This is a genomic window from Brevundimonas sp. TWP3-1-2b1, assembly GCF_049896165.1.
GTDB classification, from domain to species: Bacteria; Pseudomonadota; Alphaproteobacteria; order Caulobacterales; family Caulobacteraceae; genus Brevundimonas; species Brevundimonas subvibrioides_B.
Window position 1 is genome coordinate 54584 of record NZ_JAFCTT010000004.1, and the last position, 111830, is coordinate 166413.

A 111830-nucleotide genomic window follows, 5' to 3' on the forward strand; every position below is an offset into this window, starting at 1 on the left:
ACATGCCAGGCGACCAGCTCGGCCTCGGCGGTGCCTTCGCCGACGTCGGGGAGCTTGAAGACATAGTTGCCCGAAGCCGAAGCAACGGGCGATTCGACGACGGCCTCGGCCTCGGCCTCGGCCTCTGGCGCTTCGAGCGCGGGAGCGGCTTCCGGCTCCGGTTCAGCGACCGGAGCGGGCGCGATCTCGGCCGACGCATTGCCCGCGCCCTCGACCTCGAACTCGACCAGCGGGCCGCCGACCGGCGACATGGCGCCGGGTTCGCCGTGCAGGGCGGTGACGACGCCGGAGACCGGGCTGGTCAGTTCGACGGTGGCCTTGTCGGTCATGATGTCGGCGAGCAGCTGGTCCTCGGCGACGACATCGCCGATCGCGACGTGCCAGCCGACCAGTTCGGCCTCGGCGGTGCCTTCGCCCACGTCGGGCAGTTTGAAGACGTAGCGGCCCATCAGCGCGCGCTCCCCAGATTCTGGCCGGTCATGACGGCTTTCAGTGCGGTGGCGACCCGTTCCGGCCCGGGGAAATATTCCCACTCGAAGGCGTGTGGGTAGGGAGTGTCCCAGCCGCAGACGCGGGTGACGGGGGCTTCCAGGTGATAGAAGCAGCGTTCCTGGACCAGGGCGGACAGCTCGCCTCCGTACCCGGAGGTTTTCGGCGCCTCGTGCACGATGACGCAGCGGCCGGTCTTCTTCACCGAGGCCTCGATGGTCTCGATATCGAGCGGCACGAGCGAGCGCAGGTCGATGACCTCGGCGTCCACGCCCGCGTGTTCCGCGCCGGCCAGCGACACCCAGACCATGGTGCCGTAGCACAGGATGGTGACGTCATTGCCCTCGCGCATGATCCGCGCCTTGCCGATGGGTTCGACATATTTGCCGGTCGGGACCTGGGCCAGATCCTGGGTCTTCCACGGGCTGACCGGCTTCTGGTGCCAGCCGTCGAAGGGGCCGTTGTAGAGCCTTTTGGGCTCGAAGAAGATGACCGGGTCGTCGTCCTCGATCGCCGCGGTCAGCAGGCCCTTGGCGTCATAGGGGTTGGACGGGATGACGACCTTGAGGCCGGCGATATGGGTGAACAGGGCTTCCGGCGACTGGCTGTGGGTCTGGCCGCCGAAGATGCCGCCGCCGTAAGGCGAGCGCACCACGATCGGCGAGGTGAACTGGCCGCCCGAACGATAGCGCATCTTGGCCGCTTCGCTGACGATCTGGTCGTAGGCCGGGTAGATGTAGTCGGCGAACTGGATCTCCACGACCGGACGCAGGCCATAGGCCCCCATGCCGATGGCGGCGGCGACAAGGCCGCACTCCGAGATCGGAGTGTCGAAGCTGCGGGTCAGGCCGTGCTTCTGCTGCAACTGGTCGGTAACCCGGAAGACGCCGCCGAAATAGCCGGCGTCCTCGCCGAACGACAGGACGTTGGGATCCTCGGCCATCTTCACATGCAGGGCCGAGTTCAGCGCCTGGATCATGTTCATCGGCGCGACGGCGGCAGCCTCGGATGCGACCGAGGCGGGGGCGTTATTCTCGTCGATCATGTCGGGTTCGATACCGTCCGTGCGATCGGCCTCGCTGAAGGACTCGCTCATACTCCGACCTCCCGGCGCTGTTCGACCAGGCGCCAGTCCTCGGTCGCATAGACCTCTTCGAACATCGTCTTCACGCTGGGGCGCGACTGGCCGAGCGTGCCGATAGCCTCGGACTCCTTGCCGGCGGCGCGGACCTGGGCGACGGCCTCGGCCTCCGCTTCGGCCTGGGCTTCGTCGGACCATTCGCCGAGCGCGATCAGATGCTGTTTCAGGCGCGCGATCGGATCGCCCAGGGGCCATTTCTCGTGCTCGTCGCCGGGCCGATAACGGCTCGGGTCGTCCGAGGTCGAATGGGGCGCGCCACGATAGGTGAACAGCTCGATGACTGTGGCGCCCTGATTGGAACGGGCGCGCTCCTCGGCCCACTGGGTCGCGGCCCAGACGGCGAGGAAGTCGTTGCCGTCGACGCGCAGGGCCGGAAGGCCGTAGCCGATGGCCTTGGAGGCGAAGGTGGTCTCAAGCCCGCCGGCTATGCCCTGGAAGGATGAGATGGCCCACTGGTTGTTGACGATGTTGAGGATCACCGGGGCGCGGTAGACGCTGGCGAAGGTCAGGGCGTTGTGGAAGTCGCCCTCGGCCGTGGCGCCGTCGCCGATCCAGGTGATGGCGATCTTGTCGTCGCCCTTGTAGGCGCTGGCCATGGCCCAGCCCACGGCCTGGGGCACCTGGGTGCCGAGGTTCCCCGAGATGGTGAAGAACCCATAGTCCTTGGCCGAATACATGATCGGCAGCTGGCGGCCTTTGATCGGGTCCGAGGCGTTGGAATAGATCTGGTTCATCATGTCGACGAGCGGATAGCCGCGCGCGATCAGGAGCCCCTGCTGGCGGTAGGTGGGGAAGCCCATGTCCTCGCGCGACAGGATCATGCCCTGGGGGACCGCGATGGCCTCCTCGCCGGTGCATTTCATATAGAAGCTGGTCTTGCCCTGGCGGTGGGCCCGATGCATCCGGTCGTCAAAGGCGCGGGTCAGGATCATCGCCTTCAGACCCTTCTTCAGGGTCTCCGCGTCGAGGCGCGGGTTCCACGGCCCGAGGGCCTGGCCCTCATCGTCCAGCACCCGGATCAGGCGGAAGGCCAGGTCCAGCATCTGCACCGGGCGGGCGTCGACCGGCGGACGGTCCACACTACCGGCGGCGTCGAGTTTCAGGTGGCTGAAATCCGGGGCGTCGCCCGGACGGCCCGAGGGCTCCGGCACGCGCAGGGAGAGCGGCTTGGTGTTCCTGGTCATTCCATCCTGCCGTTCGGTTGATCCGACCGCACTACTTGGCGGCTGGATAGCATGGGCGCGAAATCAAGGCTCGCCTATTTTAGCCTTGCGTCAAGCAGTTTTAGGGTATTTTATTGCGCCATAACGACAAACGGAGAAACGCATTGGCGGACGAACTGGATCCCATCGACGCTCGAATTCTGGACATCCTGCAGCAGGACGCAGGATTGTCGGTCGCGGAAGTGGCCGAGAGGGTGGGACTGTCGGCCTCGCCGTGCTGGCGCCGGATCAAGAGACTGGAAGATTCCGGCCTGATCCGCAAGCGGGTGACCCTTCTGGACGCCGCCCTGCTGGGTCTGGACTTCGAGGTCTATGCCATCGTCAAGCTGAGCCTGCCCTCGCGTGAGAACCTGGACGCCTTCGAGGCCGCCGTCGCCCACTGGCCCGAGGTGGTCCAGTGCGCCACCATCACCGGGCGCGAGGACTATGTGCTGCGGATCATCACGTCGGACATGCACGCCTTCGACAAATTCCTGCGCGACAAGTTGCTGACCCTCGGCATCGTCTCGGACTGCGAGAGCCATATCGTCACCCGCGGGGTGAAGAATGTGACGACCCTGCCGCTGGGCATCATCACGCCTCACGTGCAATAGGCCCGGTTACAGATAGAGGAGCCCGCCCATGATCGAGATGGTGATCGATGCCCGCAAGAAGGACCTCGGCGGGTTCGAGGTCGGGCGCATCCTGCCCTTCCATTCGCGCCGGATGGTCGGGCCCTTCATCTTCCTCGATCACATGGGACCGGCCGAGTTCGCGCCGGGCGCGGATGCGATCAACGTCCGCCCGCACCCGCACATCGGCCTGTCGACCCTGACCTATCTGTTCGAGGGCGAGATCATGCACCGCGACAGCCTCGGCTACACCCAGGCGATCCGGCCGGGCGAGGTCAACTGGATGACCGCGGGCAAGGGCATCACCCACTCCGAACGCACCGACCCGCTGAAAAAGGCGCAAGGCGGGCCGATGAACGGGATGCAGGCCTGGATCGCCCTGCCGAATGAGGCCGAGGAGATCGACCCGTCGTTCCAGCATTACGGCGAGGACGCCCTGCCGGCCTATGAGAACGGCGGCCTGTTCGCCCGTCTGGTGGCGGGCGAAGCCTACGGCGCCAGGGCCAATGTGAAGACCTCGTCGCCGCTCTTCTATGTGCACTGGGAGATGCAGGAGGGGGTGCGCACGGCGCCGCCGCCGGGCAAGGGATCTGGCGGTATGTCCGAGCGGGCGCTCTATGTCGCCAAGGGCTCGATCGAGGTCGGTGACCGCACCTTCCACGAAGGCCAGATGATCGTGCTGGAGCCCAATGCCGAGCCGACGGTGAAGTCTCTGACCCAGGCGACCGTCATGGCCCTGGGCGGCGAGCCGGTCGGGCAGCGTCTGATCTGGTGGAATTTCGTGTCGTCCTCCCAGGCGCGGCTGGACCAGGCGAAGGAAGACTGGAAGGCCGGGCGGATGAAACTGCCCGACGAGGACGACCTGGAGTTTATTCCGTTACCGGAGGACGCCGCCGTCACGACCCGGTCGGAGCCGATCAAGCCGGAACCGACACACCCGGTCTAGGGTCGGGCGCCGGTCACTCGAACCACCCAGTCCGTCACGGTCGAAATCGCCTCAGGCGCCAGGGTCTCGGTAATGGTCGCATATTCGCCCGGCAGGCCGGTCGTCGCGTGCTGCATCAGATGGTTCAGGCCGGGCAGGGTGACGATCTCGGCGTCGGGCTGGGTTCGGGCCAGGGCTGCGGCGTTCTGGTCGGCCGGGACCTGCAGATCCTTGCCGCCATAGATCGCCAGAAGCGGCACATGCAGGCCGGCCAATGCCGGCGCGGGATCATGGGCGGCGAACCAGCGGTACCAGGCTGAACTGAGCAGGCGGAGGCTCGCCTGGGCCTGTGCGGGCGACTGTCCGGCGGCGATGAGAACGGCCTCGGCATCGCGGGCGGCTGCGGGGCCATCGTCCTTGTTTCGGACGACGGCGGCCATGACCTCACCCTGCACGCGCCGCGCTTCCGCGACCTGATCGGGCGAGGCGCCGGAGGCCTGGGCCAGACGGGCGGCCTGTTCGGTGATGATGTCCGCCCCGGATACGGCCTGCCCCGCGATCATGACGACGAAGGCGGCGGGCGCACCCTGCGAGACGGCCAGGGGCGCGGTCATGCCGCCTTCGCTGTGACCCATCAGGCCGATGCGCGCGGGATCGATCTCGGGCTGGGTCCGCAGGAAGGCGATGGCTGCCGCCGCGTCGGCGGCGAAATCCGCGGAGGTGTCTTCGGCCGTCCCGCCGCCCGATCCGCCCACGCCTCGATCATCGTAGCGCAGCACGGCGACGCCGCGCCGGGTCAGGGCGTCGGCCCAGACGGCGAAGGGCTTGTGATCGAAGATCGTCTCGTCCCGGTCCTGGGCGCCCGACCCGGTCAGCAGGACCACCGCCGGGAACGGCCCATCGCCGGCGGGAACGGTCAGGGTTCCGGCCAGGGTGATCCCCGCGCCCTCGTTGCGGAACGTCACGTCTTCGGCGGCATAGGAAAGGGGCGGGACGGGCGTCTGTGGCCGCGCCGGACCTGCAGGCTCTGCTCCCGTCGCCGCCCGCGTCAGGATGAGCGGCAGAGAGGCTGCGCCTTGCGACCAGGCGCCGGTCCAGGTCTGACCGTCGGCAGAGCGTGCGCCTTCGAACCGGCCATGGGCGACGGGCACGGTGAAGCGCACGACGCCGCCCGCTTCGCTCATTTCGGTGACTGGAATGCCGTGCGCATTCTGCGCCGGGCTGTCCATGAAGACCTGTCCGTCCGCCTCGACGCGGATCACGAGCGGCAGGGATGTCCCGCCGACGTTCAGCGCACCCTCCCAGCGACCCACGAGATCGGCGGTCTCCGCCTCCGCCTGAGCCGTTGCTGTCGCCACTGCCTCGATCATCGTGCCGCCCCTCTGCTCGTCGGGGGACTAGACCAGCCCGGGACCGGGGGAGGCAAGTCCTCCTCAGGCCGCGTGCGACCGGGCGCTGTGGATGTCGCTCGGGGGAGCGTTGATCAGGTCGGTGATCTGACCCGGCTGCATCGGCCGGCCGATCAGATAGCCCTGAGCCTGATTGCAGCCCTCGGCCCGCAGGATGTCCAGCTGGGGTTGGGTCTCAACGCCCTCGGCCAGCAGCTTGACCCCGATGGCGTTGGACATGTCGCTGATGGCGCGGATGATCGAGGCTGCGTCTGACCGTTCACCCAGGGGCGTGACGAACGCTCGGTCGATCTTGATCTTGTCGATCGGAAAGCGGCTCAGGTAGCTGAGGCTGGAATAGCCTGTGCCGAAGTCGTCGAGCGCGATCTGGAATCCCAGGCGCCGCAGTTGCTCCAGATTGTCCAGAACGACCGGATCGGCCTGGAGCAGAATGCCTTCGGTGATCTCGAGTTCGAATCCGCTCGGCTTGACCCCGTGCTGGGCGAGCAGGGCGTTCACCGTGGTGAGGAAGATCGGCGAACGCAGCTGGATCGGAGACACGTTGATGGCGATCTTCAGGCCCGGCCATACGCGGGAATCGATGAAGGACTGCTCCATCGCATAGCGACCCAGAGCTTCCCCCAGTCCCGCCGCCTCGGCCATGGGAACGAACACGCTGGGTGAGATATGGCCCCGGGTCGGGTGTGGCCAGCGCATAAGGGCTTCCACGCCGATGGTCGCGCCGGTCTCGTCGATCTGGGGCTGATAGACCATGCGCAACTCGCCCGCCTGCAGGGCCTGGCGAAACTCGACCTCCAGATCCAGCTGCAGGCGTTGGGCGTGATCCAGCGAGGAGTCGAAGAAGGCCACCGGCGATCCCGCCGAACGGGCCGCAGCATTGGCCAGACGGGCCTGACGCATGGCGTCGCGCGGCGATCCCAGAGGGCGCCGGACGAAGTTCACCCCGATCGTTGAGGGCACCACGACGTCTCCCACCGGCGTGGCCACCGGCATGTCCATCAGCATGTTGATCTGGCTGCCGACCAGGGCCAGCTTGATGCCGCTGGAGGCCGGATGAAACACGGCCAGCATATCCTCGCCGATCCGTCCGACGACGCTGTCGTCCCCGAAAGCCGAGACCAGCCGCCCGGAGAGTTCGCGCAACACCTCGTCGCCGCAGGCTTCGCCCAGGCGATCATAGATGTCTTTCAGGCGATCCAGACTGATGCACAGCAACGCCATCTCGGAGTCTGCAGCCGCGCCGTCGCTGGCAGGGCGGCCTAGCGCCTCGGCGAAACCCTCGGCATTCAGCAACTGCGTCACCGGATCCAGCTGCTGGCGATAGGCCGTGCTGGCGCGTCCGGCCCGCTCTGCGCTGCGCGCCTTTGTCCACTGCCGCAGCAACAGGATGCTCGAAACGATCAGGCCGGCCTCGATCGCCGGCAAGGACTCCGCCATGCCCGGATCGGCCCAGGCCCGAACGACCAGCAGACTGACCAGACATATCAGGGTGACCAGGGCAGCGAGGCTTAGCGCGTCCATCGTATGACCGGCCCATGTCCGGATCTGCAGAGCGTCGGCGGATTTCTTCATCGGATTGGGCCGCCTCGGGCGTTCGTTCAATCAGGCTCGCCGGTGCAGGAGCGAAACATGACACCGGTTGCACCCTAGCGTCGACGCTCTAACAATCCCCTAAGCTCCACCTTGTTTGCCCGGTCATTCGGTCAGACGACGGAGGAACGCCAGCAGTGCGGCATTGACCTCATCCGGCCGCTCCTGCTGCAGCCAGTGGCCTGCGCCGGCCAGCACAGTCTGGGATCGCAGGTCGGTCAGCCAGTCCCTCAGCCCCGCCTCGTGCTGACCCGCATAGTGGCGGACGGGATCGCGCTCGCCGACCAGGAACATCGACGGCTGGCGGATCTGTTTGCCTTGCAGGAAGGCGGTCAGGGCCCAGTTGCGGTCGATGTTCCGATACCAGTCCATCGGCCCCCTGAAGCCGCCGGCGGTGAAGGCCGCGACATATTCCGCGTGGTGCGCCTCGCTCATCCACGGCGGCAGGGTCGCGTCCTCGGGCGCCTCGGAGAGGAAGTTTTCTCCCGGAGCGATAAAGCCGGTCGACTGGCGATCGGACGGGGTCGATCCGTCGTAGGAATAGAACCCCTTGCGGAGGCCTCCCGCCACATCGGCTTCGAAGATGGTGTGATGATCGGGGTCCTGGAACTGGACCATATAGAGCTCGCCGAGACCGGCGCGTTTGGCCAGCGCGGACATGGCGGCGGTCGGCGGCCCGTTTGGACGGCGCGGCTGAAACGGCACCGACAGTCCGGCCACGGCGGTGAACATATCCGGCCGCATCAGGGCGCAGTGCCAGGCGACGGGCGCGCCCCAGTCGTGGCCGACGACGGTGCAGGTCTCCGCTCCCAGGGCCCGGACCAGATCGACCATGTCGCCGACCAGATTGAGGATCGAATAGTCCTCGACCCGCTCCGGCTTGTCGGTGCCGCCATAGCCGCGCATGTCCGGCGCCACCGCGTGGTAGCCCGCCTCGGCGAGGGCCTGAACCTGCGCCCGCCAGCTGATGCCCAATTCGGGGAAGCCGTGGATCAGCAGCACGAGAGACCCTTCGCCGGCCTCCAGAATCTGTTGCCTGAGACCGTCGGTCTGGATGATGCGGGTCTGCATGGGGCGGGTTCTCCGACGAGGCCTTTGAAGCCGAACGCGACGTCGTGCATTGATGTCGCCATGACGCGCATGACCAGCTTCTCCGACGGTACGATCGTTCCGGCCCTGGGCCAAGGGACCTGGATGATCGGCGACGATCCCAGAACCCGCGATGCCGAACAGGCGGCCCTATCTCGCGGCATCGACCTGGGGCTGACCTTGATCGACACAGCGGAACTGTATGGCGACGGCCGGTCCGAGCGGCTGGTCGGCGAGGTCATCAAGGATCGCCGGGACGAGGTCTTCCTGGTCTCCAAGATCCGGCCCGAGAATGCCGGCGAGATGACCATGATGCTCCATTGCGAGAAGTCGCTGGAACGGCTCGGCGTCGACCGCCTCGACCTCTATCTGCTGCACTGGGAGAGCCGTCACCCGCTGGAGGAGATCGTCGCCGGGTTCGAGGAACTGATCGACGAGGGAATGATCGCCCGCTGGGGCGTGTCCAACCTCGATATCCGCACCATGAACCGGCTGGACGAGGTCGACGGCGGGGAGCGCTGCGCCACCAACCAGCTGCTGTACAATCTCGGCTCGCGCGGGATCGAGTTCGACCTGTTGCCCTGGCAGCAGGAGCGGCTGATGCCGGTGATGGCCTATTCGCCACTCGGGCGCGGCGATCTGCTGACTCATCCGGCGCTGCAGGCCGTGGCCGACCGACACGACGCGACTCCGGCCCAGATCGCGCTGGCGGCGGTCCTGCGTCAGGAGGGCGTCATCGCCATCCCCAAGGCCTCGACCGTGGCTCATGTCGAGGCCAATGCGGCGGCGCTGGAGATCGAACTGGACCACGAGGACATCGAAGCCCTCGACCGCGCCTTCCCGCCGCCCTCGACCGCACAGCCGCTGGACATTGTCTGAAGAAGCCGGACCGGCGCTGACGAGAAATGACGCCGCATACGGCCGCGCTTTTCGGCTGACCGTTGTTCGGATACAGAAACCTCCATTACGCTGACATGCCGTCGGCCGGGGAAGTTTCCACCATGCGTAGCCTGTTCATGATCGTCGCGGCCTCCGCCGCCATCGCCGTCCCGGCCGTCGCCCAGACGGGGGCCGTGTCCTTCTCGATCGAGAACAACAGCGAGCACACCATCGACGCCATCCTCTACGGCCAGTCGTCCTCGGACGAGTGGAGCGACAGCATCCTCGACGTCGTGGTCGAGCCCGGCGACACGGTCGAGGTGACCGTCGACGACGACCTCGAAGACTGCATGTACGACTTCGCCTACAGCTTCGATGACGGGTCGGCCTATGCCGAGCGCGTCGACATGTGCGAGATCAACGGTACGACCTACGAGTTCACCGGCGGCTGATCCGTTCACGGATCGCCCAAAGAAACGGCCCCGGGAGCGATCCCGGGGCCGTTGTCTTTTCAGGCTCTGACAGCGATCAGGCCGCGGCCTTCGCCTCCGTGAACCTGCCGTAGAAGGTCTCGCCCTTGGCGGCCATGTCGCGCAGCAGCTGCGGGACCTTGAAGCGGTCGCCGTAGCGGGCGGCGTAGTCGTCGGCCTGGGCCACGAAGGCCTTCAGCCCGATCTGGTCGATGTAGGTGATCGGGCCGCCGGTCCAGGGCGCGAAGCCCCAGGCCAGGATGGCGCCGACATCGGCCTCGCGCGGGTCGTCGATGACGCCCTCTTCCCAGCAACGCGCCACTTCCACCGCCTGGCGATAGAGCAGGCGCTGCTTCTGATCCTCGACCAGCTCCGGCGTCGAATCATTGATCCTGACCGGCGCCAATTCCGACAGGCCCGACCAGAGTTTCTTCGGCTTCACGTCGTAGTCGTAGAAGCCCTTGCCGTTCTTGCGGCCGTAGCGGCCCAGGTCCTCGACCATGGTGCGGATGATCTCGGCGCCGGCCAGCGGCACGTATTTGTCGCCGAGGTCGAGGGCGGTCTGTTTCGACACCTTCATCGACAGATCGAGCGCGACGTCGTCGTGCATTTCCAGCGGACCGCGCGGCATGCCGGTCATGCGACCGATGTTGTCGATCAGGGCCGGCGCATAGCCCTCCTCCAGCATGGCCAGGCCTTCCGCCACATAGGTGCCGAAGCAGCGCGAGGTGTAGAAGCCGCGCCCGTCGTTGACGATGATCGGGGTCTTCTTGATCTTCATGACGTAGTCGAGCGTCTTGGCGATCGCGGCCTGACCCGTCTTCTCGCCCAGGATGATCTCGACCAGCATCATCTTGTCGACCGGCGAGAAGAAGTGGATGCCGATGAAGTCCTCGGGACGCACGCTCGCCTCGGCCAGGCCGGTGATCGGCAGGGTCGAGGTGTTGGATCCGAACACGGCTCCGGCTTCAAGCTGGGCCTCGGCGCGCCTGGTGACGTCGGCCTTGATCTCGCGGTTCTCGAACACCGCCTCGATGACCAGGTCCGAGCCCTTGATCTGCTCATAGTCGGTGGTGGCGATCACGGAGCCGAGCAGGGCGTCGTACTTGTCCTGGGTCAGCTGGCCGCGTGACAGGCGCTTCTTCAGCAGTTCCTCGACGTGGGCCTTGCCCTTGTCGGCGTCTTCCTGGGTCCGGTCGATCAGGATGGTCTGGATGCCGGCGAGCGCCTGCACATAGGCGATGCCCGCGCCCATCATGCCGGCGCCGATGACCGTGACCTTCTTCGCGTCGGAGGCCGGGATGCCGGCCGGACGCACGGCGCCCTTGTCCAGCTCCTGCTTCGACAGGAACAGCGACCGGATCATGCCCTGCGCCTGGGGCGTCATCAGGGTCTTGATGAAGTAGCGGGTCTCGATCCGCAGGGCCGCGTCCATCGGCACCTGGATGCCCTCATAGACGGCCTTCATCAGGTTGATGACGGCCGGATAGTTGCCGTAGGACTGCTTGCGGATCATCGCATTGCCGACCAGGAAGTTCTGGATGCCGGCCGGGTGGTAGGGGCCGCCGCCGGGTTGTTTGAACGACTTGTCGTCCCACGGCTGCACGGCCTTGCCGCCGCCCTTGATCCAGGCCTTGGCGGCCTCGACTTCCGAACCCTTGGGCACGACCTCATTGACCACGCCCGCGCCCCTGGCGTCGTTCGGACGCCAGGAGGAGCCGGCGCTCATCGCCGTCATCGCCGCCTGCACGCCGATCATGCGCGGCAGGCGCTGGGTGCCGCCACCGCCGGGGAACAGGCCGACCTTGATCTCGGGCAGGCCCAGCTGGATCTTCGGATCGTCGCCGACCACGCGGTAGTGGCAGGCCAGCGTCAGTTCCAGACCGCCGCCGAGCGCGAGGCCGTTGATGGCCGCCGCGATCGGCTTGCCGCAGGTCTCCAGCGCGCGCAGCGAGCCGTTCATCTTCCAGCCCGCGTCGAAGGCGGCCTGAAGGTCTCCGCCGCCGGCCAGAGATCCGCCGGCCATGTCGCCGAGGTCGGCGCCGGCGCAGAAGCCCGAGGCCTTGCCCGAGGTGATGACCGCGCCCTTGATGGCGTCGTCGGTCCTGATGCGTTCGACCAGCTCAGGCAGCTCGGCCATCACGCTGGACGTCAGGGTGTTCATCGAACGGCCCGGCACGTCGAAGGTGACCAGGGCGATGCCGTCGGCGTCGACGTCGATCTTGAAGTTTTCCATGCTCGTGATCCTCAGACGCGTTCAATGACGGTGGCGGTGCCCATGCCGCCGCCGATGCACAGGGTGATCAGGGCGGTCGACTTGTCGGAGCGCTCCAGCTCGTCGAGCGCGATGCCGGTGATCATGGCACCGGTGGCGCCCAGCGGGTGGCCCATGGAGATGCCGCCGCCGTTCACGTTCATCTTGTCGTGCGGGATGTCCAGCGCCTGCATGTAGCGCAGGACCACCGCAGCGAAAGCCTCGTTCAGCTCCCACACGTCGATGTCGGCGACCGTCATGCCCAGCCTGCCGAGCAGCTTCTTCGTCACGAACTCGGGGCCCGTCAGCATGATCGAGGGTTCGGAGCCGATCGAGGCGGCGCCGACGATGCGGGCGCGTGGCTTGAGGCCGAGCGCCTTGCCGGCTTCCAGGGTGCCGATCAGCACCCCGGCCGAGCCGTCGACGATGCCCGAGGAGTTGCCGGGCGTATGGACGTGGTTGACCCGCTCGACCTCGGGGTAGCGTTGGCTGATCACGGCGTCGAAGGCCATCTCGCCCATCATGGCGAAGGAGGGGTTCAGCCCGCCAAGCGACTGCATGTCCGTGTTCGGACGGATGGTTTCGTCGCGGTCCAGCTGGACCAGGCCGAGCTGGTTCCTGACCGGGACGACCGATTTCGAGAAGCGACCGCCGGCCCAGGCGGCGGCGGCGCGCTTGTGGCTCTCCATGGAGTAGGCGTCGACGTCGTCGCGGCTGAAGCCGTATTTCGTCGCGATCATGTCGGCCGAGACGCCCTGGGGCACGAAATAGGTCGGGAAGGCCGAGGACGGATCCACCGGCCAGGCGCCGCCGTCCGAGCCCATCGGCACGCGGCTCATCGCCTCGACGCCGCCGCCGACGGCGAAATCAGCCTCGCCGGACTTCACCTTGGCCGCCGCCATGTTCACGGCTTCCAGGCCGGAGGCGCAGAAGCGGTTGATCTGGACCCCGGCCACGCTCTGGGCCCAGCCCGCCGACAGCACGGCGGTGCGGGCGATGTCCGCGCCCTGTTCGCCCACCGGCGACACGCAGCCCAGGATGACGTCGTCCACCTTCGAGGTGTCCAGCCCGTTGCGGTCCCGCAGGGCTTCCAGCACCTGGGTCGCCAGGCTCAGCCCGGTGATCTCGTGAAGCGAACCGTCCTTCTTGCCCTTGCCGCGCGGCGTCCGCACAGCGTCGTAGATATAGGCCTCGGTCATGGGGTCAGTCTCCATTGAGGACGGATTGGAAGGTGAAGCGTCTAAAGCCGACGCTTACGTCAACGTCAAGATAAGAGTTGTCTCGCCTTGGAACAGCCCCCATCGCGGGGGATTTCATCCCGATGAACACCCGATCCCTTCTCGCTGCAATCGTCGCCGTCCTCGCCCCGGCCATGAACGCCTGCGCCCAGTCCGGTCCGGCGGAGGAACGGGTCTGGATCGAACCGGCCTCGGAACAGGCCCGGACCCTGCAGCCCATCGCGCCGGCCGACGACGCCCGGCCGTCCGACGAGGTCGAGGCGCGCCTCCTTGCGGCCCACAACCGCGAGCGCGCCCAAGCCAACAGCCGGCCGCTGATCTGGAGCGACATCCTGGAGGCGGAGGCGCGCGACTGGGCCGTCGAACTGATCGACAGCGGCCGTTTCGCCCACGATCCGCGCCCGCACGGCCATGGCGAAAACCTGTGGATGGGCTGGGGCGACCGGGCGTTCACGCCCGAAAACATGGTCGGCGACTGGATCACGGAGCGGCGGGACTATCGCCCCGGCGTCTTTCCGGACGTCAGCCGCACCGGCGACTGGATCGCGGTCGGCCACTACACCCAGCTGATCTGGCGCGGCACGACCCACGTCGGCTGCGCCGTCGCAAGCCGGGGCGACCGGGCCGTGCTGGCCTGCCGCTATTCGCCGCCCGGCAACATCGACGGCCAGAGGCCGTGACGGCGAGGTCGACGCCAGGGCGACAGCCGCACGGACGATCATAGGCGCAGGTGGAAGCCGGCGGGATCGCTCCCGCCGGCTCCGTTCGGACAGAAACGGGTACCTAGGCGGCCCTGGGCTGCGTAGCCTGCTCGTTGACGGCCGCATCCGCGATCGTCGTCAGATCCTCGTCGGTCTGGCTTTCCTCTTGCAGGGTCTCATCCAGCAAGGCGGCCGCGTCCTTCATGCCGAGCACCAGGGCCCAGCGCTTCAGCGTGCCGTAGCGGGTGATCTCATAGTGTTCGACGGCCTGTGCTGCGGCCAGCAGACCGGCGTCGAGCGCCGCCGTGCCCTTGTACTCCTCGGCGATCTCGTCGCCCTCGGCCAGGATGCCTTCGATGGCGTCGCAGGTCTTGCCGCGCGCCGGCTTGCCGATGATCTCGAACACCTGCTGCAGGCGTTCGATCTGGACCTCGGTCTGGCCGATATGTTTCTCGAACGCCGCCTTCAGGTCCGGCGACTGCGCCGCGCGGACCATCTTCGGCAGGGACTTCAGGATCTTCCGCTCGGCGTAATAGATGTCCTTGAGCGTGTCGTGGAACAGGGTGTCGAGGGTCTTCTCAGCCATGGTGCAAACTCCTTGATGATGCGCCCAGCGCGCGCACCCAAAAGGAGATCTGCGTCCGATGGTTCCTGTGTTCGGCAGCGGACTCTAGGCGGTCTTGAGCCGCTTCAGATCCGGCGGCGTGGCTTCGTCGGTCAGGATGCGGATGGCCTCCTCGACCGAGACGACCGTCTGCGCCTGCGACCCAAGACGGCGGATGGCGACCTTGCCTTCTTCCGCCTCCTGCCGCCCGACCACGGCGATGACCGGCACCTTGCCGACCGAGTGCTCGCGCACCTTGTAGCCGACCTTCTCGTTGCGCAGATCAGTCTCGACCCGCAGGCCCGCCGCCTTGAACTTCGCGGCGACGTCTTCCGCATAGCCGTCGGCGTCCGAGGTGATGGTCGCGACCACCGCCTGCACCGGCGCGAGCCACAGAGGGAAGGCCCCGGCGTAGTTCTCGATCATGATGCCGATGAAGCGCTCGAACGAGCCCAGGATGGCCCGGTGCAGCATGACCGGCCGGTGTTTCTGGCCATCCTCGGCGATGTAGGTGGCATCGAGCCGTTCCGGCAGGACATAGTCCAGCTGGATCGTGCCGCAGGTCCATTCGCGGCCGATGGCGTCCTTGACCACGAAATCGAGCTTGGGCGCGTAGAAGGCGCCGTCGCCCTCGGTGATGACCGGCTCGGTCCCGGCGGCGCGGGCGGCTTCCAGCATCAGGGCCTCGGCCTTGTCCCAGAACTCATCGGTGCCGGCGCGGTTCTCGGGCCGGGTGCCCAGGCTGATGTAGGCGGTCTGCATGTCCAGGTCGGCGTGAACGCTGCGGGCCAGCTTGATGAACTCGGCCGTCTCCTCGACGATCTGGTCCTCGCGGCAGAAGATGTGGGCGTCGTCCTGGGTGAAGCCGCGCACCCGCATCAGGCCGTGCAGCGATCCGGACGGCTCATAGCGGTGACAGGCGCCGAACTCGGCCATGCGCAGGGGCAGTTCGCGATAGGAGCGCTGGCCCTGATCGAAGATCTGCACGTGGCCCGGGCAGTTCATCGGCTTGAGGCTCAGTTCCTCGCCCTCGACTGTCTCGCAGACGAACATATTGGGCCGGTACTTCTCCCAGTGGCCGCTCTGTTCCCAGAATTTGCGGTCCAGCACCTGGGGCGTCTTGACCTCGACATAGCCGGCGGCGTCCAGGCGGCGGCGCATATAGGCCTCCAGCACGCGCCACAGAACCCAGCCCTTGGGATGCCAGAAGACCATGCCGCGGCCCTCTTCCTGCATGTGGAAGAGCTCCATCGCCTTGCCGACCTTGCGGTGGTCGCGCTTCTCGGCCTCCTCCAGACGGGTCAGATAGGCGTCGAGGTCTTCTTTCGTCGCCCAGGCGGTGCCGTAGATGCGCTGCAGCTGTTCGCGATTGCTGTCCCCACGCCAGTAGGCCCCGGCCAGTTTGGTCAGCTTGAACGCCTTGCCGACTGACTTGGTCGAGGGGAAGTGGGGGCCCCGGCACAGGTCGATCCAATCGCCCTGCCTGTACAGGGTGATCGTCTCCGTGCCCGGCAGGTCGCGGATCAGCTCGGCCTTGAACGCCTCGCCGCGCGCCTCGAAGAAGGTGATCGCCTCGTCGCGGTCCCAGACCTCGCGCTCGAACTTCGCGTCGCGATCGACGATCCGCGACATCTCCTTTTCGATGGCGGCGAAGTCGTCGGTCGAGAAGGGCGTCTCGCGGAAGAAGTCGTAGTAGAATCCGTCCTCGATGGCCGGACCGATCGTGACCTGGGTTCCGGGAAACAGCTTCTGCACCGCCTCGGCCAGCACGTGGGCCGCATCATGCCGGATGGTGTAGAGCGCCTCGGGGTCGTCGCGCATGATCAGGCGGAAGTCGCCGCCGGTCTCCAGCACGCGGTTCAGGTCGCGCTGCTCGCCGTTCAGTTCGGCCAGAACGGCCTTCTTGGCCAGCGACGGCGAGATGGCGTGGGCCACGTCCCGGGCGGTCGATCCGGCGGCATACTCGCGCACGGCGCCGTCGGGGAATTTCAGTTCGATCATCATGGGGTGTTCGTCACTTTTCGCTTTCGCGCGTCGGGGCGACGACGCTGCGTGGCGGAACCGGGTCATATCCCGACCCGCCGAAGGGGTGGCATTTACAGAGCCGACGCAGGGTGAGCCATCCCCCCTTGCGTAAACCATGCTGGATCAGGGCGTCGCGGCCATAGTCCGAACAGGTGGGCAGGAACCGGCACGACTGGCCGAAGAAGGGGCTGAGCGTCACCTTGTAGCCCCGATGGGCCGCGCGGACGCCGCGTTCGTAGAGAGTGCCGGGCGGGGTCACGACAGATTCTGCTTGCAATTTTCGTGTAACCGCGTCATGCTATACTTGTCTATATTTCTAGACAACTAAAAAAATGCATTTCAGATGGAGTTATATTTATGAGTGCTTGGATTAATCAGATTTTTCGTGCCGGACAAGTCAACCAAGGAAACGTTGTGCGCAGAAGTATGTTCGACGTTCAAAAATACGCCAGTGCTGCAGAACTCGAACAGGAAGTGAGAGCTAGAGGCTTTCATATGGCGCTGATCGGCAATCAATATGTGATCGTCTGCCATCCTAGCGGCGCCATTCAGCTTATCTGCTGACACGATCGCTTCGTTAGGCGGCGCCGGCGAGTCTAGTTCTAGCCATCATAGCTTGAGCTAAAGCGTCCAGCGTCGCCTCAAGGGCCACCATGGTGGAGGCATGCCGCGCCGGATAGTCGGCGACCTGCTTCAGCGCGCGCAGGCCCTCGAACCGGCCGTCCGGGCCTTCGCCGCCGGATTTCAACATCGACAGCATGGCGTCGCGGGCGGACTGCAGCTCTTCGGTCGTCGCGCCGATGACGACCTCGCCGACCACGCCCGCCGCAGCCTGACCCAGCGCACAGGCCTTCACATCCTGGGCGAAGTCGGCGATGCGGCCGTCCGCATCCAGCACGACATCGACCGTCGCCTTCGATCCGCACAGCTTCGCGACCCTTTCGCCCGTGCCTTCGGGCTCGGCCAGCCGGCCGGCGTGCGGCAGGTTGGCCGCCAGCGTCAGGATGCGCGTGCTGTAGAGATCGTCGATCATGCCCGTAGATATAGGCGCTGCGGCCTGTGCGGAGAAGACTGGGCGGTTACTCGCGCATCAGGTTCGGTGATTTGTCACCGGAACGATTGCCGGTTAGCGTTGCGCCGTTCCCGACACGAATGTCTTCAAAACGCCAAGGATACCGTATGCGCCTGACCCTGATCGCCGCCGTTTCCGCCGTCGCCCTGCTGGGTGGAGCCGTCCAGGCCTCCGCCGCCGCGCCGCTGACGACCGCAAGCCAGGCGACCGAATATTCCGATGCCCAGCTGCAGGCCTTCGGCGCCGCCATGGCCGCTGTCCGCGCCGCGTCTCCGACCGACGGTTCGGCCCCGACCGCCGAGCAGCAGGCCGCCATGGCCGCCGCCATCGAGGCCGCGGGCATGGACATCGCCGCCTTCAACGCCCTGGCTACGGCGGTCTCGACCGACGAAGTGCTCCAGGCGCGCCTCACCGTCGTCTCGACGCCGGAATCGCCGGCCGGTTCGGTCGCCGCCTCGGTGACCGACGCCGAGGTCGTCCAGTTCGGGGCTGCCATGACCGCCGTTCGCGCCGCCATGCCGGCGGGCGGCGCTGCGCCGACCACGGAACAGCAGGCCGCCATGGCCGCCGGCGTCTCGTCCTCGGGTCTGGCTCTGGATCGTTTCAATGCGATCGCCGGCGCAGTGGGCTCCGACGCCCGCCTGCGCGCCCGGCTCGAGCTCGCAGCCGTCCGGGGCGGCTGAAAACTATTGACCCTGTAGCGAGGACCAGGTCCGGACCAGGGCGGGGGAGGCGGTGTCGGTTTCGACCCCCGCCGTCGCCGGCCGGACCTGGTTCCTCAGCCATTCCAGATTGCGCTCGGCGGCTTCGGGCGGCAGGTCGCGGCGGATGATCTGTTCGGCTTCCGGGATCCTGCCCTGAAGTCCCAGGGCCATGGCGAGGTTCAGCCGCATCTGCAGCGAAGCGCCCGGCTGCGCCACCGCGCGACGCAGCAGCGTCTCGGCGCCGGCCGGATCGCCGCCGGTCATCTGGGCCATGGCGGCGTTGTTCATCACCTCGGCATTGTCCGGCGACAGGCGCAGGGCCTCGTTCCAGGCGGCGCGAGCGTCATCGGCGCGCCGCACCTGCTGATAGGCCACGCCCAGCAGCGATAGAGGCCGCCAGTCGCCGGGCGCCAGAGCTTTCGCCTGTTCCAGGGCCGCGATGCCGTAGAAGGCCTGACCCCGCGCGATATGGGCCCGCCCGATCTCCAGCATGGCGTCGACGTTCTGCGGCTGGGTCACCAGCACCTGCTGGGCGACGGTCGCGGCCTGTTCGTGCTGGCCCAGCTGACGCAAGGCCTCGGCCAGTTTCACCCCGGCGACCGGATCGGCCGGATTGACCTCGACCTCGCGCGACCAGAAGACCGAACGCGCCAGCGGGTCGAGACGGCCATAGGCGGCGCGCTGTTCGGCCGTGGCGGCCACGCGCGGGGCGGCGGCCTGTTCGGCCTGGGCCGAGGCGGGACCGGTCAGGGCCAGACCACCCACGAGGGTCAGGGCGATCAGGGCGATTGAGCTTGAGGCCCGGGTGCGCGACATGGGACGATCCGATCGGATTTCTGCCCCTCAAGAATCGGCGCTTCGCGTCAAGCATTGGTTAATAGTCGCCCCATGTCCGTGATCTCGCCCGATGCCCTCGTCCCCTCCGACAGCCCCGGGGCGGCGACCGCCACACCCGTCCGTTTCGTCGGGCCGAAGGCTGCGCTCGACGGCCTGGCCCAGGCCTGGGCCGGGCGGATGGGGTTCAGGGGCAAGGCGGGCGAGGTGCTGGTCGTACCCGGCGCGGACGGCGGCATCGATCACGTGCTGGTCGGGGCGGGCAAGACCTTCGATCCGATGAGCGCCCGGGCCCTTTCGGCCAGACTGCCCGAGGGCCTCTATCGGCTCGAGGCGGAACCCGAGGACGCCCGCGTCGCGGCCCTGGCCTTCCTCCTCGGGCGCTACGTCTTCGATCGGTACAAGACCCGGGAGCGGCCCAAGGTGCGGCTGGTCGCGCCGGACGGGCTGGATGTCGCCGAGGCTCTGCGCATCGCCGCCGCCTGCGCCCTGGCCCGCGAGATGGTCGATACCCCGCCCGCCGACATGGGCCCGCTGCAGATGGAGACCATCGCCCGCGAGATCGCCGAGGCCCACGGCGCCTCGATCTCGGTCATCACCGGCGATGACCTGCTGGAAGAGAACTATCCGGCCATTCACGCCGTCGGTCGCGCCGCCGCCCCGCATCGCGCGCCCCGGATCATCGAGATCGGCTGGAATCTGGACAAGACGGACCGGCCGTTGGTCGCCCTGGTCGGCAAGGGGGTGGCGTTCGATACCGGCGGGCTCGACATCAAGTCGGCGGCCAGCATGCGCAACATGAAGAAGGACATGGGCGGCGCGGCCCATGCGCTCGCGCTGGCGCGACTGGTCCTGCAGGCGGGCCTTGATTTGCGCCTCGTCGTGCTTGTCGCAGCGGTCGAGAACGCCATCTCCGGCGACGCTTTCCGGCCGGGCGACGTGCTGCAAAGCCGCAAGGGCCTGACCATCGAGATCGGCAATACGGACGCGGAGGGTCGACTGATCCTCGCCGACGCCCTTGCGCGTGCCGGCGAGCACGACCCCGACCTGACCCTGGACTTCGCCACCCTGACCGGCGCGGCGCGCGTCGCGCTCGGCCCGGAGTTGCCGCCCCTCTACACCGACGACGAGGCGCTGGCGGCCGACTTCGTGGCGGCGGCGGACGCCGTGCGCGATCCTCTGTGGCGGATGCCGCTGTGGCCCGGCTATCGCGCAGCGATCGGCTCGGACATCGCCGATGTTCGCAACGACTCGGCGGCCTGGGCTCAGGGCGGGTCGATCACCGCCGCCCTGTTCCTGCAGAAATTCGCCCCGACCAGCGGCGCCTGGGCCCATCTGGACGTCTTCGCCTGGAACAGCCGGGGCCGCCCGGGTCATCCCGAGGGCGGAGAGGCGCAGAGCCTCCGTGCCGCCTACGCCATGCTGAAGGCGCGGTACGCGGGCTGAACCGCCCATCCCGGGCCGTCGTCGTCGGCGGTCTTTCCGGTCGGTCGTGATGACGGCCTGATCGCCCGGCGGGCTCGGGCCGCGATCCTGCGCAGGATCGCCAAAACCTGTCGGGGTCGGGCGGTTGCCTGCGCCCGGATCGCTCTGAGCCCGTTCGTGGCCAGAATCGCGCCCGTGATCAGCAGGGCGTCGACGAACACCCCCACGTCAAACATCGCGAACCAAACCAGCGTATCGGGCAGCAGGAAGCTGAACAGCCGCATCCCGTCCGCCTCGAACAACAGGACCAGGACGAAACCGATCACCGCCAGCAAGGCATAGAAGGCGGCCTTGCCGCGATGGATCCGGTTCAACCGCCGCGCCGGCTCCTCGACCAGCCAGCGGTTCAGACCTCGCCCGATCCCGGTGTCCGGAAACCCCAGCATCACGATGACCACCGCCGTCATCAAACCCAGCACCAGCAGCATCGGCCCCTCCGCCATCACGTCGAACTGAACTGGCGTTCCTGGCCCGTGATTCAAGATGTCCACGGATCGGGCTCAAGCCGAGAGCCGGAGCCTGTCCTCCGGCCGATCGGAGATCGGACCGGGGCGCGGCGAGCGGTCGCGCACAAAAAAGCTCGCCATTAACGGGACTTTTGCCTTCGTCTGGCAGAAGTATGGGCCAACCGTCAGGGCCTTCGCTTGAACGACCTCCCGACCGACTTCGACGCCCGCACCATCCTCGCCCGGCCCGATCTGGCCGCGCAGGCGTTGGAGGGCCGCGTCCGGGCCGAGACCTTCCGTGCGACCGAGCCGATGCGCGGCGCCGTTCCGGTCGCCGATATCCACGCCGAGCCCGACACCGCCTCCGAACGGATCGACCAGCTTCTGCACGGCGAAATCTTCGACGTCCTCGACCGGCGCGGCGGACGCGTCTGGGGCCAGGCCCGTCGCGACGGGACGGTGGGCTGGATGGACGCCTCGGCGCTGGTTCCGCATGTCGGCCTTCCGACCCGCCGGATCGCTTCGGCCACGGCCGCCCTGCCGCTCAATGCGCTCGTCGACGACGCCTCAGCCGACAGTGAGCCCATCGGCGCGTTCGAGACCGATCCCGTCGCTGTGGCCGAACGCCTGCTGGGGGTGCCGCACAGCCTCGGCGCCCGCTCGTCTCTGGCCACGGATTGCTCCGGCCTGGTGCAGCAGGCCCTGTTCGCCTGCGGCCTCGCCGGTCCGCGCCATTCCGACGGCCAGGCCCAACTCGGCGTCGCGGTTTCGCGTGACCAGGCCCGGCGCGGCGACATCGTCGTCTGGCTGAACGTCTCCAGCGACCACAGCTGGACCGGTCATTCGGCCTTCATGCTGGACGAGACCCGCGTCATCCACGCCACCGGCTTTCACGGCGAAGTGACCCTCGAGGCTTTCGCCGAGGCCGATGCCCGCTATCTGGCCGACGGCTTCGAGCCCGCCGTCCTCCGGCGTCTCTGATCCAGCCTCCGCGCTCCCCGGCGAGACGGGTGTCCCAAACGAAACAGGCGGCCCCGGAGGACCGCCTGCTCGAAGCCTGAAATTTTGGCTAGGCCCTTAGTTCCCCGGAGCGGCGCTCGTCGCGGCCGGCGGAGCGACCGGGGTCGTCTGGGTCGGCGACGCGCCTGCGGCCGTGGCGTCGGTCGGAGCCGCGCCGGCGGGGCCGCCCGATCCGGCGGTGGCCGTTTCGGCGCCCGGGGCGACGGCGCCCTCGGCGGGAACTTCACCCTCGGCCGGAGCGGCGCCGGGCTGACGCGCGGGATCCGACGCGGGGATCGCAAAGCCGGCCGAACCCTGGCTGCGCAGATAGGCGATCAGATTGATTCGGGTCGGGGTGTCGCGCAGACCGGCGAACGACATCTTGGTGCCGGGGACATAGCGGTTCGGCGCAGTGATGAACTGGTCCAGTTCGTCATAGCCCCAGGCCGGGGCCGCGGCCTTGTGGGCGGCCATGGCGTCCGAATAGGCGAAGCCGGCGCGGTGCATGACCGGACCACCCACGACGCCGAACAGGTTCGGGCCGATGCCGTCGGCGCCGCCCGCGGCGATGTTGTGGCAGGCCTGGCAGCGCGCGAAGGCGGCTTCACCGGCGGCCAGGTCGGCGGCCGGCAGAACCATGCCCCAGTCCGGCGCCAGCTCGACCTCGGCGGGGCCGCTGGCGGCTTCTTCCGGCGCGTCGACGAAATAGCCCATCTTCTCAGGCGCGTGCGTCGCATAGACCGCGCTCGAAACCTGCTGGACCACCAGGATGGCGAACACCGTCCCCAGGCCCGCACCGAAAATCTTGTTCAACTTCAGATCGCCGCTCATCGCGTCGTCGCATCCCGCTTCTAGAGGCCCGGCCGGCTCGACAAACCGGGCGAAATCTTGATTGGCGGTCTCTTACACGCTAGCGCCGCCTTCGCAACCGGCCCCTGACCTCACTTTGAGCGTCCGGACGTCGCATGACCGGAAGGCCTGCCGTGACGCCTTTGATACTGATACCGACTCGCATGTCGGCGACCCGCCTTCCGGGCAAGCCGCTGGCCGATATCGGCGGCAAGCCCATGGTGATCCGGGCCTGGGAACAGGCCGTCCGGTCCGGCCTGCCGGTCGCCGTCGCGGCGGGCGACCAGGAGATCGTCGAGGTCATCGAGGCCGCGGGCGGACGCGCGGTTCTGACGGATCCGGCCCTGCCCAGCGGCTCCGACCGGGTCCTGGCGGCGCTGGAAGCGCTGGATCCCGACGGCGACTATGATTCGATCATCAACCTGCAAGGCGACATGCCGTTCGCCGACCCCGGCATCGCCACCGCCTGCGCGGCCCTGCTGCACGGCGAGCCGGGCTGCGACATCGCCACCCTGGTCGCGCCCGAAGCCGATGTCTCGGACCGGTCCAACGTCGATGTGGTCAAGGCGGTGCTGGCGATCGCGCAAGGCGAGAAACATGGTCGCGCCCTCTATTTCACCCGCTCGACCCTGTACGGCGACGCCCCCGTCTGGCGTCACATCGGCGTCTACGGCTACCGCCGCGAGGCCCTGAAACGCTTCTGCGCCGCCCCGCCTTCGCCGCTGGAGCAGCGCGAGAAGCTGGAACAGCTGCGGGCGCTGGAACTGGGCCTGTCGATCTGGGCGGCCGTGATCGACGCGGCGCCGATCTCGGTGGACAATCCGGCGGACCTCGAGGCGGCCAGAAAGTTGGTCTGACACGCAGTTTTCTCCCTCCCCCTCGGGGGAGGGTGGTCGGAGCGCAGCGAAGACCGGGTGGGGGCGGCAAGGCAAGATCACCAAGGCCTGTATCCGTGTCACCCTGCCGCCCCCACCCCGTCGCTGCGCGACGCCCCTCCCCCGAGGGGGAGGGAGAACGCGGTGCCCTATTCCACCTCGAACCCGTCCACCCAGGCCTGGATCAGCGTCCGGGCGATGGCGAATTTCGGCGGGGCCTTGATCTCGTGAGCGCCGGCCAGCACCGCGCGCGCCTCGTCCTTGGTCAGCCAGGCGACCTCTTCCAATTCGGTCATGTCCGGGGTCGCGTTCGCGTCCGACACCTCGGCGATCAGGCCGATCATCAGTTGCGACGGAAAGGGCCAGGGCTGGCTGGAATGATAGCGGACAGCCGTCACCGTCAGCCCCGCCTCCTCCTTGATCTCGCGGGCGCAGGCCTCCTCGATCGTCTCGCCGGGTTCGAGGAACCCCGCCAGGGCCGACATCCGCCCCGCCGGCCAGGCCGCCTGACGCCCGAGCAGGCAGCGCCCCTCGAACACCGGCAGCATGATGGTCACCGGGTCGACGCGCGGGAAATGTTCGACCGTGCAGGACGGGCAGACCCGCCGCCAGCCGCCCGCCGTCGATTTCGTCTCATGCCCGCAGTTGGCGCAGAACCCGTGCTTCCGCCGCCAGTCGAACAGCGACTTGGCCCCGCCCGCCATGGCCGCCTCGGCGCCCGACAGCACTGCCGCCGCCTCGCGCAGTCCGGTGAAGGCGCCCAGACCCTTGATCGGCCCCTCGGCCGGATCCGACGGTCCCTCGAACTCCACGGCGAACATCGGCGCGGACTTCCACAGCCCCAGGAAGACCTCGCGATCGGCGTCGCGGATCACCTCGCGCGCATGGGTCAGGGCCAGCCAGGCCAGGCGCGGCCCGTCGGCATGATCCTCCAGCAGCGGCTGCCCCTCCCAGAAGACCATGGCGAGCGCATCCGCGCTTTCGCCCTGTTCGACCAGCCATTCGGGCGTGTTGCGGAAGTCTCCGGCGCGGTCCAGCGGATTGCCGGCGAAGGTATTGAGGAGGGGAAGGGCCATGTCGGCTTCCTACCCGCCTTCTTCGCCGCCGGGGAGAGGTGCCTTGATCTCGCCGTCGCGATTCGCGATATGGACCTCGGAGATCGCGGGCGAAGGCTTCGCCAACCTGGTCAGGGCCGGAAGGCAGCAGCCACAACGAATTCCCCTTCGGGTCGCGGTCTCCACTTCCATTTGTGTTGCGCTACCGCTCGACGCGCGGCGTCTCGCTGCTTGAGCAGCATTTTAGTGCGCTAACGCTCGCGACGCGGTCGCTTGCTGCTTGAGCGCGGGAACCTTGGCCGCTCCCGTCCGCTCCCTTGGCCAGTTCAACCGGAGCGACCCCATGAGCATTCTCGGCAATATCCTCGGCAAGATCTTCAACCGCGACAAGCCGGCGCCCAGCGCTCCGCCCCAGCCCGCCCCGACCGCGACGCCCGTCCAGCCGCCGGTCACGACCGCCGCCGCCGTCGCGCCCCAGCCCGCCGAGCCCGTCGATGTCGCCGGCATCCTCGACTTCAAGAACAGCGTCCGCGACGAGAAGCTGAACTGGCAGACGTCGATCGTCGATCTGATGAAGCTGCTGGGCATGGAAAGCTCGCTGGCCGAACGCAAGGCACTGGCCGACGAGCTCGGCTACACCGGCGACACGTCCGACAGCGCGACCATGAACATCTGGCTCCACAAGCAGGTGATCCAGAAGATCGTCGACAACGGCGGCCAGTTGCCCCGCGATATGACGTCCTGATCGCACAAGGACTCTACGGACCGTCTTACACGCGGTAAGACGGTCCCATGACCGACGTCGACCTTGATTCCGGAGATCCGCCCTGGGCGGAAGACGACGCTCCCGAGCGCGACGAGAACACCGACGACATGTTCGGCGCGCCCGCCCCTGCGCCCGCCTCCGCGCCTGCTGTCGAAGCGAAACCTGTCAAACCCATCCCCGTCTCCACGCCCGCCCCGGTGGAAGGCGACCGTGAGGCCTATACCGTCCTCGCCCGCAAATACCGGCCGAAGACCTTCGAGGACCTGATCGGTCAGGAGGCCATGGTCCGGACCCTGACCAACGCCTTCGCCACCGGCCGCATCGCCCACGCCTTCATGCTCACCGGTGTCCGGGGCGTCGGCAAGACCACGACAGCCCGTTTGCTGGCCCGCGCCCTGAACAACGAGACCGACGTCATCGACAGGCCGTCTTTGACCCTGACCGCCTTCGGCCGCCACGACGCGGCGATCATGGCCGGCCAGCACATGGACGTCATGGAGATGGACGCCGCGTCCCACACCGGCGTCAACGACATCCGCGACATCCTGGAGAGCGTCCGCTACGCGCCGGTCGAGGCCCGCTACAAGGTCTATGTCCTCGACGAAGTCCACATGCTGTCGAACCAGGCCTTCAACGCCCTGCTGAAGACGCTGGAAGAGCCGCCGCCCCACGCCAAATTCATCTTCGCCACCACCGAGATCCGCAAGGTCCCGGTGACCATCCTCAGCCGCTGCCAGCGGTTCGACCTGCGCCGCGTCGAGCCGGAAATCCTCGTCGAACACCTGGCCCGGATCGCCGGCAAGGAGGGGATGAAGGTCGAGGATGACGCCCTGGCCCTGATCGCCCGCGCCGCCGAGGGCTCGGTCCGCGACGGCCTGTCCCTGCTCGACCAGGCCCTCGTCCAGGGCGAACGTGGCGAGCCGGTCGCCACCGACGTCGTCCGCGACATGCTGGGCCTGGCCGATCGCAGCCAGACCATCGCCCTGTTCGAACAGATCATGGCCGGGCGCACGCCCGAGGCCATCGAGACCTTCCGCACCCTCTACGGTTACGGCGCCGACCCGGTTCAGGTGACCAACGACCTGCTGGAACACTGCCACGCCGCCTCGGTCGCCAAGATGCTGGGCCCCAACGCCACCCGCCTGCCCAATGATCAGGCCCAGCGTCTGGCCGCCATGGGCGCGGCGGTCTCGGCCGGGACCCTGTCGCGGACCTGGTCGATGCTGCTCAAGGCCCTGGACGAGGTGCGGCGCGCGCCGTCCCCCGCTGACGCGGTCGAGATGGCCATCGTCCGCCTCGCCTACGCCGCCGACCTGCCCGGCCCGGAAGAGGCGCTGAAGAAGCTGCAGAACGGCGGCGTCCCCGGCGGCTCCGGCGCGCCGCGCGGCGGCGGGGGAGGGGGCGGAGCCTCGGCCCAGCTGGCCATGCGTCCGGCGGACCAGCCCAGCCTGCCCGATCCCCAGACCTTCGAGGCCGTCGTCGCCCTGATCGGCGAGAAGCGCGAGATCGCCCTGCAGATGGACGTGCAGCGCTACGTCCGTCCCGTGTCGTTCAAGCCCGGGACCCTGACCTACGAGCCGGTCGACGGCGCCCCGGCCAACCTCGCCACCCGCCTGTCCTCGCGGCTCAAGGACTGGACCGGCCGCCAGTGGTTCGTGGTCGCCAACGGCCAGGGCGGCGGCGAGACCCTGATCGAGGTCGAGAAACGCGGCCGCGCCGAGGACCGCGCCGAGGTCGAGGCCGATCCTTTTGTCATGGCGGTGCTGGCCGCCTTCCCCGGCGCCGTCGTCGGCGAGATCAGGACCCTGGCGCCCTCCGTCGAGATGCCGGCGATCCCGGATGAGGCGGATAGCGACGACGACTGACCCTCCCCAGGAGCGAAGCGAACGGGGGAGGGGGACCGCGCGAAGCGTGGTGGAGGGGGCGGAACCACGCACCGTGTCCGGGGTCGCCCCCTCCACCCCCGCGCAAGCGCGCGGCGGTCCCCCTCCCCCGCTGGCGCGAGGGAGGATTGAGCCCTATCTAGAGCTCATGAAAGATCTCAACGCCCTGATGCAGCAGGCCCAGGCGATGCAGCAAAAGCTGCAGGACGCCCAGGCGAAAATGGCCGAAACCACTGCGGACGGAACCTCCGGCGGCGGCCTCGTCACGATCGCCCTCAAGGGCGCCGGCGAGGTGACCTCGGTGAAGATCGACGACAGTCTGATGGTCCCGGGCGACACCGAGATCCTGTCCGACCTGATCGTCGCCGCCCACGCCGACGCCAAGCGCAGGCTGGACGCCGTCAATGGCGAGCTGATGCGCGAGGCCGCCGGCCCGATGGCGGGGATGAACATCCCCGGCATGCCCAAGCTGTTCTAGACCTTGACGGGCACACCCCTTTTTTCCGCTCATCCCCGCGAATGCGGGGACCCAGTGCTTTGGGCGATGGGGGGCAGGAGCACGAACCCTGACCCCCATCCCTCGCACCCTGCCTCACGACAGAACTGGGTCCCCGCATTCGCGGGGATGAGCGGAGTTTGTGGTTCGGCCATGAGTGGAACGGGACAGGTCTGAGTGGCCGCCTCCGCCGGACCCGAGATCGAGCGACTGATCGCGCTCCTGGCCAAGCTGCCGGGGCTCGGTCCCCGTTCGGCCCGGCGCGCGGCCCTGGCCCTGTTGAAGAAGCGCGAACAGCTGCTCGAACCCCTCGCCGCCTCTCTGGCGGAGACGGCGGCCAAGGTCGTGTCCTGCTCCGTCTGCGGCGCCCCCGACACCCGTAATCCCTGTTCGATCTGCTCCGACCCGAGCCGGGACAACGCCCTGATCTGCGTGGTCGAGGAGGCGGGTTCGCTGTGGGCCATGGAACGATCCGGCGCCTTCCGCGGCAAATATCATGTGCTCGGCGGGCTCCTGTCGGCGCTCGACGGAGTCGGTCCCGAGGCCCTGCGTGTTTCGGAACTCGTCGGCCGGGTGAAGGGCGGCGAGGTGCGCGAGGTCGTCCTGGCCCTGCCCGCCACCGTCGACGGCCAGACCACGGCCCATTATCTCGCCGACCGCATCTCGGCGACGGGGGCCGGGAACGCGGTCGAGATCACCTCCCTGGCTCGAGGCGTCCCCGTGGGCGGCGACCTCGACTGGCTCGACGACGGCACCATCGTCCAGGCGCTTCGGGCGCGACGACCGGCGTGATATAGATCGGTTATGGCTGACGACCTGACCAGACCGGCGAGCGACCTCTACGAGCGGGACTATGTCGCCTGGGCGGAGGCTCAGGCATCCGCGTTGCGGTCTCGAAAGGGCGGCGAGAATGCTCTCGACTACGACAATCTCGCCGAGGAGATCGAAGATTTGGGCAAGTCCGAGCAACGTGCCTGCGAAAGCCAGATCGAGAACATCATCGAGCATCTGCTGAAGATCGAATTCGTTGGTCCGGCGGAGACAATCCCGCACTGGAGCAAAGAACTTCGGGGCTTCAGGCGCGAGCTTTCCAAACGCCGGACGGCGACGATCGACAACAGGCTGCAACTCGAACTGGCGGATGCCTTCGACTACGCGGTCAAATCGCTTGTCACAGGTCGTATACTCCCCGCCGCCGACGAGGGGTTCGAGGTGGCTCCCGGTTACAGTTGGGACCAGATTATCGACCCGGACTGGTATCCTGTCCCGCGCTACGCGGGCTGACAGCTCCCTGCGTCCGTTTCCGGCGTAGCAAGCGGCTATAGGGGAAACGATGGACCCTCCAACGCTTCAGTCCCGGTCGGAGGCTCCGGACGCTCCGGCCTCTTCGGACGCTTCGGACTGTGTTTTTGGAGTCCGGATCGACCGTGGCCCGCCGCCCCGACTCTCGCTAAGGAACGGAGCATGAACACGCTCTCGATCGTCCTCGCCGTCGTTTCGCTGGTCCTCGCGGCCGGCTTCCTGTGGGCCTTCCTCGGCTGGCAGAAGGCGATGAACGCCCTGACGTCGGCGCAGGAAAAGGTCGCCCTGATCGAGGAAAGCCGCACCACGATGGGCGAACTGTTGCGCGCCCAGGCCGCCCAGTCGGCCCAGGTCATCGCCGACCAGATGGTCACCCGCGCGACCGAGACCTTCCAGGCCCAGGACCGCGTCGCCCGCGAGCGGATGGAGGCCCAGCTGAAGCCTGTCGCCGACACCCTGGCCAAGTTCGAGACCCAGGTCGCTGCGCTTGAGAAGGCGCGGGCGGAGGAGACCGGCACGCTCAAGGAACAGCTCTCGGCCCTGATGATCGCCTCGACCGCCACCCGCGACGAGGCCAAACGGCTGACCGAGGTCCTGCGCGGCAACACCGGCCGGCGCGGCCGCTGGGGCGAACAGACCTGCCGCAATGTGCTTGAGGCCGCGGGCATGGCGGGCCGGTTCGATTTCACCGAACAGTCGTCCAGCGCCAATGACGAGGGTCGTCAGATGCGGCCGGACTTCCTGGTGCGGTTGCCGGGCGGCGGCCTGTTCGTCATCGACGCCAAGGTGCCGCTGGCCTTCCCCGACGCCGCCGAGCCGGACGACGAGGCGCGCGATGCGGCCATGTCGGCGCGCAACGCCGCCAGCATCAAGAACCATGTCCGCGACCTGGCCGCGAAGGCCTATCAGGACCAGTTCAAGCCCAGCCCCGACTTCGTCGCCCTGTTCGTGCCCTCTGACGCCTTCCTGTCGGCAGCGCTGGATCGCGAGCCGGAACTGATGACCGACGCCATGGCCCGGCGCGTCATCATCGTCACCCCCTCGACCCTGTTCGCCCTGTGCAAGGCCGTCGCCTATGGCTGGCGCGCCGAGGAGCAGTCGAGGAACGCGGACGAGGTCGCGAAACTGGGCAAGGAACTCTACAAACGCCTGTCAGTCATGGGCGGCCATATCTTCGGCGTCGGGCGGGCGCTGGAACAGGCCGTCGGCAAGTACAACCAGTTCGTCGGTTCGCTGGAGAGCCAGGTCATGGTCTCGGCCAAACGGTTCGAGGACCTGCAGGTCGATCACGAGGGCAAGGAGCTGCCCCAGTTGACCGCCATCGACCAGGCGCCGCGCGTCCTCAGCCGTCCGGAACTGATCCACGACAAGGCCGCCGGGGCCTGATTGACCGTCGCCCTGTCGTCTGACAAGGTCGCTTGACATCGGCTGCCACGAGTGTAAAACAGCCTTGTCATTGCGATGAGGATGCGTGTCATGGCTCGGGAAGCTCGAGTGTCGGAACAACCGCTGAGGCGCTACGGGGCCGTCATGGGTATCTGCGTCCTGGCGGGCATGGCTGCCGGCGCAGTGGCCGGCGTCGTCAGCGCGACCTCCGACGAGGCCAGCCTCGGTGGCGCGGCCTTGATCGCCGCGGCCGTCGCCCTGGCCATGGCCGCCGCCCTCTGGGCCTGTTTCCGGTGGTGGAAGGGTCTCGATGAAGCCGCGCAGGAAGCGCACAAATGGGCCTGGTGGTGGGGCTCCACCGTCGGCCTGTGCTTCGCCGGCGTCATCCTGCTGACCCTGCTCTACGGCGCTGGCGATCTCGGCGAGGCGCCGATCAAGTCCATCCTGATGTTGGGGACCGCCATCGTCACGGGCTGCCAGATGGTCGGCTACAGCGTCGCCTGGGCCGCGTGGTGGCTGAGGCGGCGGTGACCGCATGAACAACCATCTCAGAACCCTGCGCGCCGACCGGGGTTGGAGCCAGGCCGACCTGGCCGCCGCTCTGGGCGTCTCGCGCCAGACCGTTAATGCCCTGGAGACGGGCCGCTACGACCCCTCGCTGCCGCTCGCCTTCAAGATCGCACGCGTCTTTGAACAACCGATCGAAGCCATCTTTTCGGACACAGGAGCCTGAGCCTCATGTCGCGTTCTGAAATCTCGACCCAGCCGCTCGTCGTCAAGATCCTCGGCGGTCTGGCCCTGGCCGCCGTCGGCGCCCTCACGGGCGCCGCCCTCGCCAACGCCATCGAGGGTCGCAACATGCCGTGGGCCGACAGCCTGGCCCTGGCCATGGCCGTTGCCCTGATCACCATCGGCGTCCTGAGCGCCATCACCATGGCCCTGCGCCCATCGACCGTGCCCAAGGGCTGCGGGGTTCTGCAGATCGTCGTCTTCCTGCTCGCCGGGGCGATGTTCCTGGCGCCCATGTACGCCTCGGCGTTCGTTACGGCCGACACTGTGTTTGCCGGCATCGCGGTCCTCCTGGCCGTGCAGACCGTGGCCAACGTCATGCTCTGGCGACGCGCGGACGAGATGCTGCGACAGGTCATGGCCGAGACCAGCGCCATCGCCTTCTGGGCCCTGCAGACCGCCCTGTTCCTCTACGCCGCCGCCGAACGGCTGGGACTCGTGGACACGATCAGCGGCTGGGGCCTGACCGGCATCCTGATGGCCGTATACCTCGTGTCTTCCATCGCCGCCGCCGCTCGCCGCGGCATTCACTGACCGCCCTTCCCGAACCGCAGGATTTTGCAGCATGACGCTCATCAGCCGCCTGAAGACCACCACCGTCTCCATGGGCAGGACCGCCGTCGGCGTCGCCCTCGGGATCAGCCTCGCCGCAGCCCTGCTGGCCGGAGCGCCAAAGGCCTTCGCCCAGGACGCCTCCCCGGCTCACGACCACGCCGCCATCGTCCAGGCGGCCGGCGAGGGCCCGGCCCTGTGGTCCATCTCCGACGCCGATTCGACCATCTACCTGTTCGGCACGGTCCATGTGCTGCGCCCCGACACGCCCTGGGGCTCGGCCATGGTCGACGCCGCCTTCGACGCCAGCCAGAATGTCATCTTCGAGATATCCAATCCCGACGATCAGTCGGCGCTGATGCCTCTGATCCAGCAATACGGCCTGTCGCCCCAGACCCCGCTGTCCAGCCTGCTGACGGCCGAGGAACTGGCCCATCTCGATGTCGCCGCGCGCTCGATCGGCGGCAGCGCCGCCCAGTTCGACCCGCTTCGCCCCTGGCTGGTGGCCCTTTCCCTGTCGGTCGCCCCGCTGGTGAAGGCCGGCTACGATCCCGCGTCGGGCGTTGAACTGATCCTCAAGCATCGCGCCGAGGAGGCCGGCAAGCCGGTCACCGGGATGGAGACCATCGGCCGGCAGGTCGAGATACTTGCCGGCCTGTCGCAGGACACCCAACTGGCCTTCCTGCGTTCGACGCTAGAGGATTTCGACGAGGCCACGACCGAGCTCGACGCCCTCGTCGATGCCTGGGCCACCGGTGATGTCGAGGCGATCGATCGTATCGGCGTGGCCGAGATGAAGGCGGAATCGCAGGAGGTCTATGACGCGCTGCTGGTCCGCCGAAACACTGCCTGGGCCGACCAGATCCAGACCCTGCTCGCCGGGTCGGGCACGACCTTCATCGCCGTCGGCAGCGCCCATCTCGCCGGCGACGACAGCGTCCAGGAAATCCTGGAAGCGCGCGGCGTCGAGGTCGCGCGCCGGTAGCGGACTTCAACGACAGGGGCAGGATCGGCGGCGATCAGCACGACCTCGTCCGCTGCCCGGGCGCTGCGAGGACGAGAGTGGTCGCCATGCAGCGCTCCATTGCCGGGCTTCGAACAATGGCCTAATTGCCCCCCTGCGACAGGTTCCCCAGTGATGGGGATGAAAAGGGAACTCAGGTGTGAAACCTGGGCTGCCCACGCAACTGTAAGCGGCGAGTCCGCGCACCAATAGCCACTGGGTCCCGAAGGCGAAAGCCGGAGAGCCTGGGAAGGCGGTGCGCACCGGCATTGACCCGCGAGCCAGGAGACCTGCCCGTCGTGGTCGTCCTTCGCGCGGACGTGGTGTGCCGAGCGAAACGGGGTTTTTCCCGAATGGCGACGTCTGTTGGGCCGCGCATCGCTGCGCGGTCGCGACCGGGCGCGTCTCCATGTCCGATCGTGGCCGTTCTGCGCGCCGGCTCGTTGTCAAACGAGGGATTGGACCCATGAGAAACGAACTGATCATCAGCGCCGCCACGGCTGCGCTCCTGCTCGCCGCCAACGCCGCGAGCGCACAACCCGCCCCATCCGTCACCGACCCCAGCCTGCTGGACGACGTGGTGGTCACCGCCAACCGCTCGGCCCAGTCAGCCGCTCGCGTCGGCCAGTCGGTCACCGTCCTGACGACCGAAGACATCAGGACCAGCCAGGCGGTCGGCGTCGCCGACCTGCTGGCCCGCACGCCGGGCGTGACCCTGTCGCGCAACGGCGGGATCGGCTCCCCAACCTCTCTGCGTATCCGCGGCGCCGAGACGGACCAGACGGTCGCGGTCATCGACGGCGTCAAGCTGAACGATCCCTCGGGCACCGGCGGCGGCTACAATTTCGGCAACCTGCTCGTCGGCGACATAGCGCGCATCGAGGTGCTGCGCGGCGCCCAGTCGACCCTGTGGGGCTCCCAGGCCATCGGCGGGGTAGTCAATATCGTGACCGCCGGACCGACCCGCCCGTTCCAGGCCGGCATCGACGCCGAGGTCGGTTCGCGCGGCACGACGTATCTGCGCGGCAACATAGGCGGGGCCACCGAGCGCGCGACCTGGCGGCTGGCTGCGTCGCACTACGAGACGGAGGGTTTCTCGGCCTTCGCGCGTGGAAGCGAGAAGGACGGCTACGAGAATTTCGGGCTGAGCGGCCGAGCCAACGTCCGCATCCTGGAAGGCGTCTCGCTCGACTTGCGCGCCGTCTATTCGGACGGAACCGTCGAGGCCGATGGCTTCCCCGCGCCCCTGTTTGCCTTCGGCGACACGCGCGAGACATCGAGCACCAAGGAGTTGGTCACCTACACGGGCCTGAACGTCGACCTGTTCGACGGCCGCCTGGGCAACCGGGTCGCCTATGCCTACACCCGCACGGACCGGGCGCTGCTCAATCCCGATCAGGCGGCGACCAATGTCACCTTCGCCGCCGAGGGTCTGAACAAGCGCTACGAGTACCAGGGCGTGCTGGATATCCGCAAAGGCTGGACCGCGACGTTCGGCGCGGAGCACGAGGACAGCGCTTTCAGCTCCGCCTCGCCATCCTCGTTCACCCCGAACCCTGTGCCGGCGACGGCCGAGGTCGGCCTCGACGGCGTCTATGCTCAACTGCAGGCGGAGGTCGTCGACGGCCTGACCCTGACGGGCGGCGTGCGTCGGGACGAACACGACACCTTCGGCGGCAAGACCCTCGGCCAGGCGGCCGCGGCCTGGTCTCTCAACGACGGCTCGACCGTCGTGCGGGCCAGCTTCGGCCAGGGCTTCAAGGCGCCGAGCCTGTATCAACTCTACAGCGACTACGGGAACACGGCTCTGCAGCCGGAAGAGGCGGATGGCTGGGACGCGGGCATGGAACAGCGTCTGCTGGACGGTGCTCTGATTGTGTCGGCGACCTGGTTCGCGCGCGAGACGACCAACCAGATCGACTTCGTGTCCTGCTCCGGCACGGTGACGCCGGCGGCGGCGCCCCTGTGCTTCCGCAATGGGGTGCGCCGGTTCGGCTACTACAACAACGTCGCCCTGACCGAGGCGGACGGTTTCGAACTGGCGGGGGACTATGAGATCGGGTCCTTCCGGGTCAATGCCAACTACACCCGGACCAACACCGAGAACCGCACCCCGGGCGCCAACCTGGGTCGTGAACTGGCGCGGCGTCCCAGGGATGCGGCCAACCTGACGCTCGGCTATGTCTGGCCGTTCGGACTGTCGACCTCGGTCGCGGTCCAACGCGCGGGCGACAGCTTCGACAACGCCTCGAACGCCGCGCGTCTGAAGGGTTACACCCTGGTCGATCTGCGCGCGTCCTACCCGATCAACGAGACGCTGGAGGTCTATGGTCGGGTCGAGAACGTCGGCGACGAGGTCTATGAGACCACCCGCAACTACGGCGTCGCGGGGCGTGGGACCTTCGTCGGCGTGCGCGCCCGGTTCTAGGCGATGTCGGGCGCCATTCCTCACGGCGGGCGACTGGCCGAGGCGCGGAGGACGTATCCCTCCGCGCCGACGCCCTGGCTCGACCTTTCGACGGGAATTAATCCCGAGGGATGGCGCCGCAGGCGGGAGGCCGCCGCCGCCCGGTTCTTCGCGGTCATGGGTGATAGGACGATCGTGCTGCGGTCGTTCGGCAAGGTCCACGGGCTGGCAGGGGCGCGGCTTGTGTTCGTAGTGGCGAACTCCGAACTGGTGGCCCGGCTTCATGGCTGGATCGTTGGGCGGCCTGTCGGGACGGACGCCATCGCCTTGGAGATCGACTTCTGATGATGCTGGACAGGCGGATGGTGATGGGGGGCGGGCTGGCGATGACGGTCGGGTGCAGCGTCGCGCCCGGACCGCCCGCGCCGGTCTCGGCCGGTCGGTCGCAGCGGATCGTGTCGCTGAACCCCTGTCTCGACGTCATCCTGGTGCGGGTGGCGGACCGGGCCCAGATCGGGGCGCTGAGCCACTATGCGCGCGAGGACTATGGCTCGACCATCGCCGACATCGCCCGCACCCTGCCGTTTACCTACGAGACGACGGAGGAGGTGATCGCCCTGCGGCCGGACCTCGTCATGACGGGCCGGCACTCCTCGCTGGCGATGCGCAACGCACTGGATCGGCTCAATATCCCGACCGCGCTGTTCGACGTGCCCGAGACTGTCGCCGCCAGCCTGGAACAGGTGCAGGAGGTCGCCCGGCTGGTCGGCCATCCCGAGCGAGGCGAGGCGTTGGTCGCTGAGATCGGGGCCGCCCTGGCCGCCGCCGCGCCCGCGTCCGGAACGCGACCTGTGTCGGCCCTGGTCTTCATGCCGGGCGGGTTCGCCTCCGGGCCGGGGACGCTGATGGACGAGATGATGACCCGGATCGGCCTGACCAACGCAGCGTCGCGCTACGGCCTTCAACGCACGATGAACGTGCCGCTGGAAATGGTCGTGGCCGACCCGCCGGACATCCTGCTGTCCGGCGAAGCCTATCGCGGCGCACCGAGCCGGGCGGAGCGGGTGATGGAGCATCCGGCCCTGGCGCGCGTCGCCGGCGACATGCAGCGGGCTGTCTTCCCCGAACGTCTGCTGTTCTGCGGCGGCCCGGTCCTGATCCAGACGGCGGCCGCCTTGTCGCGTGCCCGCGACGCCGCATTGGCCAACCAGGTGGGGGCGAGGCACGCATGAAACCGATCAGCCGACCTCTTCTCTATGCGGGGCTGCTCGTGCTGCTGGTGATCCTGTCGGGGCTCAGCCTCATCGCCGGCAAGGTCTGGGTGCCGTTCAGCGCCTGGACCCAGCCGGACATTGATCCGCGCTGGGCGATCGTCTTCGAACTGCGTCTGCCGAGGACGGTCCTCGGCATTTTAGTCGGGGCGGCCCTGGGTCTCTCGGGCGCGGTGCTGCAGGGCTATACGCGCAACCCGCTCGCCGATCCGGGGGTGCTCGGCGTCTCGGCCATGGCGGCGCTGGGGGCGGTGCTGACCCTCTACTATGGCGTGACGGCCTATGCGCCCTGGGCCCTGCCGGTCGCGGCGGTCAGCGGGGCGCTGATCGGGGTCGCCATCCTGATGCTGTTGTCGGGATCGGCGTCGAGTCTGGTGACCTTCATTCTGGCGGGAGCCATCCTCAACATCCTGTCCAGTGCAGGCGTGTCGCTGGCCCTGTCGCTGGCGCCCAACCCCTGGGCGGTGAACGAGATCGTCGACTGGCTGATGGGATCTCTGGCGGATCGCAGCTTCGAGGAGGTGAAGATGGCGCTGCCCCTCATCGCCATCGGCTGCAGTCTCCTGCTGACCACCGGGCGAGCGTTGGATGCCCTGACGCTCGGCGAAATCGGAGCGCGGTCGCTGGGCATCTCCATGTCGAAGACGCGCTGGGTGCTGGCGCTCGGCGTGGGTCTGGCTGCGGGGGCCAGCGTCGCGGTGACGGGCGTGATCGGTTTCGTCGGACTGGTGACTCCGCATCTGCTGCGGCCGTTGGTCGGCGCCCGACCAGGGGCGTTGCTTGTTCCAAGCATCCTCGGTGGGGCGGTCATCGTACTGGCCGGAGACATTCTGGTGCGGATGACCCCGGCGGCGGGCGAGGTGAAGCTGGGGGTCGCCATGGCCGCGCTCGGCGCGCCGTTCTTTCTCGTTCTGTTGCTGCGCATGAGGAGGAAGATCGCGTGAGCGTGCTGTCCTGCACCGACCTGAATGTCCACATCGGCGGCAAGTCGATCCTGTCGGCCGTCAGTCTGTCGATCGAGGCCGGCAAGGTCACAGCCATCGTCGGCCCCAATGGCGCCGGCAAGTCGACCCTGTTGGCCTGCCTCGCGGGTTTGCGGGAGCCGACCTCGGGCGGGGCCCTGCTGGATAGCGTCCCCCTTTCCGGCATGAAGTCGCGCGACCGGGCGAAGCGCCTTGCCTTCTTGCCCCAGACGCCGGAGATCGCCTGGGCGGTCGAGGTGCGGACCCTGGTCGAGCTGGGTCGCACCCCCTTCATCGGCGCACGCGGTCAGTCCGAGGAGGACCATGCGGCCGTGGATCGCGCGATGGCCGCCGCCAATGTCATCGCGTTCGAACACCGCATCGTCGACACCCTGTCAGGCGGCGAGCGGGCGCGGGTGCTGATTGGGAGAGCGTTGGCCGGAGAGCCCGAATGGCTGCTGGCCGACGAGCCCCTGACCGGCCTCGACCCGGCGCATCAGCTTGACGCCGCGGCCCTGTTCCGCCGGTTGGCGGACGACGGCGTCGGCATCGTGGTGACCCTGCACGACCTGTCGATGGCGTTGCGCATATCTGACCGGATCATCGTCCTGGCCGAGGGCGGCGTCCTGGCCGACGAGCCGCCGGCGACCGCCCTGTCGCCCGAGGTGCTGAGGCGCGCCTATGGCGTCGAGGCGACTCTCACCCAGGGGCCGGGCGGTCCTCTGATCGACGTGATCAGCCGTGTGACCCTGCCTCGTTAGAGTGGACACTTTTCTCCAACTCCGAAAAACTGGCATAGGCGTCCAGTGAAACGGGGAGGATCAAAACCACGCCGCCCCGAAGGGCCAGGTGCTGGAGCGGGCGGCGGGAATCGAACCCGCACGAAAAGCTTGGGAAGCTTTCATTTTCGGTTACAAAACAGCCCCTTGGATGCAAAATGATCCTGGCGCTTTACGACGCCCAAGCTTCGGCAACGTAATGCCTGCCGCCTGAACGGCCGAGCCATCCAGGGCCTGAAACAATCCGGTAAATGTCTGAGTCTGACTCTTTGCTGCGGTTCGGAAGGTCCGCTTGGCGGTCCGAAGCCGATGACTTCTCCCGACCCATAGCAGACCTTGGCAGGCTCAGTCTTTTGCTTCAGGCTTAGCGTTCTTCGCGCGATGGGTCAGTGCGGGTAGAGGATTGAGATGATGCGAAAGCTGTTGCTCTATCTGATTGGCCTGACTTTTACTTCGTTGGTCGCCACAGCGGCCCGGGATGCTGTGGGGAGGGAACAAGCGTGGGACCAACTGCCGTTGCTTTACGCGATTATGTTCGGCAGCTTTATCCTGACGCTTGCGGTAGTGCGGCTGCAAAGTCGAAGCCATGGCTCGGCAAAAAATACCGGAGAGCGACTGTCTGCTTTCCATCCGAGGCGACGGTCGGCTCCCGACCCTTAGCGGACCTTAGTCGTAGTCGTTTCCAGCTTCGTCGATTGACCGGACGCGCAGATCACAGATACCGGCGGCGGTATGCAGTAGAGACAGCCGATTGCCCGCTTCTGGGTCCTCCCAAGTGATTATCTTCAGAATGGCTTGGTCGCTTACGTCCGTCGGCTGCCCATGCTCGGCGAGCAGGCCGTCGACGAGGGCGTCGCATTGCCGAAAGGGCACGTCGAACCGAATGAAGGTCAAACCGTTCGGGCCGTAGAAATACTCCGCTTCGAGTTCGATTGCCCTGTCTGAAATCAGGCAACCTCAGCCTCCCACGCGGACGCCGCCTCGGCGCGAAATCGCCGAAGTGTCGGTCTGTTGATGAAATGGCGCTGGAGGTTGAACGTATTGTAGATCGGCGTTTGGATGGTGAGGAACCTCTGGACGGAGGCTTGGAATTTGAACCTCTGCTGCTGGCGTTCTCGTGGTCGAATCGGCAGGTGTGGTTCTCAGCCCGGTTGTTCTCCCGAAGCCGACCCGGCCGACGCAGATGCCTCGGATCCAGTTGATCCAGAGCCACTCCGTACGACGCCAGGCCGTCGGTCGTGATCGTCTCCGGCGCTCGACCGGCTGGTTGTGTAGGAGGCGCTTCAGCAGCTTCATCGCCGCCTCTGTGTCCCGCCGGCGCTGGACCACAAAGTCGAGGACTTCACCTTGGTCGTCGACCGCACGCCAAAGGCACATCCGCTTTCCGCCGATCCAGCAGACCATCTTGTCCAGGTGCCAGCGGGGCGGAGGGGCACACCGCCGCTTCTTGAGCCGCCGGGCGATCAAAGGGCCGAACTTGATGGCCCAGCACCGAATCGTCTCGTGGCTGACGTCAATCCGCCGCTGCGCGAGAAGCTCCTCGACGTCCCGGACACACAGGTTGAACCGGAGGTACAGCCAAACGGCATGGCGGATGACATCCGCCGGAAACCGGTGGCGCTTAAACGAGATCGGCTTCACGAAACTTCATCCCCGTCGGCGGCCAAGCCCGCTCCAAGTGGAGACAAGTAAGCTTTAGCCTGACAGCACCTCGCCCGTTGCCCGTCTCAGCCGTTGGGCTTCAGCACCACCTTGGTCCAGCCGTCGTCGCGGGCGTTGAAATGCTTGTAGGCGTTCGGGGCTTCGTCCAGAGAAAGCGTGTGAGAGATGATCTTGGACGGCGTCGCTTTGCCGGCGTGTATCAGATTTGCAAGGCGACGGTTGTAGGCTTTTACATTGGCCTGTCCCGTGCCGATCTTCTGGCCCTTGAACCAAAACGTTCCGAAGTCAAAGGCCATCTTGCCCTCCTTGGCCAAGTCGTCCTTGGCCCCGGGATCCTCGGGGATAAAGACGCCGACCACGCCGATGCCGCCAGTGGCCTTTGTCGAGGCGACGAGACAGTTCATCGTATAGTTGCTGCGTTCCTTGCCGTGGCGGTCGCAACACTGATAGCCAACGCATTCACAGCCCCGGTCGGTGCCCAAACCCTCGGTGGCGTCCAAGATGGCCTCGATTGGATCGACGTCCTTCATATTGATTGGAATGCCGCCCAACTCTTCGACTAATTTCAGGCGATCCGGCTGGTTATCAACCACGAAGACTTTGGACGCACCCTTGATTATCGCCGAATGCAAAGCCATCAGGCCGACAGGACCAGCACCGTAGATGGCGATAGTTTCTCCCGGCAGCAGTCCGGCCAGTTCGGTGGCGTGCCAGCCGGTCGGAAAGATGTCGGACAGCATGACATAGTCGCCCTCCTTTTCCTCGGCATCCTCGGGCAACACTAGGCAGTTGTAGTCGGCATACGGTACGCGCAGCATCTCGGCTTGGCCGCCTTGGAACGGACCCATGCCAGCGAAGCCATAGGCCGCGCCGGCAGTACCGGGATTGCACGTCAAGCAGAAGCCCGAGAGCCCACGTTCACAGTTGACGCAGAAGCCGCAGCCAACGTTGAAGGGCATGCAAACGCGGTCGCCCTTCTTAATCCGATCGACGGCAGAGCCGACCTCGATCACTTCGCCCATGTTCTCGTGACCGAACACTTTGCCGGCTTCGAAATTGGTGCGGCCCTCGTACATGTGCAAATCCGAACCGCAGATGTTGGTCGACGTTAGGCGGATGACGACGTCGGTGGCCTTCTCGATCCTGGAATCCGGGACTTCCTCGACGCTGACGTCGCAGGGGCCGTTGTAGACGACGGCTTTCATGGGCGTTTCTCCTTGTCCTGACCGAAATGGGCACGGGGAGAAGCGGACCGCGACCGCTATCGTTCCGGTGATGTCAGGTTAATCCCTCGGATCGAAAGTGAGGTGGCGCCGAAAAATCGGACAGGCGGTTAAGGTGGGTCAGACTGACGTGACCCCCTGAAACTTCTCCAGGAATAGCTAGAGTCCGCACCTCGAAAGGACGGACGGAATGAAGCGATCGAGATTTACGGAAGAGCAGATCATCGGGATCCTGCGCGAGCAGGAGACGGGTGTCCCGGTGGCGGACTTATGCAGGAAGCACGGGCTCAGCTCGCCGACGTTTTACAAGTGGAAGGCCAAGTTCGGTGGCATGGACGTGTCGGAGGCCCGGCGGCTGAAGACGCTTGAGGACGAGAACGCCAAGCTGAAGCGGTTGCTGGCGGATGCGATGCTGGACAACGTCGCGCTGAAGGATCTGCTGGGAAAAAAGTGGTGACGCCCGCCGCGCATCGAGAGGCTGTGGCGCACCTGCGATCGGTCTACGAGATGAGCGAGCGGCGGGCGTGCCGGGTTCTGGGCGTCGATCGTGCGAGCGTGCGCTACCAGGCCACGCGGCCGGACGACGGTGCCCTGCGGGATCGGCTGAAGGCGCTGGCCCAGGAGCGGCGGCGGTTCGGCTATCGCCGTCTGCACGTGATGCTTCGGCGCGAGGGCCATGCGGTCAACCGCAAGCGGGTCCAGCGGATCTACCGCGAGGAGAAGCTGATGGTGCGCCGGCGCGGTGGACGCAAACGCGCCATGGGCACGCGGCGTCCGCTGGAGGTTCCCCTGGTGGCCAACCAGCGCTGGTCGCTGGACTTCGTGTCCGACCAGATGACCGACGGGCGGCGGTTCCGGATCCTGACGGTGATCGACAACTGCACCCGCGAGTGCCTCGGGCTCGTCGCCGACACCTCGCTGTCCGGCCAGCGGGTGGCGCGAGAGCTGGACGCCATCATGCTTCGGCGCGGACGACCGGACACGATCATCAGTGACAACGGGACGGAATACACATCCAACGCCATCCTGGCCTGGGCCGACGAGACCGGCGTGGGCTGGCATTACATCGCGCCGGGCAAGCCCCAGCAGAACGGCTTCAACGAGAGCTTCAACGGTCGCCTGCGCGACGAACTGCTGAACGAGACGCTGTTCCGGTCACTGCCACACGCCCGGTCCGTGCTGGATGCCTGGCGGCGCGACTACAACGAAACCCGGCCGCACTCGAAGCTGGGATGGTTGACGCCCGAGGCCTATGCCAAGGCGCTCACCGGACACATCGGCCGGCCTGCTGCGCTGGTTGATGGCTGCTCAGACCGGCCTAATGCCACCCCAGCCAATCACGGCTCAGATCAACCAAGGACTCTCATTATGACTGGATGAGAAACGGGGTTAACGTCATCGGCGACCCCGGCCCCTGCCTGACTCCAAGCTGTGATTCCGACAGTTTCTTCATGGCTGAGAACGGCGGGTTCGTCTCACCGATGATCTCGACGGACCGCTTGATCCCAAAGCTGCATCGGAGGTGGCGGAAGGCGGAGGCGTGTCTGCAGGAGCGCTGCGGGGAGACCTAAGAAGGCCGCGTTCGCGAACATCTGTTTGGGAACACGGAACATCCGGGACATCGAGACCTTCATCTACGCAGAAGGAGAGACCGATGCGTTGGAAAAGGGTAATCTATTGTAGCAATGCGACGGTCTCGATGGAGAACGCACTCAACCTCGCCGAAATCCTTGGCGTGTCCGCACGCAATAACCAGCGCGATGAAATCACCGGCCTCCTCGCCCACGCCGGTGGCATATTCATCCAAGCCGTTGAGGGACCACCTCATGCCGTGGACGCGCTGATGGCCCGCCTGCGCTCCGACACGCGACATCGTGATTTAAGGGTGCTTGGGGAGGACGTCGCGTCCGAGCGCGCCTTCCCAGCTTGGGTCATGGAGACGCCGAAGATGAGGCCCGACCGGACACTTCTTCTGCGTGAGTTGGTCGAAAGCTGCGAAGTCTCGTACGGGACTGCTTTGAAGCTGATGCTCGAAATGGCCGATGACCAAGAATACTATTCGTCGTAACGGCTGACGCGGCTATTTGAAGGTTGAGCTTGCGTCGGTCGTCTAGCGGTGTCCATACTCATGAATGGGAAAGCTGCTCGACCGGCTGCTGGAAGGCTCCCACGCCTACCGCGTTAAGCGCGAGGCGGACGGATACACGCTCATCGCCGAACCTGATTACGTGGACGAGTTCAGCGATTTGGTGCGCGAAGCCGCCGACCATGCTGGCCACGACTGCATCGTCTTCACCACGAGCGATGGGCACCACGGCTACAGCCGGATGTTCGTTATGCCCATAGACGGCGGTTAGGCCGAACCATCTCGGGGGCTCTGTCAGCCCGAACTTAGCTTGGCGGTAAGCCGGATCGGCTCTGTCAGCCCAGACTTAGCTTGGCGGCAACACGGAACGGCCACCGCCGTCTGCATGGCCCGATCAACCAACCCGTTCCGCTACTTCGACAGCTCGCCGGAAGTGATCCGGACGGTCGTCATAATGTATGTGAAATTCCCGTTGTCTTTGCGGAACGTCGAAGAACTGTTGGGGGGATGCTGTCAGGTTAACCGCGCCAGGTCGAGAAGCGCCCTACCTAGTCTGAAGTCAAGCAACCGCGGCCGCCCAGACGGACGTTGCTTCGGCGCGAAAGTGACGAAGCGTGAAACTGCTGATCGGTGCTGACAGGTTAGCTTTTGCAAGTCGAAAGCCGCCCTGCCCTGCTTGAAATCAGGCAACGGCCGTCGCTCAAGCAGAGGCCGCTTCAACCCGAAAGCGCCGACGGCTGGCCACCAGGGGAACCTCCAGCGGACGCCGCGTGCCCATGGCACGTTTGCATCTACCGCGCCGGCGCACCATCAGCTTCTCCTCGCGGTAAATCCGCTAAATCCGCTTCTTGTTGGTACCATCGTCCCCATGATCCAGATGGGCGTTCCACCGGCACGCCCGCCGCTCGCTCATCTCGTAGACCGATCGCAGGTGCGCCAGGGGTCCCGACAGATGCCAGTCAGCATGCGCGCCAACGCATTGTTGTATAACGTGTTCAACCACCTAGGCTTCCTCTCGATGGGATCCGATTCTGAAGCCGATCCACATCCAGGGGGTCACGTCACTGTCAGCACCCTCTGAGGGCCTTGACCAAGGCGCGCTCGAAGCCGTCGGAGTTCGGGCCGGGCAGGGCTTCGAGCAGTCGACCGCTCTGGTACAGATCGAACACCTTCGGATGAACATAGGACGACCGGCAAACCGTTGGGGTATTGCCCAGGAGGCCCGCGACCGCCTTGACGCAGACGGCGATCCTGCGCTTCGCATCGGTGGGCGAGGCTGGCGGCTCCATGTAGCGAAGGACGCGCGCAGCATTCACGGTTCCGGCCCAAGTGCGAAAGTCCTTGGCCGAGAAGACGTCGCCCATGGTCTCGCGGATATAGGCGTTCACGTCGTCGGAGGTGATGGCGCACAGGACTCCATCGGCGTCGCGGTATTTGAACAACTGCTGCCCCGGCAGGTCGCGCAGGGACCGGACCACGGTCGCGAGCCGCCGGTCGCGCACCCGTACCTCGTGTTCGATTCCGCTTTTGCCCCTGAAGGCAAAGGTCAGGGCTGTTCCGGTCAGATCGAGATGGCGCTTGTTGAGTGTGGTGAGGCCGTATGAGCGGTTCTGCTTCGCATATTGGGCGTTGCCAACCCGGATCAGCGTCAGCTCCAGCAGCCGCACCGCCGTGGCCAAGACCTTGTCACGGGATACGCCGCGTCGGTTCAGGTCGGCCTCGACTCGTTCGCGCAGTTTCGGCAAGGCGCGGGCGAAGGCCGGCAGGCGTTCGAACTTGCTTTCCGAGGCATAGCGACTCCAGCTGTCGTGGTAGCGGTATTGTTTGCGGCCTTTCACGTCCCGGCCCGTGGCCTGGATGTGCCCCGTGGCGCGCGGGCAGATACAGACATCGGTCCAGGCCGGAGGGATGGCGAGGGCGCGGATGCGGTCCAGCACCTCGTGGTCGCGGATGAGCCCCCCCGCGCATCGTGATAGACGAAGCCCTTGCCCGATGCCGTGCGCTCAAAACCTGAATATTCGTCGTTCCAATGCGTGAGGCCATCGGGAACTTCGACTCGCGATCCGGCCTCCAGTGAGCCATGCGCCATCAGCGTCGCTTGCCCGTCGAAATCGCCGCCATCCCAGCCTTGTGTGTATTTGCGCAGCACCAACGTCGCGCGAAGACCACCAGTTCCCCTCGACCCGCCGCTCCAACAGCCAGAGCAGTATGAGACGGTCGGGGCAAAGCCGTTTCGATATCAGTTGGGGGTGACAAAAGCTCTCGCAGCCACGGCGCTTCTCTAGTTTAGCCGGGAGGCGGCTGAGCCGCGGTAAATATTGGCACCTAAATCCGAGCCGAAGCGGCATCTGTCTGGGCGGATGCTGTTGCCTGATCGAGCCAGGGATAGGGGCTTTCAAACTGCGAAAAGTCACCCTGACTGTCTATCGACGTTCACGGCGGGACCCCGCCCGATATGAAATAACGTATTCAATGATCGTAATATTTTGGGGCGAGACGGGGTCTCGACAGACGCCAGTCAGCATGCGCGCCAAAGGATTGTTATATAGCGAATTTAATCACCTAGGCCGCCGTCTCGATGGGGTCCGATTTCGACACCGATCCACACAGCCAGAACGAGAGGCCCTGCGTGATCTGAGCCCTGATTGGTTGTGGTTGCAATAGGCCGGCCTGCCGATGAAAAGTTGTCTGCGGCTGGAGTCCGCCGGCTGTGGCTTCACCCCGAGGCGATCTGTTTAGGAAGTGCGGTAGCGGAGTTCCAGCCTCCTCAGCGGATCACCGGGTCCCCATCCGCAATACGCCGAATTTCGTGGGCAATTTCCTCTGGCGAAAGGATGAAATCGATGCAGCCGCTCGCGATCGCGCTTTGCGGCATATCAGGCTGGACCGCAGTATCGACCTTTTGGGCAATCGTTATGCCTCCAACCTCTCGAATGCCACACAACGCCGCCGCACCGTCGCCATCAAAGCCAGAGACGATAACGGCGACAAGCTTGCCCGACCAGTTCTCCGTCAGCGAGCGCAGAAAGACCGTGATGACGTCGGGCCACCCCCTCGGTTTTGAGATCGGCTCCAATCTGAACTCACCGTTGAGGATGTGCAGATCACGGTTTTCCGGAATGATGAACACGCAGTTTGGGCGGACGACCAGCCGGTCTGAAATCAACTCCACAGGCATGGAAGTGAAGCCCGGAAGAATTTGGTGCAGCCTCGTAGCGACGGTTCGAATGTGATTTACGATGACGACCGCTATGCCTAGATCGCCCGGCAGATTTTTGAGTAGCCGGGTGTAGGCGTCGAGACCGCCAGCAGAGCCGCCGACACAGACGATCGGGAAGTCGTTCGCCATAACCTAGCCTACCTATGCAAATGGCAGAAAGCCGCGTGTCTACGCCAGCGCGCTCGCGTCCAAGACGCATTCACGGGCTCATCCTCGACAGTGGATGCTCAATCGCCGGTGACGCGGACTCAGGCCGGTAGCAGGTTTAGCAGCCGGCAGGCCAGCCCTCGATCACCTTTTTGGCCGGGCAATCGATGCGCCAAACGAGACCGGTCGGCGCGAAGTCAATCTCAGCTTCGCAGCCGAGGCTCATATTGGTCATTGAGTTGATTACGGTCGAGCCAAAGCCTTGACGCGAGGGGTTCGTGACCGGCGGACCGTCGCTCTCCACCCAAGACATCGTGAATCTTGGAATCCCCGCAGCATCGGAGTGCCGGCCCCAGCTGACGCTCACCCGACCGATCTGGTTGGACAGCGCGCCGTACTTGCTGGCGTTGGTGGCAAGCTCGTGCAGGGCCATGCCGAGCGTTTGAGCCGCCGATGCCGAGAGCTCGACCGGCGGGCCGTCAATCATGACGCGACTATCGTGCTCGTCGCCGAATTGGACAAGCTGCGAGCGGACAAGGTCGCTGAGCGGCACGGCTTTCCACTCGTTCGAGACCAGAACTTTCTGGCTCGCCGCGAGCCCTTGGAGACGCTCATCGAAACTCTTCATAAAATCAGCCGGCCGCGAAACTACGGTACGCGCAGCGATCGCTCGGACAACGGTAAGCAAGTTCATGGAGCGGTGATTGACCTCACCCATAAGAAGCTTGATTGTTTGTTCCTGAAGCTTGCGCTCCGTGATGTCGTAGTTCACCCCAATCATCCGTCTCGGCTCCCCGTTAATCTCCTCGGTCACTTGACCCACGCCGACTACATGCCGGATTTCACCATCAGCTCTTCGAATGCGGAAATCTTCGTTGAACTGGGTGCGGCCCGCGGTGCTCGCATTAAACCGCTCATTAACCCGAGCGACGTCGCCTGGATGGACATGATCGAAAAACAGCTCTGGCGATGCCGCGCGATCGTGATCAAGTCCAAGTATATCGAACATCCTAGGGGTCCAAATGGCCGTGCCCGCTTTCAGATCGGCGTCCCAAGCGCCTAGATTCGCCACTTCACATGCCAGTTGAAGGCGGCTCTCGCTTTCCCTCAGCACATATTCGGCCCGCTTGCGTGCGGCGATGTCGCGAGCCACGGCCGAGGCTCCAATGATGACGCCTCGCGGGTCGCGGATTGGTGAGACGTTTAGTGATACGTGGATGACCCGGTCGCCTTTGGTTACCCGGCTGATGTCGATGTTGGTGATCGCCTCACCACGCTGCAGGCGGGCCAGATTGTCCGGCCATTCGTCGATCTGCACATCGTCGAGCAATTTCGACATCGGCTGCCCGATCATCTCGCTCGCCGCGTAACCGTAGATTTTTTCTGCACCGTCATTCCAGCTGGTGATCGCGCCGTCGAGATCGTGACTGATGATCGCGTCCTCGGAAGACGCAACAATGGCGGCAAGGTGGGCCCGATCCCGCTCCAGCTTCTTGCGGTCCGAAATATCGATGAGTGTGATGACGACGCCATCGATGACATTGTTCAGGTCGCGATACGGCTTTACGCGAACCAAATAGGTCGCGATACCGTCCTCGGACTCCGCTTCTCGTTCGATTGAACTTAGATCCCGCAGCACCTTGAAGATATCTTGGGTGAGAACGGAGCCGGCCAGCCGGGAGGAAAAATCGCTGATGAGGCGACCTTCGTCCCCTTCACGCACGTTAAATATCTCAGTGATCGCCGGAGTAAATCTCCGAATATGGGATTTGTTGTCGAGGAAGAGCGTCGCGATTGAGGTACTGTCGAACAAATTGGCAAGATCGCTGTTTGAACGCACTAGACTGTCCGCCCGGTTATTCAGCTCATTATTTACAGTCTGTAGTTCCTCATTGATGGATGACAACTCCTCCTTCGAAGTTTCCAACTCTTCTACCGTCGAATGGAGTTCTTCATTTACAGATTGAAATTCCTCATTGGAACTCTGTAGCTCCTCATTCGCCGTCTCCAGTTCCTCGGTGATGGTCTGCAGCTTCTCCCGTGCTGCGACGAGTTCGCTATGCTGGGGATCGGCAGACGGAGTGGTGTCATCCGGCTTTCCAACCTGTGCAGCGAGCGTGGGCAACTCCTGGAACGCCAGCAATATGCAGCGCTGGCCGTCGACCGGCTCCGCCATCGGTTCGGCGATGAGGTTGATCGTTTGCCCCCGGCCGGCGACCTGGAAAGTGACCGCTTCTTGTGCTGGCCGTTGGTGCTCAACAGCTTTTCGGATGAGACTGCGGACGGGTGATCGCAACTGGGTGTGCAGCATCCGGAAGAGATTTAGACTGGCGCCGCCGCTCATTGGCTGCATGAACTTTTCGACGGGTCCTGAGAACCGCTGAATCTCGTGCTGACTGTCGAAAACGATATAGGCGGGAGCGTATTGCGCAATCATGCGCGTCGCCTGCTCGTCGATGGTGTCGGCTTCGGCGCTTCGCTGAGGCGGGGATGCTGGGCTCATTCGGACACTTGGTTTAACGCGCGGGATTTGGGGGGTAACGTCGAGTCGCCTGAACAATTTATTTCGCTTATCGGCCACCTTGAACAGACGCCCGCTTGCGGCGATCGTCTCTGAAGGACCGAGCCAAAGGAATCCATTAGCCTTAAGTCCATAGTGGAAGGTTGCGATGACGCGTTGTTGTAACGATGACTCGAAATAGATTAGCAAATTTCGACAAGTAATCATGTCGAGCTTCGAGAAAGGTGGATCTTTGACTAGGTCGTGCGTTGAGAAAACACACATCTCCCGTATGTGTTTGGCGACGCGATAGCACTGACCTTCTCTAAGAAAATTCTGATCCAGTCGGATAACCGTCGTATCTGCTTCGATTGTATCGCTGTAGAGACCTGCCCGCGCAACCGTGACCGCCCTATCATCTAAGTCGGTGGCGAAGATCGTGACCTTTCGTGGTGATTTCGCGAGGGCCAACGCCTCCGAGAACAGGATAGCCAGAGAATAGGCCTCCTCACCCGTCGCACAGCCGGCGATCCACACGCGGATCGGCTCCTCAGCACCGCCGTTGGCGATTACCTCCGGCAAGACGGTCGCGGCCAAAGCTTCGAACATGGTTGGGTCACGGAAAAAGCGGGTTACGCCGATCAAGATTTCGCGAAACAGAAGCTCAGGTTCATTCGGCAGATTACGCAGCTGGGTGATGTATTCCCCAGGGTCGTCAATGTGCAGCACCTGCATTCGCCGACGAACTCGGCGCATCAGCGTGCTGGACTTGTATTGCCCAAAATCTCGACCCAGCCGACTGTTGAGCACCGCGCAGATGGTCGTCAAGTGTTTGGCGCGGCCGGAGGGACCCATGGGTTCGTTGAGGTCATCAGCGCCCCCTCGGGATTTGAAATTTTGATGCTCTAACAGGCGTGCTGGCATCTCCTCGGGCTGGAGAACGTAGTCGACGAAGCCGCCGGCGGTGGCGCTCTGTGGCATCCCAAACTTCGCGCGGTGGTCGAACGCTGCTTCGCTGAGGGTCAGCCCCCCCGCCTCCTTGATCGCCTCGATTCCTAACGTCCCGTCGCTCCCGAAGCCCGACAGGATGATCCCGACAGCGTTTTCGCCCTGATCTTCAGCAAGCGAGGTGAGAAAGATGTCGATGGACGACCGCCGCGCCGTTGGGCTCTCAGGAAGAGCGACCCGCAAGACGCCGCCCTGGATCCTCAGGATGGCGTTCTCGGGAATGACCGCGATGGTGTTCGGCGCGGCAACCGTTCCGTCCGAGGCCTGCACCACGGGCATCGAGGTGCACTCACCAATGATTTCGGCTAGGGCGCTCTTGTAGTCGGGGTCTAGGTGTTGAACCAGGACGAAGGCCATGTCGCTATCGGCCGGCATCCGCGAGAAAAACGCTCGGAACGCGTCAAGCCCGCCTGCCGAGGCACCGATGCCCACGGTCAGGTGTCTAGAAACCCCTGGTCCGTAACCGACTGCGCCATCACCCAACCGAGCTTTTGCGGCTGACGGCTCAGCCGTCTCAGCTTTATGCCGTGCGATTGATCGTGGCCTCGCCATGCCGATTAATCGGCCACCATCGTGACCGGCGCAACGACTTTGTTCAGATTGGGTCTAATCGCTGGCCAATAAGCCGTCAGGCCGAACCGCCGGAAGAGGACTTTCCCATGTCCGCCTCAGAGTCAGGAGTGGACCTTGACGTGACCCCCTGAAACTTCTCCAGGAATAGCTAGATTTCGCCCCTCGAAAGGACGGACGGAATGAAGCGATCGAGATTTACGGAAGAGCAGATCATCGGGATCCTGCGCGAGCAGGAGACGGGTGTCCCGGTGGCGGACCTGTGCAGGAAACACGGGCTCAGTTCGCCGACGTTTTACAAGTGGAAGGCCAGGTTCGGCGGCATGGATGTGTCGGAAGCCGGCGGCTGAAGACGCTTGAGGACGAGAACGCCAAGCTGAAGCGGTTGCTGGCGGATGCGATGCTGGACAACGTCGCGCTGAAGGATCTGCTGGGAAAAAAGTGGTGACGCCCGCCGCGCATCGAGAGGCTGTGGCGCACCTGCGATCGGTCTACGAGATGAGCGAGCGGCGGGCGTGCCGGATTCTGGGCGTCGATCGTGCGAGCGTGCGCTACCAGGCCACGCGGCCGGACGACGGTGCCCTGCGGGATCGGCTGAAGGCGCTGGCCCAGGAGCGGCGGCGGTTCGGCTATCGCCGTCTGCACGTGATGCTTCGGCGCGAGGGACATGCCGTCAACAGGAAGCGGGTCCAGCGGATCTACCGCGAGGAGAAGCTGATGGTGCGCCGGCGCGGTGGACGCAAACGCGCCATGGGCACGCGGCGTCCGCTGGAGGTTCCCCTGGTGGCCAACCAGCGCTGGTCGCTGGACTTCGTTTCCGACCAGATGACCGACGGGCGGCGGTTCCGGATCCTGACGGTGATCGACAACTGCACCCGCGAGTGCCTTGGGCTGGTCGCAGACACCTCGCTGTCGGGCCGGCGGGTGGCGCGAGAGCTGGACGCCATCATGCTCCGGCGCGGACGACCCGACACGATCATCAGTGACAACGGGACGGAATACACATCCAACGCCATCCTGGCCTGGGCCGACGAGACCGGCGTGGGCTGGCATTACATCGCGCCGGGCAAGCCCCAGCAGAACGGCTTCAACGAGAGCTTCAACGGTCGCCTGCGCGACGAACTGCTGAACGAGACGCTGTTCCGGTCACTGCCACACGCCCGGTCCGTGCTGGATGCCTGGCGGCGCGACTACAACGAAACCCGGCCGCACTCGAAGCTGGGATGGCTGACGCCCGAGGCCTACGCCGAGGCGCTCACCAGACACATCGGCCGGCCTGCTGCGCTGGTTGATGGCTGCGAAGACCGGCCTCTTGCCACCCCAGCCAATCACGGCTCAGATCACCAAAGGACTCTCGCTATGGCTGGATGAGAAACGGGGGTCACGTCACGAACTACAGCGCTGAGGTCGGCCGACGGGATCGCAGCACCGCCCCCGGAGAGGAGCAAGATCCGCCCTAGTGACGACCCGCCCACCGTGGCTGCGATCAGTCTATCGGCAGCCATAATCGCGGCGCTGGCGCATGAGGCCGCTGGGCACGGCGGCGCGTGCTTAGTGAATGGCGACGAGATCGCCCTGCTGAGTGTCGTCTGGTCCAGATGCGCCATCGACGCGTCCGTCTAGAGGCAGGGTAAGGCGGCTCTCGACCTCGCGGAAAATAAGAAGTCAACCAAGTCTGAGGACCTTGGCCAAGGCGCGCTCGAAGCCGTCGGAGTTCGGGCCGGGCAGAGCTTCGAGCAGTCGACCGCTCTGGTACAGATCGAACACCTTCGGATGAACATAGGACGACCGGCAAACCGTTGGGGTATTGCCCAGGAGGCCCGCGACCGCCTTGACGCAGACGGCGATCCTGCGCTTTGCATCGGTGGGAGAGGCTGCTGGCTCCATGTCGCGAAGGGCGCGCGCAGCGGAGACGGTGCCGGCCCATGTGCGAAAGTCCTTGGCCGAGAAGCCGTCGCCCATGGCCTCTCGGATATAGGCGTTGACGTCGTCGGACGAGATGGCGCACAGGGCTCCATCGGCGTCGCGGTATTTGAACAACTGCTGCCCCGGCAGGTCGCGCAGGGACCGGACCACGGTCGCCAGCCGTCGGTCGCGCAACCGTACCTCGTGTTCGACCCCGCTTTTGCCCTTGAAGGCGAAGGTCAGGGCTGTTCCGGTCAGATCGAGATGGCGCTTGCTGAGCGTAGTCAGGCCGTATGAGCGGTTCTGCTTCGCATATTGGGCGTTGCCAACCCGGATCAGCGTTAGCTCCAGAAGCCGCACCGCCGTGGCCAAGACCTTGTCGCGGGATACGCCGCGCCGGCTGAGGTCGGCCTCGACCCGTTCGCGCAGTTTGGGCAAGGCGCGGGCGAAGGCCGGCAGGCGTTCAAACTTGCTTTCAGAAGCATGGCGACTCCAGCCGTCGTGGTAGCGGTATTGTTTGCGGCCCTTCAGGTCCCGGCCAGTGGCCTGGATGTGCCCCGTGGCGTGCGGGCAGATCCAGACGTCGGTCCAGGCCGGAGGAATGGCGAGGGTGCGGATGCGGTCCAGCACCTCTCGGTCGCGGATGAGCTCCCCCCGCGCATTGTGATACGAGAAGCCCCTGCCCGACGCTTTGCGCTTGAAACCTGCATGCTCGTCGTTCCAATACGTGAGGCCGTCGGGAATCTCGACTAGCGAACCGGCATCCAGTGAGCCATGCGCCATCAGCGTTGCTCGCCCGTCGAAATCGTTGCCATCCCAACCTCGTGTCTATTAGCGCAGCGCCAACGTCGCGCGCAGACCACTGGTTCCCTGAAGACGCTCCCCCAAGGTCGCAGACCAACTACCAACTCTACGAAATGGGCGGGGTAGGCTGGCCGGTCCAAGTGCGGTTTGCGGCAACAGAAGTCTCGAACGGCTTATGGTCGTTCTGGGAAGACGCTTAAGTCCGCTTTGGGTCGGGACCAGTCGGTCGCTTGACGGTGGATAGGCGACATTAGCTCGGAGCTAACATGAGTTGATCAAGGCCACTCGCTCGCTGCAGGACTTGTCGTATCAGCGAGTTGCGGGAACAGATGGTCGTCGACTACGGTTCTGGTTCGAGCCTGGCGCATGAGCTTTCGGCGAGCACCTATCCATGAAAACGATTCTGCCAGCGAACGCTCCGGAACGTCCGGTTTGGGATGATCAACACCTGCGTCTGGGGGTGGAGGCCGCTGGCGTCGCTCTCTGGTCGTGGAACGTCGATACGGATCGCCTTACGATGGATCAGTCGGGATACGACCTTTGGGCCGTGCTCACGACCACCGAAGTCACCTTTGAAGACCTGTCCGCGCACATCCACCCGGCCGACCGGGATAGGGTCAGAGCCGGCTTCAACGCGACGCGGGGCATCGTCGGCCCTTACGAGATCGATTTCCGCATCCTGATCAAGGACGAGGTCCGCTGGGTTTCTGCCCGGGGACGCGGCGATGATGAGGGTATCCGTAATCGGGTAATGTTCGGGATTTTTCTGGACGTCACGGGCCGGAAACAGGCCGAGGAAGCCAACGAGTTGTTGGCGGGCGAGATGAGCCATCGGGTCAAGAACCTCATCACAATCGCCGGGGCGCTCACGACTATGACGTCGCGGTCAACCGAGACTAAGGAAGAGATGGTCAGCGATCTCACGCACCGGCTCGCCGCGTTGGGACGCGCGCATGATCTCGTTCGACCTGTCCCTGGCCAGACTGAAAACGCAGCTCTTCTCGGTGATCTGCTCTCGGTCCTGCTGACCCCTTACGATGATCTGGGGGCGTTCAGTGGGCGCGTTCGGGTGGCCGTGCCCAGAATGGCGATTGGGGAAGTCTCGGCGACCAACTTGGCATTGGTGCTGCATGAACTGGCGACCAACTCTGTCAAATACGGTGCGCTTTCGGTGCCGACTGGGCTTCTCGATGTGGCCTGCCAGGTCGACGGAGACGAGGCGGTCATCGTTTGGACTGAGCGGGGCGGGCCTATATGCATCGCCCCAGCGTCCACGAGCGGCTTTGGCAGCAAGCTCTTGAACCGCGTAATGACACACCAGTTTGGCGGCTCGATAGCCTATGATTGGCCGACCGAAGGAGCCATCGTGACTCTTCGCCTCAAGGCTACGCGGTTGGCTCTTTAGGCGTTCCCAGACTAGCAAGCACCCAGCCGCCGTATGTCCGCTATGGGTCGAGGCCGTGTAAAAACGCGTTCGGCGGCGGCGGCCCGTAGTTGGCGGGGAGGCGCAGAGCACCATCGTTTCAGGCTCTGATCGCCTCCATCAGCGGCTTCGTTCCGAGCACTGCCATCACCCGCTTCATATTGTAGGCCAGGATGTGCAGGCTGATCTCGGTCTTCACGTTGGGCAGTCGCTTCATCAGGAAGTGAGTGTGGCCCATCGGGCTACGCCCTCCCCACGCCCCAACCCTCGCAAGCGGTGCGCTCGTGACGTCCATCCCGAACACCACAAGGGGGTCCCTATTGCACGCCTATAGGGGGTCCCTTTTGGGCTCTGACGCAGTTTTGGTGACGGGATCATGGTGTCGAGCCGATCAGCCTGGCCTGTAGGAGATCGAGCTTTCCGCGGCCGTACATCTGGCGTTTGACGAGCTTGAGCTTGGTGATCTGACCCTCGGCTTGGCCGTTGGACCAACCAGAGGTGATCGCCGCGCGGACGGCGTTGATATCGCGGTCTATGCCGTTGGCGAAGGACGCCACCAGGCTGGGCCGACCACGCTCGATCCAGGCGCACAGGTCGCCCTCAGTCTTACGACGGATCATCAGGTGGCAGGCGGCGATGATCTCGCGAGCTTCGATCAGCGCCGGTACGCCGGTCTCGACTGCAGCGACGGTGACTGTCTCGGCCTTTGTGAGCGTGTCTCGAGAGACCGTCATCAGCCGGCTGATAATTCGGGCCGAAGGGATGCGGCTCAGCGTGTCGGCGTTGATCTGGTCCGCACGCCGCCGTCGGGTCGCCCACTCGGTCACCACTCTAAGAGTCTGACTCATAATGATTCTGATGGATATCAGGCTCTTGCCAGTCTGCGGGTGAGCAGGCGGATATGGGCGACGAAGACCCAGGCGTTGGCCGAGGCGATGGTGGCCTCGAAGTCCTTGGCCAGCCGGCGGCAGCGACCGAGCCAGGCGAAGGTGCGCTCGACCACCCAGCGGGCTTCGAGCACGCCCATGTGGTGCTGGGCGGTGAGAGCTACGTCGCCCTGGCCGAAGGTCTGCAGAACGCCCTGTGGGCGCTGGGCGGCGCCCCGCACGAACATCGCAGCGACAGCCTCTCCGCGGCCTTCCGCAACCTGGACCGTGACGCCCGCGAAGACCTGACCCTGCGTTACGACGCCCTGTGCGCCCACTACGGCATGGAACCCACCCGCAATAACCGCGGCGTCGCCCACGAGAACGGCTCGGTCGAGAGCTCGCACGGGCACCTGAAGAAGACCGTCGAGGACGCCGTTCTGCTGCGTGGCTCGCGCGACTTCGCCGACCTGGCGGCCTATCGCCGGTTCATCGACGAGGTGACCGGACGCCACAACACCAAGTTCGGACCGCGCATCGATGTCGAGCGGGCGGCCCTCAAGGCGCTGCCTGGGCGCCGGACCGCCGATTACGAAGAGGCCATCGTCACCGTGACCTCCTCCTGCGGGTTCGTTCTGCGCAAGGTGTTCTACAGCACGCCGTCGCGCCTGATCGGTCACCGGCTGCGCGTGCGCCTCTATGACGATCGCCTCGACGTCTATCTCGGCGCCAGCCTCCAGATGACCGTGCCGCGCGGCCGGGCCCGCCCCAATGGCAAGCATGGTCACGTCGTCGACTACCGGCACGTGATCCACTCCCTCAAGCGCAAACCCATGGCGCTCATGGGGTTGGTCTACCGCGACAAGCTGTTCCCTCGCCAAGCCTACAGCCGAGCCTTCGAGGGCATGGTCGCCAGGGTCAACGCGCGCACCGCCTGCCGCAACATGGTCGATCTCCTGGCCCTGGCCCACGACCGCGCCTGCGAAGGCGAGCTTGCCGAACGCATCATATTGGATCTCGACGGCGGACGCTTGCCGGACATGAAAATCCTGCGGACGCTGTTCACGCCCGATATCGCGGCCCTGCCCGAGATCACCGTCTCCTACGCCCCGCTCAGCCTCTACGACGAGCTGGCCACCGTGTTCACGGGAGCAGCCGCATGAAGCCCGCCGATCCCATCGACGCCGGCCGCCTGACCTTGGCGCTCAACGAACTGCGGCTGCCGGCCATCAAGACCATCTGGCCCGACTTCGCCGTGCGCGCGGACAAGGAAGGATGGCCGGCGGCGCGCTTCCTGGCCGCGCTCACCGAGCACGAGTTGGCCGAACGCTCGAGCCGACGCATCCAGCGCCATCTCGAAGAGGCCCGCCTGCCCCCCGGCAAGACCCTCGACAGCTTCGAGTTCGACGCCGTGCCGACAGTCAGCAAGGCCCAGGTCATGGCGCTCGCCGCCGGCGACAGCTGGCTCGACAACGGCGCCAATCTGCTGATGTTCGGCCCGCCCGGCGGCGGCAAGTCCCATCTGGCCGCCGCCCTTGGTCTGGCGCTCGTGGAAAACGGCTGGCGCGTGTTCTTCGCCCGCACGACCGATCTGGTCCAAAGGCTGCAGACCGCCCGCCGCGACCTGCAGCTCGAAGCCGCCATCGCCAGGCTCGACAAATACCATCTGCTGACCCTCGACGACCTGGCCTATGTGACCAAGGATCAGGCCGAAACCAGCGTCCTGTTCGAGCTCATCAGCGCCCGCTACGAGCGCCGGTCCCTGCTGATCACCGCCAACCAGCCCTTCGGTAAATGGGGGCGGATCTTCCCCGATCAGGCCATGACCCTCGCCGCGGTCGACCGCCTCGTCCACCACGCCACCATCTTCGAGATGAATGTCGAGAGCTACCGCCGCCGAACCGCCATCGAACGAAAGCGTGGACCTGGACGCCCCCCCCATACGCGCGACGAGCAAGACCTCAGCCTGATCGCCGCTCCGCCAAATTAAAGGGCTTGCGCTCGTGTCGCGCAGCGACAATCATCCTGACGCTGCGACTGACAATCCTTATCCCGATTGTCGCGCGCCTCTCATCCAGATTGTCGCGCCACAACCACGGACTTACCCGCTATCGGCAGATCAAACAGGTGGCGATTGTAGCGGCTGTGAACCCTCCGGCTCGCGGTCCCGCACCCTGGGCATCGACTGGTCGAGCCCGTGCTCTGAATGTGGATGGTGGTGCGATCACCGTCGGGCCACGCACCGGTCAGGACGAAGCCCGCTGGGATGAGGCTGGACGAAGAAAGGGCTTTTGCCATGACGCTGATCCGGACGTGAACCCCGCGCCAGTCAGCCAGCCAACTTCATCAAAACTGAGTCAGAGCCCGATTTCGACGCCGATCCACAATCCTCCGCTCTCAGAAGCGCCCGCGAGGCGGGTGAGGTTGTCGCCGCGGCCGTCTGCATCTGTGCAGCTCAAGCCGGTGGCGCTTAAACGAAATCGACCTCACATCAATCCGTCCCCGCCAGCGGCTTACGCCGATTTTGCTGGAGATCTTTTAGCGTTTGCCTGGCACCGACTTGACTATACCGGGCCGGGTTGTAACGCACGCTGCCATGCAACGTCTTCGTATCGCCCTCGAATGGTTTCTCAATCCCGATCATTTGCCGCTGATCGCGGCGCGTAATCAGCTGAGCGCCGACGGGTGGGATATCGAGCTGGTGATACCCGACGACCATTATGACGGCTTCCAGGCCCTGGCTGCCGGTGACGTCGAGCTGGTCGTCAACGAACCGCTCCACCTGGTCGAGAAGCGCGACCTGCGATTGACCGCCTGGGGCTGTTTCTTCGCCACCAATGGCGGCGTGCTGATGCATAGAACTGCGCTGACGCGGATGCTCTCGGGACACAAGGTCCGCATCGCATCGCCCGTGTCGAACCCGACCACGGATCGTCTGTGTGTCGATATTCTGAAAGGCTGGACGGCGCAGCAGGGTCTGGAACTCGACGAAGGCCGGGTGATCATCGAAGCCGCGGGCTTTGCCCACGTCGACAATCTCGCGTCGGGCCATGACGGCGCGTGGCTGGCCTTTGCCAATGTCGAAGGCGTGTCGGCACGGGTACGCGGCCTCGACACCCAGCTGATCACCACCGCCGAGGCCGGCATTCCGAATTTTTCGGCGCTCGAACTCATCGGCGCAGCAGATGCGCCGGCGCCCGTGCGCGACGCCATCGCGGCATTTGTCACGGCGATCAACGCCGAAACGCCCGAGTTGCACCGCGACCCGATAGCAGCTCGCCAGCTCTGGTACGCTGCCAGCGGCGAAGTGCCGAGTGACGAGGGGGATGCCATCGTGGCTGCCTCCTTGCCGAAGTTCCTTGCCCCGGTCCGCCGCAGTGCCGCGATGTGGCGACCCATGTGGCGCTATCTGCACGGGCGTGGCGGCGACGTTGTCGATGAAGCGACGTTCGAGGCGATGTTCAATCAGCACGACGGCACTCCGATCGGAACGGAGACGCCTATTCAGCGGTAAAGACTTGGCGATCACTGCTCCACGCCATTCGCCGCCCCGGACATTCGATCCTGTCGACGCAGCGGAGTGCGTCGATCAGAACAGGCTTTGTCCCGCGCAGGTCTATTACGACGGTGCTGACAAGTTAACTGCGCGAAGTCGAAAGCCACCTTACCCTGCCATTGGTCAGGCGGCAGCGGCTGCCCATGCAGAAGCCGCATCGGCGCGGAAGCGGCGAAGTGTGGGCCTGCTGATCAAATGGCGTTGGATGTTGAAGGTGTTGTAGATCGCTGCGTGGGTGGTGAGGAATCTCTGGGCTGAGGCTTGAGATTTGAACCGCTGCTGCTGTCGCTCTCGTCGTCGGATCGGGAGGTGAGAGTTCTCGATCCGATTGTTCTCCCGGAGCCGGCCGGGTCTATGCAGATGCCTCAGATCCAGCTGATCCAGAGCCGCGCCGTATGAGGCCAGGCCATCCGTCGTGATCGTCTCCGGCTCCACTGAACCGCCCCGGGTTTGCCGGAGGCCTTAACTACTGAGAGGAAGAGGCCATGACAAGCAAGACGACGAACAAGTTCTCACCCGAGGTTCGCGAGCGAGCGGTCCGGATGGTGGTGGATCACGAACGGGACCATGCGTCGCGCTGGGCGGCCGTGGTTTCGAACGCCGAGAAGATCGGCTGCGTGCCGCAGACCCTGCATGAGTGGATGAAGAAGGCTGAGGTCGATTCCGGCAAGCGGGCGGGTGTCCCGAGCGACGTGGCCGAGCGGGTGAAGGCGCTTGAGCGAGAGAACCGCGAACTGCGACAGGCCAATGAACCGAAGGTCGGCGCGTAGCAGCCAGATCCTGCGCAAGGCGTCCGCGTATTTTGCCCAGGCGGAGCTCGACCGCCCGTTCAAGCGATGATCACCTTCATCGACGATCACCGGAAGGCTTATGGGGTCGAGCCGATCTGCAAGGTCCTGCCGATCGCCCCATCCACCTACCACGAGCGCCAGGCTCAGCGGCGTGATCCGGCCCGGCTGTCGGCGCGGGCGCGCCGGGACCTGGAGCTGAAGCCGCAGATCGCCCGGGTGTTCGCCGAGAACTTCGCCGTCTACGGCGTGCGCAAGATCTGGCGGCAGATGCGGCGCGAGGAGATTTCCCTCGCGCGCTGCACGGTGGAGCGGCTGATGCGCCAGATGGGCCTGCGAGGGGTGATCCGGGGCAAGCCGGTGCGCACGACGATCAGCGACAAGGCCGCGCCGTGCCCGCGCGATCACGTGAACCGCCAGTTCCACGCGCCGGCCCCTGACCGGCTGTGGCTGTCAGACTTCACCTACGTCGCGACCTGGGCAGGCTTCGTCTACGTCGCCTTCGTGATCGACGCCTACGCCCGGCGGATCGTCGGCTGGCGCGCCAGCCGCACGGCCCACGCCAGCTTCGTGCTCGACGCCCTCGAGCAGGCGCTTCATGACCGCCGGCCGGCTCACCGGGCGGGCCTGATCCACCACTCCGATCGCGGATCGCAATACGTGTCCATCAAGTATACCGAGCGCCTGGCTGAAGCCGGCATCGAACCCTCGGTCGGCAGCGTCGGCGACAGCTATGACAACGCCTTGGCCGAGACGATCAACGGCCTCTACAAGGCCGAAGTCATTCATCGCCGTGGCCCGTGGCGATCCTTCGAGGCCGTCGAGTTCGCCACGCTGGAATGGGTCGACTGGTTCAACAACCGACGGCTCCTCGAGCCCATAGGCCATATCCCGCCAGCCGAAGCCGAAGCTGCCTACTATGCCATGCTAGCCGAACAGCCCCTGGCCGCGTAACTTAAGCCAAATGGCCTCCGGCAAACCCGGGGCGGTTCAGTTCTGGGATTTTCCGAGCTGCTCTCCAGATCGGAACTTAACCCGGAGCAGTCCGAACAGGCCGACCGGATCCAACAAGGCGGCCATCGCCTTCTGAGCGTAGTCGACGAAATGATCCGCGTTTCGGAAGGCGCAGAGCTCGCTGCAACAAGCCAGGCGTCGCCCGCTGTCGTCAATCTGCCCGTCCCGGACCGCGTTCACAGAGTCCTCTATGTAGACGACAGCGAGGCAAACCGGCGCCTGATCGTCACGGTTCTTCGGAGCCAGGGCTTTGACTGCGAAACCGAGAATAACGGCCAGCAGGGACTGGAAGCAGTAAGGACCGGCGACTGGGATCTGATCCTGATGGATATCCAGATGCCGGTTATGGACGGTGTGGCGGCTAGTCGCGCTATCCGGGCCCTCCGGGACTTCCGAAGCAGGGTGCCCATCGTCGCCGTTACGGCAAATACACTCGTCGCCCAGCTCGAGACCTATGTCGCCGCCGGCATTAACGACTGGATCGAGAAGCCCGTAGATATTGGCCTCCTGATCGAAAAATCCCTAGGTTGAGCAACTAGCGGATGGCGCGAGTCCGTTCCGGATGTGGCGGGCACCCGAGAGCTTCGCTGACGGCCACGTATTTCCGAAAGTAAATTGACTGAACCCTTCGGTGCGAAAAGGCGGACGCCGGAAATGTCCGCTAAGGGTCGGGTTCAGCCTTTAGCCTGCTGCCCGATAACGGACATTCGACGGACGCGCCGTAAGCGGACATCGTGCAGGTCTGTTCCAGGTGGAAAGCGAGCCTTAGCGTCACCTTTAAGGCGCACGTTGAGGAACATCGTTCTCCCCACCCTGTTTAATTCGTGCGACTAAAGCTTATGCAGGGAAACATGCGACGCGATCATTCGCTCAGGTGGGCGGACACGCTTCAGGCAGTATTTCGTGCTTCTGAACAATCATGTCTGTCCGGCGGTCGGCGGTCGGCGATCGCGTCGTTGGAGTACACGACCGAGCGCAAACGGGTGACGGATCCAGCACCATCGGGCCCTATTGCAGGCCTAGCCCCGCGAGCGTACGGCCAAGCTAAGTTTGGGCTGACAGAGGCCTCGGGACCGCGCCATGATTCGTCACCCGCGCTTTATTGGTGCAAGGTGAGGGTTGGCCGGTCCCGAGGCAGCCGCACTATGGCAATGAAGTCAGCTAAAGCCCTCAATGTCCCCGCGTCGAGGGTGGCACAAGAAATTTCCTCCGAAGAGCGCCTCGTTCGAGTACGTTCCTGAATGAACCGAACTACGCCGAAGCTGCGTATCTACGCTGAGCGACTCATCGTTGGTGAGATGAGCCGAAATGCGTCTGCCGAATCACAACCCACGGCAGCCTTTGCCGTCATAGAGAAATTGAGCCCGCATTTTGGCGCACTCATGGGCGCTGGCGGGTTTCGGGCGCTGCTTTCGCGTGCACTCGCGCTAGCCAGCGCGGAAGTCGCTTGGCTGGGTGAGATTCAAGTCAAAGCGGACGGCTCATTTGATGGTCTGAACGAACTTGAGGCCCAGGCGGCCCCGGAAGAAATTTCTGATGCCGGCATTATTCTTCTCGCCCGGTTTCTCGGACTTCTGGTAGCGCTAATTGGCGACGAACTAACACTTCAGTTATTAAGCAACATCAACGACTTGCAGTTGATCCCGGAAGGCAAGAATGGCAAAGAGACCTAGCGCCGCGGCTACCCGCAAACTGACGAACAACGCCGCAAGCCAATCGGCAAAGGTCACGATCCGCAAACTGCCGACCGGCGTTCGCGGCCTCGACGACATCTTGGGCGGCGGCATCCCGGAGTTTTCGTTCAACGTCATCGCCGGCATGCCCGGTTGCGGCAAGACTACGATGGCGCATCAGATCGTTTTCGCCAACGCGACGGCGGAAAAGCCCGCGCTCTTTTTCACCGTCCTCGGTGAGCCCGCCATAAAAATGTTGCGCTACCAGCAACAGTTTTCCTTCTTCGACGCAACCAAGTTGGGCAATGCCGTCCGCTTTATCAATCTCAGCGACCTGGTGTTGAATCAGAATCTGGAGGCGGTCCTCGCTGAAATTATCAAGCAGGTCACGGCAATCAATCCGGGGGTCGTGGTGGTGGACTCCTTCCGCACCGTGATGCGTAAGACGCAGGCCGCTGCCGGCGAAATGGAGATGCAGTCTTTCATTCAGCAGCTCACCCAGTTTCTGACCAGTTGGGAAGCCACGACATTTCTAGTCGGCGAATTTAGCGAGGGAGAGACCCAGGGCAATCCGCTGTTCACGATCGCCGACGGCCTCTTCTGGCTTTCGCAGAAGGTGGAAAGAAATTCCGTGGTGCGAAAACTGCAAATCCTGAAAGTGCGCGGGTCGGGTTCGGTGCCGGGATTGCACACCGTCCGCATCAACGAAGACGGGTTGCAAGCCTTCTCGCGCACGCTGGGGTTCATTTCCAAAGCTGGAAAGCCGGCCAAGCGTCGGCGGCTTTCTATGGGCATTCCTGATTTGGACGAGATGATGGGCGGGGGCGTTCTCGAAGGCGACAGCCTGCTCATCGCCGGCCCTTCAGGGACGGGCAAAACGGCGCTGGCCACGCAATTCATTGCCGCGGGACTGCGCAATGGCGAGCCGGGGATCATGGCGATCTTCGAAGAACGACCGAAAGGCTACACCGATCGCGCCGACAGCTTTGGTTTGAATTTGAAGACGCCGCTGGAGAAGGGACGCTTGGAAATCATCTACCTTCGTCCGCTCGATCTCTCGGTGGACGAAACTATGCAGGAGATTCTCGACGCCGTTCAAAGGGTCGGCGCGAAACGTTTGGTGATCGATTCGCTCGTGAGCCTTGAGATGGCGCTGGCGCCCGGTTTCCGCGAGGACTTTCGCGAGTCACTCTACCGGCTGATCGTGGCGTTGACGGGGGCGGGGGTCACGATTCTTAGCACCGTTGAGGTGGAGGATACGTTCACCGGGTTTTCTTTCAGCCACTACACGATTTCGTTCCTGACCGATGACATCATCAGGATGCGCTATGTGGAAATCGACGGCCAGCTTCGGAAAGTCATGGTCGTGATCAAAATGCGCGGCGGCAACCACAGCAAAGACATCCGGGAATATGTCATCACGGACAAGGGCGTGGTCGTCATCCAGCCGCGATCCACCGACTACGACGGACTGACCACCGGAATTCCCACGCGAACCGGCCCGCGCCCGGCGCAAAAGGCAGAACCCCCTCCGGAGCCGAAGGCTAAGTCTAAGGCTAGGGCTGCGAAATAGAAGCTCGGCCGCGGGCAATCTGAAAGTCCGGTTCCCAGGACGGGTCACAGGGTTATCCGGGCCGCGCCGACCCTGGATGAGGGCACAGCCAAGCCTAGCCGCCCGTCCGATTCCCAAGGGCGCCCTTACGTTTGTGGTGTAGGTGTTTAGGTAGACGAGCGTCTCGTCGGGGTGTTGATCCAAGTGACCAAAGCCACGCAGTTCGATAAAGATACGGTCGCGATGAACGAGGCGTTGGTCCTCAGTTCGCTTCGCCAGCAAGAACTCGTCGGCCTCACAGAGGAGTTAAACGCCAAACTGCGGCGCGAAATCATCGAGCGGAAGTTGGCGGAGGCGACGCTCCACGAGAGCGACGAACGCTATCGCGCCCTGTTCGAGATGGGGCCCGTGGCCATCTATTCCTGCAATGCCTCGGGTGTAATTCAGAATTTTAACCGCCGCTGCGCCGAACTGTGGGGGCGCGAGCCAACGGCAGGGGATAAAGACGAGCGGTTTTCTGGCGCAGTCAAGATGTTCTGGTTGGACGGCGGTTACATGCCCCACGACCAATGTCCCATGGCTGACGTGTTGAGCGGCAAGATACCAGAGGCGCGGGACGTGGAAGTGCAGGTCGAGCGGCCTGACGGCACGCGGATTATCGTGCTCAAGAATATCCGTCCGCTAAAGAACGAGCGCGGAGAAATCACCGGGGCAATCAACAGCTTTTTCGACGTCACCGAGCGCCGGGCAGCACAGGACGCCGTCCGCGCGAGCGAGGCGCGATTTCGGATGCTCTTCGAGTTTATCGACGAGGGCTTCTGCACACTCGAAAAGCTCGATACTCGCGCCGGCGAGCCGAGCGACTTCCGCTACCTCTCTGCCAATGCCGGCTTTGAAAAACAAACCGGTGTCGGCGGCGTCGTTGGCAAGACCATTCGGGAAGCGTTTCCTGACGAGCCCCAAGAATGGTTCGATACCTACGACGCGGTCATGGCGACGGGAGAGCCGATCCGTTTCGAGCGCGATCTGGAATCGCAGGGGCGAACCTTGGAGTTGTTCGCCTTTTGCTTCGAGGATGAAGCCGTCCTGAAAGTCGGTGTGATCTTCCTCGACGTGAGCCTGCGCAAACATCATGAGGAACGGCAGGAGCTGCTCCTGAAGGAGATGGATCACCGGATCAAGAACCTGTTCGCCATCGTCGGAGGAATGGTGACGTTGAGCGCTAGGTCAGCGACCACGCCCAAGGAGCTGGCCCAGACCATTCAAGGCCGGCTGGGCGCGCTCGCCAGCGCCCACCAAATGATCAGGCCGGGGCCTTCAGCGGCCCCGGCCACCAAGCGGGAAACCACCTTAGGCGATTTGATCCAAAAGGTTCTCTCGCCCTACGCGGAACTGGCGGGATCAGGCGGCGTCGCACGCACCGAAATCGGCGGGCCGGAAATTGCGGTCGGCGCCGAGGCCGCCACGAACGTCGCGCTCGTGATGCATGAGTTGGCGACGAACGCGGCCAAGTATGGCGCCCTGTCGGTCCCCGGCGGGCGCGTCCGCATTTCGTGGGTGGTAGCCAAGGGGCGCCTCGCTCTTTCGTGGGAAGAAAAGGGCGGGCCCGCGATCACGAACCCACCGGAGCGGGAGGGCTTCGGCAGCGTATTGGCCCGCAGAAGCGTCGAAGGGGGGCTCGGTGGCGACGTAACGTTCCACTGGTATCCCGACGGGTTGGTGGTTCTTGTTTCGGCAGAGACGGAACGCCTGGCCCTCTAAAGAACTTTAGCAAGGCGAAACATTTCCCAACGTCGCGCCTGGCACTGCCCTTGCTAAATCACTTATCCGTCCTCGTCGCCGAAGATCAGCCTTTCATCGCCTTGGACTTGGCGCTCGCCGTGGAGGATGCTGGCGGCAAAGTCGTCGGTCCGGCAGCTAGCTGCGCGGAAGCCCTTTCGTTGCTCGCAAACGGGACGGTAGCCGCCGCGATTTTGGACTTTAATCTGGTGGATGGAGAATCGTCGCCCTTGGTCGAGGCCCTCGTTAGTCTTGACGTTCCCTTCATAGTCCACACGGCCGTGGATCTCCCGACGGCTTTGGCGGCGCGCTTTTCAGACCTGGTCGTCAGGATCAAGCCTTGCCCGGCGGCGAGTTTGGTCGCGGAACTTGAGATTTTGCTCGTCCAGCATGAGCGCGCTGTTGGAGCCGCCGTCGCGGCGTCACTTCATCTCAGAACGACGGTACGCGTTGAAGAATGAACCATCTTTGCCCGATGAAGGGTGCTGGCGCGGCCTCGTCGTGCCGGGGCTCAGCGCTGATCTCGTCATTCTATGCGCCGACCCGGGGGTCGATATCGCGGCGCTTGGAAGGCTCTCGGCACTTATCGCGCGCGGCTTCTATCAACAGCCTGCTCGGCCGTGCGGAGCGACCTGAGGATTTCGAACGCCTGGTCATTGGACAGGCGCATCACCTTGGACAGCGAAAGAGTGCGCGCTGCGATCGAGAGAAGGAAGTGCTGGGCCAATAGATCACTCCCCGGGTTTCGTTCACCGGCGAGTGTCGGATCTTGCTACGACAGAAACGGTCGGAACCGAAATGTCGCACCTTTGGTTCAGCCCCTGCGTTTCCCGGTTCGGGGCGATCCTTGGTGCGCTTGCCACCTAATGCCGGAGAACGCCCATCTTCCGATCCGACGACGAGAACGCCAGCAGTAGGGGTTCAAATCCCAAGCTTCAGCCTAAAGATTCCTGACCACACACGCCGCGATCTACAACACCTTCAACATCCAGCGCCATTTGATCAGCAGACCCACTCTTCGCCGCTTTCGCGCCGATGCGGCGTCTGTTTGGGCAGCCGCGATCGCCTGATTTCAGGCAGGTAGGGCGGCTTTCGACTTGGCGCAATTAACCTGTCAGCACCTATCTGTGAGTGGAGTGCCTCGGACGCTCGCGGGAGTGCGATCGTCTCGGAGCGAGGCCGAGCCGATCGCAACCGATCAGGTGGCTAACGGTTAGGGGGACTCGACCCACTTCTAAGGAATCGCCATGTCCGACGCCGCAATCGCCGCCACCAAACGCTTCGGTGAGATCGTCAACACCGGTGCGCTCGACGCATTTCCGGAAGTCGTGGCCGAAGGCTGCGTCGATAATGACCCGTCCCCAGAACAGGGCTCCGGCCCCGAAGGGTTCAAGACGTTCTTCACCGGCATGCGGGCGGCCTTTCCCGACATGAAGGTGGAGCCCGAGACCATGGTCAGCGAGGGTGACAAGGTCGCTTTCGCCTACACACTGACCGGCACGCACCAAGGCGACTTCCTGGGCGTTCCCGCCACCGGCAAGCCGATCGAGATCCGGGGGATGCAGATCGGCCGGTTCGAGGACGGCAAGATGGTCGAGCGCTGGGGCTCTTCGGACGAGCTTGGCATCCTAAAGCAGATCGGCGCGGCTCCGGTCTGAGGCGAGCAGTTGCTAAAACCCGCTGCCTGCGATGTCGCGATCATCGGCTCCGGTTCGGCCGGGCTCGCCGCCTATCATGCGGCGAAAGCCACGGGCGCGAAGGTCCTGCTGATCGAGGCCGGGCCCGGCGGCACGACCTGCGCGCGATATGGCTGCATGCCGTCCAAGCTCCTCCTGGCGGCCGCGCGCTCAGCACGAGACACCAGGGCGGCGACGACGTTCGGCGTCCGCGTCGTGGACATTGCGATCGACGGCAAGGCGGTCATGGCCCGGGTGCGGCGCGAACGCGATCACTTCGTGGGAGCTGTGCTGGAGGAGGTCGCCGCCATCCCGCTGTCCGACAGGCTGCGGGGTCGGGCGCGGTTTTCTAGTCCCGACACCTTGACGCTCGACGATCATACGATCGTCACGGCCCGGGCCATCGTGATCGCCACCGGCGCGCGGCCGGTCGTCCCCAAGGAACTGGCCGAGACCTGCCAGGAGAGGATCGTCACTCACGAGACGGTCTTCGATCTGGAAACACTACCGCGCGCGTTGGCGGTAATCGGCGCTGGTCCACTCGGTCTGGAACTGGCCTTGGCCTTTGGCCGGCTGGGTGTGAAGACGACGGTCTTCGACGAGGGCGACACGATCGGGGCGGTCAGGGATCCCGTCGTCGCCGAGGTCGTGGCCGATCAGATGAAGCGGGAGCTTGTCTTCGAACTGGGCGTGAAGGTCGAGGCGAAGCGCAAGCCAGACGGCGACATCCTGCTCCAATGGTCGGAGTCCGGCGGCAAGGCGCGGCGCGGGACGTTTGACTATGTGCTCGACGCGACGGGGCGGAAAGCCGCCGTCGAAGGTCTGGACCTGAACCTCGCGGGCCTGGACTGCGACGAGGACGGCGTGCCCGTGTTCGATCCCGACACTCTCCGCTGCGGCGGGTTGAACATCTTCATCGCGGGCGACGCGAACGACGACCGGCCTGTCCTGCACGAGGCTTCCCTGCAGGGCGAGCTGGCCGGTCGCAACGCCGCGCACGCACCGAAGCTGGAGAAGCGGATCCCGATGCCGAGCATGGCCGTTGTCTATTCCGATCCGGACATCGCCAGCATAGGACCGGGCTGGGACGAAGATGCGGCCAAGGGCTGGAATGTCGGATGCAGCGATGACGTTGGAAGGGCGCGGGTCGACGCCAAGCCGTCGGGGGTGCTGCGCGTCTATGCCGAGGCGAAGGACGGTGTGCTACTCGGCGGCGAATTGTTTGGACCGGACGTCGAGCATCTCGCACATCTGCTCTCTTGGGCGGTCCAGCTTAAGATGACGGCCAGGGACGTGCTCGATATGCCCTTCTACCATCCGACGATGGAAGAGAGCCTGAGAACGGCGCTGCGCGACTTGGCGGATAAGCAAAAAAACTGAACTCACCCGCCCTCGCGGAAGTCCGGATAAAGGCTCATGCCGCCGTCGACGAAGAGCGTGGTCCCAACCACATAATCGGCCGCGTCCGAGGCCAGCCACACCGCGCTCTGAGCCACGTCGTCGACTTCTCCGATCCGGCCGTAGGGGATCAGTTTCAGCAGTTTGCGCGCCGCCGCCGGCGTGTCCCAGGCGGCTTTGTTGATTGAGGTCTTGATCGCTCCGGGGGCGATGGCGTTGACGCGGATTTTCTGGTCGGCGAGCTCCTGCGCCATCGTCTCCATCAGCATGCGCACTCCGCCTTTGGCTGCCGCATAGTTGGCGTGACCAGCCCAAGGTATGCGCTGGTGCACCGAGGTGACGAACAGCACCTTGCCGAGCGCCTTGGACCGATTGGGCTCCAGCCCCTGACGCCGGAAGCGCTTCGCTGCCTCCTGAGCGCAGAGGAAGGCTCCGGTCAGATCGAGGTCGATCACCTTGCGCCAGTCCTCCAGCCTCATCTCCAGGAAGGGCGCATCTGCCTGAGCACCGGCGTTGGCGACCAGGATATCCACCCCGCCGAAATGGGCGTCCGCCGCATCGAAAAGACGCTGCACGTCTTTTGGCTTCGAGACGTCTGCCTTGACCGAGACCGCGCGGCCCTCCTTTTCGAGAATCTCTGCCGTCACGGCCTTGCCTGCGTCCGCGTCGCTGTGGTGATTGACCACGACAGCGGCCCCCGCTTCGGCGAAGGCCAGGGCGATGGCCTTGCCGATCCCCGAGCTGGCGCCGCTGACCACGGCTCGCTGACCGGCGAGAGGTTTTTGACTCATGCGCAATCCCGATCGGCGGAGGTGACGGTTCCGGAGACGATGCCCCCTGCGTCGCGCGTCACCCTACATACGAACCTGTGATCGCCGACGGTCAAGCCGCGGATCTCGAGCCTATCGACGCCAGTCGGAAGAGTAGGGCTTTCCATCATTGGTCCCGACGGACCGACGCGCAGGCCAAGCAGTTCTGTCAGGAGGTAGGGCGCCGCACCTGCCGACCAGGCTTGCAACGGCTCGGCGAACGGACACCTTGCCGGAAACAGGCCGGGCTCGCGGTCGAATCCGATGAAGAACTCGGGCAGACGTCCCATGGCGAAATGCTCCGAAACATCGATCATTGTGTCGAAAACGGAGATCGCGTTTTCAGTCAGGCCGTATCTCTTCATGCCCGCCGCAATCAGTGCGTTATCGAAGGGCCAGACGCTGCCCAGATGATAGTTCAGCGGGTTGTAGGCCGCAGCCTCCGCCGACAGGGTACGAATGCCCCAGCCCCCATTCATGTCAGGACGCATCATTCGCTCGGCCGTACGCCTGGCCTTGTCGTCGTCGGCGATGCCTGACCACAGCACCTGACCCGCGTTGGAGCCTACGACGGCCAGTTGACGCCCGCCGGCCTCAAGACCGAGAGCGAAACACCCCTCGGCCTCCATCCAGAAATCCCGGTTGAACCCTTCGCGCAGAGCGGCGGCTGAGGTCTCCAGGTCGGCGGCGGCACCGTCTTCGCCTGCCCGCCGAAACGCATCGGCTATCAGGCGTTGCGCCTGCCAGACGTAACCCTGGACTTCGCTGAGCGCGACCGGCCCTTGCGAAGGACTGCCGTCAGCGCGCGGCACGCCGGTCATCGAATCCTTCCATCCCTGATGGATCACGCCGTCTTCGTTCTGACGATCATAGGTCAGATAGCCGTTCTCGTCGGCGGCGCTGCGAGCCGCCATCCAGGCGAGCGCCGCATCGATGCTGGTCCGGAGTTCGTCGAACAGGTTGTCTGATCCTGACCACTGCGCATGGCGTCCGACCAGGATCAGGAACAGGGGCGTCGCGTCGATCGACAGGTAGCTCGGTCGGTGCGGGACTTCTCCCAGATTGGCCATGGCTCCGACCCGGAGCTCATGCGGCATTTTTCCAGGTTCTTCGCCGGTCTCAGCGACGATCTTCTTACCCTGGTGGCGAGCGAACAGACGCAGCACACCTTCGGCCGGTCGTGGATCAAACGGCAGGCTCTGCAAAGCCGCGATGAGGCTGTCCCGCCCGAAAGGCGCGACGAACCAAGGCAGGCCGCCGGCGATGAACGGCTCCTCCAGCTCGGTCAGCAGCATCCTCAAATCCTTAAACGACCTGTCGAGCAGCCGTTCGAAGAGGACGTTGTTGCTGGTGACTGAAACGCCGTCATAGACGGCTGGAATCGGCGGCTTCGCTCGGGCAGGCGCGTCGACCTCTACGACGAAGAAGCGAATCTCGAGCGCTTCCGTCTGCTGCTGGCCGATCTCCAAATCGAAAGCGATTTGGCGGGCGCTGCCTCGCGCCGTGATTTGGGCGGCGCGATCGAGGACGACCGTGAGGCACCGCTCGACCTCGTCGGCCCCGAGATAGCGAAAGGTCAGTCCGTTGTCCTGCGTCTCGACGGCGCGCAACGGGCCTCTGGCCTTCGCCTCTGCGCCTCGAAGCTCAAAGATGTCCTCGAACAGGGCGTCGATTGTCAGCGCCAGTTCGAACCGGATCGGCTCCAAAGCGAAATTGCGGATCGTGATCCGATCGGCGAGGCATAGGCTTTCGCCCGCGACCCTTCGGTCTAGTCGAAGGGCGAAGCACTGAGGCTCCATCAACTTACCGTCCGTCTGGACGATCCGGTCGTTGGTCAGGTCGTGGGCCGCCTCGGAGCCCCGCGCCGCGCTCGACATCAGCACCAGAGGCTCCCGTCCGCCCAAGGTCAGCTCGTACCGGCTTAGGAAACGGGTATCGCGGTGAAACAGGCCGACGCCGGCATCGCTACCACTCGGTATTCCGCCGTTGGGACAGGTCGCAAGAAACAAGGCGCCATCCTTAATCAGAATGGGCTGGGTGACTTCCGTCATGAAGGGGGCGTCGCTCAAGTCTGGCTCCGGTTTCGCGCAAGCCAAGCTGGCGGAAACCAACAACGCACAAAACCACTCCTCGCTTCACTTCAAAGAAAATCCGGCCGGTGGAAACGTCGGCCCGCACGACGCGTTGAGGCGGACAATCAATCGCCCGCCGTGTGCGATTTGTATCAGCCACAGGATTTTCGATGACCGACCGCCTGACGATGCAGGACCCGCGCGAACAATACGCCAAGCCGCCGTTCCCAAAGCAGCCGCAACCGGTCCCTGGCCTGGCCGCGAAAATGGATCCCCAGCCCGATCACGGCGAGACCAGCTACAAGGGGTCAGGCAGGCTGGCCGGCCGCAAGGCGCTGGTCACAGGTGGAGATTCAGGCATCGGCCGTGCGGCCGCGATCGCCTATGCTCGAGAGGGTGCCGACGTCGCCATAGCCTATCTGCCGGGCGAAATGACCGATGCGCACGATGTCATCGCGTTGATCGAGGCGGAAGGCCGCACGGCGGTCGCGCTTCCCGGCGACATCACCGACGAAAACTGGTGCAAGCAGCTCGTCGCCGCTGCGGTCGCGGGCCTGGGTGGTCTCGACATTTTGGTCATCAACGCTGGCCACCAGCAGGCGCGTGACTCGATCGCCGAGGTGACTTCGAAGGATTTCGACGTCACGATGAAGACCAACCTCTACGCCATGCACTGGATCACCCAGGCTGCCGTGCCGCATTTAAAACCGGGGTCGGCGGTGATCACGACCGCCTCGGTGCAGGCCTATGATCCGTCGGCCAACCTTCTGGATTACGCGACCACCAAGGCCGGGATCGTCGCCTACACCAAGGCGCTTGCCAAACAGCTGATTGAAAAAGGTGTGCGTGCCAATGTCGTGGCTCCGGGTCCGTTCTGGACGGCGCTCCAGGCGAGCGGCGGCCAGCCGCCGGAGAAGGTCATGACGTTCGGCGAGCAGAGTGTTTTCGGTCGGCCCGGCCAGCCAGTCGAGATCGCCCCGGTCTACGTCTTGTTGGCCTCACAAGAAGCCAGTTTCACGACCGGAGAGATTTACGGCGTGACGGGCGGCGCTGGGATCGCCTGACGACCGCCAGAGATGACGGTCGCCTTGTCCGAGCGACATGCCGCAGGTGCGGAACCTCGCGGCGTTGGGCCGGTTCAAATCATATGAGCTTGAAAACCTATTCCGTGACCCTTGAATCCTCCGAGGGCGTCACCCGCGAAGTTAGAGTGCAGTCGCCCACGGACGTCCAAGCCGGAGACGCAGCCATCGCCTTGGCGGAGGATGACGAAGGGATCGTTTCGATCAATGAGATCGAAAACGGGGGTATCGTAGACGCCGGTCCGCCGAAATCTCAGGCCGCCGAGTTAGCTCCTGTGACACCCGGGGCTGCCGCCGCTCCTGAGGCGGGTCTAGCGGAGACCAATGAGTAAGGACAACACACTCGCGTTGGGGCACCGACAGCGCGTGTATGCGCGCGACGCAAAGCGCCGATGCCCCTCCGTGGGCACAGTCTGATGGACATCCGGCATCGGATCGAAAGCACATAACAGCGCATGACGTCCGTCGGTCAGGTGGTCATCACCGACCCGGAATCGACGCGCATGTTTGCGCCGTTTATGAAACTGGCCCGCTCTGAGCAGAGGAAGACAATCATCGCGGCGACCTCTTCGGGTTTACCGCGTCGCTTCAAAACCATTCCGGGACGCTCCTCCTCAAGGAAGGTGTCGACCGCCTCTTCGAAAGTCATATCCTTTTCGTCCGCGCGCTTCTGCATCATCTTGTCGGTCATGGGTGTGGCGATGAAGGCGGGGGAGACGGTGTTTACCAAAACGTTGTCGCAGCCGTAAGCCTTGGACAGACCCTTGGCGAAGTTGATGATGGCGGCTTTCGACGCACAGTAGGCTAGCTCGTCTACATAAGGCTGGACGCCGTCCTCGGACCCAATGAGCACGATACGACCCCATTTCTTCTCGCGCATCGCGGGAATGGCTTCGCGGGCGTTGCGCACGGCTCCCATCAGATTGATGTTTAGCGTGTCGAGCCAGCCTTCATCGTCCACCTGAAGAAAGTCGCCCGTCGCTCCGGTTACGCCAGCAGCGTTGACCAGAATGTCCGGGGCACCTAGCCGCTCGCGGACCTGCACGTGGAGCGCTTTCACGTCGTCGATCTTGATCACATCCGCCTCGACGGCGATGATCTCACCAAGCGCGCTCAGTTCTTTCAGCGTTTGCGCCAGGTCGCCATGTGGCTTGTCACTGATCGCCACCCGCACACCTTCTTCAAGAAGAAGTCGTGCGGTCTCTTTTCCGATCCCGCTGTCTGCACCGGTGACGAGGGCAATCTTGCCCTGGATGTTCAGCTTCATAGCAGGCCTCAATATTTTCGGGAGAGGCAAGAGAAACCGCCGGAGCGCCCGGAGTTCCTGGGAACCGCGAACGCTCGCCTGACTTGGTCATCCATGGCAAGCAAGACCCCATCCCTCATTTCCCCATCGGCACAGGGTGTCCTTGATGACTTGGCTGGTTGGAAGCCGGCCGCGGACGCGTCAGCCGCGGACGAAGTTTGGCTCGCCAGTTTTCGCAGTCAAACGGCAGCACTCGCGCGCTTCAGCGGCGTTGCGGAACGCCTGCATGAGGTTCGCCATGTCTTTGCGGACAGTCCAAATGGGCCTCTTCCCATCCGGATCTACCGCCCGTCGCCCGGTTATTTGCCGGTGCTCCTTCACATCCGCGGCGGCGGCGGAATTGCAGGTTCTCTCGACGCGCATGACGCAGCTCTAAGGGCCTTAGCGAAGACGACCGGGTGGGCGGTTGCAGCCCCCGACTACCGTTTGGCTCCTGAGGCTCCGTTCCCGGCGCAGTTGGACGACAGCGAGGTCGCTCTGCGTTGGCTTGTAAAGCATGGAAGAGAATGGGCTCTCGACGCCGATCGCTTGGTCGTTTCAGGCGACAGCATCGGCGGGACCCTGGCAACCGCGCTCGCGGTAAGGGCCCGGGACGCCCAGATCCCCTTGGCAGGCCAAATCCTGCTATTTCCGAATGTCGACCTCCGCCAGGACGCCCCTTATCACTCTCGCCAGACCGAGAATGGACGGATCATCGAGCAAGTCGATTTGGAACGCCAAATCGACGTCTACCTCAACAGAAGTGCGGATCGGCTAAACCCTGAAGCCTCGCCTTTGCTGCAGCTAGCACCGTCGATTGGGGAACCTATTCTTTTAGTGACCTGTTCTGCCGATCCATTGCGGGATGAGGGCCAGACCTACGGGTGCCAACTCTTAGCTGCTGGCGCAAGGTTGCACGAGGAGTGTTTAGAGGGCGCACTCCACGCGGTCCTGCAGATGCGGGGACGGGTGAAGGAGGCCGACACCCTATTCGAAAGGATCAGCCATTGGCTGTTTGATGTCGGGGGACCCGCAGCGCCATGCCTAAGAGGCTGACCGGAAATGAAGTTGGGTGAAATCAGTCGTTTGTGATTCTGTTGAAGGTGCGAGCCATCAACGGATATCGACATGTGGACTGAGATCACCCGGCGTAAGCATGCCCGAAAGGGGCTGCGCTATTCAAGCGATCTGACGGATGCGGAATGGGTGGTGCTGGAGCCGTTGCTGCCGGCGCGGTCTCGTCTGGGGCGTCCGGCGAAATGGTCGTTGCGGACGATCACTAACGCGCTGCTGTATATTCTGCGCAGCGGTCAGCCCTGGCGGATGCTGCCGGGGGACTTTCCTCCGATGACGACGGTGCAGGGGTATTTCTACGCCTGGCGCGACACCGGGGTGTGGAGCACGATCAATCACCTGCTGCTGATGGAGTGCCGCGAGGCTGTTGGGCGCGAGGCCTCGCCCAGCGCCGGGGTGATCGACAGCCAGAGCGTCAAGACCACGGAAAGCGGCGGCCCAACGGGCTATGACGCGGGCAAGAAGATCCGCCGACGCAGGAAGCGTCACATCCTGACCGATACCAGCGGTCTGCTGGTGGCCGCGCGGGTCCATACGGCCGACATCCAAAACCGCGACGGCGCGCCTGACGTCCTGACCTCGATCCGCTCCGGCTTCCCGTGGCTGCGCCACGTCTTCGCCGACGGCGGCTATGCCGGCGACAAACTCCGGACAGCGCTCAAGAGCCACGGCGACTGGACGATCGAGGTCATCAGGCGATCCGACACCGCCAAGGGGTTCGTGCTGCTACCGCGACGCTGGGTCGTGGAGCGCACATTCGCCTGGCTCGGTCGAAACCGACGCCTGGCCAAGGACTTCGAAAAAACCATCGACAGCTCAACCACCTGGCTACTCATGGCCTCGGTTCAGCTCATGACCCGACGACTCGCAAACCCCTGAACATGTTCAGAAACATTATGAGTCAGACTCTAAGCAAGCTCGGGGCTTTTCACGGATTGGTCTTTCAGGCGGCGCACGACGCACCAGTCGAGAAGGTCAATAAATTTGCCCTGCGACAAACCGGTGTTCAGCCCTGCTCATCAGGTCCAATAGGATCGCCGTGACTTGCGCCCCGCTTCCATTCTCGGTGATGATCCGGAACGACTGTCGGCTTAGCGGAGTAGGATCAGGGCGGGCCATGCTCCATTTTTTGAAAAGCCGGGCCTGAATTAATCTTTCCCCTAGAATGGTAATGTTCTCATGACGGCTGTCGGCCCGGACGCGTTTCATGAGCAGGTCCACCTCACCCCTGTCTCCCTCGACAACCTGGACGAACTTTCCATCAGGTAGAGCAAGTGCGCCGGAGATTCGGTTACGCTTGTTGTTGCGGATCGACGCGTTGAATATTGCGTCCAGACCTGACACGTCGTCATGAGAAATACAGGAGTCGCTCCTGTAAACCAACCGGATCAGGTTCTTTTGCATCAAAAGGGATTTCCCCGGGGCTCGAAGCCCTCGCCGTGGAAACACCGCACTGTTTCAAATGATCCCGGTCGTCAGGCGAACATCGAAACATTGCTCTTGCGGAAGGGACGAAAGGAGTTCGTTAACCACCCCTCGCCGACTTTCAGCGCGTCCGCTTTTGGCTTGTCCGGGGGGTCCACTTTCCGGCTCGCTGGTCAAGACCGATCCCGACCGAGGCTGTGTAAAAACTCCTGGCCGTCGGCCCGTTTTGCGAAGCTGGACGATTGACGCCGCCGGTTTTGGCCTCCGTGATGCTCCGAAAAGTCTCTGCCGGAGGATTATGCAGCCAACTGAAAGTCCTGCCAGAGTTTTTACACAGCCTCGACCCATAGCGGACCTTTGTCGTCGGCCAATCGGTCATTTGGGCAACGATGCTGAGGACGTCGGACTTGCGGCTGCGATCATAGCTCAACCTTAGCCATTTGGAACAACGCTGATCTCTCTTCGCTCTGCTTGCGCCGGGGTTAAACAGGACAGTAACATGAAGACGAACCGCATCGCCGCCTTGACGGCATCCGTCGCGCTCGCGGCTACACTGGCTGCGTGCGCAGGAATGGACGGGATGATGGGTGGCGGCTCGGTCGCAAGTGCCTCGATGGGCATGAGCGGACGTCCGGACGCAGATATGCAAGCCGTGCTCGATGCACACGCCGCCCTTGGGGCTCGACCAATCGAAACCCTGTCCGTGGCCCAGGCGCGCACCCAGCCCACGCCAGCTGACGCGGTGCGTCGGGTCAAGGAAATGCGCGGCATGTCGACTGCGCCCGATCCTACGGTTTCGGTGCAGAACCTCACCTACCCGGCTGGCGCGGGGTCGCAGCCGGTAAGGATTTACAGGCCGGCCGGTGCCGTCGGCACCAACCTGCCGGTCGTCGTCTACTACCACGGCGGCGGTTGGGTCATTGCGGACCTCGACGTCTACGACGCCACCCCACGCTCCATGGCCCGAAACATGAACGCCATCGTTGTGTCGGTCGAGTATCGCAAGGGGCCAGAGATGAGGGTCCCGGCGGCGCACGACGACGCCAACGCGGCGTGGCGGTGGGTTATGGCCAACGCAGCGTCATGGGGCGGCGACCCCATGAATATGGCAGTGGCTGGCGAAAGCGCGGGCGGCAATCTGGCAATGAACGTAGCCATCGCCGCGCGCGACAACGGCTGGACGCAGCCCAAGGCAATTCTCGCCGTCTACCCCATCGCTAACGCAAGCACGACCCTCCGTTCCAAGGTCGAGAACACAATGAGCCTGCCGCTGCGCACGACCACGCTGGACTGGTTTGGCCGCTACGCCCTTCCCTCCGCGGACTTCGCTCAGGACCCACGCTTCAATCTTGTCGCAGCCGATCTGCGAGGCCTCCCGCCAGTAATCATCGTCAACGCAGACATTGATCCTCTGCGCGACGACGGAGCGACGCTGGAGACCGCGCTGGAGGCGGCGGGCGTCAGCGTAGAGCGAAGAAATTGGGAAGGCGCGACGCACGAATTCTTTTCGATGGCTGACGTGGTCAGGGATGCTTACGACGCCCAGCAATGGTCCTTCCAACGTCTCCGCGGCGCATTGCGTTAGGGCCTGCTGGGTATCGAGATTTGCTAGGCTCAGGACTCATAGCCAGAAGAGCACGGTCGTTGCGAGGGCGATGGCGGACAGGAAGACGGTCGGGCATCGATCGTAGCGGGTGGCGACGCGCCGCCAGTCTTTGAGCCTGCCGAACATGATTTCTATGCGATTTCGACTTTTGTACCGGCGCTTGTCGTAACGGATAGGCTCGGTCCGGGATTTCCGACCGGGGATGCAGGGCGTGATGCCCTTGGCCTGCAAGGCCTCCCTGAACCAGTCCGCGTCATAGCTCCGGTCGCCCAGCAGCCATTGCGCCCTGGGCAGGCTGTCCAGCAAGGCTGCGGCACCGATGTAATCGCTGACACGGCCTGCTGTCATGAACAGGCTGATCGGGCGTCCGTTCGCATCAGTCACGGCAAAAAGCTTGGTGTTCATGCCGCCCTTGGTGCGTCCAATCAGCCGCCCAAGACCCCCTTTTTTAACCCCCAGGCTCGAAACCGTGCGGTGCGCTTTGAGATAGGTCGCGTCGATCATGACGGTGCGCCGTTCGGACTGGGCGCCAGACAGCCGCTGCATCATCCTGATGAAGACGCCGGTCTCGCTCCATCGCTTCCAGCGATTGTACAACGTCTTGTGTGGGCCATAGACCGGCGGCGCGTCACGCCAGCGCAGCCCGTTGCGATTCACGAAGATGATCCCGCTCAGTACCCGACGATCATCCACCCTCGGCCTGCCGTGGCTCTTCGGAAAGTGCGGCCTGAGCCGCTCCATCTGCTCGTCCGTCAGCCAATAAAGGTCGCTCATATCCAGACTCCCCGCAGAGCCTGAATCAGATCGAGCGCATCACATCAATGGGTCCTGAGCCTAGAGCATTTTCCGATCAGTCTGCATCGTAGCCTGCGGCGGCGAAGTAGTTTGCGCATTCCAGCGGCGAGTAGGTCTGGATGATCCGGGCGATGGCGTCCCAGAGCTGGTCGATGGATCTGGCGGCGGCCTTTCTCAGCATCGCCTTGAGCTTGGCGAAGGCGTTCTCGATCGGATTGAGGTCGGGGCTGTAGGGCGGCAGGAACAGCAGCCGTGCGCCGACGGCCTCGATCGCATCCCTGATGGGCGTGCTCTTCTGGGCGGCGAGGTTGTCCATGATCACGACGTCGCCGGGCTTCAGGGTCGGGGCCAGCATCTGGTGGACATAGGCCAGGAACCAGGCCCCGTTCATCGGGCCGTCGATCACCATCGGGGCGGTCATGCCGCTCAGCCGCAGGGCGCCGACGAAGGTGGTGGTCTTCCAGTGACCGTGGGGCACGCTGCACCTCAGCCTCTGGCCGCGCGGCGCACGCCCGTGGCGGCGGGCCATCTTGGTGGAGGCTCCAGTCTCATCGATGAAGACGAGCCGTTTGGGATCGAGGTCGAGCTGGCTGTCGAACCATGCTTGTCTCCGGATCAGGACGTCGGGACGGCTCTGCTCGTCCGCGTGCGCCGACTTTTTTTGAGCGTGATCCGGCGGCGCACGAAGAACCGCCACAGGCTCGACAGGCTGGTCGCCACGCCCTGCTCCGCCAGCGCCGCCCGAAGCTCGGCCAAGGTGATGTCGCTCTTGCGCTCGACCAGGCTCAGGATCAGGTCGGCATGGCCTTCGATCCGCCCAGAGCGACGATCCCCGCCCAGAGGCCCCGGCCGCACGTCGCCCTGTCTGCGGACCCGCGAGCGCCAGCGGATTGCGCTCGCCGCGCTGACCCCGAACCGCGCCGCCGCCTGACGGCACGACATCCCGCTATCAATCGCGGCGATCACACGATCCCGCAGATCCACCGAAAGCGCCTTGCTCATTCATGCTGGCCTCCGCCTCCAGCAGGAATGTTGAATCAGAACCCGGCTCCCTTGGGAATCCCCGGAGATTCAATCAGGTCGCAAAGTGCTCTAGGCTCCCAAGCACGCCGCATCGCGAACACCCATACCCGAGACACGCCGGACCCGTGAGAGGTCGCGATCGGCATGCATTAAGGCGGCTGATCGCCGCGGCCGTCATTCTCTTCGGTGGAGCGGGTCTCTGGATCGTCCTGAGCGGCACCGGAGACCTGCGGGGTCGGCCATCCGTCGAACCGCTGTCGGACCTCGCCGTGATCGAGGCGACCCAGTCGTGCTCGCGACACACGACTGAGGATGGCTCGAGCGCCGGGGAGCGGGATCGCGCGCCTGTCTGCCTTTACTGGCCGTCCGGCTAGATCAAATTCCAGTGGTTTCAGCTTCGAACACCGCAACGTGTATCTGCTCATGGAGCTTCTGGTGCCCTCCGGAACACCCACTTCCGAGAATGTCGCTTATGCGCAAATGAGGTCAACGACGCAGCGTACGGCTGGTGCGATGGCAAGCGCCTGAGTCGGACGACGGGGGCCTGCATCAGGCGTGAGGCCTCGGCCTGACAGATATCGACAAGAAGGATGTTAATCCACGGGGCCCTTGGCAAACGCCCGGTCGAGAAAGTCGGCGACCTTTTTCCATTCAGCGCCAGCCCGCCCGCCCGTCACCGCCTTGGCTTTGACTTCCTGAAGGAGGAGCTCACGGTCCAGATACGCCGCCGTTTTGCCATACTCAACTTGGCGCGGGCCACTCTCGGCCGCACGACGCTGCAGCTCCTTCAGAGAGCAATCTCCCTTCAGCCGGTTCGCCTTGTCGCTGATAACGCGCACGTTCGTTGGGATGTATCCTTTTGATGGAACGATCCGGTCCAAGGACGGCGAGTTGGCAGAGCGCTTTGGGCCGACGGCCACTGGAATGCCGAGGACTGGGCACCACTCCGGCACCGAGACTGACCCTTTCGGAAGGTTAAAATGCACGCCCAGGCGCATCGCGCGGCGGCGCGCGCGTTCCCAGATAGCGTCGGATGGGCGTTCGCGGGTCCGTCGACGCAAGTAACCGCGCATATAGGCAGCGTTGCACTCTTTGCATGTCGAGCGGTGGCGCGGCTCGCCGTGGATGGGGCAGCTGATAGATTTACGGACGGGAGACATGTAGGTTATCCTGGTTGATCCCGACCTAGAATTGCAAAGTAATGTTTTTAAATCAAGTTTAATTATTATGATCGCTCGAAACCATCCGACAGGTCATCCTACCGGTGCCCAGTTGCGCGCCGCTCGCGCGCTCGTCAAAATCACGGTGGCATCGCTCGCAGCCCGATCCGGCTTGGCACAGGGCACAATCAACAGGGCCGAGTCGGTCGACGGCATGGCGCCCGTGAACTCTGCGAACGCTCTTCTTATGGTACGAATACTCGAGGACGCGGGGGTTATATTTCTTGATGCTAACGCGAGCCTAGGCCCTGGAGTGCGGCTGTCGCAGCCCAAATCTGAGTGAACCGGGGTGCCGTCGACGCCCGCAAACGATGGTGGCCGGGTATTATCTACCCGTTTTTAGTGAAAATCCCCCGATTCAGGAGAAATCGTGCCGGATTCACCGCCTCCTAGAATCTTCTTCTATGTTACGGGCTGTGCCTGCAAGTTGTTATCAGGCTAAGTATCCGTTAAGGTAAATATTAAAATAGAGATTGATCGGGAATGAGAAATCCTTCTGTATAGAACTTATCGGCAGTCGAGCCGACTCAAATAAGGAGATCAATGCTCCTGTTTACAAGTATCAAAGTACATGCAAGCTCCATCAGAAGAATTCCAAGCCTACACCCCGGCCACTTCCCGCCTGGGTGACTTCGTCTTCGCATACAAGACGGAAGATGGTCTGGATCGCCTCGTCTACCGTGTGCCTGCAGAGGGGCGTCCTCCACACTGGCACGAGGAACGCCCTCTGCCTGCAACCGGAAAGGTCATGGGCAGGCTCGCATCCCCCACCTTCCGTGCAAAAATCGAACGATCGGTCGCGCAGTACGACAATCAGCTCGAACTCTGGAGGAAACGTGCGGAGTTGACTGGGGCAAACGGTGACCGCAGCGTCCGTTCATTGGCTGAACTTTATCGCGTCGAAGACCGGTTGAGCCGCAGATACTCGATCCTGCGGGACTCATCAAAGGAGCGGGTCAATCGAATGATCGAAGTCATCGCTCAATGGGCTGATGCCAATGGCCAGCCGTCATTCGCAACGATCGGGCGCGACGAGCTTGTCGAGTTCCTGCAACTATTTGACGATCGCCCCGCGCTAAAGTGTCAGGTCAAGAACGCCCTAAGTCTCCTCATGCAGACGGCCGTTTGGGTGAAATGGCGCGAGGATAACCCGGCGCTGACCATCAAGGTCCCCAACCCGCCGGCACCTGTTCGGGAGATCTGGACGCGCGATGACGTCAAAACTTACATCGCTGCTTCGGCCGGGTTCGGTCACCCGGCGGTCGGCGGTATCATCCAGTTTATGTACGAGACTGGTCAGCGGCCTGGCGATGCGCGGCGGCTCCGTTATGGAGTTGATTACTCGAACGGCTACATCCGGATTCGCCAAAGCAAGGGCGGGGTGATCGTCAACGGGAAGCTGAAGCTCGCAAACGCCAAAGCCATCGATGCCGTGAGGGTTGCCGGTTCGGATTACGTTTTCGAGAACCCGAAAACTGGCACAGCGTACACATCCGACGAACTGACCTACGTGTTCGACAAGATTCGCGCTGAAGTCGATCAGAGGGACGGGCGGTGGCTCATCTTGTACACTCTCCGTCACACCTTTGTGGTCCGGCAAGTCATCGCTGAAACACACCCTTATGATATCGCCGCTCTGACCGGTCATACTCACGCAAGCGTTAATCGGATCATGGAAAAGTACTTCATCCGCGACTCGAAGGCCGCCATGCGGGCCCTGAAGAATTTGAACCGTGCCGAAGGCGGCAGCGACGAAGACTTCGGCGACTTCAACGTGGGGGAAGGTGATTTCGGTTCGCAGGCACCGAAGAAGAAGAAGACCGTTCTCGGTGCTGGCCTCGCCCGCCGCCAAGCGATCCAGTTCGCCAAGCGCTACCTGGATCGCGAAGAAGTCGAGCAGATGATCATTGATAACGTCGAGATCAGGACGAGCCTGACCAATTAAACTTGTTGTCCCGCTCCGGAGAATCCGGAGCGGGCAGGTAAAAGTCACGATTCGTCTCAGTGAAATAGGGCTTGAGACTGAGACGGAACATGACAGGCCTCCGTTGATTATAATAGAGTTTCATGGTTAACTTATTTTTACAAGCGCTCTTGCTCAATTCGAAATGAGGTGTAGCTGGATGGCCTTCTAATAGAGGAGGTCGCCTTGCCCGCGCCGGAACCCCACCCGATAGTTTTCACCGCTGCCGTTCGCCCTCGCGCGAAGGGACGAGCACGTTACTCAGGCCGCCATGCGACAAGGCGGTTCTACACCCCCGCGCCCACCACGGAGTTTGAAGACGCTATTGGCCGGGCCGCCCGGGCGGCGATGGAAGGCGCCTCCCCGCTGACGGGACCGGTCGACGTTCATGTGCTCATCCGGCTCAGGCCCTGTGCATCAACCAGCAAGACGAGAGCCAACGCAATGATCGGCGGCGCCATCCTGCCGGCAAAGACGCCAGACGTGGACAACGTCGCGAAGGGTGTTTTGGATGGTTGCAAGGGGATAGCGTTCGTCGACGACCGCCAGGTCATCCGACTGATATCCGAAAAGACCTATTCCAGCTCCGAAGGCGTGGACGTCTGCATCACGTCACGCACGGAAGCAGCCGGATAGGTAGCAATGAGGGCGTTGGTTATGGCCGCACCAGCTTTTCAAATAATTGTCGCGCAAGGACTCGGAGCGGCGGGTCCGAAATGCTCGACACAGTAACGGGTCGAGGAGGACGAGGCGGAAGACTGCGACCGCTGGCCGACTGGTAAAACCCAGTCGGCCAGTGCGGTCGATCAGGCGCGCGGGTGGTTTCGGACCGTGATCTTGTTCTTGCCGGCTTCAAGGATGCCGCAAACCGGAGCGCCGTCGGCGGAGCGGAGCGCTCCGAAGGCGTACGGCTCGCCAGCCTCGTCCAGAAGCACCATGAAAGCCCGAGCCCAGCTGCCCGTCTTCATGGTGATGCTGACCGGGGACAGGCTCATGAGGCGGCTGTTATCGACCGTGAAGGATACGGGCGTAACGCCATCCGAGATGACGTCTGCTTCCTGGTAGTCGATGCCGTCGGCACCGGGCGGCTTCAGCAGGACGATGGCGTTCAGGTGCAGTTGGTCGGGGAGCGTCTTACCGCGCAGGCGGTCGACGGGGCCCACGACCGCTTCGAAAGCGGACATGTAGATTCTCTTTTCTGGAGAGGTTGAGCCCAGCAATTTGCGGGCGGTTCGGCCGCCGATTGGCGACCTCAGGGATAGTACTTGGCGGCCCGAGGCAGGGCAAGAAACGTGACATGCGCCGACACCCAACACGTGGCGTAGATCCTCGGCCCGATCCGCCAACCCCTAAGAACCCAACTCAGAATTGCCATGCCCGGCTCTAACCGGATGAGAGCCTCCGCAGCCCTCGAGCTGTCAAGCGCTATTTTCAACATTAGCAACGTTTTCAGATAGTTACGGCCGAACTGGCTTGCGCGGGCCGCGGTGACGTGGTAGGTGAGCCCTATGAAACCCAACCAGCCACTTGCCCCGCCCGCCATGACGACCGAGCAACTGATCGATGAGATCGCGAATGCAGAGCCGCATTATCTCCCGCCGGAAGTGACGCGCCGCTGCCTGGATCTGCTCGCGGAAATCGTGTTCGAGCGGGCGAGCAAGGGGGTGTCAGTCGAGGTCACGCACTTCGGCACGTTCGCGCCCTCCACTCATGGCAATGTCGTGGTCTTCAGCGGGACCTGACGCCATGATGACCTTGAAAAGGCCTGCCGTCCGCCAGTCAGATGTCCGGCGAGTTGTCCGCGCTGCTCATGCGGAAGGCCTGAGCCCGCGTATGATCAGAGTGGAGACCTCGGGCGACGTGTCCGTTGAGGTAGGTGACTTCGTCGAGCAGAATGTAAGCGCACTCGACCAGTGGCGTGGACGCCGACATGACGCCTCAGCTCAAAGGCATTAATACCTACGTCCGGCGCGACCCGGACGGCAAAGTTGTGGCCACCTACTTTTACGCTTGGAAAGGCGGCCCGCGGCTGCCCGGTAAGCCTGGATCGCGCGAGTTCGTGGCCGCCTATGAAGAGGCGCACCGCCAAGCTAAGGCGCGAACCGGCGACGATCTGGCGAGCCTTGCTCTCAAATATCAGGCCTCCCCGGAATTCACCGGTTTGGCCGAGGGGACGCGGAAGGAGTGGCGCCGGTTCATCAGCCTAATCTGTGCCGACGGGAGCGAGTTCGACATAGGCGGACTTCCGATTGCGGCTCTCGACGACCCCAGGGTCAAAGGAGACCTGCTTGCATGGCGTGACCAGTGGCAACACACAAAGCGCAAGGCGGACTTTGCCATGCAGGTGCTGTCGCGGGTGCTTTCATTCGGGCGTCAACGCGGGCTGCTCGCCACCAACGCTGCAGTTGGACTGGGTCATCTGTACAACGGAAACCGTGCGGACCAGATTTGGACACCCGAGGACATCGCCGCATATGTCGATGCGTCGACCTCGCCTGAAATCAGCTTTGTGCCACAACTGGCCTGCCTGACCGGTCTGCGTCTGCACGACCTGCACACGCTGACTTGGGATGAAGTTGGCCCCGTCGCGATCGAAAAGCCGACCAGGAAAAGCAACTACACAAAAGTCGCAGTTATCCCCTTGTTGGACGAAACGAAAGAACTTCTTGCCCGGATTAAGACGCAGCAGCTTGCCCGAAATGAAGAACTTCTAAGGGCCGCCGCCAGCGGCAGTGGTCCCGAGCCGGCGTTGCCCGCCACCGTTCTTTCTCACACCCTAGGCCGTAGCTGGAAGTACTCGGGCCTCTCAACTCGGGTCAGCGATACGCAGAAGGCATCATCTCCCAGGGTTACCAAACATCTGCATGATGCTCGGGGTACATTCGCAACGCGTCTTCGGCGAGCAGGGCTGACCGCTCCAGAAATTGCTGACGTACTCGGATGGGACGAGGAACGGGTCGAGAAGCTGCTCGCGATCTACGTGGATCGTCAGACCATCGTCATGGGAATCGCCGAACGGATCCAAAGGCTCGAAGCCGAAGCCCGAGTCGCGCAAAAACCGCCTGGCCCTGTCTCGATGACAAGAGCGTCGGTCGATGCAGTCGGGTCAACGAAGCCGTCGACGGTCCGTAAGTTGGCGACGGCCAGCAACGAGGAAAGAAACCGCATGAAATACCCCTTGATCGGACTCTGCGCACTGATGGGCGACAAGGGGGTTGAACGTCGAAGCCCATGGGTGAGCGACGATTGGCTCGGCGCCGAGATCGCTCGCGATCCGTGGCTGTTCCGCGAAGTTGAGTTTGAAGCTGGCTACTTCGATCTGCCGTCCGACGCTGACGCGTTGCGGTGGCCGATCCCCGCCTCAACGGCCGAAGAGATGGGTCGCCGACTGACAGCCTCCTACCGCTAAGTCAAACGGCGATATTTCGACGAAGGTGTCACGCCACACTGATCGGTGCGCCCTTAGCCGCCCGTTCCATGAACTCACAAAGCCATTCCAACTAAAAACACGCCGAAATGGTTTTGGGAATCGCTCGTCCAAAACAGCCAAATATGATCCGTAGGCGGATCAAATTGATTTCAGATTATGCCTCAAAAACAACCATTTATTGGAGCGGGCGGCGGGAATCGAACCCGCACGAAAAGCTTGGGAAGCTTTCAGGCTACCACTACATCACGCCCGCGGAAGCTGGCGGCAGCCTAGCGGAATGCGCGGGACGCTCAAGCGCGGACTCACGCTGGGCCGATTTCTCCAATCCTGTGACATTCACTCCGACATCAGAACCTTTGTCATCCGCGTGACGTAAAGTATTCGCTGCAAATGTTTGGTGAACATCAATCCGCATTCGGATCGACTGTAATAATCGCACGTTTTTCTGTCATTTGAGCTTTGCATTGAAGTCCTAAAGGCGGCGTCGGGATCGCCAGATCGTGTCTGAACGATGCGGCGGCGATCAACCCGTTTCCAACCCGAGGGGATATCGATGCTTCGTCTGACCAAGGTTCTGATGGCCGGTGCGGCCGTGATGGCGCTGGCCGCCTGCGGCTCCGCCGAAGTGGCGTCCCCCGGCGAGGGCGATTTCGGCTCCGGCGGCGGCACGGGTGGCGGCACAGGCCCCACCCCGCTTCCGCCCGGCACCCCCGCCGCTGACTGCCCAACGGGCCTGACCAATGTCGGCACCGTCGCCGCCGGCACTCTGCGCGCCTGCCAGCTGCCCGAGACGATCTCGGGCTCGCTGACCCTGTCGGTCCGCGCCGGCACCATCTACGCCATCTCGGGTCGCACCCAGGTCGGCACCGACCGCGGCGCCGATCCGGCCGCTCCGGTCGCCGGCAGCGTCCAGGGTATCCTGACCATCGATCCGGGCGTGAAGGTCTTCGCCTCGGGCGGTTCGGACTACCTGCTGGTCAACCGCGGTTCGCAGATCTTCGCCGAAGGCACCGCGACCCAGCCGATCATCTTCACCAGCCGCCAGAACGTCGAAGGCGCCACCAACCTGAGCTCGCAAGGCCAGTGGGGCGGCCTCGTGATCGCCGGCCGCGCGCCGACCGCCGTCTGCCCGGCGGGCGTTACGGCCCCGAACGCCTCGTGCGTCGGTCAGGTCGAGGGCACCAGCGCCAACTACGGCGGCAATACACTCGCCGACAACTCGGGCCGCCTGCGCTACGTGCAGGTCAACTTCTCGGGCTTCGAACTGTCGCCGAACAACGAACTGCAGGCCCTGACCCTGGCCGGCGTCGGCTCGGGCACCACGGTCGAGTTCTTCCAGTCCTACAACTCGTCTGACGACGGCATCGAAATCTTCGGCGGCACCGTCAACCTGCGCAACATCGTCATCAACGGCGCTGACGACGACGGTCTGGACACCGACACCGGCTGGCGCGGTGGAGCCCAGTTCGGCATCATCACCCAGAAGCCGACGGCCGTGACCAACGGCAGCCGTGGCCTGGAATGGTCGGCCGCTCCGTCGGGCACCGCCTTCTTCGCCCAGCCCAAGGTCTCGAACTTCACCATCGTCGGCCGTAACGCCGCTGTGGCCGCTGACGCGCTCATCACGATGAACACCGGCACCCAGCCGACGGTCATCAACTCGGTCTTCACCAACCCGACGACCTCGGCCGCCGCCTGCCTGGACATCGACGACGCCCAGACGGTCACCAACGCGCCGATCTTCCGTTCGGTCTTCTTCGCCTGCTCGCGTCCGTATGAAAACGACACGAACATCGACGCCGCAGCGACCGGCGCCGTGTTCACCTCGGCCACCAACGTCAACAACACGGCCGCCGGAACCTCGACGATGACGGCCCCGGCCGGCGCGACGATGACCAACAACGGCCTGACCTTCATCAACGGCGCCAACGAGACGGCCGTCGTGGCGACCAACGGCAACGCCCTCTACCCGTTCTTCACGTCGGTGACCTACATCGGCGCCGTGCGGAACACCGCCGACACCTGGTACCTCGGCTGGACCTGCGGTCTGGCGGCCGGTTCGACCTGCTGATGACGAAGACCGGGGCGGTCCTTGAGGGCCGCCCCGACTTCGCCGTCCCTTTCGTTGAACCCCCTTCAAGGCGCAGATCATGAAGACGCTCTCCCTGACCCTGAGCGGGGTCCTGCTGGCCACCAGCGCGTTGATCGCGCCGGGGCTCGCCTACGCTCAAACTGCTCCGGCCGAAGCCCCCGCCCAGGTCGCGGCGCCGGCTGAACCGCAGGACGAATCGACCCAGGTCGACGAGATCGTCGTCCTCGGCCGCTACATTCCCGAGCCGAACCGCGAGAGCCCGGAAGTGGCGGCCTTCCTGACCGCGGAAGACCTGGCCCGCACCGGCGATTCCAACGCTGCGGAGGCCCTGACCCGCGTCACCGGCCTGTCGATCGTAGAAGGCCGATTCATCTATGTGCGCGGCCTGGGCGAGCGTTACTCCTCGGCCCTGCTGAACGGTTCGCCCCTGCCGAGCCCCGAGCCGCTGCAGCGCGTGATCCCGCTGGACCTGTTCCCGTCCGACATTCTGGCCGGCGTGACCGTCCAGAAGACCTACTCGGCCAACTATCCCGGCGAGTTCGGCGGCGGCCTGATCGACCTGCAGACGATCTCGACCCCCAATGATCCGTTCTTCACCTTCAAGGCCTCGCTCGGCGGCAACACCGAGACCACGGCGCAGGACGGCCTGATTTACTACGGCGCGCGTACCGACTTCCTGGGCTTTGACGACGACACTCGCGACATCCCCGGTCCGGTCGCTCTCGGTTTCGCTTCGGGCAGGCGCATCAACTCGGCCAACTTCACCGCCACAGAACTCCGCCGCATGGGCCAGTCGCTGGTCAACGCGCCGCTTCGCCTGCTGCAGCGCGAGCAGATCCCGGTCAACTTCGGCCTGGGCTTCACGGGCGGCGCGTCGACCGAGACCGGTATCGGCACGCTCGGGGCCGTGTTAGTGGCCGGATACGACAACAGCTCGAGGACCCGTGAGGGTCAGCGCGACAGCGGCCGCCTCGACAGCGGCAAGCTGGTGCTCGCAAACGACTACGACTTCATCTCGACCCAGAACGACATCCAGCTGAATTTCCTGGGCGCGCTCAGCCTCGAGAGTGGCGACAACACGATCAAGTGGACCAACCTCTACGTCCGCAATACGACCAAGGAAGCGCAGAGTGTCGACGGCATCGACGATCTTGGCGGCCAGGCTCGGCGTCGCACGGACCTGACGGCCTGGTATGTCCGTCAGCTTCTTTCGACGCAGCTGACCGGCGAGCATTTCTTCGGCGAGGCCTGGGAGTTCAACTGGCGCGCCGCCTACGCAAAGACGTCGCGTGACGCGCCTTACGAGAACAGCTTCGGCTACGGCGTGAATGCCGCTGGAAACTTCGTTCATTCGATCCAGTCCAACTCGATGGCGTTCAGCGAACTTGATGACGACGTTGTGTCGGGCGGCGCGGACCTCAGCTATATCCTTCCGCTGTCAGACTACCGCGAGGCCAAGTTCACGGTCGGCGTCGCCGGCTATGACAATAATCGCGACTCCCAGGAGCGCCGCCTGCGCTTCAACGCGATCAACACGCTTTCGGCCGATCAGCTGGAATCGCGGGTCGATTATCTGTTCTCGGACTTCAACATCGGCCCGTTCCTCCAGATCGAGGAAGTGACCGGGTCGAACGGCGCCGCCGCCTTCGAAGGCCAGCTGACGGTCAACGCCGTCTACGGCCAGATCGAGGCCGAGGTGATCCCGCTGGTCAACCTGACCGTTGGCGTTCGCTACGAGGACGGCCAGCAGACGGTCAGCCCGGTCGACCTGTTCGGCAGCACGACCGGCCTGGTCCGCACCGAGATCCAAGAGCAGTACGTCCTGCCCGCAGCCACGTTGACCTGGAACTTCGCCGAGGACATGCAACTGCGTCTGGCTGCGTCCAAGACCATCGGCCGTCCGCAGTTCCGCGAACTGGCGCCGCAGCAGTTCCGCGATCCGGAAACGGACAGGACCTTCATCGGCAACCAGTTCCTGGTCGATACCGAGATCATGAACCTGGATGCCCGTTTCGAATGGTACTTCGCCCGCCAGCAGTTCATCACGGCCGGCGTCTTCTACAAGGACCTGGAAAATCCGGTTGAATCCAGCGTCGTCGATCAGGGCGCGAGCATCTCGCAGACGTTCCTGAACGCACCCCGGGCGCGGATCATCGGCGCCGAGATCGAGGCCAAGAAATACTTCGAGTTCCCGGACTCGGGGATGGACTTCATCGCCAACAAGCGCTGGCTGGTGCAGGCCAATTACACCTTCTCGGACTCCGAAGTGACCGTTGAGACCGGCGACAAGGTCCTGACGCAGAGCGGTCTGGGCGTGCCGGAGAATGCGGCCTTCTACGTGATCGATGGCAGCCGTCTGCAGGGTCAGTCGGACCACGTCGCCAACCTGCAACTGGGTTGGGAAGACGACATGGCTCGCTCGCAGGCGACCTTCATCCTGAACTACGTCTCGGAGCGGACCTCCGCCCGGAACATCGCCGGCAACCCGGATCTGATCCAGGAACCCGGCGCCTTCCTCGACTTCGTCTATCGCAAGGACTTCGACGTCATCGGCCGCGAACTGGGTCTGGCCGTCGAACTGCGTAACCTGCTCGGCACCGACTATCAGGAATACATCGAGCTGGGTTCGACCAAGATCGACGTCAACTCTTATGACCTGGGCTCCAGCGCCTCGATCAGCCTGACCGCCCGCTTCTAAAGAGGGCTTACGATTTCAAAGACCGGGGCCGTCCACCGCGAGGTGGGCGGCCCTTTTCTTGTTCCTCCCCCGTCGGGGGAGGTGGCGCGGCGCGCCTTTGCGCCGTGACGGAGGGGGCTCGTCCCGGACTCCGGCGTTTGCAGCAGGCCCCCTCCACCACTTCGTGGTCCCCCTCCCCCGACGGGGGAGGATCTAGTCAGCCCGATAGACCACCTCGCCATCGACCACGGTCAGGACGGCGCGGCCCCTGGGGATGTCGGCTTCGGGGGCGGTCATCAGGTCGATGTCGAAGGCGGTGAAGTCGGCGCGTTTGCCGACCTCGATGGTGCCCAGCTCGCCTTCGCGGAACGAGGCGAAGGCGGGCCACAGGGTGAACATCTTCAGGGCCGTGGCGCGGTCCACGGCCTCGTTCGGGCGCCAGTCGGGTCCCTGGAAGCCTTCCAGATCGCGGCGAGCGACGGCGGCGTAGAATTCGATCAGGGGATCGCCGCGCTCGACCGGGGCGTCGGAGCCGCCGACCACGACGACGCCGAGATCCACCAGACTGTGCCAGGCATAGGCGCCGTCCAGGCGGGCGTCGCCGAGGCGGGCCGATGCGAAGTGGAAGTCGCCGATGGCGTGGCTGGGCTGCATCGAGGCGATGACCTGCAGGTCCCGGAACATCGGCTCGTCCCCGGGGCGCAGGATCTTGGCGTGCTCGACGCGCCAGCGGGGTTGGGCAAGGCCGCGTTCACCGGCGGGCACGGCGGCCATGGCGTCGCGGTACCAGGTGAGAACCTCGGTATTGCCCCGGTCGCCGATGGCGTGGGTGGCGACCTGGATGCCGCTGCGCAGCGCGTTCTCGTAGAGCGGGGCCATTTCCTCGCGCGTCGTCTGCATCAGGCCCGAGGTGTGGGGGGCGTCGCTGTAGGGTTGATGCAGGGCGGCGCCGCGCGAGCCGAGCGCGCCGTCGACATAGTATTTGATGGCGCGGGTGATGATCCGTCCGTCGGCGACGCTGCGGGGGCCCGAGGCGATCAGGGCGGCGCCGCCGTCGGGGGTGACCGAGTTGTAGACCCGCAACGGCGCCTCCCCGGCCTCGGCCATCTGCTCCAGCAGGGGGATGTCGGACCAGGGCGCGCTCATGAAATGGATCCCGGTCCAGCCGTAGCGGGCCTCGACCCGGAAGCCGGCGCGATAGGCGTTCCGCTTCGCCTCGGGATCGGCCTGGGGCATCAGGGGCGCGAGCAGGGACATGGCGGCGTCGACGATGAAGCCGGTCGGCAGTCCACCGGGGCCCTTGGCGATCTCTCCGCCCGAGGGGGCGACCGTCGAGGCATCGATCCGGGCGGCGGCGAGAGCGGGCGAGGAGGCGGTGATGGCGTGGCCGTCGGCGCGCTCCAGCAAAACGACCCGGCCAGGTGCGGCGGCGTCGAGGTCGGCGGCGGTCAGGAAGCGGGCGCCGTTGGCACTTTCGGGCCAGCGAGTCTCGATCCAGCCGCGACCGATGATCGGACCCTCGGGGTGGGCCTCGGCCCAGGCGGTCAGCCTGGCCATGGCGTCGACGACGGAGGTCGAGCCCTCGAGGTTCAGCGTCAGCTCGCGCCAGCCGATGCCGTCGAGGTGGGCGTGGCCGTCGGTGAAGCCGGGGAACAGGGTGGCGCCGTCCAGATCGATGACGGTCAGCCCCTCGGTCGAGGGCGCATCGGCGGCGGCCCCGACCCAGGTGATGCGGCCGTCGCGGGCGATCACGATCTCGGCCGTCGGGGCGGCGTCATTGCCGGTGTGGATGGTTCCGCCCCGGATCAGCAGGTCCTGGGCCTGTGCTGGGAGGGCGAGGGCGGCGATGGCGGCGGTGGTCAGGAACGAGCGGAGCATGGGGTCACCGGGCTGGCGGAAATCGGACGGCGGAGTTGCGGGGATTGGCGCGCGAAGGTCAAGGCTGGGTGGAGCAGCGGTCGGCCCGGACTTCAAAACACCGTCCGAAGCGTTCGAAGCGTTCGGAGCGACCGGGGAGGAGGTCCAGACTCCTGAAACTGGAGTCCAGATAGTCCGTAGAGTCTACTCGGCTGGGGGGCGTGATGGCGATGTCAAAGACCGGGACCAGTGTCTCACGGTTTTCGGGAGCGGTCGGGATAAGGCCTCTGAATAATTCCGACCGTTGATTTCAAAGGCGGATTCGGCCGATCCGTTGATGGGTATGGGGTGCCGAACCCTCTCCCGCTGGGAGAGGGCTTGAGGCTCGCAGAGCGAGGCGATGCGCCAGCCGAAAGGGTGAGGGTCGTGCCTCACCGGTTAGCATCCGACCCTCACCCTTTGGCTGCTTCGCGCCGCCCTTCGGGTCGCGCAAGTCCGATCGCCGGACGGCTCCCGGGCGCTCAAGCCCTCTCCCACCGGGAGAGGGAAGATTAACCCGCGACCGGAGACGGAACCCCGACCACGTCGTCGACCGATCCTGTGGTGACCGGGTGATACCCCGGACGCGCCGTCGCATAGACGCGCGTCGCGATGGGACGGCCCCAGTCGCCCTGGCCCCACAGCGAGGTGTAGAGCGGCAGGACGAATTTTCGGCGGCCCTGCGAGGTCAGGAACCGTTCCAGCGTCGGCACGGCCGGCTGGTAGCGGTGGGCGACGGCGATCTGGAGCCACTGGAACAGGACCTCGGCATTGCCCTCGGCGCGCAGGTTGAGGGTGGTCTCGAGGTCGGCGAGCTGGGCGGGGGTCAGCCACGGGCGCGTGGCGGCGGCGCCTTCGGGACGCCAGGCGAGGAAGTGCTGACGTTCCTGCGTCGACCAGCCGGACCAGGGGATGGCCGAGGCCGGGCCCTTGTCGGCGAAGAAGGCGTCGGCGGCCGTGTCCACGGCGGTCAGGGCGGTCGAGACCGGGGCCTGGGCGTTCGACGGCAGGCCCGGCTGATAGACCCAGTTGTCGAGCTGCAGTTCACGCTCCAGCGCGGAATCGCCACGCACCAGATTGGCGCGGATATCGATCAGGAAGCCGCCGGCGGTCATGGGCCTGAAGGCGTTGCGCTCAAAATAGCCCTTCAGCCAGGCATCGAAGCGCTCGCGGCCGACGATCCGCTCGATCGTGCGCAGGAAGGCGGCGCCCTTTTCATAGGGGATGTCGTTCAGGCCGTCGTCGGGATCGCGGCCGTCGAGGTCGACGTGCAGGCGGGTGTCGAGCGGATCCATCTCGGCCAGCGACGACTGCAGGTCGTTCCAGCCGAGGACCTGGAGCATCATCGCGCGGTCGCGGCCGTAGACCGCCTCCATGATGCGGTTCTCGAAATAGGTGGTCGTGCCCTCGTTGAGCCAGATGTCGGCCCAGGTGGCGTTGGTGACGAGGTTGCCGGACCAGGAGTGGGCCAGTTCGTGGGCGACCAGCGAGACCAGCGACTTGTCGCCGGCGACCACGGTCGGGGTGGCGAAGGTCAGGCGCGGGTTCTCCATCCCTCCGAACGGGAAGGACGGCGGCAGGATCAGCAGGTCGTAGCGGCCCCAGCGGTAGGGACCGTAGAGGGCCTCGGCGGCGTCGACCAACTGGCCCATTTCGGAGAATTCGGCCTTGGCGGCGTCGAGACGGCCGGGCTCGGTCCAGACGCCGACGCGGGCGCCTTCGGACGCAAACTTCAGGTCGCCGACCGCCAGGGCGATCAGATAGGGCGGGACCGGGTTGGTCATGCGGAAGCGGTAGGCGTGCATGCCGTCAGCGGCGCGTTCGCCGTCGGGCGTCAGCATCTCCGCCGACATGACGGCCTTGAGCGCCTCGGGGACGGTGATCTTTGCCGAATAGGTCTGGCGGATGCCGGGGCTGTCCTGGGTCGGGACCCAGGTGCGGGTCAGGATGGCCTGGCCCTGGCTGAACAGGAAGGGTTGCTGCCCGCCGGCGGTCTGGGCCGGGGTCAGCCACTGGAGGGCCGCGGCGTCGGGGCGGGTGGAATAGGTCACCACGATCTTCTGCACCTTGCCGGGCGCGAAGGCGGGGACGGTGACGGTCAGGGCCTGGCCCTTGATCGGGTCCTCGGCGCCGAGGGCGAACTGAAGCGCATTGCCCTTGTCGTCGGCGACGGAGCGGATCTCGAGGTTCCTGATGTCGAGAATGACCTGGGTCGCGCCGGGCTCGCCCGTGACGTCAAGCGTGGCCGTGCCCGACAGGGTCTTTGTGGCGAAGTCGGCGGTCAGGTCGAGATCGACGTGTCTGACCCGCGCGATCTGGGGCTGGGCCCAGGAGTGGACGTCCCGCTCATAGGTCACCGGCGCCGTGGCCGAGGCGGGCAGGGGCGGCATGTCGGACTTCGTGTCGCCCTGACCGCAGGCGGCGAGCAGGGCGAGGGTGGAAGCCATCACGGCGAGGCGGGCGCGGGACATCAAGGCGTACTCCGAAACGTTTCGGCGCGGAGGGAGCCCTGAAAGCGTGGCGAGATCAAGGGGCGTCGCGCCCCGCGGCCTACCCGGCGGCGACCGGGACCGGATTGCGGGCCACGAACAGCCTGCCGCGTTCGGCCAGCAGGACGAAGCCCAGGGCGGCGATCCCGCAGGCGGTGATGCCCAGGGTCATGGGCACGACCGTGCCGTTGAACGACTGGCCGATGGAAAAGCCGATCAGCGAGCCGATGATGGTCGAGATGAAGCCCTGGGCCGAGGAGGCGGTGCCGGCGATATGGCCCATCGGCTCCATCGCCATGGCTCCGAAATTCCCGGCCAGCAGCCCGAAGCAGAACATGGTGCAGGCCTGCAGGATGCCGAAGGTCCAGATGGTCTCGTGGCCGCTGAGGGTGACCATCAGGTGGATGGCGCCGAAGGTGATGAAGCCCAGCAGGGCCGTGTGGCCGATCATGCGAGAGCCCAGCTTCTCGACCAGTTTCGCGTTGACGACGGAGGCGATGGCGATGCCGCCGGCGATCAGGGCGAAGACGGTGGTGAACAGGGCCGGGGCCTCGAACACGTCGAAGAAGATCTGCTGCGACGAGTTGATGAAGGCGAACAGGGCGCCCGTGATCGCCGTCATGGCCAGGGTGTAGCCGATGGAGACACGGTTGGTGACGGCCTCCCTGAAGGCCAGGACGATGCGCCTCGCCTCGATCGGAAGGCGGTCCTGGGGGTGCAGCGTCTCGGGCAGGCGCACGCCGGCCCAGATCATCAGGGCGACGCCCGCGAAGGCGAGGACGCCGAAGATGGCCTCCCACGGCGCGACCAGCAGGATGGCCTGACCCAGGGAAGGGGCGATGACGGGGACGCCGAGGAAGACGAGGAAGCTGAGGCTCATCACCCGCGCCATGGTCCGGCCCGAGAAGCGGTCACGCACGATGGAGACGGCCAGAACGCGGGTCGCGGCCGAGCCGAGCCCTTGACCGACGCGGGCCAGGATCAGGGTCTCAAAGGTCGGGGCCAGCATGGCGACCAGGCTGAAGACGACATAGATGCCGACGCCGATCATCAGGATCGGCTTCCGGCCGAACCGGTCGGCGAGCGGGCCGTAGACGATCTGCATGCCGCCGAAGCCGAGCAGATAGGCGGTGATGACCCACTGGCGGCTGTTGTCGGAGGCGACGCCCAGCGCATCGCCGATATCCGGCAGGGCCGGCAGCATGGAGTCGATGGCCAGGGCGTTGAGCGCCATCATCAGGGCGATCATGCAGACGAATTCCGGGAAGCCCGGGCCTTTGGGCCTGGCGATTTCGTCCGTGGTTGAGGTCATCGTGTCCAGATGCGCGTTGAGGCGCCGGCCCGCAACCGGTCAGCCTGTAACTTTTCGCAACTGCGAGATGACGGTTGCGACCCAGGGGCTAGGGCATGAACTGGATGGTGCGGGCGAACCTGTGATCGACCGCGGACCGGTCGGTCGTCGCATCCGCCATCAGGGCGATGGCTGCGTCGCCGAAGCCCATGCCGGGATGGGTCTCTTCCAGAACGGCGCATTCACCGACGCGGCCGTCGGCGAAGGCCGTGCATTCCAGGGTCACCGCAACGCTCTGGAGCAGCGGCGCCGGAGTGGGTTCGAGCGCCGTCATCGGCGCGGGTTCGACGGCGAGCGCCGCGCGGGTGAGGGTGAGCTGGCCCAGCGAGGGGTCGGCGAACAGGGCGAGGGCGAGGGTCAGAGCGATCATGGGACGGGCCTTTGGACTGCCGGATTAATGATCGGCGAACCGGAGCGTTCCAGCCGGGCCGCAGACGACATCGGACCTATCGCTGATGTGACCCGTTCGGCACACTGTGTGATCCTGACGGAAGGCGACCCATGGCGAAGAGACCGGCGACGGCGAAGAAGACCCTGTCGGCGGCGAACCTGAAGGCGCTCGGGGACGCGCGTCTGGCCGATCTGCTGATGGAGATGGCGGGCGAGGACGCGGGCTGGAAGCGGCGGCTGCGCATGGAGCTGGCGGCCGAGGTCGGGGCGGCCGATCTGGCGCTGGAGATCGACAAGCGGCTGAACACCCTGGCGGGCAGCCGGACCCGGGTGTCGTGGCGGAAGCGGCCCGAGTTGCTGGCCGACCTGGCGACCGTCCGCCGGATCATTGTGGACAGGCTGGCGGCCATGGATGCGCGGCTGGGGCTGGACCGTCTGGTGGCCTGGTTCGACCTCTATCCGGGGCTGGCCGCGCGGGTGAAGGATCCAAAGGGCGAGCTGGCCCTGCTGTTCGACGGGTCATCGACGGAACTGGCGGCCACGGCCTCGCTGGCGGGGGCGGAGGTGGCGGCGCCGATCCTGATCGAGGCGCTGAATACGCGACTGTCGGAATGGGGCAGCTGGATCGGGCGCGGGGCGGCGGGGCTGAGCAGGCCCCTGGCGCAGGCCCTGCTGCTCGGGATCACCCAGGGGAGGCCCAGGCCCACCGGGCGGCTGGCGCTGGTGGTGAGGAAGCTGGCGGACCGGGCGGGCGACCTGGATGCCTGGGTCTCCTCGTTGCCGGAGGAGGATCGGGTCAAGCCGGAGATCGGCGCCGAGATCGCGCGACGGCTGGCCGAGGCCGGGCGTTCGGTCGAGGCGCGGGCGGCGCTGGAGGCGTCGCGGCCGAGGCCGGTCGAGGCGTCACGCTCGGGTCGGCGCGAACCGGAACCGCCGCCGCCTCCGCCGGAAAACTGGCTGACCGCCGAGATCGCCGTGCTGGAAGCCGAGGGCGATGTGAAGGGCGCCAGCGATGCGCGCTGGATGCTGTTCGAACGGACCCTGGCCGAGGCGCCGCTGCGGGCCGAGATCGCCAGACTGGCCGACTTCGAGGACGTCGTCGCCCTGGACCGCGCCTTCGCCCATGCGGCCGCCTGGCCCGACGCGACGGCGGGCCTGAGGTTCCTGATGACCTGGCCGGCGTTGCGCGAGGCGGGGGAGATGGTGGTGGCGCGGGCCGGCGACCTGCGCGGCTCGGCCGATGAGGTTCCGCTGTGGGCGTCGCGGCTGGAGGGACGGCATCCGGCGGCGGCCCTGGTGTTGATCCGGGCGCGAGCCGTGGCGCTGACACGCCTGGCCCTGAGCCACGGCGGCGAGGAAGTCGAGCAGCTGCTGCAGCAGGCGGCGGCGCTGGCCGAGCAGACCGGCGATGACGGTCAGGCCGGGTTCCTGCTGGCTCTGGAAGAGGCGGCGCGGCCGGTAAGGCGCGGCTGGCGCTGAGAATGTGGTGCCCCGGGCCGGGGTCGAACCGGCACTCCTTTCGGAACCGGATTTTGAGTCCGGCGCGTCTACCAGTTCCACCACCGGGGCCCGCGAAGGGCTTCTTAGTGGGCTATCGTGCGACGCGCTACTTGAGCCGTGATTTTTTACCCGTGCACCCCGGCGAAGGCCGGGGTCCAGAGTGCGGAGACTGACATTGGGGCTTCCCTGCCATCACGGGACACCTGTGTCTGTGATCTGGATCCCGGCCTTCGCCGGGATGCACGGGGGAGAGGATGAGTTTCTCGCGCCCGCCCCTTGCGTTCCATCATGGTGTAACGCACATCCCCGCCATGACCGAGCCTCTCCCTGACCTCGCCATCGTCTATGAGCATCCCGACTGGTTCGAGCCGCTGTTCGCGGCCCTGGACCGGCACGGCGTCAACTATGTGAAGGTCCCTCTGGGCGACAGCACCTTCGATCCGGCCGGGTCGCCGGCGCCGGCGACGGTTGTGTTCAGCCGCGTGGCGATGTCGTCCTTCCTGCGCGAGCCGGAGCATCCGATCTTCTACGCCCAGAGCCTGTTCGAGCACTGGCAGGGGCAGGGGACGCGGGTGGTCAACGCCTCGGCCCTGAACATCGACACCTCCAAGGCGCGGCAGATGTCGCTGATCGCCCGGCTGGGACTCAAGGGGCCGGCGACGCGGGTGGCGCACCGGCAGGCGGACATTCCCAAGGCGGCCGAGGGGCTGCGTTATCCGGTGCTGGTCAAGGCCGATATCGGCGGGGCCGGGGCGGGCATCACCCGCTATGACGACCCCGAAAAGCTGGCCGAGGCGGCGGGCGAGAAATGGTGTCCGGTCGGGGTCAACGGTCTCTCCCTGATCCAGGAATATGCGCCGCGCCGGGACGGCAAGATCACCCGGGTCGAGACGCTGAACGGCAAATATCTGTACGCCATCGATATCGAGAGCCCGGGCGACGCCTTCGACCTGTGTCCCGCAGACGCCTGTCTGGTGCGGCCCGGCGCGCCGACCCTGACGATGACGAAGACGACCCCGCCGCCCGAGATCATCGAGGCGGTCGAGCGGCTGGCCGTTGCGGGCCAGCTGGAGGTTGGGGGCGTCGAATATCTGATCGACGACCGCGACGGGTCGGTCCTGTTTTACGACATCAACGGCCTGTCCAACTTCGTCACGAAGCCGGTCGAGGTGCTGGGCTTCGATCCGCATGACAATCTGGTCGAATGGCTCAAGGGCATCGTGGCCGAAGAGAAGGCGAAGCGCGCCAGAGGAGCCGAGGCATGAGGTACGGATACTGGGCGCCGGTCTTCGGCGGGTGGCTGAGGAACATCGCCGATGAGCGGGAGGCGTCGTGGGAGAATGCGTCGCGGCTGGTCAAGCGGTCCGAGGCCCTGGGCTATGACCTGACCCTGATCGCCGAGCTCAACCTGAACGACATCAAGGGCATCGAGGCCCCGGCCCTGGACGCCTGGTCGACGGCGGCGGCGCTGGCGGCGGTGACCGAGACGATCGAGCTGATGGTCGCGGTGCGTCCGAACTTCCACCAGCCGGCCCTGTTCGCCAAACAGGCGGCCAATATCGACCGGATCTCGAACGGTCGGCTGGCCCTGAACGTCGTCTCCTCGTGGTGGGCCAAGGAGGCGGAATCCTATGGCCTGCAATTCGACCAGCACGACGATCGCTATGGCCGGACGGCGGAGTGGCTGACCGTGCTGTCGCGCCTGTGGACCGAGAAGCGCGTCGATTTCGAGGGTAGATACTACACGCTGCAGGACGCGATCGTGGAGCCGAAGCCGACCTCCACCCCCGAGCGGCCGCGCCCGGTCATCTATGCCGGCGGCGAGTCGGAGGCGGCCAAGACCCTGATCGCGAAACACTGCGACGCCTATGTCATGCACGGCGACGAGCCCGAGCATATCGCGGCCAGGATCGCCGACATGCGCGAACGCCGCGAGAGCTTCGGACTGCCGCCGATGTCATACGGCATGGCCGGCTATGCGATCGTGCGCGACACCGAGGCCGAGGCCGAACGCGAGCTGGAGCGGATCACGACCATCCCCGGGCTGGCCGACGGCACGCCCCCGGCGGGGTTCGCCAACTTCGACCAGTGGCTGTCGGGGACCGAGCTCGAGCGGGAGCTGAAGATCCGCGAATACAGCGTCTCCAACCGGGGTCTGCGCCCCGGCTTCGTCGGCACGCCCGAGACCGTCCGTGCGCGGATGGAAGAGTTCGAGGCCGCCGGTCTGGACCTGGTCCTGCTGCAGATGTCGCCGCAGGAGGAAGAGATGGAGCGGTTCTCGGCCCAGGTGATCCGGCCGAATTAGCGTCCGGGAATGTTGAAGCGGATGGTGAAGGTCACCAGTCCGCCGCCGAGCGGGCGGGCGAAGCCTTCGCCGGCCTCCAGCCTCGCGTCACGGGCGGCGCGAACCGCCTCGCGCCCGAAGTCGGCGCCGGCGGGGCGTTCGACCTAGACCTGACAATCCTTCAACCGGCCGTCGTTCTGGGTCAGGCGGCGGGGGCGGCCTCGACGTGGCTGTCGGTTCCGCCGGCCTGGACCCGGCGGGCGCGGATGAACATCTCGATCCGCTGGACCACGATCATGCCGACCACGAAGACCAGGAAGGCGTCGGTGATGGCCAGGGCATTCAAATGCCAGGCGGCGGCGTGGGGTTCCAGCACCGACCGCAGGGCGCTGCGGCCCAGGAACAGGCCGATGATCAGGAGGATGCCGAGGGGCGAGGCCTGGGCCTTCAGCGTGCCGTCGGGGGCCCGCTGGATGGTCGTCATCTTGCCGCGCCACCAGCCGGCCGCGCAGCCGAGGAGGAAGCCGACCACGAGGATCATCCAGGAAATCGCATCGAACGGGGTGTGATCCATGCCCGGCTGCATGCTGGATCCCCACAGGGCCAGACCCATCAGGGGGACGATGATAGCCGGGGTGACCCACATCCATTTCGGTCGCAGCGTCCGGGGCGCGCGGTTCCTGAGCAGGATCAGCGGCACCATGATCACGAGTGCGATGAGCGGTGCGTACTGTTGCGGCGTCATGGCTGTTCCCCGAAGCTCGACGAACGCTACCCCAGAGGGTGAAAGCGCGGCAAGCGGCCGCAGGCGTTTCCTTCTCCCGCAGGGGGAGAAGGATTCCTCAGAGCGGTTGCACGACCTGTTCGATGGCCCCGAAGATCGAGCGGCGCCCGTCGTCGAGCATCTCGATGCGAACGGTGTCGCCGTGCTTCAGGAAGGGGGTCACGGCCGCGCCGCCGGTGATGGTTTCGACGGTGCGGATCTCGGCGATGCAGGAATAGCCCTGGCCGCCCTGATCGACCGGCTTGCCCGGGCCGCCGTCGGCGCCCTTGTTCGACACGGTGCCCGAGCCGATGATCGTGCCCGCGCCCAGGCTGCGGGTCTTCGCGAGGTGGGCGATCAGGACGCCGAAGTCGAAGGTCATGTCGACGCCCGCGTCGGCGGCGCCGAAGTCCTTGCCGTTCACCTGGACTGACAGGGCGCCGGACAGCTTGCCGTCCTTCCAGCGATCGCCGAGGGCCGCGGGGGTGACGAAGACGGGCGACAGGGTCGAGGCCGGCTTGGACTGGACGAAGCCGAACCCCTTGCCGAGCTCGCCGGGGATCAGGTTGCGCAGGGAGACGTCGTTGACGAGGCCGACGAGGCGGATACAGCCGCGCGCCTCCTCAGATGAGATGCCCTGGGGCACGTCGCCGGTGACGACGACGATCTCGGCCTCGAGGTCGCAGCCCCAGCTTTCGTCGGCGAGCAGGATCGGGTCACGGGCGCCCATGAACTGGTCGGAGCCGCCCTGGTACATCAGGGGGTCGGTCCAGAAGCTGGCGGGCATCTCGGCGCCACGCGCCTTACGCACCAGTTCGACGTGGTTCACATAGGCCGAGCCGTCCGCCCACTGATAGGCACGGGGCAGGGGGGCGGCGGCGTCGCGTTCGTGGAAGCGGCCGCGCGGCACGGCCTCGTGATCGAGGCTCTCGGCCAGGGCGCGGAGCCTGGGCTCGCAACGCTCCCAGTCGTCGAGCGCCGCCTGCAGGCTGGGCGCGATCAGGAAGGCGTCGGTGAACCAGGCGAGGTCCGAGGAGACGACCACGAGGCGACCGTCACGGCCGTGCTTGAGCGAGGCGAGTTTCATGAGTTCAGGCTAGGCGTTTTCGGCTCGCCTGCAAACCGTCAGTGGCGGGTCCTCACCCGCCCGTCGGTCGCGCGCAGGGCGGCGAATGACGGGCGGCGCGACAGGGCGCGACGCGCCTCGCGCAGTTCGCGGACGCGGTCGGGGCCGTGTGACCAGTGGTCGTGGAAGGCGCGAACGGCCTTCGACAGGGCCTCGACCTGTTCCGGGCCGGTCATCGGCCGGGTCTCGGGTTTCGGCTTGTCGGCCCTGTGGCCGTCGTCGTGGCCGCCATGGGGAGGAGGGGGCGGGCCGCCGACGAAGATCTGGTTCACCGTCACCGGCGGGACGCCCGCCTGCGCGGCCGGGTGATGATCACCGCCGTGTCCGTGGCCATGGCCCCTGTCGTCCGGCCGGGTCTCCCTGATCTCCCCCTTCAGCGCCGCATCCAGATCCTTGACCGTGCCGTTGACGCCCTTGCCGACCTCCAGCACCGGGCCGAGGTGATCGTCGATGGCGGTGCGCAGGGCCTTGGCGCGTGCCTTGAGCTCGTCGGACGATGCGGCCATGGCCGCCATGGAGGCGTGCAGGATGGCGCGGTGGATGTCGTCAGGCGCGCGCTCGGCGTCACGGCTCCCTGACTGGTCCGCATGCCAGCGGCCGAGGAAGAACATGCCCGCCGCGATGGCCAGAAGAAGCAGGAACAGGATCAGGGCCAGCAGGGGCGGCAGGCCCAGGAACAGGTTGTCCTGGTTCGGGGTGAAGACGGCGTCGGCTGCTTCGAAATCCGATGGATACAAGGCCCGCTCCCCCACTGTCGTCGAACGCCGTGCGATCATGGCGCAGGGGCCAACGCCTGACCACGGAAAAGGTTAACGACGCAATGTGAAGATTGTGGGTTTCCCCACCCTGCGTCTCAGGGGGCGTGAAGGATGGCGCGGGCCTCGACCCCCTCGCGGGCGGCGGCGTCGCGGACCTCGACCTCGACGATGATCGCGCCCTCGGGATCCAGCGCCCAGAGGTAGCGGCGCTCTATCTCGACCGTGCGGCCGGATGGGGCGAAGCCTTCGAAACTGTCGCCCCAGGGGGTGATCCGCCTGAGTTCGGGCCAGGTCAGGACGCAGGCGGCGTTGAGCTCCTCCTGCGCCATGACGGTCAGTTCGTCGGGCGGCGTCACAGCCACCGGCGCACCCGGCCGCGGTAGGCGTCGTAGGCGGCGCCGAACAGACCCGCCAGATAGCGTTCCTCGCGCTGGATCACGAAGCGGTCGATCACGACGAGGCAGGGCAGGAGGAACAGGATCGTCAGGGGACTGTCGAGGCCGATGGCCAGGCCCAGAAAGGTGACGGCGAAGCCCAGGTAGATGGGGTTGCGCGTGAATCGATAGACGCCGTCGGTGACCAGGGCCGTGGTCGGCTTCCATGGCTCGGGGGCGGTGCGGGCGCGGCGGAACAGGCCGACGGCCCAGCCCTCGATCCCGAAGCCGATCACCAGGCCGGCGATGGCGAGACCACGCCGGATCGGGGCGTCGAGGCCGAGAGACGGCTCGCCGACCAGGCGTCCCAGACCCCAGCCTGCGATCAGAAAGCCGAGAAAGATCAGCGGCGGCGGGGCGAGGACGCCGGAGACTTCGGGGCGCGGCGCCGTCATTGCTCGTCGCCGTAGATGGCGACCTCGGCGGGGGCGTCGGCGCGGATGGAGCCGCGGTACATGCCGGTGGTGGTCATGGCGAAAGCCGGGCGGCCTTGCGCGTCCATGACGATGACCCCGCCGGACCCGCCCAGCGACAGGGCGTCGTCGACCTCGGCCTGGGCGGCGACCTGACCGGTCGCGCCGTCGGCGATGCGGGAACAGATGTCGCGAGCCACCGAGGCGCGGATGTAGAATTCGCCGTCGCCGGTCGCCGAGACCGCGCAGCCGTCGCGGTTGGAAGCGTAGGTGCCGGCTCCGATCACCGGCACGTCGCCGACCCGGCCCCAGCGCTTGCCGGTCGTGCCGCCGGTCGAGGTGCCGGCCGCGAGGCGGCCCTGACTGTCGAGAGCGACGGCGCCGACGGTGCCGAACTTGCGCTCGTTCAGGGGCGGGGCGGGCTCCAGCGAGGCCATGCCGGCGGGCGGGGCGCCGGCGGGCCGCTCGGGGATCGGCAGGGTGTTGTCGGTCAGGAACTTGACCAGCCCCTGCCAGCGGCGCTCGGTGAAGAAGAAGCCGGGATCGACCTGCTCCAGCCCCTGCGAGGCCGCGAAGGCGTCGGCGCCCGTGCCGATCAGCATGACGTGGGGCGACTGCTCCATGACCGCGCGGGCGGCGGCGATGGGATGGCGGGTGGTGGTCAGACCGGCCACGGCGCCGGCGGTCAGGTCCGCGCCGTTCATGACGGCGGCGTCCAGTTCGTTGCGGCCGGCGGCGGTGAAGACCGCGCCACGTCCGGCGTTGAACAGGGGATCGTCCTCCATCAGCCGGATCGCGGCCTCGACGGCGTCGAGCGCCTCGCCGCCGTTGCGAAGGACCTCGGCGCCGGCCTCCAGCGCCCGCGTCAGGGCGGCGCGATAGGCGGCGTCCTGTTCCGGCGACAGGTTGGCGCGCTCGATGACGCCCGCTCCGCCGTGAATGGCGAAGGACCACTGCGGCGCATCCTGCGCGGCGACGGGGGAGGCCAGGGCGAGCGCCGCTACAAGCGCCAGTCCATACAGCTTCAGATTGTGCATTGGCGTGTGATCCCTGTTCGCGCTATATTCTGGATATGTCCGAGGTTACCGACATTGTCGTGCCGATGCTGCGGCGGATCCAGGAGGATCTGACGAGCCTCCGCGACGACATGCAGAATATCAAGGTGCGGGTGACAAACGTCGAAGAAAATATGGCCGGGATGAACCGCCGCCTGGACAAGGTCGAGGTGCGTCTGGACCGGATCGAACGGCGATTGAACCTCGTCGACGCCTGAGATCGTCACGGCTCGCGCTTGTGGTGCGACCATTTCCAGACGCGATAGGCCACGATCGGGGCGAAGCCGCCGATCAGGGCGCCGGCCAGGACGGGCCAGAAGCCCATCTGGAGCCACTGTCCGATCAGGCCGCCGACCACGGCCGCGACGAGCGGGCCGAGGAACGGCAGCCAGGAGGGAGGCGCGATCTTAATTGGCGTCGACCTTGATGACCCCGCGCCGGATCTGGTCCAGCTCGATGGAATCGAACAGGGCCTGGAAGTTGCCGTTGCCGAAGCCCTCGTTGCCCTTGCGCTGGATGACCTCGAAGAAGATCGGACCAAAGGTGTCCTGGGTGAAGATCTGGAGCAGCAGGCCCTCCTCGTCCGAGCCGTCGATCAGGATGCGGTTCTTGCGCATGCGTTCGACGTCGTGCCCGTGGTTGGGCAGGCGTTTGTCGATCAGTTCGAAATAGGTCTCGATCGTGTCCTGGAACACCACGCCGCGCTCACGCATGGTTTCGACGGTGGCGAAGATGTCGTCGGTGGCCAGGGCGATGTGCTGGATGCCCTCGCCGTTGTAGCGACGCAGATATTCCTCGATCTGGGAGTTGTCGTCCTGGCTCTCGTTCAGGGGGATGCGGATCGCGCGGTCGGGCGCGATCATCGCCTGGGAGAACAGGCCCGTCGCCTTGCCCTTGATGTCGAAATATTTCTGCTCCTCGAAGGCGAAGATGTCGCCGTAGAAGCCGGACCAGGTCCGCATCTGGCCGCGCTTCACATTGTGGGTCAGGTGATCCAGCAGATGCAGGCCGACGTTGTTCTTGCGCTCGGCCTCCTCCCAGCCCTCGATCTCGTCCCAGCTGTCGTAGAGGGAGCCGGTCTCGCCATAGGCGTCGATGATGTAGAGCAGCGACCCGCCGATGCCGCGCAGGACATGGGCCCCTTCGCCCAGGGCCCCGCCGTCGTGGGCGTCGGCCGGATGGGCACCACGGGCGACAGCCTCGTCATAGGCCTTCTTCGCATCGTTGACCCGGAAGGCCATGCCGTTGGCCGAGGGGCCGTGATCGCGCGCGAACTCGCCCGCGTGACCTTCCGGCTTCGTATGGACCAGGAAGGTGATGTCGCCCTGCTTCATGCGCACGACGCCGTTCTTCGGGTTCACATGGGTCTGGACGAAGCCCATGACCTCGATCTGCTTGATCATCGACTGGGGATCGGGGCCGGTGAATTCGACGAATTCGAAGCCGTCGACGCCCAGCGGGTTCTCGTAGGCGGGAATGGTGGCGTCAGCCGTGCGGGCGGTCAGGTCGTCCATGGGGCGTCTCCTGCAATGTTGCGGGACCGGACCATGCTTTTGAGGGCGGGGCCGGTCGATTGGCGCGGAACCTAGTGGTGCCGGGACGACAAGCCAAGCCGGCGGCGTTCACGATCGAAAGACCAACGGCTGCGGCGCCGAGGCGGATGGACCGGCGATCCCGTTCGTTGCTAGGGCTGAAGACGATCTCCGGGGACGCTCATGCTGCGCAAACTCTACGACTGGGTCTTCGAACAGGCGCGCAAGCCCTATGCCGAGAAGACCATGGCGGTGGTGTCCTTCGCCGAGGCGTCGTTCTTCCCCATCCCGCCGGACGTGATGCTGGCGCCGATGATCCTGTCGCGGCCGGATCGGGCCTATCGCTATGCGGCGGTCTGTTCGATCGCATCGCTGCTGGGCGGACTGCTGGGCTATGCGATCGGCGTCTTCCTGGAGCCGGTGGCCGTGCGGCTGCTCGAGTTCTTCGGCCACGGCATGGACATGAGCGTCTATCAGTCATGGTTCGCGTCGAATGGCTTCCTCGTCATCCTGGGCAAGGGGCTGACGCCGATCCCGTTCAAGCTGGTGACCATCGCCGCCGGCATGGCCCATTTCCATCTGGGTCTGTTCATCCTGGCCGTGGCCATCACGCGATCGGGGCGGTTCTTCCTTGAGGCCTGGATTCTCAAGACCTGGGGACCGTCCATGCTGGCGATCGTCGAGAAGCGGCTGGTCCTGTCGTTTGTGATCGCCCTTGTTCTGCTGGTCGGCGGGTTCCTTGCGCTGAAGCTTCTTTAGCCATCCATCGACGGACGCCTGCGCGCCGTCTAAGAAAGTCCTCATGAGCGTCTATGGTTTTGTGACCCGTTGGTGGACCGCCTTCGCCCTGGCGATTTCGCTGGCGATGCTGGGCGCGGCCCATGCGTTCGAGCGGTTCGCCGGCCTCAGCCCCTGCAACCTCTGCCTCAAACAGCGCGAGGTGTTCTGGGGCGCGGTGGCCATCTCACTCGTGGCCACGCTCTGGGCCATCATCAGTCAGTCCCGTCGGGGCACGCCGCGTATCGCCGCCTTCCTGCTGTTCGCCGTCTTCGCCACCGGCGCGATCACCGCCGGCTTCCATGCCGGGGGGGAGCTGAAGTGGTGGGCGCTGCCGGCGCTGTGCGCCGGCGGCGGCGCGGGCGCGGACCTGGAAGGCCTGACCTCGCTGGCGCTGGGCACCGGTCCCGCCGTCCGCATCGCCCTGTGCGACGCGGTGACGTGGAGCTTCCTCGGCCTGTCCATGGCAGGGTGGAACGCCCTGATCTCCGCTGCGCTTGCAGGGATCAGCCTGCTCGCCGCCAAGAGACCCAAGGATGCCAGAGCCCCTCGCAACTGAACCCCGCCGCACGCCGTTGCCCCGTCCGGGGCGGGGCGCGATGCGCGCGCGGTTGGCCGAAATCCTGCGCGTCGATCACGCCGGGGAGTTTGGGGCCGTGAAGATCTACGAGGCCCAGGCCAGGGTCTTCGAGGGCGTGCGCGGCAAGGCGGCGATCGCCGCCGACATGGTCGAGATGCAGGCCGGCGAAGCGGTGCACAAGGCGCGCTTCGATGCCTTGTTGACACAACACGGCGTGCGGCCGACGGCCATACTGCCGCTGTGGTCCCTGGCGGCGACCGGGCTGGGGGCTGCGACAGCCCTGATGGGCGAGAAGGCGGCCCATGCCTGCACCGAGGCGGTGGAGAGCGTGATCGAGCAACACTACGCCGATCAGATCGCCGAGCTGGCGGATCGTGAGCCGGAACTGGCGGCGGAGCTGACGAAATTCCGCGACGAGGAGCTGGAACACCACGATCACGCGGTGGCCCATGGCAGCCGGGAGGCGCCGGGGTATCGGTTGCTCAGTGCTGTAATCAAGGCGGGGTGCCGGGTGGCGATCAAGGTGTCGGAGCGGGTCTAGCCTCCCTTCTCCCCTTGCGGGAGCAGGACGCGGTGACTGTTCGAACGTCACCACCACACGCTCCGCCGAACGCTCAAGCGGTCCACGACAGACCGGCTCGATACTGTTTCCGTCGGGGTCGATCAGGCGGCCCCGATGCAGCGACTGCGTTTCCGTAACACGCTGTTGATCCTGGTCTGGCAGCCGCGCGACAGCTTGCCGCCGCAGTCCTCCAGCCTCATATCCGCCCGTCCTGGCGTCTATTGTCCGGATGGACGATCCGGCCTCTCCGGACTATCCCGACTCCGTTTCCGACCGCCCCCTCGCCAAAGGCCCCGATGACCGACGCTCCGCCGATCCGCCACAAACGCTCCGGTCTGTTCGCGCCGATCGGCCTGTTCCTGATCGTGCTGATCGCATGGTCCATCTGGTGGTTCGTGCTGGCCGGTCAGGTCCGCAGCCAGCTGGACCAGCGGGTCGAGGCGATGCGCGCCGGCGGATGGGATGTGACCTATACGGCGCTGGGAACCTCGGGCTGGCCGTTCCGCGTTCGGCTGGGCGCCGGGAACGTCTCCATCACCGCGCCGTCGGGCCTGGCCGTCGCCGCGCCTGAATTGGCCGCCGAGGCCAACGCGTGGAATCCCGACAAATGGGTGCTCGTCGTCGACGAAGGCCTGGTCCTGACCCGCCCGGGCAAGGGCAAGGTCGCCGTACGTGGCCAGTTCATCCGCGCCAGCGTCCACGGCCTGACCCAGCGCTGGCCCAATGTCGCCGTCGAGATGGCGAAGCCGGAATTCACCTCGCATGAGGGGGCCGAGGTCTTCCCCATCTCCCGCGCGGAGAAGGCCGAACTCTATCTGCGGCCCCATCTGGCGCCCGCCGGTTCGCCCGGCGTCGACACCAGTGTCGACGTCCTGTTCCGCCTGATCGACGCGGAAGGTCGCCCCGGCGGCCCGGTCGAGGGCATGGCCCGCAACGGCAAGCTGACCGCGCAGATCGAGACGGTCATCGAAGACGCCGACCGGCTCCAGGGCGCGGATGCGGCCGGGGTCTTCGCCGCCTGGACCCGCGCGGGTGGACGCTTCACCGCCGTGCGTGGCGAGCTGTCAGCGGGCGAGAGCCGCGCCACCCTGTCCAGCGAGGTCCTGTCCGCCAATGCCGACGGCCGTCTGCAGGGCGTGGTCTCACTCCAGGCGGTCAAGCCGATGGCCGCCATCGCCGGGCTGGCGCGTTCGGGATCGGACTCTGTCAATCGCATGGGCGCGACCGGCGCCGCCGCAGCCACCGCCGTGCGGGGCGACGACGACATGGCGCTGGAGCTGACCTTCCGCGACGGCCGCACCTTCCTCGGACCCTTCGCCATCGTCCCGGCGCCCAAGCTGTTCTGATGGCGAGAAAGCACGGAGCCCTGCTGCAGGAGCCCAAGGTCGATACCGACCGGCTGGTGCTCGATCAGGCCCTGATCGAGGCCCTGACCGACCGGCTGGCTGCCGGGCCCGACCCCTCGCCCGATGCGTCCACCCTCGCCCTGCGCGCCCTGCTGGCCGAGGCCTACGATCCTCATCAAGCCGCCATGCTCCGCGCCCTCTGGGGGCGGATCGAGGCCCGCACCGGTCCGGCCATGGTCGTCGCCGGCGCCGCCGCCCAACTGCTGGCCGCCGACCGGTTCGGACTGTCGGCCCAGGCGGTCGCCGACCCCGAGGCCGCCCTGGCCCGGGCTGCCTCCGGCGCCCGCGCCCTGATCGACCTCGCGACCGGCCATCCCTGGTGGGGCAAGCTGCTGGCCCGGCCCGGGTTGCGGGTCATTGCCGCCCTGCCTGACGACCGCCACGGCCTCCCTTCGACGCTCATGATCGCCGCCGCGCCAACCGGCCCGACCGGCGCGGACCGCACCTTCTGGGTGACCGATTCCGGCCTGTCCGACGGACGTATCGTCGAGGGGCTGGCCGCCTGCGGCTTCGTCGGCAAACCGCTTGCCTCCGTCAGCGGCTTGAAG

The 111830-nt window shown here is 65.2% G+C and carries 99 protein-coding genes, 2 tRNA genes, 1 other RNA gene, 11 pseudogenes, 1 riboswitch and 1 other annotated feature (2 of these 115 running past the window's edge); of the genes and pseudogenes, 62 read left to right on the forward strand and 51 right to left on the reverse strand.

The features are described 5' to 3' along the window. The 3 genes in view from ACP7AB_RS05095 to ACP7AB_RS05105 are tightly spaced (each overlapping or abutting the next) and all read right to left on the reverse strand, a layout consistent with a single transcriptional unit that may run on beyond the window. Positions 1-449, reverse strand: partial view of a 2-oxo acid dehydrogenase subunit E2 gene (locus tag ACP7AB_RS05095; RefSeq protein ID WP_425989319.1) — the 5' portion only. The gene continues 1258 nt to the left of window position 1, outside the view; the window shows 449 of its 1707 coding nt (coding positions 1-449); the start codon lies at positions 447-449; the stop codon falls past the left edge of the window. After that, positions 449-1585: an alpha-ketoacid dehydrogenase subunit beta gene (locus ACP7AB_RS05100; RefSeq protein WP_425989316.1), complete on the reverse strand. Its 1137-nt coding sequence runs from the start codon at positions 1583-1585 to the stop codon at positions 449-451. Before ACP7AB_RS05100 ends, ACP7AB_RS05095 begins: the two co-directional genes overlap by 1 nt. Then, complete coding sequence (locus ACP7AB_RS05105; protein ID WP_425989314.1) at positions 1582-2814, reverse strand: 3-methyl-2-oxobutanoate dehydrogenase (2-methylpropanoyl-transferring) subunit alpha; 1233 nt, start codon at positions 2812-2814, stop codon at positions 1582-1584. The genes ACP7AB_RS05100 and ACP7AB_RS05105 overlap by 4 nt, the downstream gene beginning before the upstream one ends. Before the next feature lie 143 nt (positions 2815-2957). On the opposite strand from ACP7AB_RS05105, the gene ACP7AB_RS05110 reads away from it, so the two are divergent. Both ACP7AB_RS05110 and ACP7AB_RS05115 read left to right on the forward strand, forming a co-directional pair. Next, positions 2958-3446 carry an Lrp/AsnC family transcriptional regulator gene (locus tag ACP7AB_RS05110; protein WP_425989312.1) on the forward strand — a complete coding sequence of 163 codons (489 nt, stop codon included), beginning with the start codon at positions 2958-2960 and terminating at the stop codon, positions 3444-3446. Between the two features lie 28 nt (positions 3447-3474). After that, a complete protein-coding gene (locus ACP7AB_RS05115) occupies positions 3475-4410 on the forward strand; it encodes a pirin family protein (RefSeq protein ID WP_425989309.1) in 936 nt (311 codons plus the stop codon). On the opposite strand, the gene ACP7AB_RS05120 is transcribed toward ACP7AB_RS05115, so the two are convergent. The 3 genes from ACP7AB_RS05120 to ACP7AB_RS05130 all read right to left on the reverse strand — a co-directional run bounded on the left by ACP7AB_RS05120 (position 4407) and on the right by ACP7AB_RS05130 (position 8459). Continuing rightward, the gene (locus ACP7AB_RS05120; RefSeq protein WP_425989306.1) at positions 4407-5759 is read right to left on the reverse strand and encodes an alpha/beta hydrolase family protein; all 1353 of its coding nucleotides are present in this window, start codon (positions 5757-5759) and stop codon (positions 4407-4409) included. The genes ACP7AB_RS05115 and ACP7AB_RS05120 overlap by 4 nt on opposite strands. Positions 5760-5822: 63 nt before the next feature. Beyond that, positions 5823-7370: a putative bifunctional diguanylate cyclase/phosphodiesterase gene (locus ACP7AB_RS05125; protein WP_425989304.1), complete on the reverse strand. Its 1548-nt coding sequence runs from the start codon at positions 7368-7370 to the stop codon at positions 5823-5825. 123 nt (positions 7371-7493) lie between these two features. Further along, complete coding sequence (locus ACP7AB_RS05130; RefSeq protein WP_425989301.1) at positions 7494-8459, reverse strand: alpha/beta fold hydrolase; 966 nt, start codon at positions 8457-8459, stop codon at positions 7494-7496. 60 nt (positions 8460-8519) lie between these two features. On the opposite strand from ACP7AB_RS05130, the gene ACP7AB_RS05135 reads away from it, so the two are divergent. Next, positions 8520-9356 (forward strand): aldo/keto reductase, encoded by an 837-nt coding sequence (locus ACP7AB_RS05135; protein WP_425989298.1) that lies wholly within the window; start codon positions 8520-8522, stop codon positions 9354-9356. Positions 9357-9478: 122 nt separating this feature from the next. Further along, positions 9479-9808 (forward strand): hypothetical protein, encoded by a 330-nt coding sequence (locus tag ACP7AB_RS05140; protein ID WP_425989295.1) that lies wholly within the window; start codon positions 9479-9481, stop codon positions 9806-9808. A gap of 76 nt (positions 9809-9884) precedes the next feature. Here ACP7AB_RS05140 and ACP7AB_RS05145 read toward each other — a convergent pair whose 3' ends face one another. Beyond that, positions 9885-12062, reverse strand: a complete 2178-nt coding sequence (locus ACP7AB_RS05145; RefSeq protein WP_425989292.1) for a 3-hydroxyacyl-CoA dehydrogenase NAD-binding domain-containing protein — start codon at positions 12060-12062, stop codon at positions 9885-9887. An 11-nt stretch (positions 12063-12073) separates the two neighbouring features. After that, positions 12074-13279, reverse strand: a complete 1206-nt coding sequence (locus ACP7AB_RS05150) for an acetyl-CoA C-acetyltransferase (protein WP_425989289.1) — start codon at positions 13277-13279, stop codon at positions 12074-12076. A 122-nt stretch (positions 13280-13401) separates the two neighbouring features. Between ACP7AB_RS05150 and ACP7AB_RS05155 the strand changes: the two genes are divergently transcribed. Further along, positions 13402-13998: a CAP family protein gene (locus tag ACP7AB_RS05155; protein WP_425989287.1), complete on the forward strand. Its 597-nt coding sequence runs from the start codon at positions 13402-13404 to the stop codon at positions 13996-13998. Between the two features lie 103 nt (positions 13999-14101). On the opposite strand, the gene ACP7AB_RS05160 is transcribed toward ACP7AB_RS05155, so the two are convergent. The 3 genes from ACP7AB_RS05160 to yidD form a co-directional block, all read right to left on the reverse strand. Continuing rightward, complete coding sequence (locus ACP7AB_RS05160) at positions 14102-14605, reverse strand: ferritin-like domain-containing protein (protein ID WP_425989284.1); 504 nt, start codon at positions 14603-14605, stop codon at positions 14102-14104. 84 nt (positions 14606-14689) lie between these two features. Further along, complete coding sequence (gene thrS, locus ACP7AB_RS05165) at positions 14690-16624, reverse strand: threonine--tRNA ligase (RefSeq protein WP_425989454.1); 1935 nt, start codon at positions 16622-16624, stop codon at positions 14690-14692. A 13-nt stretch (positions 16625-16637) separates the two neighbouring features. Further along, positions 16638-16907 (reverse strand): membrane protein insertion efficiency factor YidD, encoded by a 270-nt coding sequence (gene yidD / locus ACP7AB_RS05170; protein WP_425989281.1) that lies wholly within the window; start codon positions 16905-16907, stop codon positions 16638-16640. 98 nt (positions 16908-17005) lie between these two features. Here yidD and ACP7AB_RS05175 point away from each other — a divergent pair, with 98 nt between their 5' ends. Continuing rightward, on the forward strand, positions 17006-17212 hold the full coding sequence (locus ACP7AB_RS05175) for a hypothetical protein (RefSeq protein WP_425989278.1): 207 nt from the start codon (positions 17006-17008) through the stop codon (positions 17210-17212). Positions 17213-17225: 13 nt separating this feature from the next. On the opposite strand, the gene ACP7AB_RS05180 is transcribed toward ACP7AB_RS05175, so the two are convergent. Continuing rightward, the gene (locus ACP7AB_RS05180; protein WP_425989275.1) at positions 17226-17681 is read right to left on the reverse strand and encodes an iron-sulfur cluster assembly scaffold protein; all 456 of its coding nucleotides are present in this window, start codon (positions 17679-17681) and stop codon (positions 17226-17228) included. 146 nt (positions 17682-17827) lie between these two features. Between ACP7AB_RS05180 and ACP7AB_RS05185 the strand changes: the two genes are divergently transcribed. Further along, a complete protein-coding gene (locus tag ACP7AB_RS05185; protein ID WP_425989272.1) occupies positions 17828-18403 on the forward strand; it encodes a DUF4168 domain-containing protein in 576 nt (191 codons plus the stop codon). A gap of 3 nt (positions 18404-18406) precedes the next feature. Here the strand turns inward: ACP7AB_RS05185 and ACP7AB_RS05190 are convergent, their stop codons facing one another. After that, complete coding sequence (locus ACP7AB_RS05190; RefSeq protein ID WP_425989269.1) at positions 18407-19240, reverse strand: tetratricopeptide repeat protein; 834 nt, start codon at positions 19238-19240, stop codon at positions 18407-18409. A 72-nt stretch (positions 19241-19312) separates the two neighbouring features. Here ACP7AB_RS05190 and ACP7AB_RS05195 point away from each other — a divergent pair, with 72 nt between their 5' ends. Next, positions 19313-20704 (forward strand): leucyl aminopeptidase family protein, encoded by a 1392-nt coding sequence (locus ACP7AB_RS05195; protein WP_425989266.1) that lies wholly within the window; start codon positions 19313-19315, stop codon positions 20702-20704. Here the strand turns inward: ACP7AB_RS05195 and ACP7AB_RS05200 are convergent. Continuing rightward, positions 20671-21234, reverse strand: coding sequence for a hypothetical protein (locus ACP7AB_RS05200; protein WP_425989263.1), 564 nt, complete (start codon positions 21232-21234; stop codon positions 20671-20673). The genes ACP7AB_RS05195 and ACP7AB_RS05200 overlap by 34 nt on opposite strands. A 153-nt stretch (positions 21235-21387) precedes the next feature. Between ACP7AB_RS05200 and ACP7AB_RS05205 the strand changes: the two genes are divergently transcribed. Then, positions 21388-22170 (forward strand): NlpC/P60 family protein, encoded by a 783-nt coding sequence (locus tag ACP7AB_RS05205; RefSeq protein ID WP_425989260.1) that lies wholly within the window; start codon positions 21388-21390, stop codon positions 22168-22170. Positions 22171-22266: 96 nt separating this feature from the next. Here ACP7AB_RS05205 and ACP7AB_RS05210 read toward each other — a convergent pair whose 3' ends face one another. Next, positions 22267-23001 carry a c-type cytochrome gene (locus ACP7AB_RS05210; RefSeq protein WP_426046110.1) on the reverse strand — a complete coding sequence of 245 codons (735 nt, stop codon included), beginning with the start codon at positions 22999-23001 and terminating at the stop codon, positions 22267-22269. A gap of 170 nt (positions 23002-23171) precedes the next feature. On the opposite strand from ACP7AB_RS05210, the gene ACP7AB_RS05215 reads away from it, so the two are divergent. Further along, complete coding sequence (locus tag ACP7AB_RS05215) at positions 23172-23894, forward strand: 3-deoxy-manno-octulosonate cytidylyltransferase (RefSeq protein ID WP_425989254.1); 723 nt, start codon at positions 23172-23174, stop codon at positions 23892-23894. A gap of 167 nt (positions 23895-24061) precedes the next feature. On the opposite strand, the gene nudC is transcribed toward ACP7AB_RS05215, so the two are convergent. Then, positions 24062-24988: an NAD(+) diphosphatase gene (gene nudC, locus ACP7AB_RS05220; RefSeq protein WP_425989251.1), complete on the reverse strand. Its 927-nt coding sequence runs from the start codon at positions 24986-24988 to the stop codon at positions 24062-24064. A 75-nt stretch (positions 24989-25063) separates the two neighbouring features. On the opposite strand from nudC, the gene ffs reads away from it, so the two are divergent. The 16 genes from ffs to ACP7AB_RS05300 all read left to right on the forward strand — a co-directional run bounded on the left by ffs (position 25064) and on the right by ACP7AB_RS05300 (position 38545). Continuing rightward, an RNA gene (gene ffs, locus ACP7AB_RS05225) (signal recognition particle sRNA small type) lies at positions 25064-25157 on the forward strand. Between the two features lie 153 nt (positions 25158-25310). Then, on the forward strand, positions 25311-25712 hold the full coding sequence (locus ACP7AB_RS05230; protein ID WP_425989248.1) for a DUF3597 domain-containing protein: 402 nt from the start codon (positions 25311-25313) through the stop codon (positions 25710-25712). A gap of 47 nt (positions 25713-25759) precedes the next feature. Beyond that, positions 25760-27598, forward strand: coding sequence for a DNA polymerase III subunit gamma/tau (locus ACP7AB_RS05235; protein ID WP_425989245.1), 1839 nt, complete (start codon positions 25760-25762; stop codon positions 27596-27598). 166 nt (positions 27599-27764) lie between these two features. Then, entirely contained in the window at positions 27765-28094 is a 330-nt protein-coding gene (locus tag ACP7AB_RS05240) for a YbaB/EbfC family nucleoid-associated protein (protein WP_425989242.1), read from the forward strand. Positions 28095-28289: 195 nt separating this feature from the next. Next, positions 28290-28904 carry a recombination mediator RecR gene (recR, locus tag ACP7AB_RS05245; protein ID WP_425989240.1) on the forward strand — a complete coding sequence of 205 codons (615 nt, stop codon included), beginning with the start codon at positions 28290-28292 and terminating at the stop codon, positions 28902-28904. Between the two features lie 12 nt (positions 28905-28916). Beyond that, positions 28917-29396, forward strand: a complete 480-nt coding sequence (locus ACP7AB_RS05250; protein ID WP_425989237.1) for a DUF29 domain-containing protein — start codon at positions 28917-28919, stop codon at positions 29394-29396. A gap of 180 nt (positions 29397-29576) precedes the next feature. Continuing rightward, complete coding sequence (locus ACP7AB_RS05255) at positions 29577-30800, forward strand: DNA recombination protein RmuC (protein ID WP_425989235.1); 1224 nt, start codon at positions 29577-29579, stop codon at positions 30798-30800. 90 nt (positions 30801-30890) lie between these two features. Next, positions 30891-31331: a hypothetical protein gene (locus ACP7AB_RS05260; RefSeq protein WP_425989233.1), complete on the forward strand. Its 441-nt coding sequence runs from the start codon at positions 30891-30893 to the stop codon at positions 31329-31331. Between the two features lie 4 nt (positions 31332-31335). Then, the gene (locus ACP7AB_RS05265; protein WP_303695961.1) at positions 31336-31533 is read left to right on the forward strand and encodes a helix-turn-helix transcriptional regulator; all 198 of its coding nucleotides are present in this window, start codon (positions 31336-31338) and stop codon (positions 31531-31533) included. A 5-nt stretch (positions 31534-31538) separates the two neighbouring features. Then, positions 31539-32123, forward strand: a complete 585-nt coding sequence (locus ACP7AB_RS05270) for a hypothetical protein (RefSeq protein ID WP_425989231.1) — start codon at positions 31539-31541, stop codon at positions 32121-32123. Between the two features lie 31 nt (positions 32124-32154). Then, positions 32155-33126, forward strand: a complete 972-nt coding sequence (locus ACP7AB_RS05275; protein WP_425989229.1) for a TraB/GumN family protein — start codon at positions 32155-32157, stop codon at positions 33124-33126. Positions 33127-33249: 123 nt separating this feature from the next. Further along, positions 33250-33456: riboswitch (cobalamin riboswitch) on the forward strand. 154 nt (positions 33457-33610) lie between these two features. Continuing rightward, on the forward strand, positions 33611-35572 hold the full coding sequence (locus ACP7AB_RS05280) for a TonB-dependent receptor plug domain-containing protein (RefSeq protein ID WP_425989227.1): 1962 nt from the start codon (positions 33611-33613) through the stop codon (positions 35570-35572). 3 nt (positions 35573-35575) lie between these two features. After that, positions 35576-35896: an aminotransferase class I/II-fold pyridoxal phosphate-dependent enzyme gene (locus ACP7AB_RS05285; protein ID WP_425989224.1), complete on the forward strand. Its 321-nt coding sequence runs from the start codon at positions 35576-35578 to the stop codon at positions 35894-35896. After that, complete coding sequence (locus ACP7AB_RS05290) at positions 35896-36783, forward strand: ABC transporter substrate-binding protein (RefSeq protein WP_425989222.1); 888 nt, start codon at positions 35896-35898, stop codon at positions 36781-36783. Before ACP7AB_RS05285 ends, ACP7AB_RS05290 begins: the two co-directional genes overlap by 1 nt. Then, positions 36780-37766, forward strand: a complete 987-nt coding sequence (locus ACP7AB_RS05295) for a FecCD family ABC transporter permease (protein WP_425989220.1) — start codon at positions 36780-36782, stop codon at positions 37764-37766. The genes ACP7AB_RS05290 and ACP7AB_RS05295 overlap by 4 nt, the downstream gene beginning before the upstream one ends. Continuing rightward, positions 37763-38545 carry an ABC transporter ATP-binding protein gene (locus tag ACP7AB_RS05300; RefSeq protein ID WP_425989218.1) on the forward strand — a complete coding sequence of 261 codons (783 nt, stop codon included), beginning with the start codon at positions 37763-37765 and terminating at the stop codon, positions 38543-38545. The genes ACP7AB_RS05295 and ACP7AB_RS05300 overlap by 4 nt, the downstream gene beginning before the upstream one ends. A 965-nt stretch (positions 38546-39510) precedes the next feature. Here the strand turns inward: ACP7AB_RS05300 and ACP7AB_RS05305 are convergent. Together ACP7AB_RS05305 and ACP7AB_RS05310 are read right to left on the reverse strand one after the other, a co-directional pair. Continuing rightward, positions 39511-40204: pseudogene (locus tag ACP7AB_RS05305) on the reverse strand (IS6 family transposase). Between the two features lie 86 nt (positions 40205-40290). Beyond that, entirely contained in the window at positions 40291-41430 is a 1140-nt protein-coding gene (locus ACP7AB_RS05310; RefSeq protein ID WP_425989216.1) for a glutathione-independent formaldehyde dehydrogenase, read from the reverse strand. Positions 41431-41638: 208 nt separating this feature from the next. Between ACP7AB_RS05310 and ACP7AB_RS05315 the strand changes: the two genes are divergently transcribed. The 3 genes from ACP7AB_RS05315 to ACP7AB_RS05325 all read left to right on the forward strand — a co-directional run bounded on the left by ACP7AB_RS05315 (position 41639) and on the right by ACP7AB_RS05325 (position 43805). Further along, a protein-coding gene (locus tag ACP7AB_RS05315; protein ID WP_425989214.1) for an IS3 family transposase occupies positions 41639-42828 on the forward strand; the annotation gives its coding sequence in 2 pieces (ribosomal slippage) (positions 41639-41891 and positions 41891-42828; 1191 coding nt in all). 274 nt (positions 42829-43102) lie between these two features. After that, a complete protein-coding gene (locus ACP7AB_RS05320) occupies positions 43103-43516 on the forward strand; it encodes a BLUF domain-containing protein (RefSeq protein ID WP_425989212.1) in 414 nt (137 codons plus the stop codon). 64 nt (positions 43517-43580) lie between these two features. Continuing rightward, positions 43581-43805, forward strand: a complete 225-nt coding sequence (locus ACP7AB_RS05325; RefSeq protein ID WP_425989210.1) for a hypothetical protein — start codon at positions 43581-43583, stop codon at positions 43803-43805. A 459-nt stretch (positions 43806-44264) separates the two neighbouring features. Here ACP7AB_RS05325 and ACP7AB_RS05330 read toward each other — a convergent pair. The 4 genes and pseudogenes from ACP7AB_RS05330 to ACP7AB_RS05345 form a co-directional block, all read right to left on the reverse strand. Next, positions 44265-44387 (reverse strand): annotated as a pseudogene (locus ACP7AB_RS05330) (IS3 family transposase); the annotation flags it as partial. Between the two features lie 214 nt (positions 44388-44601). Beyond that, the gene (locus ACP7AB_RS05335; protein ID WP_426046111.1) at positions 44602-45471 is read right to left on the reverse strand and encodes a DNA topoisomerase IB; all 870 of its coding nucleotides are present in this window, start codon (positions 45469-45471) and stop codon (positions 44602-44604) included. Positions 45472-46301: 830 nt separating this feature from the next. Further along, on the reverse strand, positions 46302-46883 hold the full coding sequence (locus tag ACP7AB_RS05340; protein ID WP_425993090.1) for a chemotaxis protein CheB: 582 nt from the start codon (positions 46881-46883) through the stop codon (positions 46302-46304). Positions 46884-47019: 136 nt separating this feature from the next. Beyond that, on the reverse strand, positions 47020-50961 hold the full coding sequence (locus ACP7AB_RS05345) for a chemotaxis protein CheB (RefSeq protein WP_425993092.1): 3942 nt from the start codon (positions 50959-50961) through the stop codon (positions 47020-47022). Between the two features lie 200 nt (positions 50962-51161). Here ACP7AB_RS05345 and ACP7AB_RS05350 point away from each other — a divergent pair. Next, positions 51162-52350 (forward strand): annotated as a pseudogene (locus ACP7AB_RS05350) (IS3 family transposase). 294 nt (positions 52351-52644) lie between these two features. Here the strand turns inward: ACP7AB_RS05350 and ACP7AB_RS05355 are convergent. Further along, the gene (locus ACP7AB_RS05355) at positions 52645-53667 is read right to left on the reverse strand and encodes a DNA topoisomerase IB (protein WP_426046112.1); all 1023 of its coding nucleotides are present in this window, start codon (positions 53665-53667) and stop codon (positions 52645-52647) included. A 412-nt stretch (positions 53668-54079) separates the two neighbouring features. On the opposite strand from ACP7AB_RS05355, the gene ACP7AB_RS05360 reads away from it, so the two are divergent. After that, positions 54080-55093 (forward strand): sensor histidine kinase, encoded by a 1014-nt coding sequence (locus ACP7AB_RS05360; RefSeq protein ID WP_425989206.1) that lies wholly within the window; start codon positions 54080-54082, stop codon positions 55091-55093. A gap of 118 nt (positions 55094-55211) precedes the next feature. On the opposite strand, the pseudogene ACP7AB_RS05365 reads toward ACP7AB_RS05360, so the two are convergent. The 3 pseudogenes from ACP7AB_RS05365 to ACP7AB_RS05375 all read right to left on the reverse strand — a co-directional run. After that, positions 55212-55349 (reverse strand): annotated as a pseudogene (locus tag ACP7AB_RS05365) (hypothetical protein); the annotation flags it as partial. Between the two features lie 136 nt (positions 55350-55485). After that, positions 55486-55950: pseudogene (locus tag ACP7AB_RS05370) on the reverse strand (transposase); the annotation flags it as partial. 26 nt (positions 55951-55976) lie between these two features. Then, a pseudogene (locus tag ACP7AB_RS05375) lies at positions 55977-56132 on the reverse strand (transposase); the annotation flags it as partial. Between ACP7AB_RS05375 and ACP7AB_RS05380 the strand changes: the two are divergent. Beyond that, positions 56118-57140: pseudogene (locus ACP7AB_RS05380) on the forward strand (IS21 family transposase); the annotation flags it as partial. The pseudogenes ACP7AB_RS05375 and ACP7AB_RS05380 overlap by 15 nt on opposite strands. Further along, complete coding sequence (gene istB / locus ACP7AB_RS05385; protein WP_425989204.1) at positions 57137-57967, forward strand: IS21-like element helper ATPase IstB; 831 nt, start codon at positions 57137-57139, stop codon at positions 57965-57967. The pseudogene ACP7AB_RS05380 and the gene istB, both read left to right, overlap by 4 nt. A gap of 80 nt (positions 57968-58047) precedes the next feature. Here istB and ACP7AB_RS05390 read toward each other — a convergent pair whose 3' ends face one another. Then, entirely contained in the window at positions 58048-58275 is a 228-nt protein-coding gene (locus ACP7AB_RS05390; protein WP_425989202.1) for a transposase family protein, read from the reverse strand. 298 nt (positions 58276-58573) lie between these two features. On the opposite strand from ACP7AB_RS05390, the gene ACP7AB_RS05395 reads away from it, so the two are divergent. Beyond that, a complete protein-coding gene (locus ACP7AB_RS05395; RefSeq protein WP_425989200.1) occupies positions 58574-59491 on the forward strand; it encodes an ABC transporter substrate-binding protein in 918 nt (305 codons plus the stop codon). Positions 59492-59656: 165 nt separating this feature from the next. Here ACP7AB_RS05395 and ACP7AB_RS05400 read toward each other — a convergent pair. Next, positions 59657-59989 (reverse strand): annotated as a pseudogene (locus tag ACP7AB_RS05400) (DDE-type integrase/transposase/recombinase); the annotation flags it as partial. A 29-nt stretch (positions 59990-60018) separates the two neighbouring features. On the opposite strand from ACP7AB_RS05400, the pseudogene ACP7AB_RS05405 reads away from it, so the two are divergent. From ACP7AB_RS05405 to ACP7AB_RS05430, 6 genes and pseudogenes are all read left to right on the forward strand, one after another. Then, positions 60019-61275: pseudogene (locus ACP7AB_RS05405) on the forward strand (IS3 family transposase). Next, positions 60328-60444: a sequence feature (AL1L pseudoknot), on the forward strand. Its footprint overlaps the pseudogene before it by 117 nt. A gap of 150 nt (positions 61276-61425) precedes the next feature. Continuing rightward, entirely contained in the window at positions 61426-61866 is a 441-nt protein-coding gene (locus tag ACP7AB_RS05410) for a response regulator (protein ID WP_425989198.1), read from the forward strand. Between the two features lie 710 nt (positions 61867-62576). After that, on the forward strand, positions 62577-63008 hold the full coding sequence (locus ACP7AB_RS05415) for a hypothetical protein (protein ID WP_426046113.1): 432 nt from the start codon (positions 62577-62579) through the stop codon (positions 63006-63008). Continuing rightward, entirely contained in the window at positions 62992-64581 is a 1590-nt protein-coding gene (locus tag ACP7AB_RS05420) for an RAD55 family ATPase (protein WP_425989194.1), read from the forward strand. Before ACP7AB_RS05415 ends, ACP7AB_RS05420 begins: the two co-directional genes overlap by 17 nt. 183 nt (positions 64582-64764) lie before the next feature. Beyond that, the gene (locus ACP7AB_RS05425; RefSeq protein WP_425989192.1) at positions 64765-66321 is read left to right on the forward strand and encodes a sensor histidine kinase; all 1557 of its coding nucleotides are present in this window, start codon (positions 64765-64767) and stop codon (positions 66319-66321) included. Positions 66322-66371: 50 nt separating this feature from the next. After that, on the forward strand, positions 66372-66800 hold the full coding sequence (locus tag ACP7AB_RS05430) for a hypothetical protein (RefSeq protein WP_425989189.1): 429 nt from the start codon (positions 66372-66374) through the stop codon (positions 66798-66800). A 155-nt stretch (positions 66801-66955) separates the two neighbouring features. Here the strand turns inward: ACP7AB_RS05430 and ACP7AB_RS05435 are convergent. Next, a pseudogene (locus ACP7AB_RS05435) lies at positions 66956-67066 on the reverse strand (IS1595 family transposase); the annotation flags it as partial. Between the two features lie 145 nt (positions 67067-67211). Between ACP7AB_RS05435 and ACP7AB_RS05440 the strand changes: the two are divergent. From ACP7AB_RS05440 to ACP7AB_RS05450, 3 genes and pseudogenes are all read left to right on the forward strand, one after another. Then, positions 67212-67409: pseudogene (locus ACP7AB_RS05440) on the forward strand (IS6 family transposase); the annotation flags it as partial. 177 nt (positions 67410-67586) lie between these two features. Then, complete coding sequence (locus ACP7AB_RS05445; RefSeq protein ID WP_425989187.1) at positions 67587-67997, forward strand: ester cyclase; 411 nt, start codon at positions 67587-67589, stop codon at positions 67995-67997. 9 nt (positions 67998-68006) lie between these two features. Beyond that, entirely contained in the window at positions 68007-69395 is a 1389-nt protein-coding gene (locus ACP7AB_RS05450) for a dihydrolipoyl dehydrogenase (protein ID WP_425989185.1), read from the forward strand. Positions 69396-69397: 2 nt separating this feature from the next. Here the strand turns inward: ACP7AB_RS05450 and ACP7AB_RS05455 are convergent, their stop codons facing one another. Further along, the gene (locus ACP7AB_RS05455; protein ID WP_425989183.1) at positions 69398-70204 is read right to left on the reverse strand and encodes a glucose 1-dehydrogenase; all 807 of its coding nucleotides are present in this window, start codon (positions 70202-70204) and stop codon (positions 69398-69400) included. Beyond that, on the reverse strand, positions 70201-72291 hold the full coding sequence (locus ACP7AB_RS05460; protein WP_425989181.1) for a glycogen debranching N-terminal domain-containing protein: 2091 nt from the start codon (positions 72289-72291) through the stop codon (positions 70201-70203). The genes ACP7AB_RS05455 and ACP7AB_RS05460 overlap by 4 nt, the downstream gene beginning before the upstream one ends. A 173-nt stretch (positions 72292-72464) precedes the next feature. Here ACP7AB_RS05460 and ACP7AB_RS05465 point away from each other — a divergent pair, with 173 nt between their 5' ends. Next, entirely contained in the window at positions 72465-73358 is an 894-nt protein-coding gene (locus tag ACP7AB_RS05465) for an SDR family oxidoreductase (protein ID WP_425989179.1), read from the forward strand. A 487-nt stretch (positions 73359-73845) separates the two neighbouring features. Here the strand turns inward: ACP7AB_RS05465 and ACP7AB_RS05470 are convergent, their stop codons facing one another. Then, complete coding sequence (locus ACP7AB_RS05470; RefSeq protein WP_425989177.1) at positions 73846-74643, reverse strand: SDR family NAD(P)-dependent oxidoreductase; 798 nt, start codon at positions 74641-74643, stop codon at positions 73846-73848. Positions 74644-74736: 93 nt separating this feature from the next. On the opposite strand from ACP7AB_RS05470, the gene ACP7AB_RS05475 reads away from it, so the two are divergent. Both ACP7AB_RS05475 and ACP7AB_RS05480 read left to right on the forward strand, forming a co-directional pair. Beyond that, the gene (locus tag ACP7AB_RS05475) at positions 74737-75717 is read left to right on the forward strand and encodes an alpha/beta hydrolase (RefSeq protein WP_425989175.1); all 981 of its coding nucleotides are present in this window, start codon (positions 74737-74739) and stop codon (positions 75715-75717) included. 72 nt (positions 75718-75789) lie between these two features. Next, complete coding sequence (locus ACP7AB_RS05480) at positions 75790-76614, forward strand: IS5 family transposase (protein ID WP_425989172.1); 825 nt, start codon at positions 75790-75792, stop codon at positions 76612-76614. A gap of 96 nt (positions 76615-76710) precedes the next feature. On the opposite strand, the gene ACP7AB_RS05485 is transcribed toward ACP7AB_RS05480, so the two are convergent. Further along, complete coding sequence (locus ACP7AB_RS05485) at positions 76711-77139, reverse strand: BLUF domain-containing protein (protein ID WP_425989170.1); 429 nt, start codon at positions 77137-77139, stop codon at positions 76711-76713. A 520-nt stretch (positions 77140-77659) separates the two neighbouring features. Between ACP7AB_RS05485 and ACP7AB_RS05490 the strand changes: the two genes are divergently transcribed. Further along, the gene (locus ACP7AB_RS05490; RefSeq protein ID WP_425989168.1) at positions 77660-78745 is read left to right on the forward strand and encodes an alpha/beta hydrolase; all 1086 of its coding nucleotides are present in this window, start codon (positions 77660-77662) and stop codon (positions 78743-78745) included. A gap of 36 nt (positions 78746-78781) precedes the next feature. On the opposite strand, the gene ACP7AB_RS05495 is transcribed toward ACP7AB_RS05490, so the two are convergent. The 3 genes from ACP7AB_RS05495 to ACP7AB_RS05505 form a co-directional block, all read right to left on the reverse strand. Then, positions 78782-79540 (reverse strand): IS5 family transposase, encoded by a 759-nt coding sequence (locus tag ACP7AB_RS05495; protein WP_425989166.1) that lies wholly within the window; start codon positions 79538-79540, stop codon positions 78782-78784. A gap of 76 nt (positions 79541-79616) precedes the next feature. After that, positions 79617-80563, reverse strand: a protein-coding gene (locus ACP7AB_RS05500) for an IS630 family transposase (protein ID WP_425989164.1) whose coding sequence is annotated in 2 segments (ribosomal slippage) — positions 79617-80227 and positions 80227-80563 — 948 coding nt in all. Because the reading frame shifts where the segments join, the coding sequence is not laid out codon by codon here. A 614-nt stretch (positions 80564-81177) separates the two neighbouring features. Next, positions 81178-81744, reverse strand: coding sequence for a hypothetical protein (locus ACP7AB_RS05505; RefSeq protein ID WP_425989161.1), 567 nt, complete (start codon positions 81742-81744; stop codon positions 81178-81180). 631 nt (positions 81745-82375) lie between these two features. On the opposite strand from ACP7AB_RS05505, the gene ACP7AB_RS05510 reads away from it, so the two are divergent. After that, complete coding sequence (locus ACP7AB_RS05510) at positions 82376-83749, forward strand: tyrosine-type recombinase/integrase (protein WP_425989159.1); 1374 nt, start codon at positions 82376-82378, stop codon at positions 83747-83749. Between the two features lie 204 nt (positions 83750-83953). Further along, positions 83954-84403 (forward strand): RusA family crossover junction endodeoxyribonuclease, encoded by a 450-nt coding sequence (locus ACP7AB_RS05515; protein WP_425989157.1) that lies wholly within the window; start codon positions 83954-83956, stop codon positions 84401-84403. Positions 84404-84573: 170 nt separating this feature from the next. Here the strand turns inward: ACP7AB_RS05515 and ACP7AB_RS05520 are convergent, their stop codons facing one another. After that, on the reverse strand, positions 84574-84951 hold the full coding sequence (locus ACP7AB_RS05520) for a hypothetical protein (RefSeq protein ID WP_425989156.1): 378 nt from the start codon (positions 84949-84951) through the stop codon (positions 84574-84576). 324 nt (positions 84952-85275) lie between these two features. Here ACP7AB_RS05520 and ACP7AB_RS05525 point away from each other — a divergent pair, with 324 nt between their 5' ends. Continuing rightward, positions 85276-85509, forward strand: coding sequence for an HU family DNA-binding protein (locus ACP7AB_RS05525; RefSeq protein WP_425989154.1), 234 nt, complete (start codon positions 85276-85278; stop codon positions 85507-85509). Positions 85510-85685: 176 nt separating this feature from the next. Next, positions 85686-87176: a tyrosine-type recombinase/integrase gene (locus ACP7AB_RS05530; RefSeq protein WP_426046114.1), complete on the forward strand. Its 1491-nt coding sequence runs from the start codon at positions 85686-85688 to the stop codon at positions 87174-87176. A 200-nt stretch (positions 87177-87376) separates the two neighbouring features. Here ACP7AB_RS05530 and ACP7AB_RS05535 read toward each other — a convergent pair. Beyond that, positions 87377-87450, reverse strand: a tRNA-Gly gene (locus ACP7AB_RS05535). Positions 87451-87750: 300 nt separating this feature from the next. Here ACP7AB_RS05535 and ACP7AB_RS05540 point away from each other — a divergent pair. Together ACP7AB_RS05540 and ACP7AB_RS05545 are read left to right on the forward strand one after the other, a co-directional pair. Continuing rightward, positions 87751-89268 (forward strand): hypothetical protein, encoded by a 1518-nt coding sequence (locus ACP7AB_RS05540; RefSeq protein WP_425989151.1) that lies wholly within the window; start codon positions 87751-87753, stop codon positions 89266-89268. Positions 89269-89347: 79 nt separating this feature from the next. Beyond that, positions 89348-91987: a TonB-dependent receptor plug domain-containing protein gene (locus ACP7AB_RS05545; RefSeq protein ID WP_425989149.1), complete on the forward strand. Its 2640-nt coding sequence runs from the start codon at positions 89348-89350 to the stop codon at positions 91985-91987. Positions 91988-92179: 192 nt separating this feature from the next. On the opposite strand, the gene ACP7AB_RS05550 is transcribed toward ACP7AB_RS05545, so the two are convergent. The 4 genes from ACP7AB_RS05550 to ACP7AB_RS05565 all read right to left on the reverse strand — a co-directional run bounded on the left by ACP7AB_RS05550 (position 92180) and on the right by ACP7AB_RS05565 (position 98072). Then, the gene (locus ACP7AB_RS05550) at positions 92180-93844 is read right to left on the reverse strand and encodes an amidohydrolase (protein WP_425989147.1); all 1665 of its coding nucleotides are present in this window, start codon (positions 93842-93844) and stop codon (positions 92180-92182) included. A 530-nt stretch (positions 93845-94374) separates the two neighbouring features. Further along, positions 94375-96333 (reverse strand): M1 family metallopeptidase, encoded by a 1959-nt coding sequence (locus ACP7AB_RS05555; protein ID WP_425989145.1) that lies wholly within the window; start codon positions 96331-96333, stop codon positions 94375-94377. Between the two features lie 79 nt (positions 96334-96412). Next, on the reverse strand, positions 96413-97663 hold the full coding sequence (locus ACP7AB_RS05560; protein ID WP_425989143.1) for a multidrug effflux MFS transporter: 1251 nt from the start codon (positions 97661-97663) through the stop codon (positions 96413-96415). Positions 97664-97751: 88 nt separating this feature from the next. Then, positions 97752-98072, reverse strand: a complete 321-nt coding sequence (locus tag ACP7AB_RS05565; RefSeq protein ID WP_425989141.1) for a hypothetical protein — start codon at positions 98070-98072, stop codon at positions 97752-97754. 131 nt (positions 98073-98203) lie between these two features. Between ACP7AB_RS05565 and ACP7AB_RS05570 the strand changes: the two genes are divergently transcribed. Further along, positions 98204-99571 (forward strand): DUF6880 family protein, encoded by a 1368-nt coding sequence (locus ACP7AB_RS05570; RefSeq protein WP_425989138.1) that lies wholly within the window; start codon positions 98204-98206, stop codon positions 99569-99571. A gap of 5 nt (positions 99572-99576) precedes the next feature. Here ACP7AB_RS05570 and ACP7AB_RS05575 read toward each other — a convergent pair. Next, positions 99577-99661, reverse strand: a tRNA-Leu gene (locus tag ACP7AB_RS05575). A 242-nt stretch (positions 99662-99903) separates the two neighbouring features. Here ACP7AB_RS05575 and ACP7AB_RS05580 point away from each other — a divergent pair. Continuing rightward, positions 99904-100857 (forward strand): ATP-grasp domain-containing protein, encoded by a 954-nt coding sequence (locus ACP7AB_RS05580; RefSeq protein WP_425989136.1) that lies wholly within the window; start codon positions 99904-99906, stop codon positions 100855-100857. Further along, the gene (locus ACP7AB_RS05585) at positions 100854-101897 is read left to right on the forward strand and encodes an LLM class flavin-dependent oxidoreductase (RefSeq protein WP_425989134.1); all 1044 of its coding nucleotides are present in this window, start codon (positions 100854-100856) and stop codon (positions 101895-101897) included. Before ACP7AB_RS05580 ends, ACP7AB_RS05585 begins: the two co-directional genes overlap by 4 nt. Before the next feature lie 181 nt (positions 101898-102078). Here the strand turns inward: ACP7AB_RS05585 and ACP7AB_RS05590 are convergent, their stop codons facing one another. From ACP7AB_RS05590 to ACP7AB_RS05615, 6 genes are all read right to left on the reverse strand, one after another. After that, the gene (locus tag ACP7AB_RS05590) at positions 102079-102621 is read right to left on the reverse strand and encodes a CcdC protein domain-containing protein (protein ID WP_425989132.1); all 543 of its coding nucleotides are present in this window, start codon (positions 102619-102621) and stop codon (positions 102079-102081) included. A gap of 97 nt (positions 102622-102718) precedes the next feature. Then, positions 102719-103726 carry a fumarylacetoacetate hydrolase family protein gene (locus ACP7AB_RS05595; protein WP_425989130.1) on the reverse strand — a complete coding sequence of 336 codons (1008 nt, stop codon included), beginning with the start codon at positions 103724-103726 and terminating at the stop codon, positions 102719-102721. 38 nt (positions 103727-103764) lie between these two features. Continuing rightward, on the reverse strand, positions 103765-104502 hold the full coding sequence (locus tag ACP7AB_RS05600; RefSeq protein ID WP_425989128.1) for a hypothetical protein: 738 nt from the start codon (positions 104500-104502) through the stop codon (positions 103765-103767). 116 nt (positions 104503-104618) lie between these two features. Next, positions 104619-104885, reverse strand: a complete 267-nt coding sequence (locus ACP7AB_RS05605; protein WP_425989126.1) for a hypothetical protein — start codon at positions 104883-104885, stop codon at positions 104619-104621. Continuing rightward, complete coding sequence (locus ACP7AB_RS05610; RefSeq protein ID WP_425989124.1) at positions 104876-105352, reverse strand: methyltransferase family protein; 477 nt, start codon at positions 105350-105352, stop codon at positions 104876-104878. Before ACP7AB_RS05610 ends, ACP7AB_RS05605 begins: the two co-directional genes overlap by 10 nt. Next, positions 105349-106407 (reverse strand): isoaspartyl peptidase/L-asparaginase family protein, encoded by a 1059-nt coding sequence (locus tag ACP7AB_RS05615; RefSeq protein ID WP_425989122.1) that lies wholly within the window; start codon positions 106405-106407, stop codon positions 105349-105351. The genes ACP7AB_RS05610 and ACP7AB_RS05615 overlap by 4 nt, the downstream gene beginning before the upstream one ends. A gap of 35 nt (positions 106408-106442) precedes the next feature. On the opposite strand from ACP7AB_RS05615, the gene ACP7AB_RS05620 reads away from it, so the two are divergent. Continuing rightward, positions 106443-106643, forward strand: a complete 201-nt coding sequence (locus ACP7AB_RS05620; RefSeq protein ID WP_303695983.1) for a hypothetical protein — start codon at positions 106443-106445, stop codon at positions 106641-106643. A 5-nt stretch (positions 106644-106648) separates the two neighbouring features. Here ACP7AB_RS05620 and ACP7AB_RS05625 read toward each other — a convergent pair whose 3' ends face one another. Continuing rightward, entirely contained in the window at positions 106649-106783 is a 135-nt protein-coding gene (locus ACP7AB_RS05625; protein ID WP_426046115.1) for a hypothetical protein, read from the reverse strand. A 49-nt stretch (positions 106784-106832) separates the two neighbouring features. Then, the gene (gene hppD, locus ACP7AB_RS05630) at positions 106833-107939 is read right to left on the reverse strand and encodes a 4-hydroxyphenylpyruvate dioxygenase (RefSeq protein WP_425989120.1); all 1107 of its coding nucleotides are present in this window, start codon (positions 107937-107939) and stop codon (positions 106833-106835) included. Positions 107940-108140: 201 nt separating this feature from the next. Between hppD and ACP7AB_RS05635 the strand changes: the two genes are divergently transcribed. From ACP7AB_RS05635 to ACP7AB_RS05655, 5 genes are all read left to right on the forward strand, one after another. Next, entirely contained in the window at positions 108141-108716 is a 576-nt protein-coding gene (locus tag ACP7AB_RS05635; protein ID WP_425989118.1) for a YqaA family protein, read from the forward strand. 43 nt (positions 108717-108759) lie between these two features. After that, positions 108760-109293 carry a disulfide bond formation protein B gene (locus ACP7AB_RS05640; RefSeq protein WP_425989115.1) on the forward strand — a complete coding sequence of 178 codons (534 nt, stop codon included), beginning with the start codon at positions 108760-108762 and terminating at the stop codon, positions 109291-109293. Then, entirely contained in the window at positions 109271-109855 is a 585-nt protein-coding gene (locus ACP7AB_RS05645) for a demethoxyubiquinone hydroxylase family protein (RefSeq protein WP_425989112.1), read from the forward strand. The genes ACP7AB_RS05640 and ACP7AB_RS05645 overlap by 23 nt, the downstream gene beginning before the upstream one ends. Positions 109856-110172: 317 nt before the next feature. Further along, complete coding sequence (locus ACP7AB_RS05650) at positions 110173-111222, forward strand: DUF2125 domain-containing protein (protein ID WP_425989110.1); 1050 nt, start codon at positions 110173-110175, stop codon at positions 111220-111222. Next, positions 111222-111830, forward strand: partial view of a hypothetical protein gene (locus ACP7AB_RS05655; RefSeq protein WP_425989108.1) — the 5' portion only. 99 nt of this gene lie beyond the right edge of the window; only the first 609 of its 708 coding nucleotides appear in the window; its start codon is at positions 111222-111224; its stop codon lies off the right edge, out of view. The genes ACP7AB_RS05650 and ACP7AB_RS05655 overlap by 1 nt, the downstream gene beginning before the upstream one ends.

What these genes read in the sequence shown, in the direction of transcription:
- ACP7AB_RS05615 (WP_425989122.1), bottom strand. Translation starts at nt 106,407, where the DNA reads ATGCACAATCTGAAGCTGTATGGACTGGCGCTTGTAGCGGCGCTCGCC.
- ACP7AB_RS05620 (WP_303695983.1), top strand. Translation starts at nt 106,443, where the DNA reads ATGTCCGAGGTTACCGACATTGTCGTGCCGATGCTGCGGCGGATCCAG.
- ACP7AB_RS05580 (WP_425989136.1), top strand. Translation starts at nt 99,904, where the DNA reads ATGACCGAGCCTCTCCCTGACCTCGCCATCGTCTATGAGCATCCCGAC.
- ACP7AB_RS05325 (WP_425989210.1), top strand. Translation starts at nt 43,581, where the DNA reads ATGGGAAAGCTGCTCGACCGGCTGCTGGAAGGCTCCCACGCCTACCGC.
- ACP7AB_RS05525 (WP_425989154.1), top strand. Translation starts at nt 85,276, where the DNA reads ATGAAACCCAACCAGCCACTTGCCCCGCCCGCCATGACGACCGAGCAA.
- ACP7AB_RS05345 (WP_425993092.1), bottom strand. Translation starts at nt 50,961, where the DNA reads ATGGCGAGGCCACGATCAATCGCACGGCATAAAGCTGAGACGGCTGAG.
- ACP7AB_RS05455 (WP_425989183.1), bottom strand. Translation starts at nt 70,204, where the DNA reads ATGAGTCAAAAACCTCTCGCCGGTCAGCGAGCCGTGGTCAGCGGCGCC.
- ACP7AB_RS05470 (WP_425989177.1), bottom strand. Translation starts at nt 74,643, where the DNA reads ATGAAGCTGAACATCCAGGGCAAGATTGCCCTCGTCACCGGTGCAGAC.
- ACP7AB_RS05120 (WP_425989306.1), bottom strand. Translation starts at nt 5,759, where the DNA reads ATGATCGAGGCAGTGGCGACAGCAACGGCTCAGGCGGAGGCGGAGACC.
- ACP7AB_RS05135 (WP_425989298.1), top strand. Translation starts at nt 8,520, where the DNA reads ATGACGCGCATGACCAGCTTCTCCGACGGTACGATCGTTCCGGCCCTG.
- ACP7AB_RS05465 (WP_425989179.1), top strand. Translation starts at nt 72,465, where the DNA reads ATGACCGACCGCCTGACGATGCAGGACCCGCGCGAACAATACGCCAAG.
- ACP7AB_RS05265 (WP_303695961.1), top strand. Translation starts at nt 31,336, where the DNA reads ATGAACAACCATCTCAGAACCCTGCGCGCCGACCGGGGTTGGAGCCAG.
- ACP7AB_RS05410 (WP_425989198.1), top strand. Translation starts at nt 61,426, where the DNA reads ATGATCCGCGTTTCGGAAGGCGCAGAGCTCGCTGCAACAAGCCAGGCG.
- ACP7AB_RS05285 (WP_425989224.1), top strand. Translation starts at nt 35,576, where the DNA reads ATGTCGGGCGCCATTCCTCACGGCGGGCGACTGGCCGAGGCGCGGAGG.
- ACP7AB_RS05140 (WP_425989295.1), top strand. Translation starts at nt 9,479, where the DNA reads ATGCGTAGCCTGTTCATGATCGTCGCGGCCTCCGCCGCCATCGCCGTC.
- ACP7AB_RS05355 (WP_426046112.1), bottom strand. Translation starts at nt 53,667, where the DNA reads ATGGCGCATGGCTCACTGGATGCCGGTTCGCTAGTCGAGATTCCCGAC.
- ACP7AB_RS05230 (WP_425989248.1), top strand. Translation starts at nt 25,311, where the DNA reads ATGAGCATTCTCGGCAATATCCTCGGCAAGATCTTCAACCGCGACAAG.
- ACP7AB_RS05195 (WP_425989266.1), top strand. Translation starts at nt 19,313, where the DNA reads ATGTCCGTGATCTCGCCCGATGCCCTCGTCCCCTCCGACAGCCCCGGG.
- ACP7AB_RS05520 (WP_425989156.1), bottom strand. Translation starts at nt 84,951, where the DNA reads ATGTCCGCTTTCGAAGCGGTCGTGGGCCCCGTCGACCGCCTGCGCGGT.
- ACP7AB_RS05585 (WP_425989134.1), top strand. Translation starts at nt 100,854, where the DNA reads ATGAGGTACGGATACTGGGCGCCGGTCTTCGGCGGGTGGCTGAGGAAC.
- ACP7AB_RS05130 (WP_425989301.1), bottom strand. Translation starts at nt 8,459, where the DNA reads ATGCAGACCCGCATCATCCAGACCGACGGTCTCAGGCAACAGATTCTG.
- ACP7AB_RS05255 (WP_425989235.1), top strand. Translation starts at nt 29,577, where the DNA reads ATGAACACGCTCTCGATCGTCCTCGCCGTCGTTTCGCTGGTCCTCGCG.
- ACP7AB_RS05540 (WP_425989151.1), top strand. Translation starts at nt 87,751, where the DNA reads ATGCTTCGTCTGACCAAGGTTCTGATGGCCGGTGCGGCCGTGATGGCG.
- ACP7AB_RS05320 (WP_425989212.1), top strand. Translation starts at nt 43,103, where the DNA reads ATGCGTTGGAAAAGGGTAATCTATTGTAGCAATGCGACGGTCTCGATG.
- ACP7AB_RS05145 (WP_425989292.1), bottom strand. Translation starts at nt 12,062, where the DNA reads ATGGAAAACTTCAAGATCGACGTCGACGCCGACGGCATCGCCCTGGTC.
- istB (WP_425989204.1), top strand. Translation starts at nt 57,137, where the DNA reads ATGAAGCCCGCCGATCCCATCGACGCCGGCCGCCTGACCTTGGCGCTC.
- ACP7AB_RS05160 (WP_425989284.1), bottom strand. Translation starts at nt 14,605, where the DNA reads ATGGCTGAGAAGACCCTCGACACCCTGTTCCACGACACGCTCAAGGAC.
- ACP7AB_RS05290 (WP_425989222.1), top strand. Translation starts at nt 35,896, where the DNA reads ATGATGCTGGACAGGCGGATGGTGATGGGGGGCGGGCTGGCGATGACG.
- ACP7AB_RS05505 (WP_425989161.1), bottom strand. Translation starts at nt 81,744, where the DNA reads ATGTCTCCCGTCCGTAAATCTATCAGCTGCCCCATCCACGGCGAGCCG.
- ACP7AB_RS05560 (WP_425989143.1), bottom strand. Translation starts at nt 97,663, where the DNA reads ATGACCTCAACCACGGACGAAATCGCCAGGCCCAAAGGCCCGGGCTTC.
- ACP7AB_RS05480 (WP_425989172.1), top strand. Translation starts at nt 75,790, where the DNA reads ATGTGGACTGAGATCACCCGGCGTAAGCATGCCCGAAAGGGGCTGCGC.
- ACP7AB_RS05270 (WP_425989231.1), top strand. Translation starts at nt 31,539, where the DNA reads ATGTCGCGTTCTGAAATCTCGACCCAGCCGCTCGTCGTCAAGATCCTC.
- ACP7AB_RS05395 (WP_425989200.1), top strand. Translation starts at nt 58,574, where the DNA reads ATGCAACGTCTTCGTATCGCCCTCGAATGGTTTCTCAATCCCGATCAT.
- ACP7AB_RS05565 (WP_425989141.1), bottom strand. Translation starts at nt 98,072, where the DNA reads ATGATCGCTCTGACCCTCGCCCTCGCCCTGTTCGCCGACCCCTCGCTG.
- ACP7AB_RS05185 (WP_425989272.1), top strand. Translation starts at nt 17,828, where the DNA reads ATGCGCCTGACCCTGATCGCCGCCGTTTCCGCCGTCGCCCTGCTGGGT.
- ACP7AB_RS05475 (WP_425989175.1), top strand. Translation starts at nt 74,737, where the DNA reads ATGGCAAGCAAGACCCCATCCCTCATTTCCCCATCGGCACAGGGTGTC.
- ACP7AB_RS05490 (WP_425989168.1), top strand. Translation starts at nt 77,660, where the DNA reads ATGAAGACGAACCGCATCGCCGCCTTGACGGCATCCGTCGCGCTCGCG.
- ACP7AB_RS05250 (WP_425989237.1), top strand. Translation starts at nt 28,917, where the DNA reads ATGGCTGACGACCTGACCAGACCGGCGAGCGACCTCTACGAGCGGGAC.
- ACP7AB_RS05635 (WP_425989118.1), top strand. Translation starts at nt 108,141, where the DNA reads ATGCTGCGCAAACTCTACGACTGGGTCTTCGAACAGGCGCGCAAGCCC.
- ACP7AB_RS05190 (WP_425989269.1), bottom strand. Translation starts at nt 19,240, where the DNA reads ATGTCGCGCACCCGGGCCTCAAGCTCAATCGCCCTGATCGCCCTGACC.
- ACP7AB_RS05125 (WP_425989304.1), bottom strand. Translation starts at nt 7,370, where the DNA reads ATGAAGAAATCCGCCGACGCTCTGCAGATCCGGACATGGGCCGGTCAT.
- ACP7AB_RS05100 (WP_425989316.1), bottom strand. Translation starts at nt 1,585, where the DNA reads ATGAGCGAGTCCTTCAGCGAGGCCGATCGCACGGACGGTATCGAACCC.
- thrS (WP_425989454.1), bottom strand. Translation starts at nt 16,624, where the DNA reads ATGATCGAACTGAAATTCCCCGACGGCGCCGTGCGCGAGTATGCCGCC.
- ACP7AB_RS05235 (WP_425989245.1), top strand. Translation starts at nt 25,760, where the DNA reads ATGACCGACGTCGACCTTGATTCCGGAGATCCGCCCTGGGCGGAAGAC.
- ACP7AB_RS05360 (WP_425989206.1), top strand. Translation starts at nt 54,080, where the DNA reads ATGAAAACGATTCTGCCAGCGAACGCTCCGGAACGTCCGGTTTGGGAT.
- ACP7AB_RS05510 (WP_425989159.1), top strand. Translation starts at nt 82,376, where the DNA reads ATGCAAGCTCCATCAGAAGAATTCCAAGCCTACACCCCGGCCACTTCC.
- ACP7AB_RS05155 (WP_425989287.1), top strand. Translation starts at nt 13,402, where the DNA reads ATGAACACCCGATCCCTTCTCGCTGCAATCGTCGCCGTCCTCGCCCCG.
- ACP7AB_RS05485 (WP_425989170.1), bottom strand. Translation starts at nt 77,139, where the DNA reads ATGCAAAAGAACCTGATCCGGTTGGTTTACAGGAGCGACTCCTGTATT.
- ACP7AB_RS05105 (WP_425989314.1), bottom strand. Translation starts at nt 2,814, where the DNA reads ATGACCAGGAACACCAAGCCGCTCTCCCTGCGCGTGCCGGAGCCCTCG.
- ACP7AB_RS05650 (WP_425989110.1), top strand. Translation starts at nt 110,173, where the DNA reads ATGACCGACGCTCCGCCGATCCGCCACAAACGCTCCGGTCTGTTCGCG.
- hppD (WP_425989120.1), bottom strand. Translation starts at nt 107,939, where the DNA reads ATGGACGACCTGACCGCCCGCACGGCTGACGCCACCATTCCCGCCTAC.
- ACP7AB_RS05420 (WP_425989194.1), top strand. Translation starts at nt 62,992, where the DNA reads ATGGCAAAGAGACCTAGCGCCGCGGCTACCCGCAAACTGACGAACAAC.
- ACP7AB_RS05340 (WP_425993090.1), bottom strand. Translation starts at nt 46,883, where the DNA reads ATGGCGAACGACTTCCCGATCGTCTGTGTCGGCGGCTCTGCTGGCGGT.
- ACP7AB_RS05550 (WP_425989147.1), bottom strand. Translation starts at nt 93,844, where the DNA reads ATGCTCCGCTCGTTCCTGACCACCGCCGCCATCGCCGCCCTCGCCCTC.
- nudC (WP_425989251.1), bottom strand. Translation starts at nt 24,988, where the DNA reads ATGGCCCTTCCCCTCCTCAATACCTTCGCCGGCAATCCGCTGGACCGC.
- ACP7AB_RS05495 (WP_425989166.1), bottom strand. Translation starts at nt 79,540, where the DNA reads ATGAGCGACCTTTATTGGCTGACGGACGAGCAGATGGAGCGGCTCAGG.
- ACP7AB_RS05570 (WP_425989138.1), top strand. Translation starts at nt 98,204, where the DNA reads ATGGCGAAGAGACCGGCGACGGCGAAGAAGACCCTGTCGGCGGCGAAC.
- ACP7AB_RS05115 (WP_425989309.1), top strand. Translation starts at nt 3,475, where the DNA reads ATGATCGAGATGGTGATCGATGCCCGCAAGAAGGACCTCGGCGGGTTC.
- ACP7AB_RS05555 (WP_425989145.1), bottom strand. Translation starts at nt 96,333, where the DNA reads ATGTCCCGCGCCCGCCTCGCCGTGATGGCTTCCACCCTCGCCCTGCTC.
- ACP7AB_RS05545 (WP_425989149.1), top strand. Translation starts at nt 89,348, where the DNA reads ATGAAGACGCTCTCCCTGACCCTGAGCGGGGTCCTGCTGGCCACCAGC.
- ACP7AB_RS05240 (WP_425989242.1), top strand. Translation starts at nt 27,765, where the DNA reads ATGAAAGATCTCAACGCCCTGATGCAGCAGGCCCAGGCGATGCAGCAA.
- ACP7AB_RS05590 (WP_425989132.1), bottom strand. Translation starts at nt 102,621, where the DNA reads ATGACGCCGCAACAGTACGCACCGCTCATCGCACTCGTGATCATGGTG.
- ACP7AB_RS05310 (WP_425989216.1), bottom strand. Translation starts at nt 41,430, where the DNA reads ATGAAAGCCGTCGTCTACAACGGCCCCTGCGACGTCAGCGTCGAGGAA.
- ACP7AB_RS05275 (WP_425989229.1), top strand. Translation starts at nt 32,155, where the DNA reads ATGACGCTCATCAGCCGCCTGAAGACCACCACCGTCTCCATGGGCAGG.
- ACP7AB_RS05640 (WP_425989115.1), top strand. Translation starts at nt 108,760, where the DNA reads ATGAGCGTCTATGGTTTTGTGACCCGTTGGTGGACCGCCTTCGCCCTG.
- ACP7AB_RS05595 (WP_425989130.1), bottom strand. Translation starts at nt 103,726, where the DNA reads ATGAAACTCGCCTCGCTCAAGCACGGCCGTGACGGTCGCCTCGTGGTC.
- ACP7AB_RS05390 (WP_425989202.1), bottom strand. Translation starts at nt 58,275, where the DNA reads ATGGCAAAAGCCCTTTCTTCGTCCAGCCTCATCCCAGCGGGCTTCGTC.
- ACP7AB_RS05175 (WP_425989278.1), top strand. Translation starts at nt 17,006, where the DNA reads ATGAGTGCTTGGATTAATCAGATTTTTCGTGCCGGACAAGTCAACCAA.
- ACP7AB_RS05645 (WP_425989112.1), top strand. Translation starts at nt 109,271, where the DNA reads ATGCCAGAGCCCCTCGCAACTGAACCCCGCCGCACGCCGTTGCCCCGT.
- ACP7AB_RS05280 (WP_425989227.1), top strand. Translation starts at nt 33,611, where the DNA reads ATGAGAAACGAACTGATCATCAGCGCCGCCACGGCTGCGCTCCTGCTC.
- ACP7AB_RS05445 (WP_425989187.1), top strand. Translation starts at nt 67,587, where the DNA reads ATGTCCGACGCCGCAATCGCCGCCACCAAACGCTTCGGTGAGATCGTC.
- ACP7AB_RS05610 (WP_425989124.1), bottom strand. Translation starts at nt 105,352, where the DNA reads ATGACGGCGCCGCGCCCCGAAGTCTCCGGCGTCCTCGCCCCGCCGCCG.
- ACP7AB_RS05260 (WP_425989233.1), top strand. Translation starts at nt 30,891, where the DNA reads ATGGCTCGGGAAGCTCGAGTGTCGGAACAACCGCTGAGGCGCTACGGG.
- ACP7AB_RS05180 (WP_425989275.1), bottom strand. Translation starts at nt 17,681, where the DNA reads ATGATCGACGATCTCTACAGCACGCGCATCCTGACGCTGGCGGCCAAC.
- ACP7AB_RS05415 (WP_426046113.1), top strand. Translation starts at nt 62,577, where the DNA reads ATGAACCGAACTACGCCGAAGCTGCGTATCTACGCTGAGCGACTCATC.
- ACP7AB_RS05150 (WP_425989289.1), bottom strand. Translation starts at nt 13,279, where the DNA reads ATGACCGAGGCCTATATCTACGACGCTGTGCGGACGCCGCGCGGCAAG.
- ACP7AB_RS05295 (WP_425989220.1), top strand. Translation starts at nt 36,780, where the DNA reads ATGAAACCGATCAGCCGACCTCTTCTCTATGCGGGGCTGCTCGTGCTG.